The following is a 112728-nucleotide window of genomic DNA, read 5'->3' as shown; positions in this document are numbered from 1 at the left end:
GATGGGCAGTTCACCGTTGACGCGCCCCAGAATGGCGGTGGGAACACTGGCCTGGACTCCAGGATCTTTGGTGACATCGCCCAGCAGGGTCACAATGCGTCCATCCACCTGGGAACCCTGAATCAGTTTGATGTTTCCACCAAGGGCCAGCACATCACCGGTCACATGCCCACGCACCACCACATCGCCGCCCACCCGCACCACATTGGACACCTGTTCTCTGGGTGCAATGGTGGCAGGACCGAAAGCCTGCTGGATGTTCGGATAGACCATCAGCATGGCCACCGCAAAAGCAGCATAGGTGATTTGCGGAGCAAATTTAATGCGGCTGAACAGGGCAAACACGCTGACCAGGGCCAATCCACCCATCACACCCAGGGCCAGGCCAGAAATGTTGCGGGCCAGGTCTGCCAGCACGTTCACTCCCACCTGCATGTTGGGAAACACAAAGCTGAACAGGGCAAAAGCTGCAGCCAGCAAAGCCATGCCCACCAGATACAGCGGTGCAGGATTGTGCGTTTCCTGGGCCTGGGCATCCCGTGCAATCCTGCTGGCCACATGGGCAGCAAAACCTTCAGGAACTTTCAGTGCAGGCAGCCCTTGCAAGGCCGCCTGCACTTCGGTGGTGCTGCGTTCCTGCATGTGCTGCAGAACGCTGTCTGAAAAGCCCTCAGGGGCTTTGACGGTCAAACTTTTCAGCTGATCTCCCAGATGGTCATCCTGAATGCGCTGAACCAGCTGGGCTGTGAAGCCTTCGGGAACTTTCAGTGCAGGAAGGTTTTGCAAGGCACTTTGCATTTCCAGCTCACTGCTGTTCTGCATGTGTTGCAGGATGCGGTCTGCAAAGCCCTCAGGTGCCTTGACTTTCAGCTGTTGCAGCTCCTCACGCAGGTGGTCTTCCTGGATGCATGCTGCAACCTGGGCCGCAAAGCCCTCAGGGGCTTTGACTTTGAGTTGTTGCAGGTCCTGATGCAGCTGGTCCTCTTGAATGCGTTGAACCAGCTGGGCTGTGAAACCCTCTGGAGTTTTGAGTTTGAGGGCTTGCAACTCCTGGCGCAGGTGGTCGTCCTGAATGCGCTGGACCACATGGGATGCAAAACCCTCGGGTGCTTTGACCTTGAGTTGCTGCAGGTTCTGATGCAGCCGGTCATCCTGAATGCGCTGGATCACCTGGGCTGCAAAGCCCTCAGGAGCCTTGACTTTGAGTTGCTGCAGGTCCTGCTGCAGGTGGTCATCCTGGATGCGCTGGATCACCTGGGCTGCAAAACCCGGAGGAGCTTTCAGGGCAGACAGCTGGCTGAGCACTTGTTGTGTTTCGTGGTCTTCCATGATCGGCTCGGGCAGGGCAAAAGTGGGAGGCAGGTACTGCTGGGTGAAACGCTCAATGGAATCCAGCAGGGGATGCAGGTCCAGGGTGTTCCGAAAGATGTGGTCATGGATGTGCTCCTGCATGAATTCAGAAAGCCAATCCGGGATCTGCAGCACAGGAAGATGATCCAGTGCTTCCTCAACCTCGAAGATTTCCTTGAAACGTGCAAAAAAGCCCTCTGGTGGCGGGCGGCCAAAATCCAGAGCGTTCTGCAAGTGCTCTTCATTTGAGTTTAAGGGCTTATCCATAACCAACCTCTATTCCGACGCTGATCAGCATGGGCGATGAAAACCGCTGCCGATCTGTTTGACCGTGTTTGCTTGGACTGAATAAAAGTGAGGGGTTCCCACTTTTACCCAGTCCATCAATCCACCTTTCCTTTGAGGGCCTGGGCCAGCATTTCTTTGGCCCGAAACACCCGACTCTTGGCTGTGCCTACAGCAACGCCCTGAATGGTAGCAATTTCTTCATAACTCATTTCTTCCACAAATCGCAAAACCACAGCTTCCCGGTAGTCTTCTGGCAAGGTCAGCAAAGCCTCCTGCACCCGTTCGGCGTTCTGGGCGTGTTCGGCCTGCACCACCGGGCTCAGCAGGTGGGAGGTGACCTCAAAACCCACTTCCTCGGCGGCTTCTTCCATGGAGAATTGCGGGTGGGCTTTGCGGCGGTGCTTCTCGATCTGGGTGTTGCGGGCAATCTGGTAAAGCCAGGGCAGAAACGGCTCTCCATCTTTGAAGGTGTGAATGCCTTTCCATGCCCGGAAAAACACCTCCTGGGTCAGGTCGAGCGCATCCTCATAGTTGCCTTCCAGCCGAAACAGGTAGGTCAGCATTCGGTCCTGGTACTGCTCAATCAGTTGATGCCAGGCACGCTCATCTCCTTTCTTGAGGAGTTGCAATTCTGCAGGATGGCTCGGGTTGTACTCGGACACTTGCGACACATGATTCATACGCGACCTCTGAAGGAATGGTTCCGCCGATGCGGTCCATGTGCGTGAGCTGCAAAATGGACAGTCTGCTGTAAGTTTTTGCTGCTCTGGAGTGCTCTGGTTTCTGAGCCCAGCAGGGGAGACTTGCTTTGCAAACCCTACGGTCAGACCCTACCGATTGTATTTTACCTTTCCATGACCGCATCTCCCTGAGAAACCCCACAGATGACTGCACAGCTGAACTTTGCCACTGGACTTTCCTGAAATCGCAGCATTTCTGACAGACAGCCGGTGTGCCAGTGCTGTTCTCCTCATCTGGCTGCAAAAAAGCAGAGTAGACTTGGCGTTATGGATCTGGATTTCCTCACGCCTTACATCGGGCAGCTCTCTTTCGGTGGTGTGCTGGGTTTTGCTGCAGGTTATTTTGTCAAAAAAGTCGGGAAAATTGCACTGTTTGTGGTGGGTGGTCTGTTCATTGTGCTGCAGATCCTCGCAGCATATGGTTTCATCCAGATTGACTGGCTGAGCATCCAGCAGAAAGCCGACCCCCTCTTCGACGAGAAAAACGTCAAGACCGCCACCGACAGTTTCATGAAATTGATCACTGCCAATTTGCCTTTCACGGGAGCATTTGTGGCTGGCTTTGCCATTGGGTTCAAAGTGGGCTGAAAAAGCAGAAAAACAAGAAAAAGAGAACTGGTTTAAACCAGTTCTCTTTTTCTTGTTGGGGTTCAGTCTTCGTCGTGAACTTCGGTGCCGTCTGCGCCGTGGGGGTGGCCGTGGTCCAGTTCTTCTTCGGTGGCTTCGCGGATGTTGACCACTTTCACTTCAAAGTGCAGGGTCTGACCGGCCAGGGGGTGGTTGAAGTCTGCAACAATCTGGTCGTCCCGCACTTCCACCACGGTGAAGGGCATCATGGTTCCATCGGGGTTTTCGGCGTAGTAGGTGGCGCCCACTTCCACGCCGCCTTCAAAGTTTTCAGCGCTGAAGACTTCGATGGCCTGCTCGTCCCATTCGCCGTAAGCGTCAGCAGGGTCGATGGTCACGCTGAGGGCATCCCCCACAACTTTGCCTTCGAGTTCTTTTTCCAGACCGGGGATCAGGTTGCCTGCGCCGTGCAGGTAAAGCAGGGGTTCTCCGGGTTCGGTTTTGTCAATCACGTCACCGTCAATGGTCAGAACGTAATCCAGTTCAACAACTTTATTGGCTGCAATGCTGAGGTCTTTGCTCATGGTTTTCTCCTTGGTGCTGAGGATCGGGTGGAGATGAGGTCGGGGGAATTCATGGGTGAAATCTTTCCCGAACAGGTGCTGTTCAAGATACGTTATATAGAATAGCAAGCTTTTTCCGATTCGGTGAGGGATGAAAGTTACCCTTTGGGGCTTGACAGAACCGATGTATCCGATCATGATATATCAATAGATGATATAGGAGGAGCAGATGTTGAGCGCACAGTTTCACATCCTGTTTGCCCTGCTTGATGGGGAAAAACATGGTTATGCCATCATGAAGGCCGTTCAGGACGATACCCGTGGACGTTTGAAATTGGGGCCAGCCACCCTTTACACCAACCTGAAAAAAATGCTTGCTCAGGGCCTGATTGCCGAAACCGAAAAAGAAGAACAGGACGAACGCCGCCGCCATTATCGGCTCAGCGATCAGGGCCGCACCCAGGTGGAAGAACAACTCAAGCAAATGGAAGCCACCCTCCTGCTGGCCCAACAGAAAAGGACCATGAAATCGTGAATGGATTGCGTTTTTTGACTGCTTTGTTCCCCAAAACTTTCCGAGAACACTATGGCGCTGAAATCTGCCGGGACATCCAGGAAATGCACCGTGAGATCCAGAAAGAAGAAGGAAAATGGGCTGCAAACCTGTATCTGATGCGTGCTGGAAGCAATGTGTTGCAGGTGGCCCTCTCTGAACACTGGCAGCAAGACATGCACATGCTGAGAACCCAGCCTGCCACCCTGATCCCTGCCATTCTGCTGGCAGGGTTCACCATCACAGGGGTGCTGGCTTTCGGACAGTCCATGGTCAATTCGGGTGCGGAAAATGTGGGCATGCTCAGATGGATGAACCCTGGCATCACCACCCAGGAGGTGACTTCAGAGGCAAGATACCAGCCCCTGAAACAGGCCATTGAAGAGGTTTACCACCCATCCAGCATCAAGATTCTGGAATTTCAACGCAACCAGGGTGGGCTGAAAGGCGGTTTCTGGGAACACAGTCGGGTGCTGTGGGTGTCGGTGGTTTCCCCGCAAATGGTAAAAGAGGTCAGGACCAGCTGGGTTTTTCCCTCGGTCAAAGAGGAAATCAAAGTGCGTTTTGAGCAGTTCTGGAAACTCAATTCTGCAGAACGGGTGCAATCTTTCAAAGTGCAAATGCAAGGCATTGTGGCTGCCCTGCAGGTCCCAGGATTTGATGCCCAGGTTTTCTGTGCAGCCTCTCCTGCCGTGCCTGCAACCTTCATGTATCAGGACCAGCCTGAGCACATCCGGCAGGTCAAGATGCACAGCATGGCTGGAGTGGACATTTATCCGGCCTATGACGGAGAAATCAATCCAAAAATGCGCCACCTGTACGATGCTGAGGCCAGGGTGTGGTATACGCCACATCAGCAGTCCAGTTATGCCCTGGAAACTGCAGATGAGGAACCCTGTGTTGAGGCCTCACATCAAATCTGGGATGCCTCTGGAAAGCTGATCTGGTGAGTGGTCTGATGGGCCTGCAGCAGGCTGGATAAGCCACCCGTTTGATGTGTTTTTAAGGTTGTTCTTCTAGGCTGGGTTCATGCCCATCGATCAACACGGAGCTTTAGAAGAACAACCCTTCAGCTACAAGGCCCACGCAGACGGCAAACTTTTCGTGTATTACGGGGGCAAGCACGTGCGCACCTACAAAGACAAAGAAGCCGAAAAACTGCTCAAACAACTGGACGCTGCCACCCCGGCGCAGGAGCAGTTGCTGCTGGCCCGGATCACCGGGAATTTCAAACGGGGGAATGAGAAAAAAAGATGATGGACCTCTGAATCCTGTGCTCTGGAACAGCAGAGGATTCTGGCTGTCTGGAAAAAGTCAATTTGACCTTGGTGCATTCTGATTTTCAGGGTTAAACTGGTTAGCGGTGTGTCTTCGCCTGCCTCTGGACAGGCCCAGAACAGCTCCGCTGACATTTTTGGTTTGTGTGCTGCCTTGCAGCCTTTTCAACAGCCCCGGATTCGGGGAAACGAAGGAGAGACCTATGGATTACGATGTATTGGTGATTGGTGCGGGTCCTGGCGGATACCACGCTGCGATTCGTGCTGCACAACTGGGACTCAAGACTGCCGTTGCAGAGATGGGCGCAGTCGGGGGCGTGTGCCTGAACGTGGGATGCATTCCCACCAAGGCCCTCTTGCACGCGGGCGAACAGATGGCCGAGAGCAAGCACGCCAAGGAGTTCGGACTCACCTTCAATGAAACAAAGTTGGACGTTGCCAAACTCAATGGCTGGAAAGAGGGCATCGTCAAACGCCTGACCGGCGGGGTGAGCAGCCTGCTGAAAGGCAACAAGATCACCGTGGTGACCGGAGAGGCCAGATTCCTGGATGCCCACACCGTGCAGGTCGGAGACCAGAAAATCACCGCCCAGAACATCATTGTTGCCACTGGATCTGAGCCTGCAAGCCTGCCCACTTTCCCCATTGACCAGCAGGACATCGTGGATTCCACGGGTGCTCTGGTGGTTCCCGATCCCATTCCTGGCCGGGTGCTTTGCATTGGTGGGGGTGTGATTGGCTTTGAGTTTGCCCACGTGTACAACAACCTGGGTTCCAAAGTCAAAGTCATCGAGTTTGCTCCCCAGGTGATTCCGGGTGCAGATGCAGATGCCGTCAAGGAATTTGTGAAGGCCATCAAGAAGCAGGGCATCGAAATTGAGGTCCGCACCAAGGCCAACAAGTTCGAGAAAAAAGCTGATGGTCTGCATGTGGAAATTGAAAGTGTGGAAACCGGAGCCAAACGCACCGAGGTCTTTGACCGGGTGCTGGTGGCCGTGGGTCGCCGTCCCCGCTCAAAAGGCATGAACCTGGAAGGGGTGGGCGTGAAGATCAGCGACCGGGGTTTCATTGAAATCAACGACAAACTGCAGACCAGTGTGCCTCACATCTACGCCATTGGCGATGTGGCCGGAAACCCCATGCTGGCCCACAAAGCCATGAAAGAAGGTCTGGTGGCTGCAGAGGTCATTGCTGGGAAGAAGAGCGCCATGGATGTGGTGGCCATTCCCGGTGTGGTGTACACCAGCCCAGAATTCGCCTGGGTGGGCCTGACCGAGCAGGAAGCCAAAGACAAAGGCTACAAGGTCAAGACAGGGGTGTTCCCCTTCGCTGCCAGTGGTCGCGCCATGACCCTGCAAAGCACCGATGGTTTTGTGAAGATGGTTTCTGACGCAGACACCGATTTGCTGCTGGGCGTGCACATCGTGGGTCCCCACGCTTCTGACATGCTGGGTGAAGCTTCACTGGGTCTGGAAATGGCGGCCACTGTTTCTGACATTGCCCTCACCATTCACGCCCACCCCACGCTGGGTGAAGCGGTGCTGGAAGCCGCAGAGCACGTGCACCGTCAGGCCATCCACATCTCCAACCGCTGAATTTCAGGTGTTGATGCGACCCTCCGGGACCTCTCGGAGGGTTTTTGCTGGATTGCAGACAGATATGGCTGTAAGAAATGACACTTTGTTTTTGTAAAGTTTGAGCGATCAAAGCATGAAGGATGCAGGGGGAGAATTTGAAACTCCTGCAGGTGCAGCAAAAAACGTTTTACGTATGACCCGAAGTCTGACACGAAGCTGAAGAGGGTCTTTTTTGACACACCTCTGACATGGTACGTTTATAGTCGCGTGTACTGAACCCGGTTAAAAGTGGTCTAGATGCAAAGGCGGGTTGAATTCACCCTCTGGGCAGACAGAACCCTGACACCGCACATTCACAGATCCTCTGGATTTGCACCACTGGATTTGAGCCGTACACCGAAAGGACGACCATGAAACACCTCAAAATGCTCAGCCTGCTGCTGATGACGACCGGCGTTGCCCAGGCCGCCACCGTGGACCTCCGCATCCTGGAGACCACCGACATTCACGTGAATGTCCTGAACTACGACTACTATCAGGACAAGAGCACCGACGAGTATGGTCTTTCCAAAACCGCCACCCTGATCAACCAGGCCAGAGCGGAAGCCCCCAACAGCATGCTGTTTGACAACGGTGACCTGATTCAGGGCAACCCCCTGGGCGACTATGTGGCCCGGGTCAGCCCACTCAAAGAAGGGGACGTTCACCCCGTCTACAAGGCCATGAACCTGCTGGATTACGATGCTGGCAACATCGGCAACCACGAGTTCAACTACGGTCTGGATTTCCTCAAAGTGACCCTGCAGGGGGCCAACTTCCCTTACGTCAGTGCCAACGTGTTTGATGCCAACGGCAACAAAAATTACTTCAAACCCTACCGCATCATCACCAAAGTGGTGAAAGACGAGAACAACAAGCTGCACCTCCTGCGGGTGGGTGTGATTGGTTTTGTGCCCCCACAAATCCTCAACTGGGACAAGGCCAACCTGGAAGGCAAGGTCACCACCCAGGACATCGTGGCAACCGCCAAACGCTTTGTGCCCGAAATGAAAGAAAAAGGCGCAGACATCATCGTGGCCCTGGCCCACTCTGGACTGGGCGACCCCGATCCCAAAGCCCTGGACGAGAATGAAACCGCTGGCCTCTCTAAAGTTCCGGGCATTGATGTGGTGCTGTTCGGGCACTCCCACCTGGAATTCCCCAGTGCCTCTTTTGCCACCTACCCCGGAGCGGATGTCAAAAAAGGCACCCTGAACGGTGTGGCCGCAGTGATGCCCGGATTCTGGGGCAACAACCTGGGTGTGGTGGACCTGAAGCTCGAAGTCAACGACGGAGAATGGAGTGTTGCCGACAAACAGGGCAGCATCCGTCCCATCTTTGACAAGGTGGCCAAGAAAGCCATTGTGGACAACGATCCCGCCATTGTGCAGGCCGTTGCAGACGACCATCAGCACACCCTGGATTACGTGCGCGGCAAGGTGGCAGACCTGGAAGCCCCCATCAACAGCTACTTCGCTGTGGTGCAGGACGATCCCAGCGTGCAACTGGTCTCCCAGGCCCAGATGTGGTACGCCAAACGTGCCCTGCAAGGCACCGAGTACGACAAATACCCTGTGCTGTCTGCTGCTGCACCCTTCAAGGCCGGAGGGCGTTCTGGAGCCAGTTACTACACCGACATTCCTGCTGGCACCCTGGCCATCAAGAACATCTCCGACCTGTACATCTACCCCAACACCATCAAAGGGGTGCTGGTCACCGGGGCACAGGTGCAGGAATGGCTGGAGCGCAGCGCAGGTCAATTCAAGCAGATTGATCCCAAAGGCCCAGCCAACCAGCCTCTGGTGGATGATTCCTTCCCCACCTACAACTTCGATGTGATCGATGGTGTGACCTACGAAATCGATGTCACCCAGCCCAGCCGTTACAACAGCAAGGGCGAAGTGGTGAATGCCGATGCCCACCGCATCAAGAACCTGATGTTCGAAGGCAAACCCATCGATCCTGCCCAGAAGTTTGTGGTGGTGACCAACAACTACCGTGCAGGTGGCGGCGGCAGCTTCCCCGGTCTGGACGGCAAGAACATCGTGCTGGATTCTCCCGATGAGAACCGCGAGGCCATCATCCAATACATGGTGTCTCAGGGCAAGATCAACCCCACTGCAGACAACAACTGGAAACTGGCCCCCATCCCTGGCCAGAGCGTGCTGTTCCTCTCCAGCCCCAACGCTGAGAAATTCCTGCCTGCCAATGCCAAAAAGATTGGCACCAATGCAGACGGTTTTGCCCAGTACCAGCTCAGCTGGTAAAACACCTCACCTTCGCCCAGCCTCCCTTGCGCCGCAGGGGAGGTTCTTTGCTGCATGATCTTCCACACCTGTGCCCGGACCACCTGTGACAGAATGGTTTTCTGTGAAACGCCTTCTCTCCCTGATGCTGCTGTGTCTGGGCAGTGCCACAGCCCAGTTGTTGCTTCCCGAGTCGAACAGCCTGATTCACAGCACGGTGCTGTCTCCTTTCGGGCAGATTCCACTGTCTGAGGGATGCAGATTGGGCTTCAATTTCAGCATTGCCAACGAGCAGTCTTACAGCAGGGGAGACTGGGGAGAGATGGGCATCGATGCCGAAGCGTGGAAACTGGAGCTGACAGCCCGGACTTTCACCCCTGTGGGGGAATTTGGGGTTTCGGTTCCCGTGCAGTATGTGTGGGGAGGGGTGCTGGACGCACCACTGGATGTGTATCACCAGGTCATCCGCATGAACCGCATTGTCAACCCGGAACGCAACCGCAACCTGTCTTTTTACCGCCTGGCCGATGGGGAGCAGCGTTATTACAGTGCGCCTGCTTTTGGTCTGGGAGATGTTTCTCTGCAATGGGCTTACCCCATCGACACCTTCTGGGTGAAGACCACCTTTGGCTTCCCCACAGGCAGACCAGAGCAATTTCTGGGCTCTGGGGCCTGGAAAAGCAGTGTACAACTGGGTTATGGAAATGCAGCAGCAGGCGTGGTGGGTCAGTTGGGCTGGGTGCTCAATCCTGCTGACACACAGGTTGCTCCTCTGGGGTTGCAGTCCCAGTATGGCCTGAAAGCATGGACTGCTTTGCCCTGGAACCTGCCTGTCCGGCTGGAAACCGAGGTGCGCAGCAGTCCTTTTAGAACAGGGGGCACTTTTGCTGATCCCACGGTGTCTTTCCGTCTGGTGGTTGTGGGGATGGGGTTTCAGGAAGACCTGACCCCTGCCCTGCCAGATGTCACCCTCTCAACCGCACAGGAATGGCCGTGTCCCTGAATCTCTGACCCATCCAGCCCCATGCACTCAGGAATCACCCTTACATCTGTGTAAGGGTGATTCCTTTTAGATCTGTACAGGAATCTCCGACCATGAATGAGCAGCAACTGAAGAAAGAGGCCATCTCTCTTCTGCCCCCTCTTCTGCACAGTGCTGACCTCCTCCATCTCACCATTTCCGCCCCCACACTCACATCCCCCTGGGAGGGTCCCATGTTCATTCCTGCAGACCGCCGCCTGATCGAACCCGAAAAAGCCAGCCTTTTCTTCAGCCAGGTGCTCTACCCCATGACCCACACGGGTGTGGGTTTTGTGGTTGTGGGCCATGTGCTGCGCAGCCTTCTGCCTTTTCTGAAAGCCCTGGAGAGGGTGGGAGAAGTCCTGGCTGTGATTCCCAAGCCCCGCAGCATCAGTGACCAGCATTTGCCCGAAATTCAGAAGCGCTATCCAGTGTATTTTCTGGACCGCCTGTTCACCGCCAATGCAGCACAGGTGATTGGCTTTCTGGAGCAATTGAAGCCCTCTGGACGGTTCATGATCATCGACATTGGAGGGTACTTTCATCGGGTGGTGCATGACCTGAAACAACATTTTGGAGATTGTTTCCTGGGGGTGGTGGAAGACACCGAAAACGGCCACCAGAAATACGAATCGGTGGTGCCCCTGCCGGTTCCCTGTCTGTCGGTGGCCCGCAGTCTGGCCAAACGCACCGAGGACTGGAACGTCGGGAAATCCATTGTGTTTTCTGCAGAAGCGCTGCTCAGGCAGGAGGGTTTGCTGTTTGCAGATCAGGTGATCACGGTGTTTGGGTTTGGCAAGATCGGGCAGAGCATCGCCCACAACCTGCGGGCCAGGGGATACGAGGTGTACGTGTGGGACATCGATCCCAGCCAGCGCATTTACGCCCAGTGCATCAACCACCGGGTGAAGCCGCGCCCTGAACTCTTGCAGGCCAGTGACATTTTCTTCTGTGCCACAGGAAATCGGGCACTGACCTTGCAGGACATGCCTCAGCTGAAACCCCATGTGCATGCGTTTTCGGTGACTTCTGCAGACGATGAACTGGACCCCCAGATTTTTGAGCGCTGTGACAGCCTGCACAGGGATGGAGATTTCAGCCGCCTGCGTTTTGCAGACCACACCTTGCACCTGGGAAACCACGGAAATGCAGTGAATTTCATTCATGGGGCAGAGGTGGGACCCTACATTTATCTGGTGCAGGCTGCCATTCTGTCCGGGGTCAAGGCCCTGCTGCAGGGAGCTGGAACCACCGGTTTTGTGGGGCAACTGGACCGGGAAACCGAAATGCACAATGCCGAACTCTTTGAAGGGCATTTTGGCAGCGCCCAGGCTGTGCGTTTCCGGGAGGTCGGCTGATGTCCGGTATACTGCGGGGCATGTCATCCCAGCCCACCTTTTCCCTCTCTGAATGGGAGCACCGCTTTCAGAACCATTTGCAGGAACACGCCAGCTTTGATGCAGGGCATGATCTGGAACACATCCGGCGGGTGGTGCTCAGTGCCCGCCGAATTGCCCTGCAGGAACAGGCTGTGCTCGAGGTGGTGGTCCCTGCAGCCTGGCTTCATGACTGCGTGGTGGTGCCCAAGGATTCCCCCCAGCGCAAGCAGGCTTCAAAACTTGCAGCAGATGCTGCTGTGGCTTACCTGCTTGAGGTGGGTTATCCAGAGCAGCACCTGCAGGCCATCCACCATGCCATTCATGCCCACAGTTTTTCTGCTGGAGTTGTCCCGGAAACCCTGGAAGCCAGAATTGTGCAGGATGCAGACCGCCTGGATGCTGTGGGCTCCATTGGCATTGCCCGTTGCCTGATGCTGGGAGGCAGCATGGGACGTGCCCTTTACCATGCAGAAGACCCTTTTGGAGAAGAACGGGAATTCGATGACCTGACCTACACCATCGACCACTTCTTTGTGAAACTGTTCAAACTTCCCGGGCAGATGCATACAATGTCTGCCCGGGAAGAGGGGGAAAAAAGAATTGGGGTGATGCGTCAATTTCTGGAACAGCTCAGGAGTGAGGTGGAGTGAGCTTCAGGGAAACTGAACATCCTGCATGATTCTGGTGTAAGGCTGGGTGGTGTCGTTCAGGATGCCATTCAATTCCAGAAGCAAGGCAGGGTATCTGCCCTTTCTGGGGTAAGGTGACAATTTTTTGAAATCCTGAACAGCATAGAATTTCTTTGGATGAGGAAAGCTGGTGTTGAAAACAATGCTTCCATCTTTTTGCCCATCGCCAATTTCGATGGTCGGATTTCCAGCCGCATTGCGAAAAATGAGTGCATAGGAGGTTTTTGAATGGGCCTGGGTTCTGACGGTCAGGAGGGGCTGTTCTTGCAGGTTGGAGCCATAGCCAAATTGTTTCCAGCCATGCTGCTCCATGAGGTACATGCCCAGATTGCTGGCAAGCACAAGATGGGCATTGTAATTGGGCAATGGAATCTGGGCGTTTTGCAGGTGCAAGATGGGTTCTTTTGCACCTGTCAGTTTTGCTGCTCCAGGTGCCTTTCTACGAAGTGCATTCAAGAAATCATTCATGCTGATGTAGGTTTTCCCTGCCCGCTGAAAAACAGTCCCTTCCCCCCAATTGGAAATGTGGTTTTTCAGTGAAAAATACAGGGTTTTTTGAGGCATGTTCACCTTGAGTTTCCCATGCAGGATTTCAGTCTTGATGCCCGCTTTTTCAAGCTCTGCCTTTAAACTGGTGACTTCAACCCAGCTGTGATACAGATTGAAATACGCCTGGGTGCATTTTGCTGAAATTTTCTCGGTGGTGCAGTAAGGCAAAGGAGGCTTGGTGGTGATCAAAAGTTCAGCATGAATGCTGGAAGTGGCAGACATCAGCAGCACCCCTGACAGCAATGTGCCTGCCCCAAACCGGGTGATTCTGGGCATCAGGTACACCTGCTGCATGCCTTTTTGAATGGCTGCAGGTTGCCCCATCTGGGCCAGGGTTTTCTGCAGGGCTTCATGTTCGGTCATGCCAAAGGCCCGGTGCTGGTTCGTGCGCTCCAGGATGTCTGCTTCCAGTTCCTGCCAGAGTTCAATTTTTTGCTTTCTGGGAAGCCCGCGGGTGGCCTGTTTCAAATAATGATTCAATGCGTTCATGCAATGCCTCCAAGGGTGTTGACAGCCTGGGAAAAAGTCTTCCACTCTTCCCGTTTTCGGGCAAGTTCTTTTTTGCCTGTCTCGGTGATGCAGTAATACTTGCGGGGTGCCCCTCCAGTGCTGGATGGGCGCATTTCGGTGCTCAGAAACCCCTGTTCCACCAGACGGTGCAGGGCAGGGTAGAGGCTGCCCTCCTTGAAATCAAAATAGCCTGTGGTGCGAATCTGTGCTTCCTGAATGATGCGCAGTCCATAGGTGGGTTCTGGCTCAATGATGGACAGCAGGATCATGTCCAGGTGGCCTTTTAACATCTGTTGACTCATGTCACCTCCTCTGTAGATAGACTATATAGTTTAATTATGTAGTCTGTCAAGGTAGTGATTTTGCGGGGTTATACTGGCCCCATGACTGTAACCTCCATCCATCAGGTGGTTCTGGTGAGTGCCCCAGACCTCGAAACCGCAAAAACCCTGGCCCATACCCTGCTTGAAGAAAAGCTGTGCGCCAGCGTCAACCTGATTCCCCAGGTCCTCAGCCTGTACCACTGGGAAGGAAAAATCCAGCAGGACAGTGAAATCCTGCTCCTGATCAAAACCGAAAAAGCAAAATACGCTGCCTTGCAGCAGCGCATCCTGGACCTTCACCCTTACGGCACACCAGAGGTGATTGCTCTGGACATTGCGCAGGGATCAGAAAAGTACCTGAGCTGGATCTCAGACAGCCTGGAGTGAATCAGTCGGTGAGTTTGTAGAGGGATCCGCTGTAATCGGTGATGTACACCTCGCCAGCTTCATCTTCTCCAAAACTGCTGATCTGCAAACCAGTGTCCAGCAGCAATTTGTTGCTCACCTTGCTGCCACTGAGGGTGATGCCCCAGAGTTTTCCGCTGGCAAAATCGCCATACAGGTAGGTGCCTTTCAGGTCAGCAATGGCTTTGCCCCGGTACACCACACCACCCGTGATGGACTGCCCATCCGAGTGGGAATACTCATGCACGGGTTTTTCCAGGTTGCCTTTGTCGCAATTCTGGCCGGGTTCATAGCAGTGCTTGCCTTCCATCAGCCGCCAGCCGTAATTCTCTCCACCTCTGGAGTTGGCTTTCTGGAAGTCCACCTCTTCGTATTCGCCCTGACCCACATCCCCAATCCACAAATCTCCGGTCTGGCGGTCAAAGCTGTAACGCCAGGGGTTTCTGAGGCCATAAGCCCAGATTTCATCCTTGCCGTCTTTGCCCACAAAAGGGTTGTCTTTTGGAATTTTGTAGGGCAGAGAGCTGACATCCAGCCGCAGCATTTTGCCCAGGAAAGTGTTCAGGTTCTGACCGTTGTTCTGGGGGTCGCCTCCCGATCCACCATCTCCCATGCCAATGTAAAGGTAGCCGTCTTTGCCAAAGGCCAGATGCCCTCCGTTGTGGTTGGCGTAAGGCTGCTGAACGCTCAGCACCTTCTGGGCGCTTCTGGGATCTGCCTGGTCTGCATCTTTGCTGACTTTGTAGCGCACCACCTGGGTGTTGCCACTGCGATCGGTGTAATTCACAAAGAAAAACCCTGACTTTTCATAACTGGGGGCAAAAGCCAGCCCCAGCAGGCCCCGTTCTCCGCCTGCACTGGTGAGGGAACGGATGTCCAGAAAAGGCTCGGACAGCAGCTTGCCATTCTTGACAATGCGAATAAGGCCCCCTTGCTGCACCACAAACAGCCGGTTGCTGCCATCCATGGCACTGGTGACGCCCAGAGGGCTGCTCAGGTTGTCGATGACTTTCTGAAGCTTGAGGTCCGCTGCAAAGCTGCAGGATGCCAGTAAAACCATGCCCAGCACGAGTGAGTTCCTGCCCATCAAAAAACACCTCCGTTTCTCAACTTAAGGGAAACGGAGGTGAGGTTGGTTTGACCCCCACCTTGCTCGCTTCGCCTCGCTTTCCTCCCCTCAGGGGGAGGACCTGTCGCAGACAGCGGAGGGGGCAAACTCAGGGAGAGGAAAGCGAGTGCAACGAGCGAGGAGAGGGTTACTTCACAGCCACTTCACCAGAGGGCAGAGCGCCTTTGGCTTGCAGGTATTCAGCAATCTGCACAGCGTTCAGGGCAGCGCCTTTCAGCAGCTGATCACCAGACACGAACAGCTCCAGACCGCCATCGAAGACCAGGCTGGCCCGGATGCGGCCCACTTCCACGTCGTATTTGCCGCTGGCATTCAGGGGCATGGGGTAGATTTTGTTGGCAGGATCGTCCACCAGTTGCACGCCAGGGGCCTTGCTGAGGATTTCACGGGCCTCTTCGGGGGTGGCGGGTCTTGCCAGTTCCAGGGTGATGGCTTCGCTGTGGGCACGCAGGGTGGGGATGCGCACTGCGGTGCAGGACACCTTGAAGGAGTCGTCGCCAAAGATCTTGTGGGTTTCCCAGACCACTTTCATCTCTTCTTTGGTGTAGCCGTTGTCCTGGAAGGAATCGATGTGCGGGATCAGGTTGAAGGGGATGGGATGAACAAACACCTCGTTGCCCACGGTTTCGCCTTCAAAGTAGTGGCGGGTTTCGTTCAGCAACTCGTCCATGCCCTTGGCCCCGGCACCACTGGTGGCCTGATAGGTGGAGACGATCATGCGTTTGACCCCAAAAGCCTGATGCAGGGGGTACACAGCCACAGCAGCAATGGCGGTGGTGCAGTTGGGGTTGGCAATGATGCCCTTGTGCTGCAGGGCAGCGTCCCCGTTGATTTCAGGGACCACCAGCGGCACGTCCTTGTCGTAACGGAACGCGCTGGAGTTGTCGATCACCACGGCTCCACCCTCCACCCATCTGGGGGCGTAGGTTTTGGAGATGCTGCCGCCTGCAGAGGCCAGCACCACATCGGCGGGGATGGCCCCTTCGGGCATCACTTCCACGGTGATTTCCTGCCCTTTGAAGGTGAGTTTGCTGCCTGCGCTGCGGGGAGAGGAATACAGTTTCAGTTCGCTGAACTGCAGGGGGCTGTTTTCCAGCACCCTGAGAAATTCGTGCCCTACGGCTCCTGTTGCTCCAACAATGGCTAAACGCATGTGACCTCCCTGGCTGCGCTGCTTTTGACCCCCATCCTCCAAATCGAAAACCTGCCGTTTAGGGCAGGTTTCAAGCGGCAACGTTTTGGAACGTTACCGCCTAGAGAATAATGGTGGTGGCGCAAGCCGAATGCATCCATTTCACTCTAGCAACCTTTGACCATTCTCTCAAGGGTCTTGTGTAGAGGGGGTGGGTAAACTTACACTCTTGGGCATGAACCTTCCCCTGAAAGTGTCCAGCAGGTATGCCCTCAAAGAGTGGGATGCCCAGGTGCAAATCCTGCTTGCTGGGCAACATGCTGTGTTGATTCGCAAAGGTGGCATCATCGAGAAGAACCTGGAGTTTGAAATCGAGCACCGGGCATTTTTCCTGTATCCCACCCATCTGCACCAGAACAAACTTGAACTCAAACCTGAGCATCATGCTCTGCTGAAAGAAAACGCTGCTGACAGTGAAGTGGTGTTCTCTGGTTTTGCGGAAGTTCAGGCGGTATGGAAGATTGAAAATCTGGATGTGGCCTTGCAGCTTGAAACATTTCAGGCCCTCAGTCAAAAAGCCATTGAGCGGCGTTTCAATTACCGCAACAAACCTTATTTGCATGTGCTGCTCCTGAAAGTTTCCCGGCTGGAATATGCTTTTCAATTGCATGAAACCCCAGAGATGATGGGCTGTGTCAGCTGGGTTCCACTGGATCAGGTGCACACCAGAGTGGCCTCCCCGGTGCGGTCAGAAGCCCAGTTGCAGCAGGTTTTTCAGCAACTGGTTGAGCTGCTGGGACAGCCCAATGCTTGATGCCTTTGCCACAAAACCTGTGGATCTTTTTTGTTTTTATTGTGCAGATGAAACCCAGTTGAATCCAGGCTGAGTATATGGCGGTTCAAATTGTCAATCAGTGTATACAGGTGAATTTAAGGTGTGAGACTTTCGCAAATTCATAAATCATGCACAATTCCTGTTTATCAATGTAGACTTGCAAAAACAACTGAAATGTGAATAAAATAGCTCGAAGCAAAGGAGTGTGCTTTTATGAATTTACGTAGACTAAGTGAACAGGTGGCCCTGCTCAAAAACCCGCAACGCAGCGACCAGTTCGTGCGCCAGTTCCGCAATGCAGTGAGAGATGGCATTTTTGATGCCACCGAAATCCCTGAGCGTTTTGAACTGCCCAAGCAATACGCCAAACGCGGTCAGGAAGGTGCTTTCAGCAAGAGCGCCAAAGAAATGGTGTTTGAGCTGAACCCTGCTTTTGAAGCATGGTTCAATGATCTGGACGATCAACTCACCCAAAACAAGCGCACCCGCAAAGTCAAACCCAGCCTGGAAGCTTTTTCCAAAGGCGAACTGGACTTCAAAACACTGGCTGCTGCCACCCGTGCCAAAATGAAAGCCAGCGAAGAAAAAGGCAAAAAGCTGGGTGCAACCCGCAAAGGCCGCAAGAAATAATCCAGCAACCAAAAAAAGGAGGGCATTGCCCTCCTTTTTCTTTTGTTTTTTGTTTGCCTGAGGTTTTTTTGATGTTACAGGCTGACCTGCAAAGCACGGGACAGCTGAATGAAAGCCTGGGCCGTCACCCGCACATCGCCCATCGAACGGTGCCTTTCGGTGAAGGTCAGGTTCAATCGGGAGGCCAGCAAATCAAGCTTGTGGCTGCGCTCCTGGGGATAAGCCCGTCTGGACAATTGCAGCGTGCAAATTTGTGCTCTGGGCGGGAAATCCAGTCCCAGTTTCTGTGCATTGGCCTGAATGAAGCCCATGTCAAAGCTGATGTTGTGAGCCACCAGCGGTTTTCTTTTGATGAAGGCCAGAAACTCAGGCAGCACCTGATCAATGGTGGGCGCATGCCGCACATCAAAATCCCGAATGCCATGCACACGGGTGGCAAAGTAAGGGATGGGACGCTGCGGATTCACCAGAGAATGAAAGATTTCATCTTCCAGCACCTGACCATTTCGCACCACGATGGCCCCAATTTCCACGATGGCATCCCGCTCTGGGGAGAGGCCAGTGGTTTCCAGGTCAAAAACAACGTAATCCACGTATTCAGTGTACTCCGTTATGCCCAGAAATTAAGCCTGCCCGCGCTGTTCTTTGACCGCATGGGCAGAATAACCGAATTGTGGGCCGGAACTGCTGCCCTGCTGCAAGATCACACGGGCAAGTTCACCCAGGGTGGAGCCCCCTGCCAGTACAGGCATCCTGAGGTCCTGGGAAAGTTCGGTCAGGCTCATGTTGTCCAGCATCAGTTCGGTGCCATAACGCAGGGTGGTGGGGGGCACGATCAGCAGATCCGCCTCAGAAGGCTGAACAGCATGCCTGAAGCAGCGCCCGGTCAGCAAGCCCGCCACGGTGGTGTTCTCTCCGAACGTGCGGTTGGTGACGCTGCGCACCTCGATGTCCAGCCCTTTGATCTGGCGCAAGGGCTCCACCGCCAGATCCAGCGACTGGGCAAAGAGCTTCCCGGTGCCCAGAATGACCTTCTGGGGCACATCCAGGGCCTCTGGCAACTCGGGGAGGGGTTCATTCAGGAAGTCCCGAACCATGCCCACACCGTTTTCCAGCATGGGGAATCCCTCATAATCCTCCTCTGGAGGGATGGGCAGACCGGCCAGAATGTAAAACTCATCGCTGGGGAAGATGAAACGGGTTCCGCGCTCCTCCAGCATGCGTTTTCTCCACACGTTGGCCCGGCGGATCACGTCTTTTGCCTGCTCTGCAGAGAAAGTGGGCACCTGGGCCAGGTTGGTGCGGTGGTCGGTCAGGCCCACGGGCACACACGCCACCGAAAGCACATTTGGACGGCTGGTCAGGTAGGCCATGGTCTCATCGAAGTAATCCCCATCGTTTCTGCCCGGAAGCATCACAATCTGGGTGTAAAGGTCAATGGACTCCAGACGCTCAATCATGTGCTTGATGTCTGTGGCCTGCTGGTCTTTGACTTTCAGCTTCCACCACTTCATCATGTCCTGGCGCAAATCCTGATTGGTGGTGTGCACCGAGACATAAAGCGGAGAGAGGTTCTCATCCAGAATGCGCTGGATGTCGTATTCCGAGAGGTTGGTCAAGGTCACAAAAGAACCGTACAGAAAGGACAGGCGGTAATCGTCGTCCATGATGTACAGGCTCTTTCTGAAACCCCTGGGCATCTGGTGCACGTAACAGAAGTCGCACTTGTTGGCACACTTCTTGATGCCGTCAAAGAGCACCTCTTCAAATTCCAGACCGGGGTCTTCCCACTCCACATCGAAAGTGAAGGTTTCAGCGGTTTCCACGGGTTTTAAGGTGTGGTGGTCCTGCTGGAATGCAAAAGTCGGCTGAACCAGAGCATGGGTCTTTGCCACCTCCAAAGTGGCCACCCCCTGCTCCAGAAGGTACCTGTACGCCAGGATGTCGGTCACGGACTGACCGTTCACACGCAACAACTGATCCCCAGGCTTCACGCCTGCGCGCTGTGCAGGACTCCCTGGTGCAACTTCTTTGATTCGAGCCGGGTACACTTCCACCTAACGCCCTCCGAATTTACCATCTTAGCATGGTTTGAGAGGGGCATTGTTGAAGGGGTTTCATTCAGGACGAAAATCAGGGCTTCAGAACCTTGAGGGTGACAGAGATTTAAGGGATGTAACCGGGACGGTCTGGGTCCACTTGTACATCTACAATGACATCCTGTTTCACATAAATGGTGACCCAGAAGTCTTTCAAACAACCTGCACATTCTGCATAACCCTCATCTGCATGGTCTTTAAAAAGCCGGAAATGACTTTCCCATTCGAGAATGTCTCCCAGCCTGTAATCAAACATCTGCATGTACCCAAATTTGAATTCAATTTCAGATTCGCCGACATGACCACAGCGAGGACATTGCAATATTGCATAAAGCCGATTAAAAAGTCCCATGGTTTAAAACTCCTCTGGATAACGTTGTTGAATGGCTTCTATGGCTTTACGAGCAACCTCTTTGATGGGTCGTTCCTCGTAATCGCATCCATTGTCATGCTGTGCAGCATGATCAAGAGCAGGCAAAGCTCTGCAATCGCCCCAGACTGTCAGAGCTTCACAGGCAGAGTAACGCGCATCTTCATCCTCCGATTGCTTCAAAACATGGACCAGATGAGGAGTGCTTTCCTGACTGCCTTCCGAGTAGAGCCAAGTACAGACGGTAAAATGGTATTTGGCTTCGTAGATCCACAGATGCAAAAAATCTCGACAGAGTTCTGGATCAATAAGACTGATCAGCTCTATGATATTTCCAGGAAAACAAGGATCTTTTTGATGGATGAATTTTTCAAGGGTGTTTAGAAAAGATTCTCGGGGATAAGTCTTTAAGGTGTTGGCAAGAAAATCAAGACTTTATGGGGATTCTGGGTCTGTTGCCCTGAAAATAAGATCTTCAACTTCATTCACCCCCACATTGTACAACCAACAAAAAACCCGGGGATTTGCACCCCCGGGTCTTTCTGAAGTCTAAAAATTAAACTTCGAGTTCTTTCTTGCTGATGAAGGGCATCATGTTGCGCAGCTTGGCACCCACCACTTCGAGGGGGTGCTCGTTCATGGCTTCGCGCCACTGCTTCATCTTGGGGTAGCCAGCTTCGGTTTCGGCCACGAATTCACGGGCGAACTCGCCGCTCTGGATGCGGGCCAGGGCTTCTTCCATGGCTTTGCGGCTCTCGGCGGCCACCACTTTGGGTCCGGTGACGTAATCGCCGTACTCTGCGGTGTTGGAGATGGAGTAACGCATCCCTTTGAAGCCTTTTTCGTAGATCAGGTCAATGATCAGTTTGCACTCGTGCAGCACTTCAAAGTAAGCGATTTCGGGCTGGTAGCCAGCAGCCACCAGGGTTTCGAAGCCGTTCTGGATCAGGCTGGTCAGGCCACCGCACAGCACGGCCTGCTCGCCGAACAAATCGGTTTCGGTTTCTTCTTTGAAGGTGGTTTCCAGCACGCCTGCACGGGTGCAGCCGATGCCACGGGCGTAAGCCAGGGCCAGTTCACGGGCATTGCCAGTCGCGTCCTGGTACACGGCGAAGATGCCGGGCATGCCTGCGCCTTCCACGTACACGCGGCGCAGCATGTGGCCGGGGCCTTTGGGGGCCACCAGGAAAACGTCCACATCTGCGGGGGGCACAATGCGTCCGAAGTGGATGTTGAAACCGTGACCAAACACCAGTGCTTTGCCAGCGGTCAGGTTGGGGGCGATGCTTTCAGCGTAGGTTTTGGCCTGGTGCTCGTCGGGGATGAGGAGCATGATCACGTCGGCTTCTTGCACGGCCTTCTCGATGGTTTCCACGCGCAGGCCAGCCTTCTGGGCTTTCTCCACGCTGGGGCTGCCTTCACGCAGACCGACCACAACTTTCACGCCAGATTCGTTGAGGTTCTGGGCGTGGGCGTGGGCCTGGGAGCCGTAACCGATGATGGCCACGGTTTTGTTTTCGAGGGGGCTTAAAGAAACGTCCTGATCGTAGTACATTGTCGCCATTGTGTAAGACTCCTTCGGGTGATGCCTGTCTTGGACTACTTTACCTGTATGCAGGCAAAAGGGAAATGATCGCTCTAGGTGTTTTGGGGTTTGCGGAGGTCAGATCTCCACATCTCCCAGCACAGGTTCCAGACTCTTGCTGCCGTTTTCGGTGTAGACCTGGGCAGGGATGTCTGCGTTGGAGCCTCTGGAGAGGGCCACGCGGCCTGTGCGCATGGTTTCGATGATCCCGAAGGGGCGCATCTGCTCGATGAAGGCGGTGATTTTGCCTTCGTCGCCTGTGACTTCAAACATCAGGGCGTAGCGGCCCACGTCCACGATGCGGGCACGGAAGTCTTCGGCAATGTGGCGCACTTCCACGCGGGTTTCGGGGGTGATGCTGACCTTGACCAGCACCAGCTCGCGGTCCACGAATTTCTCTTCGCGGTGGTCCAGCACCTTGATCACGTCAATCAGTTTTTCCAGCTGACGGATGGCCTGCTGCAGGATGTTGTCGTCTCCGCCCACCACAATGGTCATGCGGCTGACGCCAGGATTTTCGGTGGTGCCCACCGAGAGGCTCTTGATGTTGAAGCCACGCCTTGCAAACATGCTGGTGATGCGGGTCAGCACGCGGGGCTCATCGCGCACAATCACGCTGATGATGTGGTCTTTGTTGGGGCTGCTGGTGGTGTCGCCGTACAGATTTGCACTCATGGTTCACCTTTTCATTTCCCCTGCAATAAAGGCTCTGTTCAGGGGGGCACCCAGGCTGGAGGAACCTCATCTCGTTGATGAGGAACCCAGGGGAGTTTGCGGTGGGGTGTTTCCTCCCCTCTTTAGGGGAGGACCGAGCGAAGCTCGCGGTGGGGTTACTGCTTCTGTTTTGCTTCCTCGTGGGTCTCGACCATCTCTTCCAGAGAGGCACCGGCGGGCACCATGGGGAAGACCCCGTGCTCGTTGGGCACCACGGCTTCCAGCAGGCTGGGTCCGTCATGGTTCAGCCAGGCCTCAATGGCGCTGTCCATTTCTTCGCCGTTGGTGGCCCGCACGGCGTGAATGCCGTAGGCGTCTGCCAGTTTGATGAAGTCGGGGTTGCTGTCTCCCAGGTACACTTCGCTGTAACGGTTTTCGTGGAAGAGTTCCTGCCACTGTCTGACCATCCCCAGGAAGCTGTTGTTGATGACAGCGATCTTGACGGGAATGCGGTACTTGATCAGGGTGGAGAGTTCCTGGGCGGTCATCTGGAAGCCACCGTCTCCGGCGATCACCACGCTGCGCACACCAGGATCCGCAAGGGCAGAACCGATGGCAGCAGGGAAGCCGAAGCCCATGGTCCCCAGACCACCGGAGGTCAGCCACCTGCGGGGTTTCTGGAAGCGTGCGAGCTGTGCAGCAAGCATCTGGTGCTGGCCCACGTCGGTGGAAAGGATGTCGTCTTCGGTGAGCTGGTCCACAATCTTCTTGATGGCGTAGCCTGCGCTCCAGACGGGGTGGCGCACGTAGCGCTCTTTCCATTCCTGCAGTTTGTCATGCCACTCTTTGTTTTCCAGGTAAGTGGCATGCTCAGAGAAGTATCGGGCGGCTTTGCCTGCATCGCCCCGCACGGGGATGTGGGCATGCACCAGCTTGGAGATCTCTGCTGCGTCAATGTCCACGTGGATGATGGTGGCGTTCTTGGCGAAACGGGAGACTTTGCCGGTCACGCGGTCATCGAAACGCAAGCCCACCCCGATCAGTACATCGGCGTTGGTGATGGCGCGGTTGGCGGCCACGCTTCCGTGCATGCCTGGCATGCCCAGCCACAGGGGATCGCCTGCGGGGAAGATGCCCAGACCCATCAGGGTGGTGATCACGGGCAGGTTCCAGGCTCTGGCAAATTCGATGATTTCTTTTGAAGCGTCCATGGCTCCGCCGCCGACCATCAGGATGGGGCGCTGGGCTTTTTTCAGGACTTCGATGGCTTTCTGGATGGCAGGTTCAGCAGGGGCAGGAAGTTCAGGTCTGGCGTGGGGGGCGGTGAGTTCTCCGGTGAAGAGTTCCAGTTGCACGTCTTTGGGGACGTCCACCAGCACAGGACCGGGGCGGCCAGAACGGGCCAGTCGGATGGCCTCTGCCAGCACCCTGGGCAGGTCGTTGGCGCTTCTCACCAGGTAGTTGTGTTTGGTGATGGGCATGGTGATGCCGGTGATGTCGGCTTCCTGGAAGGCATCGGTTCCGATCAATGCACGGGGCACGTTGCCGGTGATGGCGACAATGGGCACACTGTCCATCATGGCGTCGGTGAGACCGGTGACCAGGTTGGTGGCTCCAGGGCCGGAGGTGGCGATGCACACCCCCACTTCTCCGGTGGCTTTGGCCCAGCCTTCTGCAGCGTGGGATGCGCCCTGCTCGTGGCGCACCAGGATGTGACGCATTTCGGGAAATCCGGTGAGGGCGTCATAGAGTGGAATCACTGCTCCGCCTGGGTATCCGAAAACGGTGGTGATGTTGTGGTTGATCAAGGTCTGCCAGAGTGCTTGTGCCCCGTTCATGTTTCTCCTCTCAACGTTCATTTCAACGTTAAACCCCCGCGATCTGTGCGACCCGGGGGTTTCTTCTGCGTGTACGTGACTGCCGCTTACGCCTGGGAAACCCCTGTGCGTACTAGTACCACAACCACGATGTTGGTCAGAATGCGGCTCATTGCATTTACCTTAACAGCCTGTCTTTGTCTGTGTCAACCTTTGATCTAGACGAAAAAACATGACAAATTAAACCAGAAGATGGTCTTTCCTGTCATGAATCCTGAGATGTTAAGCCAATCTTGGTATTTTCCTGAGAATATCAGTGCATACTCGCTGAATAGATTCAAAGGTCAATGAAAGCACCCAATCCGGATAGAAATTAAACCCGGTTCAGATCTGTGGGTTTTTCTGTTCTCTGGAGCCAGCTTTTTGCTGAAATGTTCCTGAAGTTCTCTGGTCATGGAAGGGGTTAACGCTCTGTTAACGCAGCTTCAGGTACAACAGGATCAAGCTTGCAAGAGCGAAATCCAGAACCCCAGAAAGGTGCATCTTGGCCCACATCCTCTGCAGCATTCCCCCATGACCCGCTGAGGGAAACACCCCTCCAGACTTTAAACCCTCCTCTAGAAGGCACCAACACTTAAAAACAGACCGCAAGCAACCCAAGACCCTCTCAAAAGTCCTCTCAGACACAACCCCCAGGTTCTGGAGACCGCAAGACACCTCCAGAACCTTGTTTTGGTTTTTCAGGCTTTAGACCAGATGGGAATCAGATTCTGAAGATGCCCTCCATCACCTGCACAGCAGACCCCCCCACCCGGGTTTCGGTGACCTTACCCCCCAGCTTGAGGGCAGTGATGTCCAGACGGCTGGGACGGCCCATCTCGATGCCCTGATGCACCACCCAGCTGGATTCCAGGTCTTCTGTTGTGCGCTTCCCAAGATGTGCAGCCAGGGTGACAGCTGCACTTCCCGTGGCTGAATCTTCCAGCAGGCCAGGTTCGGGAGCGAACATGCGGGCATAAATTTCATCCGGGGCAACAAAAAAGACATAGAGGTTGGCAGCCCACTTGCTTTCCAGATGCTTTTCCCAGGCTGGCAAATTGAACTGGATGTTCTGCAAAGCTGCCCTGGAGTTCACCTCCACCAGCAAGTAAGGCGTGCCACAAGAAACCCCTTCCAGGGTAACGATGTCCTTTTGCTGGAGGCCCAGCACCTGTGCAACCTGCTCAGGGGTGGCTTCTGGTTCCCGGAATTCAGGTGGGTTGGGAGAGGTCAATTCAGCATAAACGGCCTGCCCATTCTCCCAGCGGTATTTGACAGGCACCAGACCTGCAATTTCCTCCAGCAGCACCTGGTCTTTTCCAGCGGTTTCCCCCAGAAAAGCCAGCAACAAAGCCGTCCCGATGGTGGGATGTCCGGCAAAAGTCATTTCCCGTCCGGGTGTGAAAATCCTGGCCCGCCAGTCGCCCTCTTTTTCAGCAGGCACCAGAAACACCGTTTCGGCCAGTTGAAATTCACGGGCGATCTGTTGCAGCTGGGCATCTTTCAGGTCTTCGGCTCCAAACAGCACAGCCAGCTGGTTTCCTCCAAAACGCACGTCCGTGAACACATCCAGGGTGTAAAACTTCAGATCAGGCATGAAAACTCCTTCACAGACCAGTGTGCGGGAATTTGAGGCTGTTTGCCTCGGGACATTGACGTACCGAAAATAACAATTTCGGGTTTTGGAGTCAGGATCAGGGATTGTAACTGAGGGACAGGGCAGATGCAAAACAAACACGCTCCCTTTTGGGAGGCGTGTTCCAGATCAAAGGGTTTAAGGCGCAGTGGTGAAGGTCTGCTCTTTGCTGGCTCCGAAATCAAAATCCAGCATGCTGCCTGCATTCGGATACCCGAAAGGCAGTGCGTCTTCCTGTACGAAGGCATCTGCATTGGCAAAGCCATCCAGTGCAATCAGGTTCCAGGTGTACTGCATGTTTTTTTCCAGCGGGGCAGCGTAACTGGTGCTGGTGGTGTAAACGTAACGGGTGGCTCCCAGGAGGTCCTGATAACGCACCACAAAGAAGGGGCTGGTGAAGGTGCCCTTGTTCCAGCTCAGGACATTGCCTGCATTGGTGGCGGTGTCTGCAGGTGCAGTCAGGAAGGGAGGAGCTTTCAGGGTGAACGGCTGGGTCTGGGCCGCACTGAGGCCAGCTCGATTCAGGATCAGGCCGCTTCCCCTGTCGCTGACGGCCCCCACGGCCAGCACATAGCGGTTTTTCAGGATGTCCGGGGTGGGAATGGCGTAGGTGAAACTGGTGCTGTTGGAGTAATCTGCAGCCAGCACAAAACCACCACGGGGCACCAGTGCAGCGCCCAGGCTTTTCCAGACCAGCGTCAGGCCCGCAGGCAGGGGAAGGTTCACGTTGCCGGAAAGCACCGACTGGCTGACGGGATCCAGGCTGATGTCTTTTCCAGTGGCACTGGCACCACCCGAGATGAATTTGCTGCTGGTTCCAAATCCGGTGTAAGTGACGGGAATGCTGGTGGCCCCACTGAGGTTGGCCTGCCATTGCAAGGCAAACACCTGTCCTTCAGCCACTTTTTCATTGAGCTGGGTCAACTTGATGGTGTAAGGGCCGCCCTGACCCGGCGAAAATCCTTTGATCCCCAGGTTTTCGGTGATGCTGGCATACACCACCTGAGACACGGTGTTGATCGGGTTGGGAACGCCTGCTCCGCCAGAGAGGGTGCCTGCCACTGTCACATCTGTGGCAGAGATGATGCCCTTGCTGCTGAAGAGGTTCAGGGTGGGGTTGGGCAGATTCAGGGTCTGGAAGGTGTGGGTTTCTCCGTCTGACAGTTGCACGGTGGCGGTGTAAGGGGCCAGCACCCCCTTGATCATGAATTTTCCAGAGGCATCGCTGGTGTCTGTGCTTTCCGTGTTGTTGAACCCCCGGATGCGCACCGTTGCACCCTGAATGTTTCCTCCAATCAGGTTTTTGATTTTGCCTCCCACGGTGATCAGGGGAGATTTGGTGACGTTGACCTTCAATTCAAAGGTTTTCTTGAGGCTTCCAGAAGTGCCCTTGATGAACAGGGAATAGGTGTTGACCGGAAGCTCCATGGGGGCTTTGATGGTCAGCTTGGTCTGGGTTTTGCTGCTGCTGGGTGCAAAAGAAGCCGTCAGTTTGTCTGCGCTGGGTTGCACCAGAGTAAAGTTCACATCGGCAGCAAAGCCATTTTCAGGCTGGATGGTGACCAGGATGTCTTTGCTGTCTCCCTGCATCAGGGTGATGACGGAATCCTTGAGCTGCAGGTTGAAACCCGGAGCGGAGGGTAGAGGGGTTCCTTCTCCACCTTTGCAGCCCACCAGCAGGGCCACACAGAGCATGGGGATCGCATTTCGGGTCAGCATCCGGGGCCTCTTTCCAGGGGAACACTGAACACCACATTGCTGTTGATGCCATCGTTGGCCACCAGCATCAGGGTCAGGTTTGAGGGGTCCACCTCGTAGCAGGGGAATTCACCAGTGGTTTTGGCAGGCAGGAAATCCGAGGGTTTGATGGTGAGGGAGAGGTCCAGCTTCTTGCCCACCAGCAGCACGGTTTTCTTCTCGATCACGGCGTATTTGGGTCCCACGCTTTTCTGCAGGTAGCCAAATTGCCAGGTGTATGTGATGTTGCCGCTGTCCTGGTCGGTGATGGTGCCCTTGATGGTCATGGTGCCCCCTGCAAAAGGCAGCTTGGGAATGATGCCGGGTTTCTGTTCGGGTTCGGTGATCACCACATCAGGAGGCAGGTTGGCAGGCTGGGCCACCACATTCACGGCAATGGAGGTGGTGCCCAGGGCATTCTGACTGTCCCGTGCTTCTAAAGTGAGCGTGTGGCTTCCCAGGGTCTTGAAGGTGGCGGTGGGGGTGCCACAGTTGTTGGCAGGCAGCTCATCTGCACCTACATTGCTTTTCCAGGTGAAGCGGGTGCAATCCAGTTCCTCATTGGCATCCAGCAAAGCCCCTTTCAGCAGAACAGGGGTGTCGATGTACACACTGGCTCCACTGGTGGGTTTGGCAATCAACACCGAAGGCGGATTGTTGATGATTTCGATGCTGCGGGTGTCCGTGGCGGTCAGCCCCCCCTTGTCCGTCACGGTGGCGGTGAGGGTGCGGGTGCCAAGCGTGCTGAAACTGCGGGAAGGCAGGCAGTAACTGCTGAAATTGCCCCGCGAAACATCTGCCGAAACCAGCTGTCCATCCAGGTTGCTGCTGAGGGTGAGGTGCAGGTTGCTGGTTTCCAGGTCGTCCATGGTGAAGCAGATGTTGTCAATTTTGACGTTCTGGCTGTAGGTTTGCCCATTGGCTGGACTCTTGAAGTTCACGGTGGGTTTCTGGTTGGCAGAGCGAGCAATTTCAAAATCCTGCTTGAAGATTTCCTTGTCGTAATCCAGCGTTTTGACCAGCAGATCGGCATGGATGCCCACATAACCCCTGAGTCCTGCGTTCAGGGTCCACACCGGGTCTCTGGGCACAGCAGCATCCAGGGCAACGAGGCCCCGCACCCGTGCGTAAGGTCCCACCAGACCATACAACAGGATTTCCCCTTGCAGGTTCAGGCCCACTTCTGCAGTGCCTTTGATGGCAGAGACCTCGGCAAAGGTGCTGAAGTTCTTCTCAAATTTGGTGATGTCGTGGAAGCCATCGTTGTACTCAAAGCCTGCCTGCGCCACCACACTCTCACTGGCCCCGAAGGCCATTTTTGCGGAGATGTTGCCTTTCAGGTCTGATGTGACCCTCACGCTGGGAATCAGCACCACTGGCACCGGACCAATGAAAAAAGTGATGGGTTCAAAGGTGAACTTGGCCAGCTCGATTTCCTTTTCAATGCCTGTGGAAAGTTCTGCTTCCACACGGACATTGGCGCTCTGGTTGAAACCGTAGGCCATCCGCACGTAAATCCCGTTCGGATAAATCGGCACTCCAAGCACTTTTTTCCATTTCAGGCTGTAAGAGAGGCCATCGTCCACGGTCAGGTTGAAGTTCCCCTTCAGGCGCACCTGATCGTTGGTGGTGCTTTCGTTGCCGTCCTGGTCGTACAGCACGGTGTTGATATTCAGGTTGAAAGACTGGGCCTGCGGATCAATGGCATTTTTCTCCAGGCCTCTGGGCACCACCCCGGCCTTCAGAGAAAGCGAAGACAGATCTGCCGCACCCAGGGTGCCTTTCTGATCAAATTCCCCTTCAATCAGGGCTTCATCCAGACTGGCAGCCTGGGTTTCCACAATGACCTGACCGCCAGAAGGGGTGATCTTGGTGATTTTTTGCAGGTAGCCGTAAGGTGCACCCGGTCCGGGCTCACTGACCATCAGTTCCCCCACCTTCAGGTTTGCCAGGTAGGGGGTGCTTTTGGAAAACACCAGTTTGGCGGTGCACTGTGCCGGATCTGCTCCAGGGTTCTTCACCGGATCGGGCTCTGTTTTGCAGGCTGCTGCATTGGTGAACGAAAAAGTGGAAAGGGCTTTGCGGGTTTCCTCGGTGACCACCCGTGTTTTTTCGTTGACTTTGGGGGCCACCACGGGTTCGGTGGGTGGGGGCGTGGGGCTGCCACAGGCGGCCAGCAGCAAGGCAAGACCTGTGGTGAGGGAAATCAAATGTCTCATGGGACCTCCAGATGCAATCGAACCTTTTTGCACCACATCAAATCACCCTGCAGATGCACCAGGAAGGGGTTCACAGGGTTGGGCAGCGTGAGCAAAAAGCGTCAAAAGATGCTTTCTTCAACTTAAAGGACAACATGTTAAAAATCTGTGACTGACAAGGGTAGGCTTTCTGTCCGTGAAACGCTCCCAGAGCTGAAAAACCAGCAAAAAAACGCCTGTGGCAAACATCCACAGGCATTCATTAAAGGTTGATGAAGTGGTTTACAGCTGTACACTCGCCCCGGACATGCATTCTTCGGCCACGGCACGGGCCAGGGGGTCACGGGTGCTGCGGGCATAACTCACGCCCAGGTGCAAAGACTCCAGGGCCACCTCGCGGGTTTTCTCCTCCAGCACCAGGGTCTGGTAGTGGGCCAGATACAGGTGGGAGAGCAGCACATCGCGGGCATGCTCAGGGGGCAGGGTCCTCAGCAGGTTGATGCCCCGCTGGTACTCTTTGACGGCCTCCTCGGTGCGGCCCTGCAAGGCAGATTCACGGGCCTTGCGCAGGATTTTGGCAGCGGTGAAGAACTGGGGTCTCATGAATACCGCCGAGGGCTGAGGGCCGAGGGCTGAGGGCAAGAAGAGACATCCAGAAGGTTCAGCTGGATGGGACAGGCTTCTTTGTTCAGCATTCTTGACCTCTGGATATGCATTTTAGCCTCTGCGGGGGGCGCGGGGTTTGATTTTGCCCTCAAGTTCGGGGCGAATCAGGTCCAGCTTGCCGCGGTCGTCCACACCAGCGATTTTCACGCGGATTTTGTCTCCGACGGCCAGCACGTCTTCCACTTTCTCGATGCGTTGCTCGCTGATCTGGGAGATGTGCAGCATGCCGTCCTGACCGGGGAACAAATTGATGAACGCCCCGAAGGCCGCAATTTTCACCACGGTGCCGTCAAATTCGTCGCCAACTTTGCCCTCATAGGTCTGGGCCTGCACGCGCTTCAGCACAGCTTCTGCTGCTGCAGCGTCTGCGGAGAAGATGCGGATGGTGCCATCTTCCTCGATGGTGACCTGTGCACCCATGGCTTCAAGTTCGCGCACGTTTTTCCCACCGGGGCCAATGATGACACCGATTTTGTCGGGGTTGATCTTGGTGGTGAGGATTCTGGGGGAGTATTTGGAGAGTTCAGGACGGGTGGCAGGCATGGCTTCGGCCATTTTGCCCAGAATGTGCAGGCGGCCTTCTTTGGCCTGGGCCAGTGCTTCACGCATCACGGCAGGGGTGATGCCGCTGATCTTGATGTCCATTTGCAGGGCGGTGACCCCTTCAGCGGTTCCGCAGACCTTGAAGTCCATGTCTCCCAGGGCATCTTCAGAACCCAGAATGTCGGTCAGCACGCGGTACTTCTCGCCTTCCATGACCAGACCCATCGCCACACCGGCCACCGGGGCCTTGATGGGCACGCCTGCGTCCATCAGGCTCAGGCATCCTGCACACACAGTGGCCATGGAGGAGGACCCGTTGCTTTCCAGCACGTCACCGACCACGCGGATCACATAAGGGAAATCATCGAATTCGGGCAGGATGGCGCGGATGGCGCGTTTGGCGAGGTTGCCGTGTCCGATTTCGCGGCGGGACTGGCCCCCCATGCGCTTCACTTCACCGGTGGAGTAAGGGGGGAAGTTGTAGTGCAGCAGGAACTTGTCGCCGGTTTCGGTGCCCAGGTCGTCAATCAGGATTTCATCGCGGCCTGTTCCCAGGGTGGTGGTGCCCAGCACCTGGGTTTCCCCGCGGGTGAAAATGGCGCTGCCGTGGGCACGGGGGAGGGGGGTGGCTTCGATCCAGATGGGGCGCACCTGGCGGCCATTGCGTCCGTCCACGCGCAGGTCATCTTCGATGATCATGCGGCGCAGTTCTTCTTTCTGGGCCTTGCCAAAAGCGGTTTGCAGCAGGGCCACCTGTTCGGCAGCACCTTCAGCGGTCAGGTCAGGCACGCGTGCAGAGATCAACTGGCTCTGCAGTTCATCCAGGGCTTTGCCACGGGCTTTTTTGCCCTCGGTCAGCAGGACATTTTTCAGGCCAGCGGCAATCGCGGCTTCTTTAAATGCGGGGTAGACTTCTGCGAGGGCGTCCACAGGAGGATTCCACTCGAATTTTTCTTTGCCAACTTCGGCTTTCATTTGCTCGATCAGGGCAATCAGGGGCTGCATTTCTTTGTGGGCGAACTCGATGGCCGAAACCAGCAGTTCCTCATCCACACTGTGTGCTCCGGCTTCCACCATCATCACGGCTTCTTTGGTGCCAGCGACCACCAGATCGATGGTGCTGTTCTGAATTTCTGTGGTGGTGGGGTTGATCACGAATTGGCCATCAATCTGACCGACCCGCACACAGGCGGTGGGTCCAGCCCAGGGCACATCGCTGATGGAGAGGGCGGCAGAAGCCCCCACAGCGCCCAGCACGTCGGGCAGGTTCTCCTGATCGGCGCTGATCACGGTGATGATCACCTGGGTTTCCTGACGGAAGCCCTTGGGGAACAGCGGACGGATCTGGCGGTCGGTGATGCGTGCCCCCAGGATGGCTTTCTCACCAGGGCGGCCTTCGCGGCGCTGGAAGGAACCGGGAATGCGCCCCACCGAGTAGTGGCGCTCTTCAAATTCCACGGTCAGGGGCAGAAAGTCCAGGGTGGAGGGTCTGGTGGATCCCTGTGCCGTCACCAGCAGCATGGTGTCACCGTATCGTACGGTGACGGAACCGCTCACGAGCTTCGCCAGTTTACCGGTCTCAATCACCAGTTCGCGAGAGCCCAACATCGTTTTGTATGTGTTTCCTGTCATTGCCCCTTAGTCTACACCAACATGGAAATTTTGCCTGTTGGGGAAGATGCGGCACAAAAAAACCCCTGTTTTTCACAGGGGGCCAGGAACCTGGAAAAGCTCAGTTTCCAGCTTCGTCTTCGTTGAAGTAGAAGATCACGCTGAGCACCACGCGGTCTTCGCTGAGGGAAGCCACCTGGTGTTCCACATTGACGATTTTGCGGGCCTTGCCACTCTGCTGGCCAATCTGGGCGAACTGGTTGATGGTGCCCTGGAAGGCTTTGGAGAGGTCGGCGGCGGGGCAGATCACGGTGAATTGCTGAAAGTTGGAAAATGTGGACATGCGAATAATTTACACGATCCTGGTCAAAAAGGTGAATCAAACATACAAAGCAAAACCCCTGACCTTTCAGTCAGGGGAAATTTTTGGTTGCGGGGACAGGATTTGAACCTGCGACCTCCGGGTTATGAGCCCGACGAGCTACCAGACTGCTCTACCCCGCGTTGCCTCGCTCACTTGGAGCGAAGAGAATAATAGCATGGTCTCTGGACTGCGTCAAGCCCTGGAGGGACGCAGCTTGCTGCGTTGCAACCCAGCATCCATCCGGGCGGCTTTTTGTGCTTCCAGCAAGCCTTTCTGCAGGGCTTCGGGTTTGCGGGACTTGATGCTGTCGATGCGGCTGACTTTCACAGGGGTGAAACCGCAGAATTCCAGGGTGGTCTGTTTCATCAGGCGGATGGCGGGGTCCGCATGGCGGTAGCGCATCCACCAGCCTGGGGAATCCGAGGTCACGATGATGCGGGCGGTGCGGCCTGCGAGCAGTTTGTCCCACAGCACAGAATCCTTGCGGTACTTGAAGGCAAATCCTGGCAGCAGCACCCGGTCCAGAAAGCCTTTCAGCACAGCAGGGGGCGCTCCCCACCAGGTTGGAAAAACCACCACCAGATGGTCACACCACAACAGCAGTTTCTGGGCTTCCTGCAGGTCGGGTTCCAGGGGCTGTTTTCGCTGGTAACCCATTTTCAGGTTGAGGTCAAAGTTCAGGTCTGCCAGTCTGAGCAGACGGGTGGTGTGCCCGGCGGCTTCTGCGCCTTTGACATAGTTTTCAGCGAGGGCAGCACAGTAACTGCTGTTGTTGGGATGTCCGAGAATCACCAGGGTGTTCATGGGGGCCTCCGAGAGACAAAAACGAGGTTTCGCTTTTAAAGAAAAAGCGGGATGGCTGGGTTTTTGGAACGTGGAAGATGGAAAAGACAGCAGAACCTTCTGCTCGAGTCCTGCAATGTTTACATTGTCAAGATAGCGTTAAAACTTTACATTGTCAAGATAAAGGCAAAGGGACATGCAGTTGAAGCACGCTCGTCTGGTTTTACAGCACAGCTGCTTCCAGCATGCGGATGCTCTGTCTGGAAACATCCACCTCAACCTGAATGCCCAGAGGCAAAACCATCTGTGGACTGGTGTGCCCGAAATCCATGTTGGCCACCACAGGCAAGTCTTCCCGCCCGTACTCCCGCAGCACCCGTTTGACCCACTGGTACAGCTCGGGAACCCATTCTGCAGGATAGCGGTGTGGTCGGGCCAGCAGGAGGGCCTTTGCCCCTGAAAGAATGCCCTGTGCTCCAAAATTGCGCAGCCAGTACCCCACCTGTGCCGGAGGAGGGGCATCTTCACTGGTTTCCAGACACAGCACAGACCCCTTCCAGAGTTCAGGGGCAGGCCAGCCTGGAGTGCCATTCAGCATGTCCAGCACCTCAATGCACCCTCCGATGGTGTGCCCGGAAACGCACCCCTCACCCTGCAACCACCCCCAGCCCTCAGAAGGCTCAAATTGCCTTTTCTGTTCCTGCAGAGCAGGATCCATCCATTCCACCCTTTGCCCGGTCCATTCTGGAGCAGCAGAGAAGTGCAACGAATCTGTTTGCATCAGGGTTTCTGCCACAGAAGCCTGCACATAAGGATGCAGGCCGCCATGTTCTGCCAGATCGGTCAGCATGGCAGGACCATGAAAAGCCACCACGCCAGCCCTCAGAAACTGCATCAGGGTGATGGTGCTGTCCGAAAATCCCATGAAGACTTTGGGATGTGCCCGGATCAGGTCCAGATCCAGAAAAGGCAACAGTCGCACCGAATCGTCTCCGCCAATGATGCTGATGATGCCATTGATGTCAGGGTTGCAAAGGGCCCAGTGCAAATCGTCTGCCCGGGCCTGGAGGTTGCGGTACAGGTATTCAGAGCCCCTGAAAGCATTGGGGGTTTCCCGGACCTGCCAGCCAAAAGCCTGCTTGATCTGGCGTTTTGCCGCCTCATATCGGTGCAGAACCTCGGTGACAAATCCTGAAGACAGCGAAACTGTTGCAATGGTGGCATCTGAATCAAGATGTAATGGCTTAATGAACATGTTCTCAGCCTAACAAAAAATGCAAACATCACAGAACAAAAAGCGCATTCAGGTAAAATGGGGGGGCACCAGAAATTGCATTTTAGTTCTGTTTTTGATGCCCTGTATTCTTGATGCGCTGAATCCGGAGGTCAGAAAAATGCTGCAAATGATGTTCAAACCAGGGAAGATCAAACAGGGTTTGTTTCTCGCGCTGCTGTTGACGGCCTGTGCCCAGGTTCCCAGACCGCAAACCATACAGGCCACCCAGCCCCCTGCGACAGATGAACTGGTGATGCCCCAGGCCATTCAGAACAGCAAGGTGTTCATTCAGGTCAGTTCTACAGTGGTGGAACTGGGTTCAACGGTTTCCCTCTACGCCGTGCCGCAGCAATTGGGCCTGATCACCCGTGAAGTCACCTGGAAAGTGGTTTCTGGTCCAGGCACAGTCAGCGGAGGCAAGAATGCCACGTTTACGGCTCCCACCACGGGTTCGGGGCAGACCATCTTGCAGGCCACCTCCACCGAAAATTCAGCCCTGACCGGACAGGTTGCCCTGAACCTCACGCCAAAAACCGCAGGCCAGGATGTCATTCAGCTCACCACCAATGTGGCCTTCTCATATGACATCGTGAGCGTCCATGTGACCTCCACCTATGAAGTGGTGGAAGTCACGGCCAGCGTCCCCAATGGACCCTCCACCACCCTGAGTAAAACAGGCACCAACCTCTACAGTGGCAATTTGCCCCTGAAAGGCCTGCCCAGGGGAGAGCAGCGCATCTGGGTGAAAGTCAAAGATGTGAAAGGCAACCAGCAGATCCGGCTGTACCAGTTCATTGCAGACCGCAACCCAGCCCTCAATGTGGATTACTCCCTGGATGATCCTTACCTGGTGGCTGCTGATTTCTTTCCAGTCAATGCCAGCTGCACCGATGACAGTGGCAGTTGCCGCATCACGGTCAAACGCAACACCGTGCCTGTGCTCAGCGGGGTGGGTTCGGTGAATGGCAGTGTGGACATGCAGGCTTTTGCAGGGCAGGTTTATCCGGTCTCGGTCATTGCAGACGATCCTGGAGGCAACACCCTCAAATACGACTTCCAGGTGTATGTGCCCAATGCCAGCCTGAACACCAAAATGCTGGTGCCGGGCACCATTTATGATGTGGATGCTACACGGGTGCTGTACACCAAAGCTGTGCCCAATGGAACCACCAAACTGAAATACCGCAGTTTTGCAACGGGTGTGGACACTACCCTCACCCTGCCTTTAAACGGCGTGCCCATCGGAGGCAAACTCTTCCCGGATGGCGTGATCTACCGGACCCGCCCTCTGGGAGGAGGCATCAGCTGGCTTTTCGACAGCCGCGATCCCGGCACCAACCTGACCCCTTCAGGCCACAACTGGTATGCGGTGTCGGGATATTACCTTGCCTACCGCACCAATGACAGCCAGACCTTTCTGCGCAACCTGCAGACCAACACCACCACCTTCCTGGGTACAGGCCTCACAGGCGATCTGGCCCCCAATGGACGGCTGGTGTCTGCCCCCAAACTGACCGACGGCACCCATGATGTGTACCCGGTGTCCAACAGCACCGGGGTGGCCATTGCCCTCTTTGATGGCACCCAGCAGATTCTGTTGCGCAATTACCGGCTCAATGGCAAAGCAGAGATCGGGGTGGATTATGCCGTCAACAACGGTTACGCCGCCTACACCGATTACGACAGCAATGGGAACCGTCAGGTGTGGCTGCGCCTGCCCACGGGTGCAAAAGTCCGCAAGACTTTCACCAGTGTTTCCAACGTCATTGCCGCCCTCGGCCCCAACGGAGAATTGATCGTCCGTCGTCTGGGTCCTGGCGACCTGTACACCATCGACACCGCAGGCAACGAGAAACCTCTGGGTCTGATCACCCGGCCCTACTTTGTCAAATTCGTGGATGGCAAATGGAACATTGTCATCTTCAACGGGGTGTTTGAACCCAAACCCTGAAGGCAGTTGAAACAAGAAACCCTCTGGAGATGTTGTTTCCAGAGGGTTTCTTGTTGAAATGGAGATTTGCTGCGTGTGGCAGCAATAAAAAAGTCCCCTCTGGGTTTCAGAAGGGAACTTTGGTGCCGAGGACGGGACTTGAACCCGTACACCCTTGCGGATGGCAGATTTTAAGTCTGCTGCGTCTACCGATTCCGCCACCCCGGCAGGGGTCTGGTCTTGATGCGTTAGTCATTATAGAACAAAACCCGAGGGGGTCAACCCATCAAAGTGCCTACCTGAACTGGCGAATGCGGTCCAGGGTTTCTTGCAGGGCCTGCTGCTTTGGGGTGGGTTTGAAGGAGAAGGCGTCCTGAAATTTGCGCCCATCCACCATGAAGGGGGTGTTGAACTGGTAAGCCAGGTCCAGGGGGCTGGGGTGCTCCGAGGTTTGCTGGCTGTGCAGCCAGAGTTTGAGCTGGGGCACCTGATGGGGCCGGATGGGTTTTTGCAGCAGCCTGGAGAGCAGGTCTGACAGTTCGCTGGCGGTGCAGGTGAGGTCGGTGGGGATGTGCCAGACTTCGCCCATGCCCCGGTTGCCCTGTCCCAGCAAAAGCAGCGCGCGTGCAAAATCCTGCACGTAGGTCAGGCTGTGGGGCTTTTGCAGGTTTCCGGGCCAGCGCAGGGTGCTTTTTTTCAGGACCTCCTGAAAGAAATCCACATTGGTCCAGGAGGAATGCACTTCTGACCCGAACAGGGTGGATGCACGGGCAATCGCGACCTGCACGTGGCCTTCGTGGTGGGCAGTCAATAAGCCCTGGGCCAGCTGGGAACGCAGCCTGCCCCTGGCCTGTTCGGTGCCGTGGGGGTGGGTTTCTTCCAGCGGTGCCCTGGGCACCCCGTACATCAGCAGGTTGTCTGCATAAACCAGGGTGGCTTTAGAGCCTTGCAAGGCAGTCAGAAGCTGGCGCTGCAGCACAGGGTAATCCAGCACCCAGCGCCCATAGCGGGGTGCTGCGCAGTGGTAGACAGTCTGGGCATCCTGCAGGTGTTTTTTCAATTCACCGGGGTTGAACAGCACATACTGCACACCCGGAATCACAGCAGCAGGCATTTTCAGGGTGATGGCTTTTACGCGGGCATTGCGGGCCATCAATTCCCGAATCACGGCCTGACCCACAGCCCCAGAAGCCCCCAGCACCACCTGCATGTTCATCCTCAAAACAGTAGCACCGATTGGATGCAGAATCACCTGCAAAGCCCTTGACAGCGTGGATTTGTTCAGATGAAGAAAAAATAAAGATCCTGTCCCGAACTTCTCTCAGAATGCTCATGGATGATGGAAGCAGGGAGCAACAGAAAATCACCTTTCTGCACAAAAGAGCAAAGACACAGTTCTTGCTCTGAAGGTTTTATGGAGGCACAGATGGATGCACAGACCCTCAGCAAAACCCTCACCGACCTCCTCCCTGGTGTGGAAGTTCTGGAAGCAGACCAGACGCATTTCTTCTGTTACCATCCCGATCCTGCTGTGCCTGCAGATTACAGGATGCCGTTTGCCACCCTGGTGACCACAGATGCCCACGATCAGGCCTCCGACCTGAGCCGCCCTGGCATTTACCGCCTGAACCTCGGGGTCAGGCCGCAGACCTATCAAGCCATGTTCGGACAGCAACCTGCCCTGCCAGAAGGGTCAGGGGTGGTGCAGACCGGGCATGATTTCACAAAACTGGACCAGATCATGCCCCACCCCATTTATGCCGCCATGTCCTGGATCTGCGTGCTGAATCCCGGCCCTGAGACGTTTGAGCACATCAAACCCCTGCTGACAGAAGCCCATGGCATTGCAGTGCGCAGGTACAATCACCAGCACCACAAAGAAAAGTGAGTGTGCAGGTTTAGAATACGGACAATGTCAAGATCCAGGCCCTACCACCACGGACAGCTCAGGAACAGCCTGATTGAAGCCCTGCTGTCCCTGGCCCAGAACACCCCTCTGGCCCAGATCAGCCTGCGGGAAGTGGCCAAAAAAGCCGGGGTCAGCCACGCCGCCCCCTACCACCACTTTGAAAGCAAAGAGGCCATGATCGAGGCCACCACCATCGAATGCCTGCGCAACCTCTCCCAGAGCCTCAGAAACGCAGTGGAGGCCCTGCCAGCAGGCACCCATCCCGTTCAGAAAATCAAAGTGCTGGGACAGGCCTACATCCGTTTTGCTCTGGAACGTCCCACCGAATTCCAGTTCATCAACCGCACCGACGTGTGCAACTTCCAGAACATGAGCAGTGCCATCCGGGAAGTCAGCCAGGACGCCATTGAACTGCTTTCCCAGCTGGTGCTGGAAGCCCAGGCCCTCAAAGCCCTGCGTGCAGACAACCCGGCCATTCAGGTGCTGGCCCTCTGGAGCACCGTGCAGGGCCTCTCCAACCTGATGCTGCTGGGATTCGTGCCCCCAGAGCAGGTAGAGGAGACCGTCGGGGCGGTGATGGATGTGGGACTGGGGCGGTTTGAGGCATGAACAGGATCAGAAATCCTCAGATTTTGCAGGACATCGTAGAGTTCATGCGAGATGGAATTTGCCAGATGCCCCTACAGGAGCTTGAAAATCCTGATGGACGACTCGAATTTGTTTTTCAGGGTCTTCAGATAGAAGTGGAAATTTTAGATGCAGAAGTGGCTTCGGCTATTTGCTTTCTGGACGGTATCGAACCAGAAGAGGACCGTTTTGATGATCTGGATGAAATCTACACTTTGATGGAACAGCAGCATCAGGAAATCCTGCAATTGGCGATCCAGGCATGGGGTGACCCGAAATGGTCAGGAGAAGGCGAACATGCCGCTCTACCAGAGTTGCCTTACATGATGGGTGGTGCAGTGTGGGAAATGGAAAACAGGGATGTGGTGATTCTGGGCTGGGAGCATCAGGATCAGGAACTTCCAGTGCTGCTCTGGATCAGGTGGTTTAAGCATTCAGAAGGAGTTTGATTCGCAGCTTGTTGCAACTGGGGCCAGCGTTTCCCGCTCCAGATCTGCTCTACAGTTTTGATGTGGAGCGGGAATTGCTGGGCGATTTCTCTGGCGGGCTGGGTGCCTTTGAGGGAGAGGATCTCTTTTGCCTGCAATTCGGTCAATCTGTATTTTGGCTTCACAGAAGCGTATTTTTCCAGGATTTCTTCAATCTTTTTTCTGCGCCTTTCACCCATGTGAGGATGCACCAGCTTCATCATTTGCATGGCAGGGGTTCCTGAAAGCTTAACTACATAACAGGTTTTCCAGCGCTCTGGATTTCTGCGGTCATTTTTGATGTAGCGGGTTCCAAAAAGACTTGCAACTTTCTCGATGACATCCAGATCTGTCATGGACACCACCAATCTTGGGCTGTTGGGAGAACTGGGGGGAGCTTCCATGAAACTCCCTTCTCCTTCCAGAAGTCCAGCAAGCCAGGCGATTTCAATTTCGGTCAATGATAAATCTGCTTTCATGTTTTTGTTTTAAAACAATTGAGTGGATAAAAAAATACCTGGAATTCCTTATTGAAATTCCAGGTTTGCTGGTGGAGACGGGGAGAATCGAACTCCCGTCTAAGAGCCCTTCCAGCGAGCATCTACGTGTGTAGCTCAGGTATTTTTATTTCACGCTGGGCCTGCCCCTGAACAGGCCGCCTTTGCGCAATCTTCAACTCATCTTATTCAGGCCGTAGAAGCATGAACCTGAACCAGCTGACTTTTAGTTACAGTTCGTGCAGCGCCATCAGCTGGGCTATGCAGTCACTGTCGCCGTCAATTAAGCAGCGAATTGGAGGGTGCGAGGAGCACCCATGGAAATGTTTTTGCCAGTTAAATGGCTTGCCGCTTTTTAACGAGGCCAACGGCACCTCGACACGCAACTCTACCTTCAGCGACCCCTATCGAAACCAATGACGTCCCCAGAGGCAACATCAATATTACACCACCCCAATGAGTAAGGGATAAGCACCCCGATCTAGGCCTTCTGGTCAGGGTTCTTCTGTATTGTCCCAGAAGGCTTTTTTGGGGATGCTGGAAGGGTGAGTGAAATCCTGGCTTTACTGAACCTCAAGTTCACCTCCCAGATGGGGAACATCCGCATTCGCCGTCTGACAGAGCATTTTGGTTCTGCCACAGAGGCCCTGAAAGCCAAGCTGTCTGATCTGCGGGGTATAGAAGGGCTGGATGCCCGTGTGTTGCAGCATTTCGGGTCCAGTGAGGCTGCAAACCGGGCAGCGCTGGAAATCGAGCGGGCCAGAAAGGTGGGGGTGAGGCTGCTGGGCCTGACCGACCCGGACTACCCCAGAGCACTTCGTGCCCTCTCAGATCCTCCTGCGGTGCTGTGGGTGAAGGGGGAATTGCCTGTGCTGGAAGTTGTGCCCAGAGCGGTGGGTCTGGTGGGCACCCGGAAGTGCAGCGCCTGGGCTTTGCAGTTCACGCGCACCCTGAGCCGGGATTTGACCCAGGCCGGGGTGAGGGTGGTTTCAGGGCTGGCCCGTGGGATTGACACTGCTGCCCATCAGGCCTGCATTGATGCAGGTGGGGTGACTGTGGGGGTGCTCGGGAGCGGGGTGGACAATGTTTACCCCTCAGAGAACCGCAGGCTGGTGCCGCACATGGTGTTGGTGTCGGAACACCCGCTGGGCACCCGCCCAATGTCCCATAATTTCCCTGAACGCAACCGAATCATTGCAGCCCTCAGTGCTGGCAGTGTGGTGATCGAAGGGGAAGTCACCAGCGGTTCCATGATCACTGCCCATGCTGCTCTGGAGTGTGGAAGAACGGTGTTTGCAGTGCCCGGACGGGCCGGGGATCCACTGGCTGCAGGTCCCCACAAGCTCCTTCGTGAAGGGGCTGTCCTGACTGAAAGTGCAGAGGACATCTTGCTGGAACTGGGCTGGAAGTCTGCCCCCAGATTGAATGTGGAGCTTCCAGAGGAGCAGGCCCGAATCTACACGGCCCTGGATGCCCCCAGAACCCTGGACGATGTGGTGGTCCTGACGGGTTTAAACGCAGGCACCGCCCAGGTGAACCTGATGATGCTGGCCCTGTCTGGCATGGTGATGGAGCTTTCAGGGGGAAGGTATGCCAGGGTGTGAGGCAAAGATGCCGAGGGCTGAGCACCGAGAGCCGAGGGCAAAAAGCAAAGGGCAGATGTAGGGTCAAGACGTGCCTCGCCCTCAGGGCAAGAGCCTTCGATTTCCTGCAATTCTCGTTGCTGCGCTTCAGCCAGAGACAGGTTGCTTCTGGTGATCCCCAACCAGCCTGAAAACCTCCTCAAAGGGCAAATGGTCATACACATAATCTGCATAATGGGCCACCACAATCCGCAAATCTGGCCCGATCAGGAAGTCTGCAGGCATGCGGTGAAAGTTGCTGCCTTCTTCGTGTTGCAGGGCAAATCCTGCTGCGCTGGCTTCCTGAATGTGGTCTTGCAGGTCCGGGCGCTGCATGGTGCTCTGGATTTTGCTTTCTGAGCTTTCCAGGCCGTAAAGGTCATACAGTTTTGCCTGGGGGTCGGGCAGGATGGGAAAGGGGGGGTTCTGTTTGCCCACGTGTTCTTCAATGCTCTCAAGGCCAGATTCAAACACTGTGATGGTCTGAATGCCTGCTGCCTGCAACTGGGGTTGCTGCTGGATCAACTGGTGCACCCGCAGGTTGCACATGGCGCAGGCTCCGTTTCTAAAGAAGCTGAGCAGGGTGTATTTGCCTCTGAAATCGCTGGGTTGAATGGGCTGTCCTCTGAAATCCTGGGTCTGAAACAAGGGTGAAAGCTCTCCAGCTTGAAGCATGGCAGGTCTCCTTTCAATGGTTGTATCTAAAAGGTAAGGTAGACTGACTAAATTGTCAAGCAGCCTGACCAAATTGATCAGAAGGATTCATTCCTGAAGTTTTTCCAGAATGCCTTTTAACAGGGTCAGGTCAGACTGGCCCAGCATCTGCTCAAAAGCTTTTTCGGTGTCCTGCACCACCTGAGAGGACAGCTGGCAGAGTTCCCACCCAGAGGCTGTAAACCGCACCAGCACGGCCCTGCGGTCTGTGGGATCGGGAATGCGCTCCAGATAACCCTGGCTTTCCAGTTCTGCCACCAGCTGGCTGATGGATTGCTTGGTCAAACCCATGCGCTCGGTCAGAACGGTCAGGCGGTTGCCCTGCTGGTCCAGATGGGGCAAGAGGGCGGTGTGGGCCAGGTTCAGGTTGCTGTAGCCTTTCTGCTTCAAAAGGGCCAGGGCCTTGCTGGAAAACACCCGATTGGCCTTCAAAAGCAGGCGTCCCAGAGAAGGCTGGCGCAGTTCTTTGAGTTGCTGTTCGGTGGGTTGATCGGTGAGGCCTGACATCAGAAAAATCATACAGCGGGTGAAGGTATCGAGGGCCGAGGGCAGGAGAAACCGTTGAATGTAGACTTGAACGGGCAATATTTCAGATGTGTTTGTTGGCTTACGGTGTGAATTTTCTGCGGGCAGGATACTGAACCATGCCTGTGAGCATGTGGTTTGCAGGGGGGTTTTACGTCATCAATTTTCTGCTCGGGCTGGGCCTGCATTTAAAAGTGTTCAGGCTGCGGTATCGGGTGTGGCATCACGTGCTTTATGCGCTGGTTTTCCTGTCCTGTGTGTGGGCCTGGTGGGAGATCCGGCACGTTTTTTTGTTTGCGGCCTGTGTGCTGTGGGGTTTCATGCCCCGCATGCGTCCCAGAAAGGCAGGTCATCTGGTTCTGCCGCTGGTGGTGGGTGGATTGTATCTGGCTTTCTGGATGTCGCAGAGGGATGTTTACCAATAGGGAGGGTGCATGACACAGGTGATGAGGGAACTGGGTTTGATACAGGGCATTCTGGGCAGAAAGACCACCAACGGACCTTTCAAAACCGATCCAGTGAAAAAGGAACACCAGCACATGCTGATGAAGCTGGCTTCTGCAGCACCCAGCCATTTCAATTCGCAGCCGTGGCGCTTTGTGCTGATCGAAAACCCCCAGACCATCGAGCGCATTGGGGCCATTGCAGGCGAGAGCATGCAGAAATTGATTGAACGGGGCATCTTCTTTGAACGCTACCGGCGCTATTTTCGCTTCTCCCAGAAAGAGATGGACGAGCGCAGGGATGGGATTTACATCGATCACCTGCCTGGTCCCCTCAAGCCCTTCATCAAACAGGTGTTCAGCGACCGGGGCCTGTCTGTCATGCGCAGCCTGGGGGTCCCCAAAAAACTGGGAGAGGACAACCGCAAACTGGTGGCTTCCAGCCCCCTCTTGATGGCTGTCTTGCTGGACAAAACCGAATACATCCCGCAGGCCCTCAGCGGTTTTTACTCGATTTTTGGGATGGGTGCGGCCATGGAGAACATCTGGCTTGGCATTCAGGAATTCAAAATGGGCATCCAGTTCGTGTCCACCCCCATGGAAATCCCCGAAGCCTGGCAGGAAATCCAGCAGATTTTAAAGGTCCCTGAAAACCTGGAACTGATGGCGGTGTACCGTCTGGGTTACCTCCCGGAAGATCCCAGACGCCCCAGCATCGACTGGAACAGCCGGGAACGCAAGCGGCTTTCGCAGTTCGTGTTTCGGGAATCCTGCATCACCCCGGAGGAGGACGCTTGACCGCCTTCCTGCGCAGCATCGCCACAGCCAATCCGCCTCATGTGTTGAACCAGCAGGATGTTGAAGTGTTTGCAGGTCACCTCTTCCCAAAATATGCGGTGTCCCGCAGGCACATGGAGATCTTCCAGAACGCCCAGATTGAAACACGCGCCGTTTCCAAACCGCTGGAATGGTTCGGAGAACACCATGGTTTTCCAGAGAAAAACACAGCAGCATGCGAAATGGCCCTCAGGCTCAGCATCGATGCGGCAAAGCAGGCCATAGAACAGGCAGGACTTGCTCCCCAGGACATCGAAGCCCTGATCTTCGTGAACACCACTGTGGTCAGTGCCCCCAGCCTGGACGCAAAACTCATTCAGGCATTGGGATTGTCCCTGAACACCCACCGCATTCCGGTGTGGGGTCTGGGCTGTGCAGGAGGGGCTGCAGGACTGGCCCGTGCTGCGGATCTGGTCCGAAGTGGCAAAAAACATGTGCTGCTGGTGGCTGTGGAAATCTGCTCCCTGACCTTCATCAAAGAGGACCACTCCAAGAGCAATTTTGTGGGTGCGGCCCTGTTTGCAGATGGTGCTGCAGCACTGGTGGTTTCTTCAGAAGGAAAAGGTCCTGAATTGCTGGGAGGGTACAGCTCCCTGGTCCCCGACAGCGAGGACGTGATGGGGTGGGATGTGCTGGAATCGGGCCTGAAGGTGCGCTTCTCCAGGGACATCCCCACCATCGTGCGGGAAGTGATGCCCCAGAGCCTGCAAAATGCCTGCGAAGCTTATGGCCTGACCAGACAGGACCTTTTACACCATGTGTTGCACCCTGGGGGTGTAAAGGTTATTGAGGCCTATGCAGAGGTGACTGGCCTGTGCCTGAAGAATCTGGAAGCCACCCGCTGGGTGCTCAGGCACCATGGCAACATGAGCAGTCCTTCCGTGCTGTATGTTTTGAAGAAGTACCTGGAAGATTCCAGAACGCCAGGACATGGCATCCTGACCGCCATGGGTCCAGGTTTCTGTGCAGAACACGTGCTTTTTAAAATCCATTGATGCAAGGAGTTTTGACCGGATGCCTTCAATCTTGTTGTTGCTGGTGGTGGCGGTGCAGCGCCTTTTTGAGCTGCGCATCGCCAAACGAAACGAAGCCTGGGCCAGATCCAGAGGCGCACAGGAACACGGCAGAGAACATTACTGGATGTTCTTTGTGTTGCATCCTTTGTGGATGCTCTCATTCACCCTGGAAGGGTATTTCAGAGGTGGTCCGGTGCAGGTGTGGGCCCTTGGGGCTTACCTGATTTTGCAACTCTTAAGGTACTCGGTGATCTCCACCCTGGGGCCTTACTGGAACACCCGCATCCTGATTGTGCCCGGAGGCCAGCAGGTCACAGGTGGCCTCTACCGTTTCATGAAACACCCCAATTATGTGGTGGTGGCCCTGGAACTCCTGATCACTCCACTCATTGTGGGGGCATGGTGGACTGCTGTGGTTTTCACTGTCCTGAACGCCCTGGTGATGTGGGTGAGGATTCCAGCGGAGGAGCGGGCGCTCATGGAGTATGGGAACATGCCGGGGGCCGAGGGCCGAGGGCCGAACGCAAACGGTTAGGCCATTGCTTTGTCTTCAGATCCTTGAGTGGTTTTGGACGTTCCACTGCATTTCCTGAAAGAGTATTTTTTCATGCCAGAGCGAAACCCCAGGTGTTTTTAGCCCTCAGCCCTCGGTCCTCGGCCCTCGGCAACTGTTGCCTCAAACATCACCCCCACTTTGTGCCCAAAAGTGCTAGAGTGAAGCAGATGCTTAGCGGCACATGGAGCCACGCATGATTGCTTACGTGATCAACCCTGGCACGGCCAGTACCAAACTTGCCCTCGCGCACATTCAGCCCAGCGACAACCCGAGTCTCCCTGGCAACATTCGCGTCGAACTTGAGAAACGCGAGGTCGTGCACCCTGACCTTCCCGGTCCATTGATCGAGAAATTGCCCCTGATTCGCCAGGAAATCTGGCAGGGCATCAAGGGCTGGCCCAGACCGGATGCTGTGGTGGGCCGGGGTGGGATTCTGGGACCTCTGCCTGCTGGAACCTACCGGGTGACCCAGGAACTGGCAGATTTTGCCATGCACTCTCCTTACCGGGACCACATCACCAATCTGGGGGCTCCTCTGGCCCTTGAGGTGGCAAAAGCTTACGGCGTGGAAGCTTACGTCGTGGACCCCATGAGCGTGGATGAACTGCTCCCCGAGGCCCGCATCAGTGGTTTCCCTGGAGCAGAGCGCACCAGTGTTTTTCATGCCCTGAATGCCAAGGCCGTGGCGCGTCGCACCGCTTACGAGGTGGGAAAGCGCTTCACCGATTCGGTGATCGTGGTGGCCCACCTGGGCAACAAGAGCAGCATCACCACCTACCGCAAAGGGCGGGCCATCGACACCACTGGAGCGCACCTGGAGGAGGGGCCATTCACCCCAAGTGCCACCGGCATGCTGCCCCTCAGCAAACTGCTGGATCTGGCGTACCAGTATCCCAGAGAGCGCGTGGAGCAGATGCTTCTGTTCTCTGCGGGATTCAAGGGCCTGACCGGCACCGCAGACCTCAAGGAACTGGAACAGCGCCAGGACGACCCCCAGGTCAAACTGGCGGTGAAAGCCTTCGTGTATCAGGTGGCCAAGTACATCGGGGCTTACAGCGTGGTGGCAGGCCGTCCAGATGCCATTGCCATCACGGGAGGCATTGCACGATGGTTCTCTCTGGTGGATTTGATCGAGGAGAAACTCTCCTGGATTGCCCCTGTGGTGGTGATCCCCGGAGAACTGGAACTCGAAGCCCTGGGTGAAGGTGTGGGCCGGGTGCTGGTGGGCCATGAACAGCCCAAAGAGTGGGTCAAACCCTGATCTGGAGCAGCACATCTGCTAAAGTGAACTTCTGAGCGAGGACATCCGCCTCGCTTTTTTTGTGGGTGAGCATGGCAAGAAGAAAACACCAGCAGCACGTCAGACCCATCCGGGCCACCAGCATGTGGAGGGTGGATCAGGTGTTCCTGAACCTGAGAGGGCAACGCATCGAGGTCACCTGCTCTCTGGTCAACGACGATGGGGGTTTGCGCAACGACATGACCATTGCCCCCACCCGCGACCCCAGAGAAGCTGTGGAGTTTGCAGCACGCTACATTGCAGGCAAAGGCAATGTGTACCGGGCTTATGGGGCACGGGTGCGCTGGACCAAATTGCTGGCCACCGATGACATTGATCTGGTGCGAGACCACATGCTGGAAGAGGCTTTTCTGGATGCCTTTGAAGAAACCCTGGCAGAAGTCCGGGACCGCATGCGCTGATGTTCAAACCGGGATGTTTGTGAGCAGCAGTGTTTTGAGCACTGCTGTTTTTGATGCTGTCTCACTTCGCTGAGAACAGAATCTTCAGTGGATGGGTGGTCCATGATCGGACGGGTGTTGTTCCCAGAGGAGTGGCTCCTTTTTTATTTTCTGGAACATCATTTTTCTCATTGGATGATCGGTGAAATTGATGCAGTTTATTACGTTGATAGCAGAAAAAAATTTGCCAAGTTACGGTTTACCTGATATACTGGTAAGGCTAGGGATGAAGTTTTACCCTTCTTCACACCCCACAAAAGGAGCACAATGACCACCGAATACAACGCGTCAAGCATTCGCGTCCTGAAAGGACTGGAAGCCGTTCGTGAGCGTCCCGGAATGTACATTCAGGGCGGTACGGGCATTGATGGGTATCATCAACTGCTGACTGAAATTGTTGACAATGCCATCGATGAGGGTCTGGCAGGTTATGCCGATGAAGTGACCGTGACCCTGTACAAAGACGGTTCTGTGGGTGTCACAGACAACGGGCGCGGTATCCCTGTGGACATCATGCCCGATGAGGGCAAGCCTGCCATCGAAGTGATCTTCACCCAGCTGCATGCCGGGGGAAAATTTGACAGCAATGCCTACAAGGTTTCTGGGGGTCTGCACGGGGTGGGCTCCAGTGTTGTGAACGCCCTGAGTGCTTACTTTGATGTGCACGTCAACAAAGACGGCAAGCTTTACCACATCCGCTTTGAGAACAGCGAACTGGCTGTGCCTCTGGAAGTGGTGGGCAACACCCCCAAAGACGTGACCTACAGCACCGAAGTTCGCTTTCTGGCAGACAACAACTACTTCAAAGGCATTGAAGCCCACTACGACTATGACCGTGTGCGCCGTCGTTTGCGTGAGCTGTCCTTCCTGACCGGCCTGAAAATTGTGCTGACCGATGAGCGCCTGGACACCCCCAAACGGGAAGAATTCCATGAAGCAGGCGGTGTGGCAGCCTATGCCAGAAGCCTGGTGCATGAAGGCAAACTCATTTATGAAACCCCCATCCTGATGAAAGGGGAACTCGAAGGGGTGGAAGTGGAAGTGTCTTTCATTCACTCCACGGCCTACAACAGCACCATCCTCTGTTACGGCAACATGATCACCAACCGGGACGGTGGCACCCACCTGACGGGCTTCAAGACCGCCTACACCCGTGTGCTCAACAACTACGCCAAGAGCAAGGGCCTGATCAAGCAGGGCAACCCCCTGCCCACCGGAGATGACCTTTTAGAAGGCATCAACTGCGTGATCAGCGTCAAACTCTCTGACCCCATGTTCGAGTCCCAGGCCAAGGTGAAATTGCTCAACCAGGAAGCCCAGACTGCCGTGCAGAGCATCGTCTACGAGAAGCTGACCCAGTACCTGGAAGAGAACCCCAAAGTGGGCAAGACCATCGTGGAGAAGGCTGCAGATGCCGCCCGTGCCCGTGAAGCGGCCCGCAAGGCCCGTGATCTGGTGCGCCGCCAGAACCCCCTGGAAAGCGATGACCTCCCAGGCAAGCTGGCAGACTGCTCTTCTTCTGACCCCATCGAGTCTGAACTCTACATTGTGGAAGGGGACTCTGCAGGCGGATCTGCCAAACTGGGCCGTGAACGCCGCTTCCAGGCCATCCTGCCTTTGCGCGGCAAGATCCTTAATGTGGAGAAGGCGCAACTGACCAAGATCCTGAAGAACACCGAAATCCGCAGCATGATCAGTGCCATTGGTGCAGGGGTGGAAGGCACAGGCGACAACGCCCACTTTGACCTCTCCAACCTGCGTTACCACAAGATCATCATCATGACGGACGCCGACAAAGACGGTGGTCACATTGCTGCACTGCTGCTGACTTTCTTCTTCCGTTACATGCGAGCTCTGATTGAGCAGGGACACCTGTACATTGCCCAGCCTCCGCTGTACCGTTTCACCACCGGACGGGGCAAGCACAACGAGACCTACGTTTACAACGAAGAACAACTGCGTGAACTGGTCAATGGTGCCAACGAGGCAGGCAAGAAGTTCGAGATCCAGCGCTTCAAAGGCCTGGGCGAAATGAACCCCGACCAGCTGTGGGAAACCACCATGAACCCCGAAACCCGCATGCTCAAGCAGGTGGCCCTCGAAGACGTGGAATATGCCCATGAGGTCTTTGACATGCTGATGGGCACCGAAGTTCCCCCCAGACGGGAATTCATCGAGCTGAACGCCAAGTACGCCCAGGTGGACATCTAAGCCTGACCCTCACCTCGCTCGTTGCACTCGCTTTCCTCTCCCTGCCAGGGAGAGGATTTTTTTGCGTTAAGCCATCCCCCTTATTTCGTTTTTCACGTGAAACACCTACCCTTATTAAGCACAGAACAAAATCAGGGAGGGCATGGTATGGGTGAACTGACAGGAAAAGTGGCACTGGTGACGGGAGCATCCCGGGGTGTGGGAAAAGGAATTGCGCTGGCCCTGGCCCAGCAGGGGGCAGTGGTGTATTTCACTGGACGCACTGTGAATGAAGGAGAGGCCAGTGTGGACCTTCCAGGCAGTTTGAGCAGCACCCAGCAGGAGATTGAAGCTGATGGAGGAATCGGAATTCCTTTGCAGTGCGACCACACCAGCGACGAGCAGACCCGTGCAGTTCTGCAGCGCATCGAGCAGGAACAGGGGCAACTGGACATCCTGGTCAACAATGCCTGGGGCGGCTATGAACATTACTGGGACGGCACGAAATTCTGGGAAGAGCAGGGATTCTGGACGGCCCCCTTAAACCGCTGGGACAGGATGTTTGATGCTGGAGTGAGGGCACAATATGTCACCAGCAGTTTTGCTGTTCCGCTGCTCTTGAAATCCAGCGGTGGCCTGATCGTGAACATCTCTTTCATTGCTTCCAGAAAAGTGGACATGGGGGTGGCTTACGGAGCAGCCAAAGCCGCCAGTGACCACATGACCGCATGCATGGCGCATGAGCTGTACCCCCAGGGTGTGACGGTGCTTTCCCTGCATCCAGGATTGGTGCGCACTGAATCTGTCTTGAAAGCTGGAGTCTTTGACCTCAGCAACTCCCACAGCCCTGAGTTTGTGGGACTGGCCGTTTCTGCCCTGTACCGGGATGCAGAAAAACTTGCTTTTTCGGGCAAAACGCTCGATGTGCTGCAAGTCGCTCTGGACCTTGGGTACACCGACCTTGATGGGAAGCAACCTGTTCCTGGAATGTGACGTATGTCATACCAGAGCAGTGACTTCTGAGGGTACCTGAATGGATGCCCCAGAAGTATCCTGAAGGAAGAGGTGCAGTCATGGAACAGCAAAAACAAAACGAAGCATGGAAACTGATTGGCATTGGGGTGATTTTCTTCCTGGTGTTCGGACTGGGATTCCGGTTTGACAACTGGTGGGCCCTGTTCATTCTGGCCCCTGGAGCCTACCAGTGGTTCAAAGCCTATGATGAGTACCAGAAGGTGGGCTATACCCCGGGTGTGGGTTCCAAGATTGCCCAGGGTTTGCCCCTGGTGCTGGTGGGAAGCATTTTCCTGTTCGGTCTGGACTGGGGCCGGGTCTGGCCGTTGTTCATCATCATGGCGGGTGCCATTGCCCTCTTGAATCCTTACAAACTCAAGAAAGACCAGGAATTGCAGGACCACAAATACGAACGGGTGGATCAGTAATCCAGACCCTTTGATCAGAATGTTTTGACAATCAATTGAAGTTGAAGCACTGGATTGATCCACAAGAAAAACACCCCGCAAGGGGTGTTTCTGATTTGGTGAAAAGAGGAAGGTGGTTTTACCGGAAAGGATTGGGTCCCCAGGGCTCTCTCTGGTGCACAGCAGGATCCAGTTTCAGGTCCTCCAGCAGGTTTGCAGAAAGTTTCTGTTGCAGGGCACTGGAGGGCAAAATGAATTCCAGGGGGGTTTCCGTGCAGGGGCGGGTGAGGTCCTGCTCTGGGTTCAACAGGAAATCCCGGAACAGGGTGGAGCCGCAGGTGGAATCCAGCATTCCGGTGGTGGTGTTGCGGGTGAAGTTGACGGCCCCATGGCTGTAAGCCCGGAAGTAAATGGTCTGTTTGTGGGTCAGTGCACTGGCCACAGCAATGGCTTCGGCTTCTGGAGTGATGGGATCGTAACGCCCGGACAAAAGCACGGTGGAAAGGTCACTGGGGGTGCGCTGTGCTGCCTGATCGTCTGATTTTTTCACAGGCCACTGGGCACAGATGTCAAAGTAACGCTGATGGAAGCCAGTCATGTAGCTCTTGAATGGTTCTGTCAGTTGGGCTTCGCTGTCCAGGCCGGCCTGCTTGTTGGTAAAGGGCAGGGCATCTGAGCAAATCACCGAGTTGTATACCCCTTCACTGAAATCGTCTTCTTCCTCCAGGACAAAGAAGGTGTACAGCAGGGAGGACAGTTCCTCGTAGTGTTTGTCTCTGGTGCTGTAAAGCAGGGAAGGCACCCGGCGGATCACATTTCTGGAGTAAAAGAACTGGCGCAGGGCATTGAGGTACAGCCCACTGGTCAATTGAAACTGGTAAGGTTTGCCCCGGTCATAGACCGTCTGCATCTTGTCATCCAGCAGGGTCACCATCACTTTTCTGCTGTCCAGATCTTTCAGAACAGCTTTGAGGGTGCCAGCCAGGTCAGGATAGGCCTTGTTGCAGGCAGCATCTTTCTGGCAATCTGCTTGCAGGGTCAGGAACGACTGATTGAACCGTCTGGAGCCATCCATCACAAAAGGAGAAGCTGGGTCCACCACTGCATCAAGGACCACCCCTCTGATTTTGGCTGGGAAGTCCCGCATGAAACGCTGGGCCAGCTGGGTGCCGTAAGAGCTGCCGTACACGTTTAAAGCGCTGTACCCCAGCACACTGGCAATGTCTGCGATGTCTGCTGCGCTGTTTTTGGTGTTGTACTGGTTGAGGTCTGCAATTTTCTGCAGCCTGTTGAAACAGTCACCATCGGTTTCAGGGTAAGGGCAGGACAGTTCAGGTCGGGATTTGCCAATTCCGCGCTGGTCATAGATGACCACATCTCCTGCTGCCAGCCAGTCCTGGGAATAGCCATTGCTTTTGTTCGCAACCACAGGAACCCGCCAGGCGGAGCTGCCGCCAGGTCCGCCTTCCAGGTTGATGGTGGCCACTGCAGAGCGTTTGGAGGCATCCTGATGGATGATGGCCACAGCCAACTTCACATTGCGGGTTTTGTCGGGATCACTCCGGTTTTCCCTGACCACCACATAGCCACATTCCACATGGGCCGGGGCTGTGGTGCCTGGAAAGAACGGGCAGGCATTCTGGGCCAGTTTGTCAAAACGGGGTGCAGGTCCATGGTCTTCCTGGATCTGGGGAACCTGTGGATTGCAGCCTGCCAGCAAAGCAACCAGGGTAAAAAGCGCACCTGTGAACACTGATTTTTGTATCATTTTCCTCCTCAGGCCCTCACAACGTGTACAAGACTTTTCAGTGCATTTTGATTTGAGCCAGGGTGATCCTAACATACCGTTCAGGCCCTCATCATGAAAAGAATTGTCTATGAAATGCGTTGATCGTTGGAGTGAGCACTTCTTGTGAAGCCGATCATTCCAGAAAAGATCAACCCAGGAGAAACCCTCTTGTTTTTCTGTCAAACCAGAACATAAACCGTGAGATCGAAAAGCTCCACGTTTCATGTTCTGCTGGTCATCACATCAACAGGTTTTGCACCCCGGGCTGGATTTGTTCAGGCTGGGTTTGTTCAGGATGATTTTATTTTGCCACAATCCATTTTTCCAGCAGTTTCTGGTATTCACCGTTTTTTCTGAGCCTGTCCAGGGTGGCATTGGCGGCTTTTGCCAGATCGCTGTTTTTGGCAAAAGCAATGCCATAATCTTCAGAGACCAGGTCTTTTCCCACCTGCTGGAATTGGCCAGGCCGGGCTTTTTTCAGGTAATCCACAGTGGGTTTGTCTCCTACCATGGCAGCAATGCGTCCGTTCTGTACGTCGCTGAGGCCCGAAGCAAAGTCATCGTACACCTTGAGGGTGGCCCCCAGTTTTTTCAGTGTGTCGTCTGCGAAATAAAAACCAGTGGTTCCGGCCTGCACCCCGATGGTGGTTCCCTTGAGGGTTTTGAGGGGCCAGTTCAGCTTTTTGGGATTGCCACTTTTGGCAATGAACACCTGGGCGCTGGTGAAATAGGTTTTGCTGAAAGACACCACTTTGGCCCGTTCATCTGTGATGGTGATGCCAGAGATCGCCAGGTCCACCCGTTTGGAGGTGATGCTCCCAGGCATCAGTTGTCCGAAGCCCACGTTTTTGATTTCCAGTTTGACCCCAAGGTCTGCAGCGATGGCCTGTGCAATGTCGATGTCAAAACCGATGATTTCACCCTTGTCGTTGGTGAATTCAAACGGCTGAAATTGTGGGTCGGTGCCCAGCACCAGCACCCCTTTTTTCTTGACCTCTGCCACGGTGGTGGCGAGTGCGTTTCCCAGCAGCAAGAGTCCCAGCAGCAAAATCTTTTTCATGGTTTACCTCTCCTGTCAACAATAACATGGACACCTTCTGACTGGATCATCCTGCAACAGCCCACAACAACCAGCAACAGCAAAAAGCCCTGGATTTTCCAGGGCTCTGATCACGGGTTGAGAAGGCAGGTTTTTTAGTGGGAGACAGGAATCAGGCGGAAACGCTGGGCGTTGCTGGCATTGCAGGTCCACTGCTGGAGTTGCACATCGGCGGTGCTGCCAGAGGGCACATCCAGGCACTTGCCCGAGTGCTTGATGCCAAACTGCCAGACTGCAGTGGCGACCTGGGCAGGTCTGAACAGCTGGTTTCTGAGGGAGGGATCATCAGGGTTGCCCTGGCAATCCCACTGGTTCAGTTTGGCCCCATCGTTTTTGTTGATGCCTGAGATGTCGGCACACTTGCCCGAGTGCACGGCCTGGATCTGGTAGTACACGCCTTCTGGGGTGTTGACCTGCTTGAAGCGGTAATCCTGGTTGTACAGGGTGTTGCGTTCAATGCAGGCATACTGTTTGATGCTGGCTCCGTTGGCGGTGGACACGTTGTCCACATCCAGGCACTTGTTGCTGCCCACATTCTGCACCCGGTACACACCGCCGTTGGTGATGCTGGTGGCAGGTCCAGTGCTTCCGGGGTAGATGCTGTTGATCCCTGCAACGTCGGTTGCAGTGAGGGCGGTGCCTCTGCCCACCCGGTTGTAGTCAATTCCAGCGACTTTGGGGGTCATGGCGAGGTTGTTGCCCCAGTACAGCCCGTAGTGCATGATGCTGTAGAAATCATAGGCACCGTAGGGCTTGGCCTCAGAGATGATCTGGAACTGGCTGTGCCAGTCGGTGGGGATGTTGTTCCAGTTGATGGTGATCCACTGGTCGCGGTCTGTTCTGGATTGTTCGTGGTGGGCACCTGCAGCGTGGGTCATCTCGTGCAGGGCGGTGCCGATGCTGTAACAGCCGTCTCCAAGGGAGAGGTTCTGCTGTCCGCCAATCATGCCCACGTAAGACCAGCAGCCATTCTCTTTGAAGAAGCGCACATAGTTGGCCTGGTTGGTTCTGGGCACCCAGCGCACATTGGTGGTGCTGTTGTACTGGTTCACGGCCTGGTTGATCAGGCTGGTTTGACCGCTGAGGCTGGCATCAATCACGTAGGGAATGGTTTTGTTGCTCCAGGGGCGGGAGGTGACAATGCCTGCCTGCTGGGAGATGCGGTCATGGTCTGTGTCACTGGCAATCATCAGGTCGCCCTGGAACATCAATTTGCCGTTTTTTTCATAAGCCTGAATGGTGCTGGCTTTGTCGCTTCCTGCAAACAGCACATTCATCTGTTTGAATTGGGGGTGACTGGTGAAGTTCATGTAGTGGGGGTCCAGTTGTTGTTCCTGGACTTCCACATTGGGGGTGGAGCAGGCAGCCAGCAGGCTCAGAGAGATCAGTCCAGCAAAAGACAGGTTCCGGTTCATAGGTCTCCTTGGGTGGGCAACATCAGACCAGCGCAGATCACCAGCATGGTGGTTCTGTGGGCTCGTGTTCATTCCTGGAGGAGTGGACCTGGAGCAATGAAAACAGAATGGGTCCAGTGATGGTCTGGGCAATGGGGCCTGGGGCCACAAGCCTCTTGCCATCAACGCTCTGGAGGAACGTCACACAGATGTAAGGGTTATGTACCGGTATAGTAAGGGGGTTATGCACCGTTTTTTCAGAATCATCTAGACAACTTTGGAACATTCCAAATTCAAATTTTGAACTTCAATGGATGTTTGATACCACTTGGGACATTGGTCTGATGGTGTTGGTTTTACGCCAATGTTTGTTGCAGTGACCCGCTGGCAGTGGTTTACTTTGTTCTGGTGTATACCGCAAGCTGGTTTATGCATTTTTGAAAGCGTCCCTACGGATCCCCAACTTAAACCGGGTCTAAACCACCCCTGCCCCCCCTATCCTGAATCACAAGGAGGGCAAGATGACACAGATCCAGTGGCTGCACACCCCGAGACTGACGCCCCAGCAGGCGTCCATCCTCACCCCAGAGGCCCTCGAATTCGTATTTCATCTGCAACGGCAGTTTGGGCCTGCCCGCCAGGAACTTCTGGTGGCAAGAGATGCAAGGCAGCGTGAAATCGAACAGGGAAAACACCCCGATTTTCTCTCGGAGACCCGCTTCATCCGGGAAAAAGAATGGCAGATCTCAGGGTTGCCCCAGGATTTGCAGGACCGCCGGGTGGAAATCACCGGACCCGTGGACCGCAAAATGATCATCAATGCCCTCAACAGCGGTGCGAAAGTCTTCATGGCAGATTTTGAAGATGCCAGCAGCCCCACCTGGGAGAACTGCATTCAGGGCCAGATCAACCTCAGAGATGCCGTTCGCAAAACCATTTCCTTTGAAGGCGCAGGCAAAACCTACATCCTCAAAGACACCACCGCCACCCTCAAAGTGCGCCCCAGAGGCTTGCACCTCGAAGAGAAACACGTGCTGCTGGCCGGACAGCCCATCTCTGGCAGCCTCTTTGATTTTGGAATTTACCTGTTCCACAACGCCAGAGAATTGATCCGTCAGGGATCAGGCCCTTACTTCTACCTGCCCAAACTGGAAAGCCACCTGGAAGCCCGCTGGTGGAACGAAGTGTTCCTGTTTTCCCAGCAACATCTGGGACTTTCCAGAGGCACCATCAAAGCCACTGTGCTGATCGAAACCATCCTGGCCGCCTTCGAGATGGAAGAAATTTTATACGAACTCAGGGAACACGCCGCAGGTTTGAACTGTGGACGCTGGGACTACATTTTCTCCATCATCAAAAAATTCAGGAACGATGCAAAGTTCGTGTTGCCAGACCGCAGCAAAGTCACCATGGGCACAGACATGATGACCGCCTACTCCAGACTGGCCATCCAGACTTGCCACAAAAGGGGAGCCCCTGCCATCGGAGGCATGAGCGCTTTTATTCCGGTCAAAAACGACGGGGAGGCCAACAAAAAAGCCTTCGAGCAGGTGCAACTGGACAAAGAGCGCGAGGCCAGAAACGGCCATGACGGCACCTGGGTGGCCCACCCCGGTCTGGTCCCAGTGGCTCTGGAGGTTTTTGATCGCCTGATGCCCGGCCCCAACCAGATTCACAAACAACTGCCGGACCTGAATGTCACCCCACAAGACCTGCTGACCGTTCCACAAGCCGACATCACCGATGAAGGGGTCAGGGCCAATGTGTCGGTCTGCCTGCAATACCTCTCGGCCTGGCTGCAGGGTGCAGGGGCCGTTCCCATCAACAACCTGATGGAAGACGCCGCCACCGCAGAAATCTCCCGTGCCCAGCTGTGGCAGTGGATCCACCACCACCAGGAAACCCGCACGGGTCGCAAAATCACCCTGCCCAGGGTCCATGCCATCCTGCAAAAAGAACTCGCCCACCTCAGGGTCCTGCACTCCCAGCAGGCAAAAGCGCTGGATCAGGCTGCAAAGTTCTTTCTGCAGCTTCTGGGACAGGAAGGGTTTGAGGAGTTTCTGACGCTCAGGGGATACCAGCTTCTTGCCGAGGGCCGAGAGCCGAGGGCCCAGAGCTGAAAGCGCAGGGCATTTCTGATGATGCCCTACATCACAAAAGTTGTAGAACTTTGGCCCAGGCACCTCATCTGCCCTTGGCCCTGAGCACTCGGCTCTCGGCATCCGACAAAGGAGGACTTTATGACTTACCCCGAAATCATCGAACAGACCTGGAAGACCAGCCCCCGCTGGGAAGGCATCAAGCGCACCTACACGGCGGCAGATGTGGTGAAACTGCGGGGCAGTGTGGCCATCGAGCACACCCTGGCCAGAATCGGAGCAGAGAAGCTGTGGAAGCACCTGAACAGTCCTGGCTACATCAATGCGCTGGGAGCCCTGACAGGAAACCAGGCCATGCAGCAGGTGAAAGCTGGATTGAAAGCCATCTACCTGTCGGGCTGGCAGGTGGCTGCAGATGCCAACAACGCAGGCCAGATGTACCCCGACCAGAGCCTCTATCCGGCCAGCAGTGTGCCAGAAGTGGTCAAGCGCATCAACAACACCCTGCGCCGCGCAGACCAGATCCACCATGCCGAAGGTCAGGACAGCATCGACTGGTTTGTGCCCATTGTGGCAGATGCAGAGGCTGGATTTGGGGGTCCCCTGAACGCTTTTGAACTGATGAAAGCCATGATCGAGGCTGGAGCTGCCGGAGTGCACTTTGAGGACCAGCTGGCCAGCGAGAAGAAGTGCGGTCACCTTGGGGGCAAGGTTTTGATTCCCACCAGCCAGTTCATTCGCACCCTGAATGCAGCCCGTCTGGCCAGCGATGTGATGGGGGTTGCCACCGTGCTGGTGGCCCGCACCGATGCAGATGCCGCCACCCTGATCACCTCGGACATCGATCCTTACGATGCCCCTTTCATTGACCACCAGAAGGGACGCACCCCGGAAGGCTTTTACCATGTGCATTCAGGCATTGATGCAGCCATTCACCGTGCTCTGGCTTACGCCCCTTACGCCGATGTGATCTGGTGTGAAACCAGCCATCCCAGCCTGGAAGAAGCCAGACAATTTGCTGAGGGGGTGCACCGGCACTTTCCCGGAAAAATTCTGGCCTACAACTGCAGCCCCAGTTTCAACTGGCGCAAAAACCTGGATGGGGAGACCATCGCAAAATTCCAGAATGAACTCGGAGAGATGGGGTACAGATTCCAGTTCATCACCCTGGCAGGCTTTCACAGCCTGAACCACAGCATGTTCAAGCTGGCACGGGGTTACCGGGACCGCCAGATGAGTGCTTTTGTGGAACTGCAACAGGCTGAATTTGCTGCAGCCGATCAGGGCTTCACCGCAGTGAAGCACCAGCGTGAGGTGGGCACCGGGTACTTTGATCAGGTGACCCTGGCGGTGTCTGGAGGTCAGTCCAGCACCACAGCTTTGACCGGCAGCACCGAAGCTGCACAGTTTGTGGTTGCCCACGATTGAGCTGAGATCTGACGATGTGTTTGAACCCCCTGATTTGCATCATCAGGGGGATTTTGTTGTTCAGAAATCTGGACGGAAAACATTTGATTGTGGGATTTGATGCAATTACACTGGTGGTCATGGTATCCAATGCGCTTGGTTCCGCACAAAAAAATGGTGGCTTGATTTCAATGGTTTTTCTGGGTTTTCATGCAGTGGGATGTCTGATCATCGCACTGGTCTGTGAAGCGATCTTGCTGTCTCCTGGTGATCTGGAGGACAGCAAAACTATGTTGAATGCCCTGATTGGCCTGGAAATGATGGCCATGTTGCTGACGGCCATTCCTTTCATCATCTGGTTTTATGCTGCAGCAGCAAACCGTCAAAAACAATTGGGCCGTGCTTTGCCTGTTGCCCCCTGGTGGGCCATTGGCGGCTGGTTCATTCCTTTTGCCAATTTCGTGTATCCCTATCATCTGGCTGAAGCCATCAGCAAACCAGAGCCGGGCATCAAAAGCACCACTCCCTTGCTGGGGGCCTGGTGGATCACTTTGCTGGTGCCTTTGCTGATCATGCGGGTGCAATCCAAAGCAGCCCTGCCCACCCTGCAGATTCTGGTTTTTGTGGAACTGGGAATGCTGGCTGCTGCTGCTGTGCTGGCCATTTTCATGATCCGCTACATCAACAACCAGCACCTGAAGTTTGCGGGTGTTTTGCCCGCAACTCCTGTGGATGATTTTGCCCTCTAAACCTGCTGCAGATCACCTTGCGGTTTCTGTGAGGGGGCTTCCGTGCTGCTTCCCATCCAGGCGTTCCTGAATGGCCTGTGCAAAGTTTCTGGCGGCTTCAGGGTGGGTTTTCAGGAACAGGTTGGGTTCGATGAGTTCAATTTCCATCAGCAGCAATTGACCTTCCCCGACCACCCCGTCCACCCGTGCGTACAGGGGCATTTCTGGCAGGGCCTGGATCACGTTCTGTGCCTGTCTGATCAGGTCACTGTCCACTTCAATGCCTCTGGTCTGGCCCCCATGCATGCCCTGCACCCGAAAATCACCTTGCCCTGGGGTTTTCAGAAGGGCATGGCTGAACTGTCCATTGAAGAACACCAGTGAATGCTCTCCGGGGTTTTGAATTTCTCGCATGAAGGGCTGCACCAGCAGAGTGACATCTGCAGGAAGATCAAGCAGCGTCTGATGGATTTCAGGTGGTAAAGCACCCTGAATGCGGTAGGTGTGGTGGGCGGCAGCAGACACGGAAGGCTTGATCACCAGCCCTGACCAGCCTGTCCTGCTCAGGATTTCGGGCAGGTTCTGGCGTTCATGGGGGTCCACAAAATGGGTGGGGATGATGGGGATGCCCCGGTTTTGCAACTCCTGCAGGTAGATCTTGTTGGAATTCCACTGCACCAGACGGGCAGAATTCAGCACTTTCACATTCAGGTTCTGCAGGTGTTTCAGCCATGTCTGAAAATGTGCGTAATGCAGGTGATAATCCCAGGTGCTGCGCAGCACCACAGCATCAAAATCCTGCCAGCGCACTTCAGGATCGTTCCAGACGGCAGCTTCGGGCTGTAGAAATTCCAGGATGGCCTGATCATCGGGGGCCAGACCTTCAAGCTGTTCATGGGTGACAAAGGCAACACGCATGGGGTCAGCCTAAAGAAAAAGTGGCCCTGAAAACAGGACCACTTGCCGGGAAAGTCAGACAACCACTCTGGGGTGCTGCTCCTGCACTTTGTGTTTCACCGCAGGCGGGTGATCTGGCGTCCTTCGGAGAGGTATTCCAGTTTCAGGATCCAGCCTTCCGGGAAATCGGCATACAGCTTCTCGCCCCATTCGATGATGCTGAGCCTGCAGCGCTCTACATAATCGTCCAGCCCCATCTCGTAAAGCTCCTCGGCATGGTGGATGCGGTAAGCATCCACATGCAGCACCAGACCTTCTGGGGCAGGGTACTCGTGCATCAGGGCATAGGTGGGGCTGTTGACCTCGCCCATGAAACCCATCCCGTCCAGAATGCCCTGGGTGAGGGTGGTTTTGCCTGCGCCCATCTCACCCTCCAGAAAAAGCACCCCGCCTGCTGGAAGCTGGAGTGCCAGCATTTGCCCAAAAGCAAACTGCTGTTCAAAAGAAGGCAAAACCACCTGTTCTGAAACCTGCATGTTTTGCAGCAGGGCCTTACTGGCTGCTGGCCTGGATAAAGGGGGCCAGATTGGTGTTGATCTTGTTGAGCTGGCTGTTGTACTCGGAGAGCTGCTTGCCGGCCAGATAACCCAGTGCGCTGACAAAATCGTCAAAGCTCAGGTCGCCTGCACGGGGAGAATCCTGAATCACCGTGAAGTAATTGGTGGCTGCAGCCATGTTCTGATAAGCCACATTGATCTTGGTGCTGGCAGCGGCTTTCAGGGCAGATGTGATTTTCTTCTGGTAGGACCGCTCAATGGTGATCTGAATGACCTTGTTGTTGCCTGCATTGACGGCATCTTCCAGGGTTTTGCGTTCGGTGGGATTGAGTTTCAATTCATCTGCCAGAACCCCGGCATAAACAGGTGCAACCATCATGTTTTTCTGGGCAATCTGGGTGAAGATGCCGTCATAGATGGCTTTTTGCAGCAGTGCCTTGATCTGTCCCACCTGGGCATTCAGATCATCAGGGGTGCGCACAAGGGCCGTCCGGGTGTTCCTCACGGCATTTTCCAGGCCGGTTTTGATCACGTTGGATTCCAGCTGCAGGGCTTTGATCTGTTCTTCTGCTTTGTCCAGCTTGCTGACGCTCAGCCGGGTGCTTTTCATTTGTTGCTTGACGACGTCATTCAGCAGGGTGCTGACAGAGCGGTAGGTTTCTACCAGAGAAGGTGCGTTTTGAGCGCTTGCAGCGCTGGAAAGAATCAGGGCAGCACAGAGAATCCACCTATTCATGTTCTTTCCAGTATAGCGTGTTACTGGATTTTTACACCTGTGCTGTTAAAAAGGCACCTTAAGGGTTGCAAAAATTTCCATGATCAATCTTGCAAAGGTCAGGAAAAGCAGTTCTGTATGGACTTCTTGAGGGGTTTCGCTCAGAGGGTGCTTCCTGGCGCTGTCTTCCCAATCCCAGAGAAACTGACGGTTGCCTGCAAAACATGTTGTTAGAATGCTTACGTGTTGCACCTTCAAGAACCCACCCCCCAGAGCCTGGGGTTTCGCATGCCTGCCGAATGGGCACCCCACGCGGCCACCTGGATCAGCTGGCCCAGCGACAACGAACTCTGGTTTGGTTTTCTAGAGCCCGTGCGCGAAGAATTCAAAACCCTGGTCACCACCATTGCCCGCTTTGAACCGGTGCATGTGCTGGTCCGGGATGAGGAAGCCCACAAAGACGCCACCACCCGTCTGGCCGGGGTGCCTGGCCTGACCTTTCACACCATCCCTCTGGACGACGTGTGGTTCCGGGACAACGGCCCCATCTTCATCAAGAGGGGAGAGGAGCTCAGTTTCGTCAACTGGGTGTTCAACAGCTGGGGTGAAAAATTCAACTGGCACAAAGACAACGCTGCCCCAGAAGCTGTGGCAGAATACCTCGACATGGCCCACTGGGATGTGGATGTGGTGATGGAAGGAGGCTCCCTGGAAGTCAACGGTCTGGGCCTCTGCATGACCACCCGGCAATGCCTGCTGGAAGAAAAACGCAATCCTGGTTTCTCCGAAGCAAAACTGGAAGGATACCTCAGGGATTACCTGGGCATCACCAAAGTGCTGTGGCTGGAAGACGGCCTGGAAAACGACCACACCGATGGTCACATCGACACCATCATCCGCTTCGTCAATGAAAACACCGTGGTGTGCAGTGTGGAACCCAATCTGGAAGACCCCAACCATGCCACCATGCAGCGCAACCTGGATTTGCTGAAAACCTTCACCGATCAGGATGGCAATCCCCTCAAGGTGATTGAACTGCCCCTCCCCCAGAACCGACTGGAACTGGAAGGAGACCGCCTGCCCCCCACCTACGCCAACTTTTACATCGGCAATGGGTTTGTGGCTGTCCCCACTTACGGAGATCCCAACGATGAACGGGCACTGGACGTGCTCAGGGCCGTTTTTCCAGACCGGGAAGTGATCGGGCTGTCCAGCCGGGCCATCATCAACGGAGGCGGGTCTTTTCACTGTGTCACCCAGCAACAACCTGCCGGGGTGATCTGGAAAGGGTAGACCTCCCTTGCTCGTTTCACTTGCTTTCCCTCCTCTTTAGGAGGGACTGTTCCGCACAGAGGCTGAACCCTGACGGGAGGACTGTCCCACACAAAGATTCAACCCCGATGGGGATTGCCTGAAAAGGAGAAATCCATGCCAAAACTTGCTGTCATTCAGATGAGCATGACCCAGGTCTTGCAAGAAAACGTGGACAAAGCGGTCCAGCTGGTCCGTGAAGCTGCGTCCCGTGGCGCACAGATCATTTTGCTGCCAGAGCTCTTCGAAAATTACTATTTCTGTCAGCTGGAACGGGAAGACTATTTCGAGCTGGCCCATCCGGTGGAAAACCATCCCTTTCTGAACACCTTTCAGGAACTGGCCAAAGAACTTGAAGTGGTGCTCCCGGTCAGCTTCTTTGAAAAGGCAGGGCAGGCCCATTACAATTCACTGGCCGTGTTTGATGCCGATGGAACCTTCATGGGTGTGTACCGCAAATCCCACATTCCGGATGGTCCTGGCTACGAGGAGAAATACTACTTCAATCCTGGAGAGACCGGCTTCAAAACCTGGCAGACCCGTTATGGCAATGTCGGGGTGGGGATCTGCTGGGACCAGTGGTACCCCGAGTGTGCCCGCATCATGTCCCTTCTGGGCGCTGACCTGCTGCTTTACCCCACGGCCATTGGCAGTGAGCCTGCAGAGGTGGCGAGCCCCAACAGCCACCACATGTGGCAGCGGGCCATGCTGGGTCATGCTGTCTCCAACAGCACTTATGTGGCTGCAGCCAACCGCATTGGCACCGAGAAAATCGAGCATGCAGAAGCCACCTTCTATGGTCACAGCTTCATCAGCGATTACACCGGAGAAATCCAGCAGGAACTCCCGGAAGGCCAGGAAGGCATCCTGTACCTGGACCTGGATTTCAAAGAGGCCCGCAAATTCCGGGCTGGCATGGGATTTTTCCGGGACCGCAGGCCACAGCTGTATGGGCCACTGCTGACCCTGGATGGGAAAACCAGACAGTAAGAGAAAACAAAAAGAAAAAACAAAAAGAGAGTGGCACGCCACTCTCTTTTTGTTTTGGATTTAAAGCAATTCTTCGCTCTTGAAGAACAGCCCCAGTTCCCGTTCAGCGCTTTCCGTGCTGTCAGAGCCGTGGGTGACGTTTTCGCCCACGAAGGTGGCGTAGTCGCCACGGATGGTGCCGAGGTCGGCGTTGGCGGGGTTGGTGGCGCCCATCATTTTGCGCCAGCCAGCGATGACCCCTTCGCCTTCCAGGGCAATGGCGATCACGGGACCGGAGGTGATGAATTCCACCAGGCCGTCAAAGAAGGGTTTGCCCTGGTGCTCCCCGTAGTGTTGTTCGGCGGTTTCACGGGCAATGACCATCTGTTTGAGACCGACAATGCGGTAGCCTTTTTTGATGATGCGTGCAAGCACTTCGGCGGTGAGGCCACGCTTGACGCCGTCGGGTTTGATCATGGCAAAGGTGCGTTCCATAGCTGTATCAGCCTAACGTATAAAACAGGGCTAATCAAGTTGCTTGTGCTTTTTCAGGGGTGGAATCAATTGCAGCTTTTCTTTTGTTTGCTACATGGGGTTTCACGTGTAGAATACCCCTATGTTGTCAAAGACCAGTAAGCAACCCACCGTGTTTGCTTCCCGTCTGGCAGGAATTCTTGCACTGGTTGCCTTGCTGGGTTTGTTTGTGTTTCCCACAGCCACCATTGCCAGAAATTTTTCCGGAGCGGGAACGTTGTGGCTGTTCCCGAGGGGCATCATGGACCTTTCGGGTTTCCCTCCTGAGAAAATCCCGGATCTGGCCCTGGCTGGAACCCTCAACTGGGTGCTGGCGGTTTCTTTGCTGGTCACAGTGATTGCCGCCTGGCGCAGGCAAAGCTGGCTGTGGATGGCCGGTCTGCTGTCCCTGCTGCTGGGTCTGGTGTGTGCCTGGGCTTTCACGCACAACCTGGGCCTCCTGAGCCAGGAACTGCTGGCCAACAATGTGCCCAAACGGCGCATTCCTTACCTGACCGGGGGCATCAACATGGGCCTGCTTTTTCCGGTGCTGTCTGGTCTGACGGCCCTGGTGTGTGGCCTGACCGCATCACCTGTGTGGATGCAGCGTTTTGAGCGATTCCGGGGCATCCTGATTCCTTTTGTGTCCATCCTGCTCTCCATTGTGGTGGGCAGCATTGTGGTGTTGTTGGTGCAGGCGGTTCCAGCAGATCCCAGCATCAAGCTGGATTTTGCTCACCAGTGGTATGGCAAGCTGGACTTGCTGTGGTTTGTATACACCACCCTCTTTGCGCCCCTCACCAACATCAACGATCTGTTCCAGAGCCTGATGCTGGCCACCCCTCTGATTTTCACGGGTCTGGCAGTGGCCTTTGCGTTCAGAACGGGTCTGTTCAACATCGGTGCGCCTGGACAGCTGACCATGGGAGCCATTTTCGCCATGCTGGTGGGGGTTTATGTGCCTTTGCCTGCCTGGTTGCTGGTGCCTCTGGGTGTGCTGGCTGCTGCACTGGGTGGAGCGTTCTGGGGATTCATTCCTGGGGTCCTCAAAGCCCGCTTCGGGTCCAGCGAGGTGATCAACACCATCATGCTGAACTATGTGGCAGCCGGGATTTTTGTGTTGATGCTGGGCAGTGACAAATTGCCTTTCTTCGGCAAAGAGTATCCACTGCCCTTCAAATCTCCAGGGTTTGAAGCCAAGAGCTACCCGCTGCAGGAAGGGGCCAGATTGCAACCCCTGTCCAGCCTGCTGGGTCTGGACCAGAGTGGAGCGGCCCTGAGCTGGTCGCCCTTGATTGGCATCATTTTGTTCACCCTGCTGTTTTTGCTGGTGCGCCACCGCTACCGTGCCCTGCTGGCTGGAACGGCAGGTGTGGTGGTTTCGGTGCTGCTGTGGAGCACCCTGAAAATTCCGCTGGACAACACTGTGGGCAGCCACCTCAACACCAGTTTCTTCATTGCGCTGGTGTGTGCCTGGCTGTTTGCCATCGTGATGTGGCGCACCACCACCGGATATGAATTGCGGGCTGTGGGTCTGTCTCCAAAAGCTGCAGAATACGGGGGCATCAATGTCTCCCGAAACACCGTGCTGGCCATGACCATTGCTGGCGGGCTGGCGGGCCTGTGCGGCACCCACTATGTGATGGGGGGCGCGCTGGACGAATACGTGCTCAAGCAGTCTCTGCCCACCAACGTGGGTTTTGACGGCATCACCATTGCTTTGCTGGGCCAGAACACCCCCTTGGGTGTGGTGGTGTCCAGCATTCTGTTCGGGGTGCTGGACACGGGCGGCCTGTATGTGGACCAGCGTCTGGATGCCCTCAACCGTGACATCGTGACCCTGCTGAAAGCCCTGATCGTGCTGTTCATTGCAGCGCAGGGCTTCCTGAGCCGGAAAATCACCAGTCCACCTCCAGCCGTGCTGGTCAAAGACCTGGAGAAGAAGGAGGGGCAGGCATGAACTGGGAAACCTTCCTCACTACGGCTTTTCTGGGCTCCATCATCCGTTCGATTGCACCGCTGCTTCTGGCTGCGCTGGGAGGCCTGTTCAGCGAGCGTTCCGGGATTGTCAACATCGCGTTAGAGGGGATCATCATTTTTGGTGCCCTGGCAGGGGCCGTCACCACGCAGCTTTTAGACGCCTCTTTAGGCAGTGCTGCTCCCTGGGTCGGCTGGATCGCTGGTGCACTGGTGGGCGGTCTGGTGGCCTGGATTCACGCCGTGATCTCCATCAAATACAGGGCCGATCAGGTCATCTCTGGCACCGCCATCAATCTGCTGGCGGTGGGGGTCCCTGGCATTGTGCTGGGCTTTTTGTACCAGTCCACCACCGAATCCAAACAGGTGGAGCACGCCCTGCCCCAGTGGGGCCTGACAGAAGAGCTGACCTTCAGTCCGCCCGTGTATTTTGCCTTCCTGATGGTGCTCATCACCTGGTATGTGCTCTACAAAACCCCTTATGGCCTGCGAATCCGGGCCACCGGTGAGCACCCCAAAGCAGCAGCCAGCATGGGTGTGAATGTGTACCGCATCCGCTACACCGCTGTGATCATCTCAGGGATGCTGGCAGGCACCGCAGGGGTGTTCCTTTCCATCGGGAACCTCAACGCCTACACCAAGAACATGTCTGCCGGGATTGGCTTCATTGCCCTGGCCGCCCTGATCTTCGGAAAATGGACACCGGTGGGGGTGCTGCTCAGCACTGTGCTCTTTGGGTTCTTCCGTGCCCTGGCCACCCAGCTGGGGGGATCGAACCTGCTGCCCAGCAGTCTGGTGGACATGATGCCTTATGTGCTGACCATCATTGTGCTCGCTTTCACCGGGAAATCGGTGGGACCCAGGGCCGTGGGCAAACCCTACGAAGGCTGAGCTGGACCCAGCCAACAATGCATCCTTATCAGCCCGCCCTGGCGGGCTTTTTTCTGCTTTGTTTCTTGAGATTTTCAAGGCTTGTCAAAACAAAGTCCAACAGGTTATCACAAAGCTGAAGCAAAACCCCTTAAAATGGAGAGTTGGGATGAACAGTTTAGGCGAACACCTGAGACAGGCCAGACTGAACACCAATTTAGATCTGGTGGACCTTGCGGAAAGAACCAAAATCCGCTCTGAATATTTGCTGGCTTTGGAAGACATGCGCTTTGAAGCCCTGCCCGAAAGACTTTTCACCCGTGCTTACCTGCAGCGGTATGCCACGGAACTGGGACTCGATCCCGAACCTTTGCTGAAACAGTATGATCAGCTCTACCCTCCGGTGGAGATCAAAATTCCCAGTTCCATGTCCGGGGCTTCCCAGAGGATGTTTCCCTGGGGCCTGCTCACCAGTGTGCTCAGTGTTTTTGTGGTGCTGGGTAGCCTGGGATGGTGGCTTTACGCTGCATGGCAGGCTGGACCCAACATGGGTGCACAGGAAGCAGTGCAGGAAGAAACGCCAGTGCAGACTGCCAGAACCGTCAAATTCAGCCTGAGCAGCGCGCCAGCAGGGGCCAAAGTGTACCTGGACAACGGCCTTGTGGGCATCACCCCCATCAAGGGGTTTCCAGTCACCCAGAAACCCGAAGCGGAGTTGCGTGTAGAACTGGACGGCTATCTGGGGCACCATGAAAAACTCACCCTTTCGCAGAACACCAACCTGTCTGTGGCCCTCAGCCCCCGTCCTTTGCCAGATTTGCAAATCCAGGCAGAAGTGATCGAAGATGCCACAGCCCAGCAGGCCCCTGGCACCACGGTTGCCCAGAACAGCAACCAGAAAGCTGTGAAAAACACAGCCAGCAGCAAAACCAGCAGCAAAACCAGCAGCAAAACCAGTACCGAAACCAGCAAGACCAGCACCACCAAGACCAGCACCACCAAGACCAGCAAGACCCCACAGAAAATCAAAGTGGCAGCCACCGAAGAAGGCACCACCGTGGCAGATGTGATTCAGGCCGTGCAACTGCGCTTTGAGGGACGAAGCTGGACCAGGGTTAAAAACAACGAAGGCAAGGTGCTTTACGAGGGCACCCCTTCCCGGGGGGCAAAACTGTCTTTTGAGGCTCCAGTGGTGATTCGCACCGGATCTGCAGGCATGGTCTGGGTGCAACTGGCAGACGGCTCTGAAGAGCGCATGGGCCTGGTGGGGAGGGTGGCTGAACGGGCTTTTCCCTGAAGCGGCAACCCGGAATAGAGAATTCTGGCACAATTCCAGATCCTGGCGGTCTGGAATGTTAAGCTGAAGCATGACCAATGCTTTTCAGGAAGTGTGGCGCAACCCCTGGGTTCGGGTGGGGGCGTTCACGCTGGCCATCTACCTGTCATTTCAATTCTTGCAGAGCATCACCAGTGTGATCCTGGTGTTCCTGTTTGCATACCTGATTGCTTACCTCTTCAACCCCATGCTGGACTGGTTGCAGCGCCGAAGGGTCAGGCGAGGGGTGGGCATTTTGCTGGTGCTGCTTTTGCTGGTGGCTTTTGTGGCCCTGGGCATTCTGATCCTCATTGCGGTGGTGAACCAGCTCAGTTCGTTCATGCAGGAATTGCCGCAATTGATTGATTCGGGAGGGACCTTCTTCAGAGGGCTGCTCAAGCGGTTCAACAACGACATCGAGAAGGTGCCCTGGATCAGCCAGTATTCCCAGCAACTCGGGGAGATCTGGCAGAAGAATGTGGCGTCTTTCTCCCAGAATGCCCTGAATTTCTTCAAGAACCTGCTGCAGCAGTCCGGGACTTTCATTGGCAGTTTTGCCAATTCGGTGCTGCAAGGGGTGTTCATCCTGATCCTCTCGATTTACCTGATGTCGGATTATCACCGCATCAACCAGACCCTCTTGAAGATGTTCCCAGAACGCTGGCAGCCCAAGGTGCTGGAGCTCAGTGCACAGGTCAACACCGCCATTGGCGGATACCTGCGCGGTCAGATCCTCATTGCCACCATTGTGGGCAGCATTGTGGGCATTGGTCTGGCCATTGTGGGGGTGCCATCTGCACTGGCGTTGGGTTTCGTGGCAGGTCTTTTCAACATCATCCCTTACCTGGGGGTGATCATTGCCATCACACCGACCATTTTGCTGGCCCTTTCGGTGGGCTGGGTGAAAGCCCTGCTGGCGGTGGCAGTGTTCATTCTGGCCAACCAGCTGGAAGGACATGTGTTCTCTCCCATGATTCTGGGCCGCACCACCAACCTGCACCCAGCCACCGTGCTGCTTTCCATTCTGGTGGGCGTGACCCTGATGGGCATCTGGGGGGCTTTGCTGGCGGTGCCGCTGGTGGCGCTGGGCAAATTGCTGTTGCAGAACTACTACTACACCAGCCGTTTCTACCGTTCTACAGAAGCCCGCATTTTGCGTCCGGACGATTCCAGTATCTCCAGCTGACGCCCGTCAGGGTCCAGCACAAAAAACATCCGTTTTCCAGAGTGTGAATGCATCAATTCACGGGTGAACCGGACCTCCTGCTGCTGAAAAGCCTGATGCAGGAGGTCAAATTCTTCCACCACGAAAGCCAGATGCTCCATCCAGGAAGTCTGTTTGCTGGATCTTTCAGGTTTCTCGTTGGGTTCAAAGAATTGCAGGGTGCCCCCTTCACATTGCAGCACCACCCGACGCAGGTGTTCTTCAGGGTGGGTTTCGTCTTTGCTGACCTGGGCTCCCAGCAACTGGTAAAAAGCAATCAATGCATCGGCATTGTGGGTGACAAAAGAGACATGTTTGAGCATGGGTCACTTTACCGCAGCCTGACCCTGCATGAACTTTTCTTTCAGGACAACCCAGAAATCCTCGAAAAATTTTGAACCGGGTACTGAAAATTTTTTCTTGAAGGAGCTTCTGTTTTGCTGCCTTCGGGCAATACGGCAAATTCCCTGACCGATTTTTTCATAAGCATTCGGTCAAAGCTGCAAGCTTGACCTGTTTTTCAGCAGGGACAATACTGAAAAAGTCTCACACATCCAGCGGGTCAGGAGTTTCCATGAAAAACAACGTCACCATCAATGCAGTGGCCCGGGAAGCAGGCGTGTCGATCAGCACGGTGTCACGGGTGCTCAATGGCACCGCCAGGGTGGCCCCTGAAAAACAATTCAAAGTGGAAAATGCCATGCTGAAACTGGGCTACCGCACCCAGCTGGTGGCCAGTCACCGCACCAGCAGCAAACTGAAAAGCATCGGAGTGATGCTGCAGGACCTGACCAGCACCTATTACACCCACGCCATTTCGGGCATCGAACAGGCCCTGCAGGACACCGGGCATTATCCGGTCTTCATCAGCGGGCACTGGAACCCTGCCACCGAACAGGAAGCCCTGGAAATTCTGCTGGACCGCCAGGTTGCAGGTCTGATTGTGATCGGAGGTTACCTGTCCGAAGACCACCTGCGCACCCTGACCCGGCAGATTCCCCTGGTGATTCTGGATCGCCTGGTCAAGGGTCTGGAGAAGCACTGCATCCCCATGAACAACACCCTGGGGGCCTACATGGCCACCAAGCATTTGCTGGACCTGGGACACCGCCAGATTGCGCATGTGGCGGGCATGGCAGGCAACCAGGATTCCATTGAACGTCTGGCTGGATACCGTCAGGCCCTGACAGATGCGGGGGTGCCCTACGATGCCCATCTGGTGATTCAGGGGGATTTTCGGGAGCTTTCAGGCATTCTGGCCGTGGAAATTCTGCTGAGCCGCAGTGTGCAATTTTCGGCCATTTTCTGTGCCAACGACCAGATGGCTTACGGGGTGCGTCTGGCTTTGTTTCGCAAAGGCATCCGGGTGCCGCAGGACATCTCTCTGGTGGGCTTTGATGACATCGCTGGCTCGGATTACATCACCCCGCCGCTCACCACCATCAAACATCCCATTTACGAGATGGGTTTTGCAGCAGGCAAAGGCCTGTTGAAAGTGCTCAACCAGCAACCTTTTCCCAGCTTTCCTGATTTTCCCCCTTCCCTGGTGGTGCGGGAATCCACCACCATGCTGTTCAAACCCCGATACCAGCCCCAGAAGCGCTTTGATTTCTGAAACAGCGTGATGTTGAGCAAAGCCTGAATGTCCTGAATCAAAAGTTCTGCCCCTCTGCCGTCTGGCCTGCCAGATGGTGGTGCCCCTGTTGCTGTCTTCAAAGGAGATGCCTGTGAGCCGCATTCCAACCCCTGTTTCAACCCCTCTTTCAACCCCTGTTCAAATTCCTGCCCATCCGCTGCAGGGAAACCACCCGGATCCAGCATCCTGCCAGATGGCCCGCAAGGTGCACTCCTCCTATGCAGAACTCATTGCCCGCATGGAATTCAACCCCAGCAGCCATGAGCAGCGTGCAGGACTGAGCATTTATTACAACAGCAACAACTGGGCTTTCCTGCACATGACCCAGGTGGGTGGGCTGGGCCGTTGCCTGAAATTGTCCTGCTGTGACCATGGACGCATGCTGGACATCCCCACCATGCTGCAAGTTCCGGGCACTGCTGCAGTGCATCTGGGGGTGCGGTTTGCTTATGGTTACCTGCAGTTTTATGTCTCCATGGAAGGCCTGACCTGGCGGCCTTTTGGAGATCCCCTGAAAGACAGTGTGCTCTCTGCAGCCACCGGCACCTTTGTGATGCTGTGTTCCCAGGAGGGCGGCACCGCAACCCCTGCCCGGTTTGTTTTGCGCAGCGATCAGGAATACCGTGCTCCCGAAAACCTGCGGGGAGCCCAGATGTTCATGCTGCAGGCTTTCCCTTTTGTGCGAAGCAAGGCGCACCATGCTGGACAGTGGCTGCCCCGCTGAAATCCGCTTGACCTGCGGGTACATTCGTCCGTGACTTGCCCCAACACTTTGTCCTATCATGTCCCCTGGAACTGTGGTTTCTGGGGGATTTTGGTGTTGATTCGAGAATGGCGTTCTGCACTTTGCAGATCAATCCACCCTTTTCCCCGGGGCAATCCAGTACAACTGTAAATGACCGGGCAAATGCACCCATCTGCCCTGAAAGGAAACCATGTCAGAACACAAACCCCAGGCGGGAGGCCGCCCCAGAATGATGGTGGACCTGGACCCCAGCGGTCAGGTGACCCAGAAAGAGCCGGACCGTCAGAAGCGTCAATTCCTGAATTATGCTTTCTACAAGCTGTCCCCCGAGTTTCGCCGCTTGCATGCTGAACTGCGGGCAGAAATCCGTGCCGAGTTTCAGGAAGCCGTGGAGAAGTGGCTGGAAGCCCCACCCGAAGCAGGCCGCATTCTGCGCACCTACAGCCTGGTGGGCACCCGTTCGGAAGTGGATTTCATGCTGTGGCGCATTGCTTTTGATGTGCGGGATTTCAATGATGCCCAGGCCCTGCTCAACCAGACCCGCCTGATGGGGTACCTGACCCAGCCGTACAACTTCATCTCCATGCAGAAGCGCAGCCAGTACGTGAACCGTGTGGAAGGCAGCGGGCACGGTCTGGAGTTGCTGCCCGGTCAGGGCACCTACCTTTTTGTGTATCCCTTTGTGAAAACCCGTGCCTGGTATGACCTGAGCCCCCATGCACGTCAGGGCATGATGGACGAGCACATCTACGCCTCCAATCCGTTCAAAGGCATCCGCCTGAACACCAGTTACTCTTACGGCATCGACGACCAGGAGTTTGTGGTGGCCTTCGACAGCGATTACCCCCAGGAGTTTGTGGATCTGGTGGCCCGCCTGCGCCACACCGAGGCCAGCATGTTCACCCTGACGGACACCCCCATGTTCACCTGCATCAAGAAAGATGTGGAAGGTTTGCTGCAAGATCTGGGATGACCCTTCAGCAAATCCCGGCACTTTTCAGCCTCTTCCTGGCCTCTGCAACTTGCAGAGGCTCTTTTTGTGGTGTTGTTTGATCTTGCCTTCCGATTCCCAACGGCAGGTTTATTCGCTATGCTGAGAGCACGCAGGAGGAAAAGCCATGAAACTGATTACAGCCGTCATCCGTCCAGACCGTCTCGGAGCGGTGAAAGAAGCCCTGTTTCGGGTGGGTGTGACCGGAATCAGCCTCAGCAAGGTCAGCGGTCACGGGGGAGAGCGGGAAATCATCGAGCACTACCGGGGCACCCAGGTGCGCATGGAATTCCATGAAAAAGTGCACCTGCAAATCGCTGTCAGTGAACCCTTTGTGGATGTGACAGTGAACGCCATCCTGCAGAGTGCCCGCACCGGAGAAGTGGGCGATGGCAAGATTTTTGTGCAACCCCTCGACCGGGTGATCCGCATCCGCACCGGAGAGCAGGATGTGGATGCCCTCACGCCTGTGAATCAACCTGAAACCACTGCCGCTGCCCTTAAGAAAAAATAAACCCTTCTGTCCCTTCAGCAGGGGTTGAAGGTGTTCTGGGATGTCCTATGGGGCATCCTTTTTTGCTGTCCTTGCTGTCCAGAACCCAGAAAGTTACAACTAGGGGTTATCCTGATCTCCTATAAGGGATTTCCCCTAAAAAGAATAAGGCTCATGTCTGACACAGGGTTTTCATCTCTATTTTTGGAAGGGTAAGGGCGAAAAACCCTTTGCGCAAAGGGCAATTCGCCTGAATTTGTGATCTCTTGAGAACATGAAAATCCCCGCTTTGGGTAGAATCTGAGGAAAATGACGGTTTCTTGAATCGGGCCAGACGCAACAAGGCTGGTCTGGGTTCTTCTGACTGTTGTTTCTGCCTTCTAGCAAGCAGATGGAGGTTCTCTGGAACAATTTTGGTTTGTTTTTGAATCCTCAACCCCAGCATCAACTTGGATTTTCAAGCTGATGCGTTTTGAAGTTTGAACCCAATCGCCCAATACGGAGAAGTCAACATGCAGCAACCCAGCACCAAACCCATCTCCCAGCCTCTTCTCAATGAGAAAGCTGTCCAGCACAAGACGCAATACGTGCGTCCTGCCCTTGAACATCAGGGAAAGTGGCAGAACATGACGCTTGCCCTTTCCTTCCCACCCGCCTGAGGTGCACATGAGAAAGAAAAATCTGGGCCTTTCTGTTTTGCTCTCTGTGATGCTGGTGTCCTGCTGGCAACAGAGCCGTGTCCCCCAGCCTCCCATCGAACCCGCCAAAAAAACCAACGTTTACGAGATTCACTTTCAGGAAGTCAGCGACAAAACCCTGAAGTCCTCGGTGACGGGTTTCAAAAAGACCAGCAAAGGCATACAGCCCACCTCCATTGGTGAAATCTCGGACAACCTGTCTTTTCAGCACCTTTCCAGCGAAGTGTTCACCGTGGAAACAGCTGGCGAACGCTACCTGAAAGTCCGGTACAAGATCACCAACAACACCGGTCAGGCCATTGAGAACCTGACCTTCCTGCCTTTTGACACTGACGATGCCGATTCTGATCCTGGCAACAACCCCACCCCTCCCACCATCGGGGATACGGTGTTTGACCGCATCTACCTGTTTGACGGCACCCAGGCCCCCAGCATGGCCCCCCTCATGCAGACCATCCGTGGCCGGGTGTTTGATGTGACCACAGAAAGTGCAATTGTGGACGCCTCATCCACTCCTTACCTGACAGGTCTGGACGTCAGTGGGGTCACCCCTGCTGTTCCCAGTGGTCTGGTCAATGGTGGCGTCATGTCCGAGGGCTGGCAGAAGAGCGGGATCATTCCCATTGGAGGCACAGCGGTGTTCACCTTTGCGGTGAAACACCCCATCCAGACCCCCCGCAAAAACAACCCTTATTCTTTCAGCCTGATGGTGGTTTACGCCGAGGACCCTTCCACGGTGGGCCTCACCAAGATCCATGACATTCAGGGGGCCACGCCTGCTGGAGACGCTGTCAGCCCTGAACTGGGGAACACCGTCACCATCGATGGCATTGTCACCGCTGACCTGCAGCAAACCGAGGAACTGGGCGGATTTTATGTGCAGGAGCAAACCGCCGACCAGGACAGCGACCCCACCACCAGTGAAGGCGTTTTCGTGGCCTGCAGCACCAGTTGTGCCACCGTCAGTGCCGGAGACCGTGTCCGCCTGACCGCAGAGGTTTCAGAGGTGGGCAACGAAACCCGCCTGATCAATGCCACAGACTTGATTGTGATGGCCACCAGCCAGACCCTGCCTGCTGCAACCGCAGTGACCCTGTCTGCCACACCCACCAACTGGGAGCAATACGAAGGCATGCGGGTCAGCACCGTGGGCACCGTCTCTGACAACAGCCTGCTGGGGCGCGGCGGCCTGGTGACCGTCACCGACCTGAACACCCTGCCTGCTTTCACGCAGGAAAACACCCCCAATGCTGCAAGTTTTGCCACCTACGAAACCGAAGCTGCGGCACGGACCATCACCGTTGATGATGGCTCCCTGACCGAGTACCCCAGCAGCATCATCTTTGGTCGGGGCAACAATCCCCTGTCTGCTGGCAACACCCTGCGAAATGGTGATGGGGCCACCATCACCGGGGTGGTGGGGTACAGCACCTCTGGCTGGACCGGAACCGACGCTTACCGCATTCATGCCAGTGCAGCAACTGCCACCTTCACAGGTGGAGGCCGTGGGCCTGCACCCACCGACAGCGATCTGGGGAACCCCCAGCTGAAAGTCGCCACTTTCGATGTGCATGACTTCTTCAATGGGGATGGCGCTGGAAACAGCTTCACCACAGAAGGAGCCAGCAACGCTGCCGAACTCACCCGCCAGCAGGACAAACTCGTTGAGGCCCTGAAGGACCTTGATGCAGACGTGATTGCCCTGCAAGGCGTTGAGAACGACTATGCAGACACCACCCCGGCCATCAAGACCCTCACCAATGCCCTGAACACGGCACTGGGCAGCACCGCCTACGCCTACATCAATCCCGGAAGCAACCTGGGCAGCCAGACTTCAGCTGTGGGGATGTTGTACCGCCCATCAGTCCTGACCCCATATGGCAGTTTCAGCGTGCTGGACAACACTGACAATGCCGCTTACAACGATGTGCGCAACCACCCTGCCCTGGCGCAGACCTTCCGCACCTCTGGTCTGGGAACCTTCACTGCTGTGGCTGTGGATCTGGAAGACCGTCTGACCACCTGTGGCGGTGGTGACGATGACACCACCACCGGACAGGGCAATTGCAATGGCACCCGCAACACCGCTGCAGGCATTCTGATGGACTGGGTTGCTGCGGATCCCACGGCTTCTGGTGACACCGATGTGGTGCTGCTGGGAGACTTCAATGCCTTCATGCAGGAAGATCCCGTCAACGCTGTACTGAACGGTGCAGACGGCACCAACGGCACAGGTGATGATTACATGCAGCTGTTTGATTCCAGCGACTACACCGCCGTGCTGAATGGCCGTCGGGGAACCCTGGATTATGCCTTTGTGAGCGCAAGCCTGCAAGCACAGGTGCAAGGTTCCAGAATCTGGCACATCAATGCAGCAGAACCCAGCGTGCTGGACTACAACACCGAAAACAAAACGGTGGCCCAGCAGAGCGCTCTGTACGACATTGATGTCTACCGTTCCAGCGCCCATGATCCGGTGGTGCTGGGTCTGACCCTGGATGCCACCAACCTGGCCCCCACCGATCTGGACCTCTCGGGCAGCAGCATTGCTGAGAACAGCACTGCAGGCAGCACTGTTGGCTCTTTCACCACCACCGATCCCAACGCTGGAGACACCCACACCTACAGTCTGGTGTCTGGTGCAGGCAGCACCGACAATGCAGCTTTCACCCTCAGTGCTGCGGGTGTGCTGACCATCAATGCTGTTCCCGACTTTGAAACCAAATCCAGCTACAGCATCCGGGTCAGAACCACCGACAACGGCACCCCTGGGCTGACTTACGAAGAGGTCTTCACCCTCACGGTCACCGATGTGAACGAAGCCCCTTCCAATATCGCCCTCTCCAGCAGCACCATTGATGAAAACCTGGCTGCAGGCAGTGCAGTGGGCACCTTCAGCACCACCGATGTGGATGCTGGTGACACCTTCATTTACACCCTGGTGTCTGGCACAGGCAGCACCGACAACAGCAGCTTCACCATCGTGGGCAATGAGCTGCGCAACGCAGCCGCCTTCGATTTTGAAACCAAATCCAGCTACGGCATCCGGGTCAGGGCCACCGACGCCGGCGGCCTGTTCTTCGAAAAACAATTCACCATCACCGTGAACGATCTGGTGGAAAACGGCGCTCCCACGGACATTGGCCTCAGTGCAACCAGCATCAACGAGAATGTGAGCGCAGGCAGCACGGTCGGAACCCTCTCCACCACAGATCCCAACGCAGGGGACACCTTCACTTACACCCTGGTGGGAGGAGCAGGCAGCACCGACAATGCCAGCTTCACCATCACGGGCAACACCCTGACCATCAATGCCTCCCCTGACTTTGAAACCAAATCCAGTTACTCTGTGCGCATTCGCAGTGAGGATCAGGGCGGTCTGGGCTTCGAGAAGGTCTTCACCATCAGCATCAACAACGTGAACGAAACCCCCACGGACATTGGCCTCAGTGCAACCAGCATCAATGAGAATGTGAGTGCAGGCAGCACGGTGGGCACCTTCAGCTCTACCGATGTGGATGCAGGGGACAGCTTCACTTATACCCTGGTGTCTGGCACGGGCAGCACCGACAACACCAGCTTCACCATCACGGGCAACGCCCTGACCATCAACGCTTCTCCTGACTTTGAAGCCAAATCCAGCTACAGCATCCGGGTTCGCAGCACCGACGCAGGTGGCCTGTTCTTTGAAAAACAGTTCACCATCAGCATCAACAATGTGAACGAGACCCCCACGGACATTGGATTGTCTGCCAGCAGCATCAATGAGAATGTGAGTGCAGGCAGCACGGTGGGAACCCTCTCCAGCACCGATGTGGATGCAGGGGACAGCTTCACTTATACCCTGGTGTCTGGCACGGGCAGCACCGACAACACCAGCTTCACCATCACCGGGAACGCCCTGACCATCAATGCTTCTCCTGACTTTGAAGCCAAATCCAGTTACAGCATCCGGGTTCGCAGCACCGACGCAGGTGGCCTGTTCTTTGAAAAACAGTTCACCATCAGCATCAACAATGTGAACGAGACCCCCACGGACATTGGATTGTCTGCCAGCAGCATCAATGAGAATGTGAGTGCAGGCAGCACGGTGGGAACCCTCTCCAGCACCGATGTGGATGCAGGGGACAGTTTCACTTATACCCTGGTGTCTGGTACGGGCAGCACCGACAACACCAGCTTCAACATCCTGGGCAATGCCCTGAGGATCAGCAACTCCCCCAACTTTGAAGCCAAATCCAGCTACAGCATCCGGGTTCGCAGCACCGACGCTGGAGGCCTGTTCTTTGAAAAACAGTTCACCATCACCATTGTGGATGTCAACGAAGGCCCCACTGCCATCGATGACAGTGGCTTCAAGACCGTGGGCAACACGGTGCTGGACGCTGCTGGAACCTTCAGTGGCATTGCCGAAGTGCAAATGACTGGCAACATTGATGCCAACGACACCGACCCTGACACCAATCCTGCCTTCAACACCCTCAGTGTGGTTGCAGGAACTTCCCTGACCACCAACAATGGATCTGTCACCTTGAACAGTGATGGTTCCTTCGTGTACACCCCACCTGCTGGGTTCAACGGAACCGACACCTTCAACTACACCATCACCGACGGCAGCCTCACCGATGTTGGGCAGGTCAGTGTGGCCATCTCCGGCAAAGTCTGGTATGTGCAGAACAATCATCCTGGAGCCAACAAGGGCCTTTCAAGTGCGCCATACACCACCCTGGTTCAGGCCCAGACGGCTTCCGGCACCGGAGACACCATTTACGTGCTGAACGGTGATGGTGGCACCACCGGACAGAATGCAGGCATCACCCTGAAATCCAACCAGCGTCTGATTGGTGAAGGTTCAGGTCTGGTGATCGGAGACATCGCCAGTGTCAGTGGCATCACCTCTGAATTTGTGGGTCACAGTGCAGGCACCAAACCCAGCATCTCCAACACCTCTGGCGACGGCGTGTACGGCCTCAACGTGGGCACCGCCACCATCAAGGGTCTGAATGTGACTGGCGGTGGCGCAGGTGATGCCATCAACATCGACAACACCTCTGGCACCAACAACGTCAGCCTCAACAACCTGACCCTCACCGGGGGCACCGGACATGGCCTCTTCCTGAACAGAACTGCTGGAACCCTCAACGTGACGGCCTTCGATGACATCACCGTCAGTGGCAACACGGGGGGCAGCGGCATCAATGCCAACACCGTGAACTTCAGCAGCATCACGGGTGCAACGGTGGCTGTCGGAGCCAGTGGCAACGGCACCGGAGCCAGCGGAGTTCTGCTGGACGGCAGCACCGGTTCCCTCAGCTTTGACAGCCTGAATGTGTACAACGATGCTGGAACAGGTCTGAAAGCCAACAACTCTGGACTGACCCTGGTGGCCAGCACAGGCAACATTGAGTCCACTGGCGGACCTGCTGTGGACATCAGCAATGCCCCCAGCAGCCTGGCTTTCACCACCGTCAAGAGCACCAACTCCAGCACCACCGGGGTCAGCCTTTCTGGTGCCAGCACCTCCACCAGCATGACCTTCACTGCTGGCAGCGGTTCTGCCATCACGGGTGCAGATGGACATGCCTTCTACGTGAACAGTGGGACGGGCAACATCACCTACAACGGCACCATCAGCAAGAACGATGGCAACTCTGGCACCAACGCAGTGCGCGTCACCAGCCGCAATTCAGGCAGTGCCAGCACCATCAGCTTCACCAACGCCATCACGGACAGCACCACGGACACCGCGGGCGGCATTTACCTGGACGACAACGATGTGGCCACCATCAACTTCTCCGGCCAGATCACGGCCAACACGGCCAGCCAGCCTGCTTTCACCGCCATCAATGGTGGAACGGTGAGTGCCACCGACACCAGCAGCACCCTCACCACCAGCTCTGGAATTGCAGTGAACGTGCAGAACACCAGCATTGGCAGCAGCAACCTGAAATTCAGAAGCGTTTCCAGCAACGGAGCCAGCAACGGAATTGTCCTGAACACCACCGGCAGTTCTGGTGGACTCCAGGTGGTTGGAAACGGCAGCAGCGGAACGGGCGGAACCATCCAGAACTCCACCGCTGCGGGCATCAGCCTGACCAGCACCAGCAAAACGTCCCTGAGCTATCTGAATGTGCAGAGCTCTGCAGACCACGGCATCCTCGGGTCTTCGGTGACGGATTTGACCCTTGCCAGTGACAGCATCACCAGCAACGGCAATGCCAGCGGAGAGCACGGGGTCTACATCACCAACCTCTTTGGCAGCAACAGCATCACCAGCACCTCTGTGACCAACTCTGCGGCCAGCAACGTGTACATCCAGAACAACAGTGGCACCCTCAGTGCCCTGAATGTGACGGGCTCGACCTTCAGCAACACCAGCAGCAACACCAACTCGGACAACAACTTCCTGCTGGATGCCTACAACGCTGCGGTCATCAATGCCAACATCACCGGCAACACCTTCAGCTCCACCAAGAACTCCCACTTCAACCTGACCATCAACAACACAGTCTCTGGCACGGTGTACTTCAAGAACAACACCCTGACTGGCGGCTACACGGGTTCTGTGGGCCAGAACATCAACGTGGGTGCTGCCAGCACTTACACGGGTTCCTTCAACTACGAAATCAGCGGCAACAACCAGACCAATGCAGCAGCAGTGGCCCTGGCTGTGGATGTGGCGGGCGGAACCGTGCAGGGCAAGATCACTGGAAACACCCTGGGAACCGGGGATGCCAACCCCTGTGTGAACATCACCAACCGCGATGGAATCAACGTGCGGATCCAGGAAAATGCCGTTCACACCATCAACATCAGCAACAACATCCTCAACAAGTGCACCAACCGGGGCCTTTATGTCAGTGCACGTGCTTCTGCGGCTGGCCTGAACCCTGTGGCCAATGTGACCATTCAGGGCAACCAGTTCAGCAACTTCACCGACGCCAACTCCTCCGACTCCATCTTCATTGAGTCTGGGACCTCCTCTGGAACCACCCCAACCATCTGCCTGAACCTGGGCGATGCGTCCAACGCTTCCCTCAAAAACACCGTGGTGAGTGGCACCTTCAACGTGACCAACCGGGCAAGCCGTGCAGTGCGACTGGCCAAGGTCACCACCTCCACTTTCAACCTGGCAGGCCTATCTGGTGGCACCGATGCCACCGCTGCCACCAGTTATGTGAACGCCAGAACCATCTTCTCTTCGGGCAATGCCACTGCAGCAAGCGGAACCTACGGCAGCGTTGGGTCCTGCTCGACCCCCTCTTTCTAAAGCACCCTCACCTGTGCCGCACCCCAATTGCGGCACAGGCATCTTTCATGCAGGGAATTCTATTGTTGGGAGGTTGAACTGAACCAGCCAGAGGATTTTTGAATCTGCCAATGCCGACCAAGCCGCCATTGATCACCAGAAGGAGTTGTGCATGTCTGAACCCTTTTTATCCGAGATCCGCATCATGAGTTTCAATTTCGCACCCAAAGGCTGGGCTTTGTGCAACGGGCAATTTTTGCCCATCAACCAGAACCAGGCCCTCTTTTCACTGCTGGGAACGACCTACGGGGGCAACGGACAGACCACATTTGCATTGCCCAACTTCAGAGGGCGCACCCCCATTCACATGGGCAGTGGGTACACCCTGGGCCAGAGTGCAGGCCAGGAAAGCCACACCATCACGATTTCTGAATTGCCCACCCACAACCACCTGGTGGTGGCCACCAAAACCATCGGCAATGACAGTTTCCCCACTGCACACCTGCTGGCAGGTGCGGGCAACGTTTACCGTTCCTATGACAACCTCACCTCACTGGTCCCCAGCACCGTGTCCACTGTGGGTGGAAGTCAGGCCCACCAGAACATGCAACCCTTTCTGGTGCTGAACTTCTGCATTGCCCTCCAGGGCATTTTCCCCAGCCAGAACTGAGCTTCACGCAACCCTTACGGAGGAGATTATGGCACAACCTTATGTGGGCGAAATTCGAATGTTTGCGGGCAACTTTGCCCCAGCGGGCTGGGCGTTCTGCAACGGTGCAACCCTGCCCATCTCAGAAAATGAAACGCTCTTTCAGCTGATTGGCACCACCTACGGTGGCGATGGAGAAGAAACCTTCAACCTGCCAGATTTGCAGGGACGGCTCCCGGTTCACATGGGAACCGGCACCACTGGCACCACCTACACCATTGGTGAAAATGGTGGTGTGGAGAACGTCACCCTGACCACCGGTCAGATTCCCAACCACAACCACGCCTTTCTGGTGTCCACTGGCCCTGGCAACTCTGCAGATCCCACCAACCAGGTGTTCGGGCAGGCAGGTTCTGGCGCAGACATCTACTATGAAGACGCTGCCGTGGCTGCCCTGAGTGGCAACAGCATTCAGCCTGCAGGCGGATCTCAGCCCCACGAGAACATGCAGCCCTTCCTGTGCATCAGCTTCATCATTTCCCTCTACGGCATTTTCCCCAGCCCCACTTAAGGAGTAGACCATGGCAGATCCTTTTGTTGCAGAAATCCGCATGTTTCCTTTCAATTTCGCTCCCACAGGCTGGGCCTTCTGTGATGGGCAGTTGCTGCCGATCAGCCAGAACACCGCACTTTTCAGCCTGCTTGGGACCTATTATGGCGGTGACGGCAAGAGCACTTTTGCCCTTCCTGACATGCAAGGCAACGCACCCGTGGGTCAGGGCGATGGTCCGGGCCTGAGCCAGCGTTTTCTGGGGGAGAGCTCCGGGGTTTCTTCTGTGACCCTGATCAGCTCCGAAATGCCTGTTCACACCCACAGCCTGGAAGGTTCTGTTGAAGATGCCAACATCAACATTCCCACCAACCTGACCGCAATGGCACGCACCCAGAACACCGAGCTGTACCAGGATACCGTCACGCCCAACACCAACCTGAACCCCATGGCGCTGTCTCTGGTGGGAGGAGGCCTTCCCCACAACAACATGCAACCCTACCTGACAGTGAACTTCTGCATTGCCATGCAAGGTGTTTTCCCCCCTAGGGGTTAAGCAGGTGAAAGGATGACCCAGATTCCACTTCCCAGCCTTCCTGAATTGCGACATCAGGGCCAGACTGTGCTTTTTCGGCAGATTGCCCAGGCAGACTTGCCTTTTCTGTTCCAGCTTTATGCCAGCACCAGGGAGGACGTGCTCTCCCAGCCCTGGCCCCTGGAGCAGAAGCAGGCTTTTCTGGTGCAGCAATTCAATGCCCAGCACGACCAGTATCAGCAACACTACATTGGAGCTGAATTCCTGATCCTGCAGGTGGGCGGGGTGGATCTGGGACGCATGTACCTGCACCGGACCCGCAAAGAACACCGCCTGATGGAGGTAACTTTGCTTCCCCAGTACCGCAAGCAAGGACTTGGGACCGCCCTGATGCACGCCCTGATGCAACAGGCAGATGCTGCAGGACTTCCCATCACTTTGCATGTGGAACAGTTCAATCCTGCATACCAGATGTATTTGCGTCTGGGGTTCCAGGATGTGGAACAGCGGGGCATGTACATGTTCATGCAGCGTCCTGTTCCAGAAGGTGCTGTTTCCCAGAGCTGAAATGCAGGCTTGCTGAATTTCAAAAGACTTTTAACAAAACATCCAGCCCGCCGAATGTGCAGGGCTGGATGTTTTTGCATGCCCTTGTGGCCTCAGGTGAAAATCACTTCGAAACGGGTGCCCTGCTGATCTGGTTGCAAAGGCACCATGAAAATGTCCAGGGTGCCCAGTGCGGCATGGCTGATCTGGTAAATGGCCTGGGGCACCAGGCGACGGCTGGCATCCCTGAAAACCAGCGAGAAAGGCTGTCTTCCTGAAGTGGGAAGCACATCCCCACCCAGCAGGCTGGCTTCGGCAAGCACCACTTCAAAAGCTTCCTGAGGGTTCACTTGCACATCAAAAGTTTCCCCGATCAGGGGTCTGAAATGCTCGATGTTGAGGGTCAACAGGGTTTCGGTCATTGTTGTGGCATCCTCCGGGAAATGTTCCTTCCCATCATACTGGAGGTTCAGAAGTCGGGTTTACAGGCTGGCTTACTCTGTGAACACGTTGGCCCTGGCCCCCAGTTGTACCGGCACAATCAGGCGTTTGCCATCCCGATCCACCTGCAGCTTGACCACATCCCCGATTTGCTTGCGGCGCACCACTCCAATCAGCTCATCAAAGCTTCTGACCCGTGTGTTGTCGATGGCGAGGATGAAATCGGCTTTGAGCACCTGTTCGCTGGAACCATCGTCCAGCTTGACGGTGACTTCACGTTCAGAGCGCAATCCTGCCGTATCGGCGGGGCTGCCCCTCTGCACACTGCCCACCCGCACGCCCTGATCAAAATCAGAAGCATTGGCAGAGGAACGCACCCCCAGCACTGGCACATCCCGTTTGGTGCCTGCCAGCAGTTCTTGCAGGATCTTCTGCTCTTTGTTCATGGGAACAGCGTAAGCAGTGCGGGTCTGGTCATCGTAAAGGCGGATGTAACTGATCACGCCCACCACCTGACCTTTGATGTTGGCCACCGCCCCACCAGAGTCTCCCGGAGCAATGGGGGCCTTCATTTCCAGGGTTCCCGGAGGAAAATCTGCCCTGGAGGCTGCCACATCCAGGTCAATGACCTTGCCCACCCTGCGTTTCAAGAAGTCTCCGCCACTGTTGCCCACCGCCAGCACCGAATCGCCCACATTGGGATGGGTGTCTGCCAGGGGCAGAAAAGTGGCCTTGTCGATGCGCACCTTCAAGAGGGCCAGGTCGGTGGTGTTGTCAAAGCCCACCACATCGGCCTGGTAGCGTTTGTGGTTGGGCAAGATCACCGTGACCCGGTTTCTGAATTCCACCACATGGTAAGCGGTGAGGGCATAACCGTTTTCTTTGATGAAAAACCCGGTGCCAATCACCACTCCATCTGAAACATCCCGCTCAATTTTGAAACTGGCGGCCCTGACCTGCTGGTAAAGCTGGTCTTCCTGGCTGGCACTTTTCAGCACCACAGGCTCAGGCGGCTTTGAGAAAACATGCTCAAGCCGCTGGGTTGCCTTTGGAAACAGCAACAACGCAACCCCTACCACCACCACTGCAGTCAGAAAGCCTTTCATTGATTTCAGTATAAAGAGCCTCCATGACAACAACCGTTATCAACATTAAGATTGATTGGGATTTGCTGATGAAGTGAATGTGGTTCGGGAAGGGAAGTCCAACGCCATCCCTTGAGCTGTTGTATTTTGAGCTATGGCATACTGGCTGCTGAAAAGTGAACCCGATGTGTTTGGCTACCCTGACCTCGAACAGCGGGGCCGCGAGCCCTGGAACGGGGTGCGCAACTACCAGGCCCGCAACCACCTGCGCAGCATGCAGGAAGGGGATCTGGCTTTCTTTTACCACTCCAACAGCAACCCCACAGGCATTGCAGGCATCTGCAAAATTGCCCGCAGTGCCTACCCGGACAACCTGCAGTTCGATCCAGACAGCAAATACTTTGATCCCAAAAGCACAGAAGAAAACCCCAGATGGAGCATGGTGGATGTGGTGCCTGTGCGGTCTTTGCCCCTGCTGCCTCTGGACGCTTTGCGCACCCTTCCTGAACTGGAAAACATGATCCTGCTCAGAAAAGGCATGCGGCTTTCGGTGATGCCCGTGACCGAAGCAGAATGGAAGGCCATCCTTGAACACGCAGATTCGCTTCTTGCCCCTGCAAGATGACCACCTGCCGCTCTTGCACCAGTGCAGGCCATGGGATGTTGAAGCAGGATAGATCGTCTCCCATCCAGTGACGGGGACTCGGGGTTACACTGTTGAAGGTATGACACAGACCCTCAATGAACAGGAAGTTCTCTTCCCTTTGAATGACGGCATCGGTTCTGTTGCTCTGGTGCAGCATGTTGGAAATGACAAAAGCATCGTTGCAGCTGCAAGAGTCAGTTTTGGAGCAGACAATGCCCTGCCTTTCGACGAGAAGGATGCCAAACTGATCCGCTACCTGCTCAAACACCAGCACGGCAGCCCCTTTGAGCACAACAGCCTGACCTTCAAGGTGGTGGCTCCAATTTTTGTCATCCGCCAGTGGATGAGGCACAGAATCGCGTCCTACAACGAGATTTCGGGCCGTTATGTGGAGGTCAAGGACCAGTTCTACACCCCCGAGAAATTCCGCCAGCAGGCCAAAAGCAACCGTCAGGCCAGCATTGAAGCCACCGAAAGTTTAGATCAGGGAAAGGCCCATCAGGTGTGGGAAGCGGCCTGGAAGCATGCCTATCAGGCCTACCATGACCTGCTGGAGCTGGGTGTGACCCGTGAGCAGGCCAGAGGCGTTTTGCCCCTGACCATGTACAGCGAGTTTTATTTCACCTGCAATGTCCGTGCCCTGTTTCACTTCCTGGAACTGCGGGACCATCCGGGTGCCCAGTTCGAGATCCAAATGTACGCACGGGCCCTCAAAGAGCTGGCGGCACCCTTATTCCCTTCGGCATTTGAGGCCTGGGATGAATTGCAGGGTCAGCGTAGGCACTGAAATCGATGCTTATTGTGCTGGGCTCTTTGACGGAGAAGGCTGGTTTGAGATCGCCCGACTTAAAGCCAGCAAACCTAAGCACGGACGGTATGAATTTCGTTACCAGCCTCAAGCACGTCTCCAAATCCGGGAGGAAGTAGTTGTTGACTTTCTGGTAAACCACTACGGAGGCTCCAAATCTCTGTGCAAAGCCCGTAAAGAGGGGCACTCGGACACATATCGGTGGGTTATTACTGGTGTGAAACTGAGAGAGTTTGCTTGCCGCATCAATCCCTTTCTGCTTGCCAAGAAAAAACAAGCCCAGCTCATCGTGGAAATGCTGGATTTGAAGCATGAAAGCGGAAACAAACCCATTTCCCCCGAACAGTATGAGGTATACACCCAAATATTTTCTGATCTGCGCGAGTTGAACAGAAAGGGAGTTGGCAAATGATGAGACAGATGTACGCCCGTGCCCTGGCAGAACTGACCGAACCCCTGTTTCCCTCCAGCTTTGAAGCCTGGCGCTCTTTGCACGCCCACGAATAAAAGGTCCAGAAGCCGCCCTGAAACGTCAAGTATGAACCATTACCCCGCAACCCTGCGGGGTTTTTTAGAATGTTCTTATGCTTGAAACGCAGGGGAGTCAGGAAGCCCGTTCACCCAGTGGACTGAAACAGAGTTTTGGTGTGCTCAGGGACGCCGTGCAGGCTTTTTCCGTGGACAATGTACCGCGCATGGGGGCTGCGCTGGCCTACCACACCATCTTCACCATTGGCCCCCTTTTGATCCTTGCTGTGGGCATTGCGGGTCTCTTTCTGGAGGCCGAGAGCATCAAGCAGAATTTCATCAACCAGATCTCTGAGAATTTTGGATCCAATTTTGCAGAGAGTGTGCGCAGCGTGCTGGAGCTCACCAGCAAATCTGGAACCCCGGCCACCATTTCGGGGGTCCTGATTTTGCTCTGGACGGCTTCCAATTTTTTCATGCACCTGCAAGATGCCCTCAACACCATCTGGGACATCAAGCCCAAGCACCTGGACATCCTGCATCTGGTGGTGGGTCGCCTGATGTCGGCCATTCTGGCCATTGTGATGGGACTTCTGATGGTGGCCTTCCTGACAGGTACGGTTTATGTGAATGCTTTTGCAGAACAGCATTTTGGCATGATTCCTTATGCCACGGTGCTGCTGAAACTGGGCAGCACCGTGCTGAGCATCCTGGTTTTTACCCTGCTTTTTGGGGTTCTGTACCGTTTTTTGCCCAACATCCGCCTGTCCTGGCAGGATGTGAGTTTTGGGGCCGGGATCACGGCCATGCTGTTTGTGCTGGGACAGTACGGGATCAGCCTTTACATTGCCCGCTTTTCTCCAGCAGGCACGTTTGGAGCAGCTGGGACACTGGTGGTGTTCATGCTGTGGGTGTATTTCAGTGCCCAGCTGTTCTTTTTTGGGGCAGAGGTGACCTGGGCCTACAGCAACAAATTTGGCACCATTGCGGCCAAAACCGCTGCCCGGCAGGCCCGTGAAAAAGCCCTGGAGATTCTGGAACCTGTCCCTGTCAGCAAGACCCTGCCCCCCATGAGTCGGGCCACGTTCAGTGTTGCAGGTTTTCTGGGTGGGATCATGCTGATGTTGCTGGCCATTCCAGCCGTGCTGGTGTTTGGGGTGAAGCGCATGTTTCAGCGCAGATGACCCATACTGGGAAACATGATGCAGCCTGCTGAACAGGGCACCCACCGCATGGCCGAGGTGATGGCTGTGCTGTCCAGGGCCACCGATCTGGGCATGGGACAGCCTCTGGATTTTGCAATGTGCAGTTGCGTGCTGTCGGTGCGCCTGGGAGAGGCGCTGGGCCTGTCTGCTGCAGATTTGCAGGCGATTTATTATCAGGCCCTGATGCGGTACATCGGCTGCAATGTGGACACCCAGTTGCTGTCCGCCATTGTCGGTGACGAGATGGCCTTCAGAAGTGATTTTGCCCACATCGACACCATCGACACCCTGGCCTTGCTGCAGACCCTCACCCGGGCCGTGGGAAGAACCCACCCAGAGCGCTCAGGGCTGGCCCTGTGGTCCACCGTGGCAAGGGGCATGCTGCATTTGCCTGCGGTGCGGGCCAGTTTTGCCGGGCACTGTGAGGTGGCCCAGCGTCTGGCCACCCGGCTGGGGTTTGCTGCCCCCACCATTGAGGCGCTGGGGCAACTTTATGAGCGCTGGGACGGGCAGGGGGTTCCCAGAGGTCTGAAAGGGGAGGCCATTTCTGTGGCGGTGCAGGTGGTGACAATGGCCCAGGACATGCTGATTTTTCATCGGCTGGACGGGCCAGAAGCTGCTGTGCGGCAGGCAAAAGCCCGTTCTGGCAAAGCCTATGCTCCCAGGGTGGTGGAGGTGTTCTGTGCCCGGGCAGACCGCTTGCTGTCTTCGGTTGGCCCTGATCTGGCCTGGTCTGAAGTGCTGAACCTGGAGCCTGGACCCAGCATCACCCTCACCGAAAAGCAGTTCACAGAGGCCTGCACAGCACTGGCAGACTTCGTGGACATCAAATCCCCTTTCACCCTGGGGCATTCCAGTGGCATTGCTGCACTTGCTGTGAAGGCTGCACAGCACCTGAAATGGCCTGTGCAGGACCAGCACCTGATTCAGCGTGCTGCTCTGGTGCATGACCTGGGTCGCACCGGGGTTTCGGCAGGCATCTGGGACAAACCCGGTTCCCTGAACGAGCAGGAATGGGAACAGGTGAGGTTGCACCCCTACCACACCGAACGCATCCTCAGCCGTTCAGGGCTTTTTGCACCCCTTTCCCGCATTGCTGCGTCCCACCATGAGCGCTGTGATGGCTCTGGATACCACAAAGGGATGGACCTGCAGGACCTGCCTTCCCAGGTGCTTGCTGCTGCAGATGTGTACCACGCCCTCACCGAGAACCGGTCACACCGCAAAGCTTTTGTTGCAGGGCAGGCGGCTGAAATGCTGGAAAAGCTGGCAAAACAAGGGCAGCTGGAAAAAACCAGCGTTGCAGCCATCCTGAAAGCTGCAGGCCACCAGACCGCCCTGCAGGGCCGCACGCCCCTCAGTGACCGTGAGCTGGAAGTGCTGAAACTGCTGGCCCAGGGGCACACCACCAAAAAAGTGGCCCTGGAGCTGGGCATCTCTCCCAAGACTGCAGACCACCACATCCAGCACATCTACACCAAGATTGGGGTGTCCACCCGTGCCGGAGCCACCCTGTACGCCATGGAGCAGCGTTTGCTGTCCTGACCCTGCATGGGGAGAACTCCCGATGTTTGAAAAAGGGCATCCTCCTACACTGAAGGCACAAAATCACCTTCAGGAGGAACACCATGACTGTTGAAACTGTCACGCAGGAAGCCATTGCACACAACACCTCAGCCACCATCCCAGAGCAGAACAAAGTCATGGTGCAGCGCTGGGTGGAAGAGGGCTGGAACCAGGGCAACCTGGCTCTGGTTCAGGAAATGTACGCTTCCGAATATGCCCTGCATGACCCCACCGAACCCAACCTGCAAGGCATCCCTGCGTTTCAGGCTTTTGTGCAGGGTTTACGCAGCGCATTCCCGGATTTTCACATGGTCCTGCAGGACCTCACAGCAGAAGAGGATCGGGTGGTCTGGCGTTTCACGGTGACCGCCACCCACCTGGGCTTTCTGAAACAGGTTCCTCCCACCGGAAAAGCCGTACAAATCACTGGTCTTGTGCAGAGCCGTTTTGAAAATGGCCTCTGGAAAGAAGACCACAGCCAGTGGGATGTGCTGGGCATGCTGCAACAGATCGGGGTGATACCTCTGTTCTGAACTTCTGTCCTGAAGGCCTGCAGTGGAACTTTTTCACCTGCTGCTTCGTACAATGAAGCATGTTCACCCAGTTTCTGGCCAAGGTTGGCATTGGTGCCGCCCAGATTGACACCCAGCTCAGCAAAAACACTTTTTATCCCGGCGAAATTGCAGAAGGACGCATCGTGGTGCGCGGAGGCAGTGCCGCCCAGGAGATTGAATACATCAAACTGCAGGTGTGCAGCCAGTACAAAAGCGACGACAGCACGGTGATTGCCGTGCTGTCAGAAACCGTGGTCTCTGAACGTTTTGTGATTCAGCCTGGAGAGACCCGCACTTTCCCCCTGCAATTGCAAATTCCCTATACGGTGCCCCTGAGTTACTACAACACACCGGTGTGGCTTTACACGGCAGCGGCCATCTCTGCAGCCATTGATCCCAAAGACAATGACCGTCTCAACATTGCCCCCAGTCCTTTGCAGGCCGCCGTTCTGGAAGCCCTCACCACCCTGGGTTTCCACCTGAAAGCTTCCCAGTACGAGTTTGAAGACCACAAGCACCACAGGCCCTTGCAGGAACTGGAGTTCCAGCCTGCGCCCGAATTCAGGGGCAGGATGAAAGAACTGGAAGTGGTGTTTTTGCCTGCTGAACACCACCTGGATGTGCTGCTGGAAGTGGACCGCAAGGCCAGAGGCATCTCCCGACTGTTCACCAGTGAAGTGGAAAGCAAAGGGCTCTGGCGCGTCACCCCTGAGATGAAAGGCAACCTCGGACCGTTGCTGCACCAGAAAATTCAGAATTTGCTCTGATCTTTTCAGGCCTCCTCTTTCTGGAGGAGGTCTGTTTTTTGAGGCCCCAACATGACCCGCAGGGAATCGAGCATCGAATACAGCCACCGTCCAGCCATTGGCAATGAAGCCCTCAACGCCCTGTTTTTTGCAGCCTGGGAGGGACACCAGAAGGTGGATTTTGCGTCCATTTTGCAAAGAAGCCTGACTTATGTGTGCGCCCACAGGGCAGGTCAGCTGGTGGGTTTTGTGAATGTGGCCTGGGATGGGGGGGTGCATGCCTTCTTGCTGGACACCACCGTGCACCCTGAGTTCCAGCGTCAGGGCATCGGGCAGGAACTGGTGAGGCTTGCAGCACAGGTGGCCCGGGAGCAGGGCTGCCACTGGCTGCATGTGGACTTTGAGCCGCATCTGGAAGCGTTTTATCGGGGATGTGGGTTTCAGGACACATGGGCAGGCTTGCTGAACCTGCAGAAACCTGATGGGGGTGTCTAAATCACTTCACCTGCACATCACACAGCTTTGCTACCCTGAGAACACATGCAAGTGACGGCTTCGCTGAACATTATTTTCTAGGGCAACAGGTTGAAACCCTGTTGCCTTCACCTACCTGCAAAGGTAGGTTTCTTTTTGCTCCGGCACGCCCCGAAAGGACGCACCCATGACCGCAATGACCCTTGTTCACCTCAGAACCCTGCAACCCGCCGACCTGCCCGCCTACCACACCCTGATGCGGCATGCCCTGGAGGAACATTCCCGTGCCATTGGGATCAGCCCGGAAGAATGGGATCTGATCACCCTGGAAGCCCTGCAAAAGCATCTGGAAGACCTGTCAGGCACCATTCTGGTTGCAGAGAATGAAGAAGGACTGGTGGCCACTGTGCGCTGTCAGGTGCACCAGCAGGTGTCCAAGAAAGCCCACAAGGGGCATGTTTCCTGGATGTATGTGCTGCCCGAGTACCGCAGGGAAGGCCTGGCCACCCAGTTGCTGGACCACCTGACCGACTGGGCCAGAGCAGAGGGTCTGGAATGGCTGAACATCACCGTCACGGTGGGACAGACCGAAGCCCAGAAATTCTACCGGGCGTTTGGCTTTGAAATCTGGGGCTATGAAACCCATGGCCTCAAACTGGAAACCGAACTGGGCACCGAATATTTTGATCTGGAGCACCTGCAGTACAAACTTTCCAAAAAGCCACTGAAGTAAACCCTATTAAGCCAGATGGGGGAGAGCAGAGGTCTCTTTCCCCCTGCCAGATGAGGCTGTTGTGCGGTCATCACCTCCTTTAAAATGAACAGATGCGTGACCAGAGCTGGATTGACACTTTGTTCCCCAGAAATGCAGAACGGACCCTTCCCTGGCCGGACTTGCCCGATGCCGTGACCCTGTACCGCCCGGTTGGGCTCAGGGAACTGGAGCTCATTCAGGACACGGGATACCAGGCTTACCCGCCCAGGTTGCCCGACCAGCCCATTTTCTATCCGGTGCTCAATTTTGAATATGCAGAAGAAATTGCCCGGGACTGGAACACAAAAATGAACTCCCACTGTGGTTTTGTGACGGCGTTCGAGGTGCCCGGTGCCTTCATCACCCGCTACGAGATCCAGATTGTCGGGGACCGCTACCATCAGGAGCTGTGGATTCCCGCCGAGGAACTTGATGAGGTGAATGGCCAGATTCTGGGCCAGATTCGGGTGCTCAGCGCTTATTACGGCGAGGGGTTTGAGGGGAAGCTTGACCCTCAGACAGGGTATCCGGTGGGAATCACATTCTGAAAACCCCGATTTGAAATAAAGAAAGGCGCACCCAGAGTGCGCCTTTTTGTTTTGAGATGTCTTTAGAGGATGATCTGGTTGCCCAGAATCTTTCCGGTCAGCCAGAAATTCCCCTGCACGATGTTTCCGGGCTGCAAATCGCTGTACAGCAAATCCGGGTGGATGATCACATCGTATTCACCTCCCAGGGTTTTCACCACAGCATGGTGGAAGGTTTCCTGGGTGACTGGATTGGTGATGGTGAAGGCGTACTGTACGGTTCCTGTGAACATCCCATATGGCTGCTCTCTGTCCCCAAACAGACCGGAAGGAATGAAGGACTCGGTGGCAAAGGCAGGTCCTGATTCCCTGGCCTCCTGATAATGTTTCTCGTTGGTGTAGACCTTGAGGTCGTGGGCAAAGGCCGCCACCTGCACCCGGTGGATGCTGGGCAGCATCATGCGGGCATGCACCAGAAAATCCGGACAGTCAAACAGCAGGGGGTATTCTCCATCCTCGGGACCGGTTTGTGCCCCTGCCCAGGCGTAGTAGGCTCCATCCAGGTCCTGCGGATCACTGGTGACCTTGCGGGTCAGGCCCATGCTGAGGCGTGAACGGCCCGAAAAATGCGGGTTGAGCCCGATGAAAACATTGTTCTGATCCAGTTGACCCCAGAGTTCAATGCCGCTCCCCACATTCCAGAAAATGTATTTCCCCTGGGTGGTCTGGATCTGCTGGCCTTTCTGGTGGGTCATCTGGGCCAGTTTGATGAAATCCTCCTGGGAGAAGATGGGAAAACCAATGGCCTGAAAGTGGTTCGTCATATGAATCCAGAATAGGCAAGGAGCATCAAAACTGCGTCTGCCACATGAACGGGCATGAATTACGCTGAAGGGCTTATGTGAGGCCCACTTCAATGTTCAAACGCAGCAACCGTTGAACATTCAGGATTTTTAACATCTTTTACAGAGGGGGCTTCCGGTTCTGGAAGGGTCCTTCAATTGAATCCTGAAAGGTCAAGCCATGCAAAAACCAGGTGCTTTGCTGCTGGGGCTGACGGTGCTGCTCACCGCCTGCTCTCAATCTTTGCCGACCCTGAACGCCCCCCAATCCCAGGCGGTGTTCCAGGAGCAGGTTCCACTGCCCATTGAAACCCGTTCACTGCTTGTTTCTCCTGCAGGGGCCACCCTGCGCCCCATGGACCGTTATGTCACCCTGACCGTGGAGGTCTTTGATTCCAATGTGGAAGGCCGCAAGCAGCCTTTCTCGGAGGAACTGGAATGGATCAGCACCCCAAATCTGCAGGTCATCCCCTCAAAAGGTGGCTTGAGTGCCACCGTCAAAAGCCTGAATGGGAATGGCGGTTTTGTGTATGCGAGGGGAAAAACCTCCAGAAAACTGCTGTCCAATCCTGTGACCATCACGGTGGCGGAACCCACGGCAGGAACCGTGACCCTGAGGGACAGTCAGATTGTCTATCCCCTGCCCATCATTCCTGTGGGGGCCACAGCCCAGACCTATCCGCTCAAGCACCTTGATCCAAAGGCAGGCATGATTGGAACCTTCACACAGCAGGAGGTGGGAGATGCCTACCGGGTGCCCTCTGGCAGCCCCAAACCAGAAGGAGTGCTGGAAATCCCCATTGTGGTGTATGGAACACCACCAAAAGTGGGAGAGCGTGTGCTGGGTCTGGAAGGCAAAGCCGTGATGGGCACGGTGCTCTCGGTGCAAACCCGTGGGGATTACAGCCTGGTGCGCCTCAGGCGCGGCCTGGTCACCGAGTACCTGAAAAGCGTGCGCTTCAGTGTGAAGCCTGAAGACACCCGTGGGGATGAGTGGCAGACCGTGATGTTTGGAAATCAGGCATCTGCGAACCAGAACACCATCCAGAAAACGGGAGCCATGGACAATTGCACGCTCACCGTCAGTCAGGGATCCATTGAACCCACCTTCACTCCGATTTTCAGTTTCTCGCCAGATGTGGACCTGGTGATCGAAGACGACACCATCAAAGCCCTGGGCTTTTTTCTGGACGGCAACATCGGGGTGGATGCCAGCATCCTCGCCAAAGCCAAAGTGACAGCAAAAGTCTCCTGCACCCTGTTCGATGACAAGAAAGTCTTCCCAATTTTCGGACTGGTGTCGGTGTTGCTGGCCCCTGCCGCCAAATATGGGGCCAAAATCGACCTGAGTGTGAATGGAGAAGTGGGCACCCAGATCAAACTCAACCTGCGGGCGGAAGCTCCGTTTCATTTTGGTTCAGGTCTGGGCAGCGATCCCCGCTTCACCAACACCCTGGATCCCAAACTGACCGGCAGCATTGACCTGATGAACAACCCCACCCAGGTGAGTGTGGGCACCGAACTGTACGGTTATGGTTATGCCAGGGGGATCTTGCAGGTGGGCGGGGTGGTGGTGGGGGCCATTGAGAACTTCTTCCCCAGTCTGGCCAAGAAACTGGGCAGCATCACCGAAGTGCTGGAACTGGAAGTGATTGATGCCAAAATCGGTCCGGTGGGCAAACTCAACTGGGCCAACGATGCCTACGTCACCGAGCATGAAATGACCCCTTCGACTGCGGTGATCCAGGGTGAATTGCGGGCCAAAGTCCAGATGGATGAGGAGCTCAACACCTTCCTTTCCAAAATTGGATTGAAAAAAATCGGATCCTATGAATTCACCCCCCTGGTGATCCTGCCCCAGCCGCTTTATGCCGCTCCAGAAAAAGACACCCTGTCTGTTTTGCTCAATGGCAGCCCGGTGAATGCTTCCCCCCTGACGGTGAAGGTGGGAGACACATTGGTGCTGAAAGGCCAGGCCAAAATTCCAAAATTTTCCGATGTGCGCTGGTTCAATGTGTATGCAGGCACGGGCTCAGTCTGGCTCAATCCCAACAGCGTGCTGTACCCCAGCGAGCGCCTGACCGGTGTGACCGCCAGTGCAGGCACCCAGCAGGCAGCGTTCCTGACCTCCCAGACCATTTCCATCACCCAGGAGTTGTGTGACAGGATCAACAGCAACGCCAGAATCACCCTGCTCTCCGAAAACAAAATGTTTGATCAGGTGCCCACCTCGGGTTTTGCAGGCAGCGTTCAGGTGAATTGTGATGGCCAGCCACCTCAACCTCCCACGCCTCCGGCTCCGCCACCACCCGCTGGAACCGGAGGCGACCCTCACCTGAAAACCCAGGACGGGACCCTCTACGACCTGCAAAACGTTGGAGAATTTGTGCTGACCAGAGATCCTCTTGATGCTGCAGGGTTTGAAATTCAGGTGCGCACCCAGGCAGGACAGGCTCCCAGCGTGGTCTCCTACAATCAGGCGTTTGCTTTCCGGGTGAATGGAGACCGGGTGGGCATCTATCCTGACGGCATCAAGGTTAATGGTCTGCCTGTGCCGCAGGGAACAGAAGCCCTGCACCTGCCCCATGGAGGGTACCTCAGCATTGAGCAATTTGCAGGCTTCACCCCCAACCGGCTCAGTGTGCACTGGCCAGATGGGTCTTATGCCAGGCTCATCGGGGATGACTTGCGGGTGGTGCCGTCCGGCAGCCGTGCAGCCCGTCTGGTGGGCTTGCTGGGGAACCGCAACAACGACACTTCAGATGATTTCAAATTGCCCAACGGAACTGTGCTGGGACAGCCCAGTGCACAGGACATCCACCGGGTTTTTGGGCATGCCTGGCGCATTGGTCAGCAGGAATCCCTCTTTGATTACGCTGAGGGTCAGACCACTGCAGATTTCACCGATGTGAATTTTCCCCAGGAAATCGTGACCTTCGAGAACCTGAGTGCAGAACGCAAAGCCTATGCCCGTGGGATCTGTTTGCGTGCACCAGAACCCATTTTACCTGCAGAGGTGCTGAACAGCTGCATTTATGATGTGGCCCTCAATCCAGACAGTGCATCCCAGAGGATTTCTGATCCTTACAGGGAACCTTACCTGCAACAGAACTTCCTGGCCGTCTTTCCCAGAACCCTCGAACTGGAACCGGGACGCACCGTGCAACTGACCGCCCAGGCCCTCAGTGCAACAGGTCTGAGCTGGTCTGCCAGTGCCGGGACCATTGCTGGTACGGGCTTGCAGGTCACCTACACTGCCCCCACCACGCCCGGAACTTACACCCTCACTGCCACCCGCAATGGCTTTGCCGTGAACGTGCCTGTGCAGGTCAAAACCTGTGCCAGTTACTGGTGCTACCTGGGCACAGCTTCAGAAAGCCCCGATGGAAAAATGGTGCTGACCCCGGGAACCAGCAACCAGGAAGTGGGCGCTGTGTACAGCAGTGTGCCTCTGGACCTCTCCCGTCCCTTCACCCAGAAATTCAGGTTTGATGTGGGAGAAGACATGTACGCCTCTTGCGGTCTGGCTTACGCCTGGATGACCCAGCGCCCACAAACCCTGGGCACCACAGGATGCGGTCTGGGTGTGGATGGCCTTCCTGAGGGGGTTATGGCTTTTGAAGTGTTCACAGGTTCAGGTTCTCATGGAGACAGCCTGTACATCAAGGTCCTTGCTGACCCAAACATTTTTGGACCTTCCAGGCTGCTGAACTTCTTCCTGTCTGATGGTCAGGAGCACACCCTGGACATCAGCTGGAATCCCTCCACACGCACCATCAAAGGAATTGTTGATGCAGGCCTGCCCAGGATGCAGACGCTGGAATGGTCCGTGCCGCAGAGCATCAACCTGCCCGGCAAAGTTTATGCAGGGTTTTCCTCGGGCACTTCTCTGTCTGCCACCCGCCATGACGTGATCCCGCTTCCTTAAAGTTTCAAGATCAAAATTGTCCAGTTCCAGAGCGCAGGTGAAAGCCTGCGCTTTCTGGCTTTTTCAGTTCTGGACATTCTCTGACGCTTGTGGGTTAGAATATGGACTTGCTGAAACCCGTGATGCCGGGAAGCTTTTAGGAGGTCTTTTATGGCTAGAGTACTGATGATTGGTGCGGGTGGCGTGGGCACCGTGGTGGCCAAGAAATGCGCCCAGAACGACAGCGTGTTCACCGAGCTGATGATTGCCAGCCGGACAAAAGCGAAGTGCGACAAGATTGCAGATGAAATCAAGCAATACTTCCCTGACTCCAAAACCGTTGTGACCACGGCCAAAGTGGATGCAGACAACGTGCCAGAGCTGGTTGCGCTGATCAATGATTACAAACCCGAACTGGTGATCAACGTGGCTTTGCCCTACCAGGACCTCACCATCATGGATGCCTGCCTGGAAACCGGTGTGCACTACCTGGACACCGCCAACTACGAGCCCCGCGATGTGGCCAAGTTCGAGTACTCCTGGCAGTGGGCTTACCGGGAGCGCTTCGAGCAGGCCGGACTGATGGCCCTGCTGGGTTGTGGCTTTGACCCCGGTGCCACCAACGTTTTCACTGCTTACCATGCCAAGCATTACTTCGATGAAATCCACTACCTGGACATCGTGGACTGCAACAACGGCGACCACGGCAAGGCCTTTGCCACCAACTTCAACCCCGAAATCAACATCCGTGAAATCACCGCCAACGGTCGCTACTACGAAAACGGCCAGTGGGTGGAAACCCAGCCCCTGGAAATTGCCCAGGACATCTACTACCCCAAGGTGACCACCCGCAAATCCTACGTGCTGTACCACGAGGAACTCGAATCCCTGGTCATCAACTTCCCCACCATCAAACGTGCCCGCTTCTGGATGACCTTCGGGGAGCAGTACATCAAGCACCTGACCGTGCTGCAGAACATTGGCATGACCAGCATCGAGCCCATCAACTACCAGGGCATGCAGATTGCTCCCCTGGAGTTCCTGAAGGCTGTGCTGCCTGCCCCTGAGAGCCTCAGTGCCGGGTACACCGGGCAGACCTGTATTGGGGTACAGGCCAGAGGCATCAAAAATGGCAAGGAGGTGGTGCACTTTGTCTACAACGTCAAAGACCACGCCGAATGCCACCGCGAAGTGCAGGCCCAGGGGGTGTCTTACACCACTGGCGTTCCTGCCATGATCGGTGCCATGCTGATGATCAACAAAGTCTGGTTCAAAGCAGGCGTGTACAACGTCGAGGAGTTCGACCCCGATCCCTTCATTGCCGAAATGAACAAATGGGGTCTGCCGGTGGATGAACTTGCAGGCATCGAACTGGTGAAGTAAACCACTTTTGATCGTCTAGTTGAAGGCTGAATGCTTAAAGCATTCAGCCTTTATTCTGATGTCATATGACAGAAGCTCAACCCCAGCTGCAGATCAAAAATCCTGCCGAAATTCTTCGCTTATTGCGTGAAATCAGATGTGAAGAGCTTGATCTGTATTTGAATGGTTTGCAAGCTCAGTTTGAGCAGGGCAATCTTGCAGAAGATGATTTCAATAGTGTCTTTTCTGCATTTGATTCTCAGTTCAAGACGCTGGGACAGATGTTGTCCCGCTGGGTAGAGCGCATGCCTCACTCATACGCTGCACGGTTGGCGCAAGCCAGATGGCTTCTGGGGCAAGCTTGGCTGTATAGGGGTGGAGCAACGTTCAATCATGTTTCAGACCGGGGAAGAAGGGGCTTGCACCATTTCTTGCAGCTTGCCCGTCAGGCTGCAGAAGCCAGCCTTAACCTGACGGCCAGACCGTTGTTGTCTTATGTGCTGTTGGGACATGTGCAACATGTCCATGGAAACAGACTGTCTGTGCAGGACATTCAAAAACAGCAATTTCCTGAGTGGTACCAGCAAGGGATTGAGGTGCATCCTCGGAGCTTGCTGTTGCGTGTTACCTTGTTGAACACCCTGCGGCAGGAATGGGGCGGCTCCAGAGATCACATGTTTCATTTCATTGAAGCCCAGCAGGACAAGCTGCAACGAGAAGACCTCTACTTGTTGTGGGGAGAGTTTCATGCCAATCTTTCCCACCACCTGTTTCATTTCCAGAACAATGTTCCTGAAGCACTGAAGGCCATAGAAGAGGCCATTCCATACCACACAAGGTTTTATTACAGCAAGGTGTATTATTTGCACTTCGTGAATGAACCCCAGGCACTGGCCTTGTTGGAAGAGCGCATGGATCTGGACAGGGACACCATCAGGCGGCAGACCATTGGCAAGGCAGAGTATCTGGCAGATGAGGTGCTGGAAAAGAAAAATTCCCTGTCCAGAAAAATGTTTGAGTACCTGAGCTGGCGAGCAGAAGATGGCGACCTGGAAGCCCTGCCCATGCTGGGGCAGGCCCTAGTGAATGATCAAGCGATGGATCCACAACACCCACCTCACTTCTGGTTGGAATGGGCACTGAATGAGGGAGCTGTACAAGCAGGCAAGGTGTATGCCGAATACTTGCGAGACAAATCGGATGGGCTTAAAGAATCCTTCCAGGTGAGAATGCGCAAAGTGCTGGTCACAGCAGACCAGGGAAGTGATTATTGCGCCCATCTGGTTTATCGGTTTTTTGGATGGTACCGGAAAGTTTTCCAATTGCATCCACATCAGAGGTTTCATTACCTCTATCTGGCTGCAGATGCAGGACATGGAAAGGCCTGTTTGAAACTGGGCAACTTGCTGAAATCGGGTCGTCTGGCTTTTGATGATCAGGGCAGACTGGTGCCTCATCGTGGAAAAGCATCACCAGATGATCTGGAATATGCAGAATACCTGCTGCATCGTCCCAGACTCAACCTGCACCTGCCCTGGTATGGAAAAGCCATGTTGGGTTTTATGGAAAGCGTTTCTTCATTGTCCTGGTGGGGGTTTCATCAAGCAGCTCTGGAAGAAGAACAAGAAGAAAAGGAAAAAATCAAGCCAGCAAAATGGAAAAAGTGGCTTGAATACTGGTGGGTGTTGTTGGTGGCTTCTGTGGTTCTGCGGTTTCTGTCTCATTTTTTCTCTTGAGAAAGCACAAAAGCTGATGGTTCTCAACCCTGGACGGTGTATCCTCTTTAGGATGAGCAGCGAGATTTTCCCCGTCGAAAACATCCCTTTTGACCAGATGCCCAGCCCCTGTTTTGTGCTGGATGAATCCCGTCTGAAACACAACCTGGAAATCCTCAAGCGTGTGCAGGACGAATCTGGTGCCCACATCATCTGTGCTTTAAAAGGCTACAGCATGTGGAGCACTTTCCCGATGGTGCGGCAGTACCTGTATGGAGCCACCGCCAGTTCCCTCAACGAGGCCTTGCTGGCGAAACACGAGATGGGCAAGGAAGTGCACGTGTACGTCCCGGCCTACAGCGACGATGAATTTCCCGAAATTCTGGACCTTGCAGACCACATCACCTTCAACACCTTCACCCAGTGGGAGAGATTTAAAGGTCAGGTGGAGGCGTACAAAGAGCGCACCGGCAAGCACATTGGCTGTGCCATCCGTATCAACCCCGAGTACAGCGAAAACAAGGTGCCCCTTTACGATCCCTGCGTGCCTTTTTCCCGTCTGGGGGTAACCCGCAGCCATTTCCGCGAAGACTTGCTGGAAGGCATTGATGGGCTGCATTTTCACACCCTGAGCGCCAAGAACAGCGACACCCTGGAGCGCACCCTGAAAGCCGTTGAGGAGAAATTTGGGGATTTGTTGCCCAGCATGAAATGGGTGAATTTCGGTGGAGGCCACCACATCACCAACAAGAATTACGATGTGGAACGCCTGATCCGGGTGGTCAAGGCCTTCCGGGAGAAGTGGGATGTGGATGTGATCCTGGAACCCGGTGAAGCGGTGGGCTGGCAAACCGGGTGGCTGGTGTCCAGCGTGCTGGACGCTTTCGACAATGGCATGAACCTGGCCATGCTGGATGTCAGCGTTTCGGCCCACATGCCCGACTGCCTGGAGATGCCTTACCGCCCGGACATCCTGAATGCAGATGAACCTGGCGTCAAAGCCCACACTTACCGTCTGGGTGGGGGCACCTGTCTGGCTGGAGACATCATCGGGGATTATTCTTTTGACCAGCCACTGCAGGTGGGCTCCAGGGTGGTTTTTGAAGACATGATCCATTACACCATGGTGAAAACCACCTTCTTCAATGGGGTCAAGCACCCCAGCATCGGGATCTGGACGCTGGAGGGCGAGTTTAAGCTGGTCAAGCATTTCAGCTACGAGGAATTCAGGGCCAAATTGAGCTGAAGTTGGACGTTTCAAAGACCTTCACCTCAGGGTGGAGGTCTTTTTGTATGCTTGAATCCATGAAAATCCATGTTTTAATTGTTGCTGTATTGGGTGTTGCCACCCTGGCCCAGGCCCAGACCGGGCAAACCTCCCAGCAAACCACAGCCAGCAAAGTTGTTCTCAAGAAAATCAAAACCGAGAAGAGCAGCGCAGGAACCATCACATTTTATGAAGATGCCAGCAACACAGGGGTGATTCACGCCACAGATCCAGTGAATTATCCCTTTTATCCTCCGGTGATGGGATTGCATCATCCAACCTGGGCCAATTGCGGCATTTACCTGAAAACCATTGATGCCCGTATGGCCTTGCACAGCCTGGAGCACGGAGCCCTTTGGGTGACCTTCAAACCCACCACCGAGGCCAGAAAACTGGCTTTCCTGCAAACCCTGGTGAAAGGGAACCCTTACCGCCTGATGTCCCTGGAAGCCAGACAGACTGCCGATGTGGTGCTGACGGTGTGGGGGGTGCAACTGGTGGTCAGCACATGGGATGAGAAGGCCATCAAGGACTTTGCAGACCAATACACCAATGGTCCCACCACCCCTGAACCAGGTGCACCCTGTTCAGGTGGCGTCAAACCTTAAAGCAAAACACCAGACAAGAAACTGGGCTGCTGGCCCAGTTTCTTGTCTGGAAAGTTTCTGGTTTTCAGTACTGGATCTTGTTCTGGCTTTCCTGCCAGGCTTTGAAGGCTTTCAGGCCTTCTTCACGGGCTTCCTGAATCATGGGAAGCCTGCGGTCCTCTATGGGACGTGCGAACTCCTGATAGATGAATTCATCATCGAAGTCAATTTCTGCGGCATCTGCCTGGGTGCAGGCATAATAAATTTTGTCCAGTCTGGCCCAGTAAATCGCCCCCAGGCACATCGGGCAGGGTTCGCAACTGGTGTAGATTTCACATCCAGAGAGGTCAAAGGTGCCCAGGATTTTGGCGGCTTCCCGGATGGCAGTCACTTCAGCATGGGCGGTGGGGTCGGGGGTGGTGGTGACCAGGTTCATCCCACGGGCAATGACTTTTCCCTCCTTGACAATCACAGCCCCAAAGGGCCCACCTCTGCCGCTGCGCACATTGTGCAGTGCGATTTCTCCAGCTTCCTGCATGAATTCACTCATGGTTTCCTCCATGAAACACCCCGGGGCACAGGACCGCGCCCCCTGTTCGGGGTGCGCGTGGTTGGTCCTCTGGGCCCTCTGGTTATCCACGCAGAACAGTGAGCGCCTTTATTTTAACAGAAGGTTTGCTTGCAGAAGGGGCAGCTCAAAAGTCACACACATCATCATCCCATCAAAAACAGCCCATTAGACTGGGCCATGAAGTCAAAAGTGTATTACGGCTGGATTGTGGTGTTGGTGACGGCCCTGGTGGCCCTGTATGCTGCAGGAGCCAGATCTTCTCCCGGCGTGTTCTTGCTGCCCATGCAAGACGATACAGGCTGGAGCAAGGCCACCCTGTCTTTTGCCGTTTCCATCGGTCTGGTGATGCTGGGTCTGGGAGGTCCCATCAGTGGGTTCCTGATTGACCGTCATGGTCCCAGGCGCATCACCCTGATTGGACTCTTGCTGACCTCCCTCAGTTTTGGGGTCAGCAGCCTGACCCACACCGTCTGGCAACTGGATCTGTTCTGGGGGTTCTTCAGTGGTCTGGGCACTGGATTGATTGGCAGTGTGCTGGGGGCCACCGTAGCAGCCCGCTGGTTCGTGGCCAGGAGGGGGCTGGTCACAGGCATTTTTGGGGCCAGCATGAGTGCGGGCCAATTGATATTTGTGCCGCTGCTTTCTGTGCTGGTGGCCCAATTTGGCTGGAGGGAAAGCAGCCTGATCATTGGAGGTCTGGCCCTTTTGCTGTTGCTGCCCACACTGTTTTTCCTGAAAGACGAGCCGCAGGAGGTGGGCCTCCTGCCGTTTGGGGCCACTCCGGGTCAGGAACAGACCAGAAACCGCCCGGATCCCACCGTGATGGGAAAAGCCGTCCGAACGCTGGACTTCTGGCTGCTGTGCGCCACGTTTTGCGTGTGTGGTGCAACTTCAAACGGCATCATCGGCACGCATTTCATTGCCCACCAGCATGACCATGGCATTGCTGCAGGTGTGGCAGCAGGCTACCTGGCCCTGATGGGGGCCTTCAATTTCATCGGGACCATTGCTTCAGGCTGGCTCACAGACCGGTTTGATCCCAGAAAATTGTTGTGCACTTACTACATCTTCCGTGGGGCATCTCTGTTTTTGCTGCCCTATGTGGAATCCAGCTTTGGAATTGGGGTGTTTGCAGTGCTCTTTGGGCTGGATTACATTGCCACAGTCCCTCCCACCACTGCATTGGTGGCAGACCGTTTTGGACGGGCCAACGTGGGCACTGTGTATGGCTGGGTGTTCTGTGCCCACCAGATCGGTGCTGCGGTGGCGGCCTGGGCAGGAGGAAGTGTCAGGGATGCGCTGGGCAGTTATGCTCTGGCTTTCCTGTTTGCCGGAGGGATTGCCTTGCTGGGAGGCCTGCTCTCACTGGGCATCCGCCGGGTTCCACAGCCCCTCAAGGCTTAAACCCATGGCCTGAACGATCACGGAAAAATCGGCTTCGCTGATTTCAAAGTGTCCAAGCCTGAGCTGGAATCCCCAGTTGCCCCGCGTGAACTTTAGCTTTGGTTTGAGTTGTTGAATGGACACTGGAGTGACCTCCAGGTAACGCACATCTTTGCGGTAAGGCTGAAAATCCGGGTTCATTTCCACCTGATAGGCTTGATCTCCCTGAACCTGCCCCAGGGCTGTGAACTGTTGCAAGGTTTCTCCATCCGGGTAAGTGGTTTTTGGAGAGTAGTACACCAGAAAATCCCCTTGCTGCATCTTTTTGAGGGGGGCCTGTTTGCCATGGCACACCTGACAGAAACCGCCCTCCACACCTCTCAAAACATGTTGCTGGGAAACCACACCAATCCAGTATCGGGTCATGGAAATATTATAAGTGTACTTACTATATTAAAAACACAGCCAGATGACTTACCCCATGTGAAGTGGGGTCTGTGGTGCAGATCGAGACCACAAAAAAGCCTCCACAAAGGAGGCTGAAAAGTCACACCCAGATCCTCAAACAGGAACAGGGAAGGGGAGGGTGCCCTCGTAAATCGAGCGTCCCACGATGGCCCCCTCGATGCCCAGTTCTCGCAGCAGGGCCACATCGTGAACGTCACGCACACCGCCACCCACGATCAGTTCTTCCGTCCAGGCCTGACGAACCCGCACCATCAACTCCCGGTCCAGACCTTTCAGGGTGCCGTCTCTGGAAACATCGGTGAAGATCAGGGTTTGCAGTCCCCTCCGGCCCATGTCCTGACAGAGGGTTTCAATGGAAACATCGCTGCTGGTGCCCCATCCGGCCACAGCCACAAAGCCACCTTTGGCATCCAGGCTGACCACCACGCGCTCGGCTCCGAAAGCTGCAATCAACTGGCTGACCAGCTCAGGGTTTTTGATGGCAGCTGTGCCAATCACCACCCTTTTGACGCCACCTTCCAGCAGGGCCTGGGCGGTTTCAAAATTGCGAATGCCGCCCCCCACCTCCACGGGAACCCCGAGGGTGCGGGTGATCTCGAAGATGATGGCTTTGTTTTCGCCACGCCCGGTGGCTGCATCCAGATCCACCAGGTGAACCAGGGGGGCACCCAGTTTGACCCAGTGCTGCGCAGCTTCCAGAGGGCTGTTGAAATAAACCGTTTCCTGATCGGGGTCACCTTCGTAAAGGCGGACCGCCCGACCCGATTGAATGTCCACACAGGGAATAACCAGACTCACGCCATCAGTATAAAACCCCATGCTTTTGCAGGGTGGGTTTGTGTAGAGTACCTGCATGAGGCAAAATAAATAAGAACTTTATGAAACTTTTTGCGGGCCTCAGTCTGGTGCTCAGCACCCTCATCACCTGGGTGTTGATGCTCACCCATCAACCTGCTGCTTCCCTGAGCACCACCCCACTGTTTTCCTTTCGCACCCTGAAAAGCCCACTGTCTCCAGTGCAAATTCAGATGTTGGAGGCTTTGCGTGCAGAGGACATGCAGGTGGAGGCCCTGATGTTTACGGGCACACAGCAACACGTGCTTTTGAATGTTTCCAGCCTGGGGAAATTTTCCTGGCTGCAAGAAGAAACCCCTGCCCAGCGCAATGCACTGGCTGCCCAGCGCATTCGTCCCCTCATGCAACAGGTCTGGCAGGCTGCGCAGTGGCAACTGGCCCAGGACGGCATCAACATCAACCAGATCAAAACCCTGGGTTTGTGGTACGCCAGAGATTCTGGACGTGTGGAAATCAGCAATGCACTGTCTCAGTGGGGGTTGTGAATGAGAAAAAACACCGTGATTGCCCTTTGTGTGGTGATTGTGCTGCTGGCCCTGGGCATGCAACGCATGGGCGCTGACCTCGTTCAGGCAGTCCCAAAGCTCAGTGAACAGACCCTCACCACCACCCTTGCAGACCTGAAAACCCATTTTGCTGCTCGGGATGCCACCATCAGGACTCCAGGCAAGACCGTGGTGGTGATCCTGACCGAGCCAGCCGCTTTGCCTGCTGAGCCAGATCTGGCCTGGCTGAAAGCTTATTTTTTGCAGTGGGCAGATTTCCAGTCTTTTCAGAAGTATGAATTGCGTTATGAGAAAGCTGGAACCAAAGGGCAGTTCCTGGGCGATTTGAGGCCTTAAAGATGGGTGGGCTCTGTGCCTCAAAACTGAATTTAAACTGAAGATTTGCTGAACTATTACTGAATTATGTCTAGAAGAGGTAAGAACAGCAGAAGAGGGATTTCTTACAATTCAATTACCACGTCAGGCTCGGAGAAGTGTTTCATCACGCCGAGAGAAAGGCCAGAGCATGGAGTTTGAACCTTCCCTTAATGCCCTCTCCATGGAGTTGTTTGACCGGGTTGCAGAATCCCTGTGGCAGCTCTTCCTCACCGAACTGCCCACCCTGGACATGGGTGCACAGGACTACAACGAACTGTTGATCCTGAACCCCCATCTGGAAACCAAGATCAACCAGCTGATGGCTGACCTCAACTACACCCCCACTTACTTTCAGGGGTGCTGGGCGTGGGTGATTGCCAAAGGCCCCTGGCCCACCGCCAAAGGCTGGCCTGGTGGCATCGAAACCGCATCACAGGCCTGGGAGTTCTGGCACAGAACCCGTGGCTGGTCTTCAGACATGAACCACCTGGAAGAAGCCCGTGCCCTCAAGGCTGTGCTGGATCGCCGCAACGCCGCTTGAATTTAAACACCACAACAGGCTCTGGACTTTTCCGGAGCCTGTTTTTTTGATTTTCATCCGTGGTGCTGTCAGCAAACAAGGGAAAACCCCTTCTGAAAAGAAGGGGTCTGTGTGGTGCCGAAGAGGGGACTTGAACCCCTACGCCCGTGAAGGCGCTAGTCCCTGAAACTAGTGCGTCTACCAATTCCGCCACCTCGGCTCAGGTGAGAGATAGAATATGCGATTTTTCGCCAATCGTCAAATGCTGGTCTACAAGATGCCGCTGAAGCCTGTGTGACACCTCTGCTGTCAGCAAACAAGGGAAAACCCCTTCTGAAAAGAAGGGGTCTGTGTGGTGCCGAAGAGGGGACTTGAACCCCTACGCCCGTGAAGGCGCTAGTCCCTGAAACTAGTGCGTCTACCAATTCCGCCACCTCGGCTCAGGCGAGAGATAGAATATGCGATTTTTCGCCAATCGTCAAGGGGGCGGGGCCTCTGGCTGGACATGGGTGTTTTTTTGACGTGCAGAAAGTTGAAAAGCCTGCAGTAGAGCATGGTTTCCTGAGGTAGGCCATCTGGCTTATTCGGGCAACAAGAGCAGGTTCTGGAAAAAAAGTTTTGAACATCCTGCCTTCAGGTCCAGATTTCCGGTGCACCAGCGCATGAATCTTGAGCAACACACTGTGAAGTCTAATCCCCAGCCTGTAAACTGTGAATCATGTTTGAGTCGTTAGGGAAGAAACTCCAGGACATTCTGGACAATGTACGTCAGCAGGGCCGCCTGACCGAACCCCAGGTGAAAGCTGCCATGCGCGAAATTCGCATGGCTTTGCTGGAAGCAGATGTCAACTTCAATGTGGCCAAGGACTTTGTGGCCCGTGTCTCCGAAAAAGCAGTGGGTCAGGATGTGCTGACCAGCCTCAACGCTGGCCAGCAGGTGGTCAAGATCGTTCATGATGAACTGATCGAAACCCTTGGGGGCAGTGCCCAGCAACCCCAGTTGAAAACCGACAGCAACGTGTGGTTCATGGTGGGCCTGCAGGGCGCAGGGAAGACCACCTCCACAGGCAAGCTGGCAGCCTACTACAAAGGCAAGGGCCGCCGGGTGCTGCTGGTGGCTGCCGACACCCAGCGTCCTGCTGCCCGTGAACAGCTCAAGGTGCTGGGCAATCAGGTGGGTGTGCCGGTACTGGAAGTGCACGACAATGAATCTCCAGCCGTCACCCAGCAACGCCTGAAAGAGTACCTGCAAAAAGATTTTCGGGATCTGGTCATTGTGGACACCGCAGGCCGCTTGCAGATCGACGAGAACCTGATGGACCAGCTGGCAGACCTCAAAACCGCTCTGAACCCCACGGAGACCCTGCTGGTGGTGGATGCCATGACCGGTCAGGAAGCCCTCAATGTGGCCGAAACCTTCGACAAACGGGTGAGCCTGTCTGGTTTGATCATCACCAAGATGGACGGGGATGCCCGTGGCGGTGCAGCCCTCTCTGCCCGTTCTGTGACTGGAAAACCCATCTACTTTGCCGGGGTCAGTGAAAAAATCACGGGTCTGGAGCCCTTCTATCCGGACCGGGTGGCCAGCCGCATTCTGGGCATGGGGGATGTGCTCACCCTGATTGAGCGTGCCCAGCAGGCCGAACTCTCGGCCATGGACCCCAACAAGAAGCTCACCGAGTTTGACCTGGAAGACCTGCTCATGCAGATGAAAAACCTGCGCAAGATGGGACCGCTGGGAGACATCATGAAGCTGATTCCTGGCATGAGCAAAATGCTGCCAGAAGGTTTCAATGTGGATGAAAAGCAACTCAAGCAGATTGAGGCGATCATCCAGTCCATGACCCTCAGAGAGCGTCGGGATCCCAAAGTCATCAATGGACAGCGGCGCAAACGCATTGCTGCAGGATCCGGGCGCACAGTGCAGGAAGTCAACCGCCTGCTCAAAATGCACGACCAGATGAAGGACATGATGAAGGTCATGCAGCGCATGGGGATGGGCAAGGGCGGCAAAGGCATGAAAGGGATGCCCAAAATGCCTTTCGGCAAATAAGGCTGGCGTTGATGCAGAAGGCGGGGTTGCTCCCGCCTCTTTTTTGTGGATTTTTTTATGGATCGGATCTGGGGTCTGTTAAACTGAGGATGATGTCCAAAACAAAAACCATCATGGAACATCTGTCCCTGGACCCGATTCTGGGAACGGTCATTGAAAAAGTGGGACCCCCACCCGAAGTGCTGAAATCCAGACATGACCGTCCATTTACGGTGCTGGCCAGTTCTGTGATTGGCCAGCAGCTTTCTGGAAAAGCAGCAGATGCCATCGAGAAGCGTGTGGTGGCCCTGACAGGAGGGTTGCTTCCTGAACTGCTGGTTCCCCACACCGTGGAAGCCCTCAGGGCCTGTGGTCTCTCCAATGCCAAAGCCAGAACCCTGCATGCCCTCAGTACGGCTGTTCTGGATGGCCGGGTGAATTTTGATGCGCTGGAACCTCTTTCCAACGAAGAGATCATTGAGCAATTGCTGCCCATCTGGGGCATCGGGCGCTGGACGGTGGAAATGTTCCTGATGTTTGGTCTGGGCAGGGAAGACATTTACTCTCTGGGTGATGGAGCATTGAAACGGGCCTTCTCCAACCTGTATGGTGAATCCAGCCTGGATGAAGTCACTGGTCGCTGGAGCCCATACCGCAGTTATGCCAGCTGGTACCTGTGGAGAACCCTGTAAACCCAACCCACCCACAGGGATTGCAGAGGAGGATGGTATGAAATACGTGCTGTATCAGGAATTCCACAGCCCCTCCAACATTGCCCCTGACCTCAAAGAAATGCGCAGCACTTACATCCAGTACCCCGAGTGTGATTCTGGGTTTGTGCTCAGAAGTGTAGAGGCTCCAGACACCTTCATTCTGGAAACCCACTGGAATGCCCACCCGGTGGAAATCCCACCACATTTTGACTGTGAGAAATACCGTTTCTGGACCTTCGAGGTTTTTTGAGGAACGCACCAATGTGAGCAAGGCGAGCTTCTGGCTCGCCTTTTGTTTTGCAAGGTGTTTTGCCGCAGTCAGTCCAGACGCACGGTTTTGGAGCGGACCAGCACAGGCACATGGGCTTCCTGCTGATTCAACCACTGGCGGACCCTGGAGTCCAGCAGGCTGTAGAGTCCCGTACCTGCCACCAGCAAAGTGACGCCTCCAGCACTCCATCCCAGAGCCATCAGAACCAGCAACAGAAAAGCCAGCATCCATGCCCAGGTCTTCTTGCGTTTCAGGGCCTGTGCCGCGACCTCACACAGCAGGGCACTGGTCAGGAGCATCCCCATGCAGGAAAGTTGAATCGAGTTGTAAGTCAGCAGGCCCAGAACAGGATAAATTGCCACCAGACCCTGAATGATGCCATGACCGGTGACCAGCAGCATGGTTCCAGCAGCCAGATTGGCAATGGCAAAAAAATGAAGTGTCGAAATGGCCCAGCGCAATTTTTGAGGTTCAGCATTCATGAATTCAGCATACTGATTCGAAGCTGAAGATGGTGTGATCGGCACCATCAGGCCATTTTGCTTAAACCTTTTGCTGTGCCTGGATCAAACAGGTCTGGACAATGACAAAACCCGACCCCTGGGTCGGGTTCGAAATCTGATGGCTGACCTGGTCAAAACAGAGCCTGAAAAGGGCCTGACTGCTGAATGCTGAGGGCTTCTTAGAAATCCTCCATCACGTAAGGCCCAAAGAAATGGGTTTCGTAGCCGCCATGTTCCCGCAGGATTTCCCGCACCCTGGCCTTGGTCATGGGGGTGCCAGCGTGAATGTACATCACGTGCTTTCCCTGAACACAGGCCTGCTGGTAGCGTTTGATGATCTGGGTTTCATCGGCAACATAATCCTGAATGTTGCGCAGAAAGCGGGCGATCCAGCCGTGTTTGCGTCCATCCTGGTCGATCTGGCGCATGGCATTCTCGCCGGTGAAGATGGCGATGGCCTGCGGAGTGTATCCAGCCTCTATCAGTTTGCTTTTGACCTGTTCAACCTGTTCCTGGGTGTCCAGGATGGTGGTCATGTGGTAAGCAGGGTAGAGGATGAAAGGGGCACCGGGCTTGTTGAAGGGACTGGGAGTGAGTCTTCTGGGCTGACGCATGTTCCAAACCTCCATCGCGCACACCTCAAACCTGCACCAGCGGAGAAGCATGCTGCACAGGGACAAAGTGTTACACACAGAGTAGCAAGAATGAATCTGAGAAATTGTGTTTCTGCACGGGTCGGGGGTTTTTCTTATCCTGCATGACTTGCATCCCTGAAATTCAAGTGGTACAGTTGAAATTCGGGCGTCTTGACCCGTGCTAAGGTCAGACGTTAATTCTCAAACAGAAGCCAATGTGGGTTAGCACCGCAAAAGCCCACCGCTTGGAGGAATCATGGCTAAAGGTACGTTTGAACGCACCAAGCCCCACGTGAACGTGGGAACCATTGGTCACGTGGACCACGGAAAAACCACCCTCACCGCCGCGA

At 55.3% G+C, this 112728-nt stretch carries 108 protein-coding genes, 4 tRNA genes and 1 other RNA gene (1 of these 113 only partly in view); 68 read left to right on the top strand and 45 right to left on the bottom strand.

Annotated features, from left to right (window positions below; genetic code table 11):
- Both IEY52_RS17445 and IEY52_RS17440 read right to left on the bottom strand, forming a co-directional pair.
- Window positions 1-1617, bottom strand: partial view of a hypothetical protein gene (locus IEY52_RS17445; protein WP_189004751.1) — the 5' portion only. Its footprint begins 525 nt before the window's first position; the window shows 1617 of its 2142 coding nt (coding positions 1-1617); its start codon is at window positions 1615-1617; the stop codon falls past the left edge of the window.
- 116 nt (window positions 1618-1733) lie between these two features.
- Window positions 1734-2318 carry an RNA polymerase sigma factor gene (locus IEY52_RS17440; protein WP_189004748.1) on the bottom strand — a complete coding sequence of 195 codons (585 nt, stop codon included), beginning with the start codon at window positions 2316-2318 and terminating at the stop codon, window positions 1734-1736.
- Window positions 2319-2645: 327 nt separating this feature from the next.
- On the opposite strand from IEY52_RS17440, the gene IEY52_RS17435 reads away from it, so the two are divergent.
- On the top strand, window positions 2646-2966 hold the full coding sequence (locus tag IEY52_RS17435; protein ID WP_189004746.1) for an FUN14 domain-containing protein: 321 nt from the start codon (window positions 2646-2648) through the stop codon (window positions 2964-2966).
- Between the two features lie 62 nt (window positions 2967-3028).
- Here IEY52_RS17435 and IEY52_RS17430 read toward each other — a convergent pair whose 3' ends face one another.
- The gene (locus IEY52_RS17430) at window positions 3029-3529 is read right to left on the bottom strand and encodes an FKBP-type peptidyl-prolyl cis-trans isomerase (RefSeq protein ID WP_189004744.1); all 501 of its coding nucleotides are present in this window, start codon (window positions 3527-3529) and stop codon (window positions 3029-3031) included.
- 208 nt (window positions 3530-3737) lie between these two features.
- Here IEY52_RS17430 and IEY52_RS17425 point away from each other — a divergent pair, with 208 nt between their 5' ends.
- The 8 genes from IEY52_RS17425 to IEY52_RS17390 all read left to right on the top strand — a co-directional run bounded on the left by IEY52_RS17425 (window position 3738) and on the right by IEY52_RS17390 (window position 12250).
- The gene (locus tag IEY52_RS17425; protein ID WP_189004742.1) at window positions 3738-4043 is read left to right on the top strand and encodes a PadR family transcriptional regulator; all 306 of its coding nucleotides are present in this window, start codon (window positions 3738-3740) and stop codon (window positions 4041-4043) included.
- A gap of 14 nt (window positions 4044-4057) precedes the next feature.
- Entirely contained in the window at window positions 4058-5011 is a 954-nt protein-coding gene (locus tag IEY52_RS17420) for a hypothetical protein (protein WP_189004740.1), read from the top strand.
- Window positions 5012-5090: 79 nt separating this feature from the next.
- On the top strand, window positions 5091-5318 hold the full coding sequence (locus IEY52_RS17415; RefSeq protein WP_189004738.1) for a hypothetical protein: 228 nt from the start codon (window positions 5091-5093) through the stop codon (window positions 5316-5318).
- A gap of 223 nt (window positions 5319-5541) precedes the next feature.
- On the top strand, window positions 5542-6933 hold the full coding sequence (gene lpdA / locus IEY52_RS17410; RefSeq protein ID WP_189004736.1) for a dihydrolipoyl dehydrogenase: 1392 nt from the start codon (window positions 5542-5544) through the stop codon (window positions 6931-6933).
- A gap of 392 nt (window positions 6934-7325) precedes the next feature.
- Window positions 7326-9221: a bifunctional 2',3'-cyclic-nucleotide 2'-phosphodiesterase/3'-nucleotidase gene (locus tag IEY52_RS17405; RefSeq protein ID WP_189004734.1), complete on the top strand. Its 1896-nt coding sequence runs from the start codon at window positions 7326-7328 to the stop codon at window positions 9219-9221.
- A gap of 103 nt (window positions 9222-9324) precedes the next feature.
- Window positions 9325-10203 carry a hypothetical protein gene (locus IEY52_RS17400; RefSeq protein WP_189004732.1) on the top strand — a complete coding sequence of 293 codons (879 nt, stop codon included), beginning with the start codon at window positions 9325-9327 and terminating at the stop codon, window positions 10201-10203.
- 212 nt (window positions 10204-10415) lie between these two features.
- Window positions 10416-11579: an NAD(P)-dependent oxidoreductase gene (locus tag IEY52_RS17395; protein WP_189004730.1), complete on the top strand. Its 1164-nt coding sequence runs from the start codon at window positions 10416-10418 to the stop codon at window positions 11577-11579.
- A 20-nt stretch (window positions 11580-11599) separates the two neighbouring features.
- Window positions 11600-12250 (top strand): HD domain-containing protein, encoded by a 651-nt coding sequence (locus IEY52_RS17390; RefSeq protein ID WP_189004728.1) that lies wholly within the window; start codon window positions 11600-11602, stop codon window positions 12248-12250.
- A gap of 3 nt (window positions 12251-12253) precedes the next feature.
- Here the strand turns inward: IEY52_RS17390 and IEY52_RS17385 are convergent, their stop codons facing one another.
- Both IEY52_RS17385 and IEY52_RS17380 read right to left on the bottom strand, forming a co-directional pair.
- Complete coding sequence (locus IEY52_RS17385; RefSeq protein ID WP_189004726.1) at window positions 12254-13327, bottom strand: permease prefix domain 1-containing protein; 1074 nt, start codon at window positions 13325-13327, stop codon at window positions 12254-12256.
- Window positions 13324-13650 (bottom strand): PadR family transcriptional regulator, encoded by a 327-nt coding sequence (locus IEY52_RS17380; protein WP_189004724.1) that lies wholly within the window; start codon window positions 13648-13650, stop codon window positions 13324-13326. The genes IEY52_RS17385 and IEY52_RS17380 overlap by 4 nt, the downstream gene beginning before the upstream one ends.
- An 81-nt stretch (window positions 13651-13731) precedes the next feature.
- Here IEY52_RS17380 and cutA point away from each other — a divergent pair, with 81 nt between their 5' ends.
- On the top strand, window positions 13732-14058 hold the full coding sequence (gene cutA, locus IEY52_RS17375) for a divalent-cation tolerance protein CutA (protein WP_189004722.1): 327 nt from the start codon (window positions 13732-13734) through the stop codon (window positions 14056-14058).
- A gap of 1 nt (window position 14059) precedes the next feature.
- Here the strand turns inward: cutA and IEY52_RS17370 are convergent, their stop codons facing one another.
- Window positions 14060-15163: a PQQ-dependent sugar dehydrogenase gene (locus IEY52_RS17370; protein WP_189004720.1), complete on the bottom strand. Its 1104-nt coding sequence runs from the start codon at window positions 15161-15163 to the stop codon at window positions 14060-14062.
- Window positions 15164-15332: 169 nt separating this feature from the next.
- A complete protein-coding gene (locus IEY52_RS17365) occupies window positions 15333-16358 on the bottom strand; it encodes an aspartate-semialdehyde dehydrogenase (protein ID WP_189004718.1) in 1026 nt (341 codons plus the stop codon).
- A gap of 214 nt (window positions 16359-16572) precedes the next feature.
- On the opposite strand from IEY52_RS17365, the gene IEY52_RS17360 reads away from it, so the two are divergent.
- Window positions 16573-17151, top strand: coding sequence for a DUF1802 family protein (locus IEY52_RS17360; RefSeq protein WP_189004708.1), 579 nt, complete (start codon window positions 16573-16575; stop codon window positions 17149-17151).
- A gap of 234 nt (window positions 17152-17385) precedes the next feature.
- Window positions 17386-17802, top strand: coding sequence for a hypothetical protein (locus IEY52_RS17355; RefSeq protein ID WP_189004706.1), 417 nt, complete (start codon window positions 17386-17388; stop codon window positions 17800-17802).
- A 74-nt stretch (window positions 17803-17876) separates the two neighbouring features.
- On the opposite strand, the gene IEY52_RS17350 is transcribed toward IEY52_RS17355, so the two are convergent.
- Window positions 17877-18395, bottom strand: a complete 519-nt coding sequence (locus IEY52_RS17350; RefSeq protein ID WP_189004704.1) for a 3'-5' exonuclease — start codon at window positions 18393-18395, stop codon at window positions 17877-17879.
- A gap of 30 nt (window positions 18396-18425) precedes the next feature.
- The gene (locus IEY52_RS17345) at window positions 18426-19859 is read right to left on the bottom strand and encodes a DUF512 domain-containing protein (protein WP_189004702.1); all 1434 of its coding nucleotides are present in this window, start codon (window positions 19857-19859) and stop codon (window positions 18426-18428) included.
- A 34-nt stretch (window positions 19860-19893) separates the two neighbouring features.
- Here IEY52_RS17345 and IEY52_RS17340 point away from each other — a divergent pair, with 34 nt between their 5' ends.
- Window positions 19894-20655 (top strand): hypothetical protein, encoded by a 762-nt coding sequence (locus tag IEY52_RS17340; protein WP_189004700.1) that lies wholly within the window; start codon window positions 19894-19896, stop codon window positions 20653-20655.
- Window positions 20656-20827: 172 nt separating this feature from the next.
- Here IEY52_RS17340 and ilvC read toward each other — a convergent pair whose 3' ends face one another.
- The 12 genes from ilvC to IEY52_RS17280 form a co-directional block, all read right to left on the bottom strand.
- Window positions 20828-21835: a ketol-acid reductoisomerase gene (ilvC, locus tag IEY52_RS17335; protein ID WP_189004698.1), complete on the bottom strand. Its 1008-nt coding sequence runs from the start codon at window positions 21833-21835 to the stop codon at window positions 20828-20830.
- A 99-nt stretch (window positions 21836-21934) separates the two neighbouring features.
- On the bottom strand, window positions 21935-22531 hold the full coding sequence (gene ilvN, locus IEY52_RS17330; RefSeq protein ID WP_189004689.1) for an acetolactate synthase small subunit: 597 nt from the start codon (window positions 22529-22531) through the stop codon (window positions 21935-21937).
- Window positions 22532-22686: 155 nt separating this feature from the next.
- Entirely contained in the window at window positions 22687-24348 is a 1662-nt protein-coding gene (ilvB, locus tag IEY52_RS17325; protein WP_189004680.1) for a biosynthetic-type acetolactate synthase large subunit, read from the bottom strand.
- A gap of 742 nt (window positions 24349-25090) precedes the next feature.
- Window positions 25091-25963, bottom strand: coding sequence for a PhzF family phenazine biosynthesis protein (locus IEY52_RS17320; protein WP_189004678.1), 873 nt, complete (start codon window positions 25961-25963; stop codon window positions 25091-25093).
- A 177-nt stretch (window positions 25964-26140) separates the two neighbouring features.
- Entirely contained in the window at window positions 26141-27721 is a 1581-nt protein-coding gene (locus IEY52_RS17315; RefSeq protein ID WP_189004676.1) for a carboxypeptidase regulatory-like domain-containing protein, read from the bottom strand.
- On the bottom strand, window positions 27715-29958 hold the full coding sequence (locus IEY52_RS17310; RefSeq protein ID WP_189004674.1) for a hypothetical protein: 2244 nt from the start codon (window positions 29956-29958) through the stop codon (window positions 27715-27717). The genes IEY52_RS17315 and IEY52_RS17310 overlap by 7 nt, the downstream gene beginning before the upstream one ends.
- A gap of 261 nt (window positions 29959-30219) precedes the next feature.
- A complete protein-coding gene (locus IEY52_RS17305) occupies window positions 30220-30540 on the bottom strand; it encodes a hypothetical protein (protein WP_189004672.1) in 321 nt (106 codons plus the stop codon).
- Between the two features lie 114 nt (window positions 30541-30654).
- Window positions 30655-32778, bottom strand: a complete 2124-nt coding sequence (pnp, locus tag IEY52_RS17300; RefSeq protein ID WP_189004670.1) for a polyribonucleotide nucleotidyltransferase — start codon at window positions 32776-32778, stop codon at window positions 30655-30657.
- Between the two features lie 100 nt (window positions 32779-32878).
- The gene (locus IEY52_RS17295; RefSeq protein WP_189004668.1) at window positions 32879-33100 is read right to left on the bottom strand and encodes a hypothetical protein; all 222 of its coding nucleotides are present in this window, start codon (window positions 33098-33100) and stop codon (window positions 32879-32881) included.
- An 84-nt stretch (window positions 33101-33184) separates the two neighbouring features.
- A tRNA-Met gene (locus tag IEY52_RS17290) sits at window positions 33185-33261 on the bottom strand.
- Window positions 33262-33313: 52 nt separating this feature from the next.
- A complete protein-coding gene (locus IEY52_RS17285; protein ID WP_189004666.1) occupies window positions 33314-33925 on the bottom strand; it encodes an NAD(P)H-dependent oxidoreductase in 612 nt (203 codons plus the stop codon).
- A gap of 202 nt (window positions 33926-34127) precedes the next feature.
- Window positions 34128-35159: a S66 family peptidase gene (locus tag IEY52_RS17280; RefSeq protein WP_189004664.1), complete on the bottom strand. Its 1032-nt coding sequence runs from the start codon at window positions 35157-35159 to the stop codon at window positions 34128-34130.
- Between the two features lie 148 nt (window positions 35160-35307).
- Between IEY52_RS17280 and IEY52_RS17275 the strand changes: the two genes are divergently transcribed.
- Entirely contained in the window at window positions 35308-37131 is a 1824-nt protein-coding gene (locus tag IEY52_RS17275) for a hypothetical protein (protein ID WP_189004662.1), read from the top strand.
- 120 nt (window positions 37132-37251) lie between these two features.
- Here the strand turns inward: IEY52_RS17275 and IEY52_RS17270 are convergent.
- Together IEY52_RS17270 and IEY52_RS17265 are read right to left on the bottom strand one after the other, a co-directional pair.
- A tRNA-Leu gene (locus IEY52_RS17270) sits at window positions 37252-37338 on the bottom strand.
- Window positions 37339-37405: 67 nt separating this feature from the next.
- Window positions 37406-38326, bottom strand: coding sequence for an NAD-dependent epimerase/dehydratase family protein (locus IEY52_RS17265; RefSeq protein WP_194510050.1), 921 nt, complete (start codon window positions 38324-38326; stop codon window positions 37406-37408).
- Between the two features lie 210 nt (window positions 38327-38536).
- Here IEY52_RS17265 and IEY52_RS17260 point away from each other — a divergent pair, with 210 nt between their 5' ends.
- The 3 genes from IEY52_RS17260 to IEY52_RS17250 are packed head-to-tail and all read left to right on the top strand — an operon-like array spanning window position 38537 to window position 40095.
- Window positions 38537-38998, top strand: coding sequence for a DUF6194 family protein (locus IEY52_RS17260; RefSeq protein ID WP_189004658.1), 462 nt, complete (start codon window positions 38537-38539; stop codon window positions 38996-38998).
- A gap of 24 nt (window positions 38999-39022) precedes the next feature.
- Complete coding sequence (locus IEY52_RS17255) at window positions 39023-39628, top strand: TetR/AcrR family transcriptional regulator (protein ID WP_189004656.1); 606 nt, start codon at window positions 39023-39025, stop codon at window positions 39626-39628.
- Entirely contained in the window at window positions 39625-40095 is a 471-nt protein-coding gene (locus IEY52_RS17250; protein ID WP_189004654.1) for a ubiquitin family protein, read from the top strand. The genes IEY52_RS17255 and IEY52_RS17250 overlap by 4 nt, the downstream gene beginning before the upstream one ends.
- On the opposite strand, the gene IEY52_RS17245 is transcribed toward IEY52_RS17250, so the two are convergent.
- Together IEY52_RS17245 and ssrA are read right to left on the bottom strand one after the other, a co-directional pair.
- A complete protein-coding gene (locus IEY52_RS17245) occupies window positions 40038-40592 on the bottom strand; it encodes an LAGLIDADG family homing endonuclease (protein WP_189004652.1) in 555 nt (184 codons plus the stop codon). The two genes, IEY52_RS17250 and IEY52_RS17245, sit on opposite strands and share 58 nt — an antisense overlap.
- Before the next feature lie 69 nt (window positions 40593-40661).
- Window positions 40662-41037, bottom strand: a transfer-messenger RNA (tmRNA) gene (ssrA, locus tag IEY52_RS17240).
- 118 nt (window positions 41038-41155) lie between these two features.
- Between ssrA and dprA the strand changes: the two genes are divergently transcribed.
- Window positions 41156-42214, top strand: coding sequence for a DNA-processing protein DprA (gene dprA / locus IEY52_RS17235; RefSeq protein ID WP_229684855.1), 1059 nt, complete (start codon window positions 41156-41158; stop codon window positions 42212-42214).
- Window positions 42215-42340: 126 nt separating this feature from the next.
- Here dprA and IEY52_RS17230 read toward each other — a convergent pair whose 3' ends face one another.
- Both IEY52_RS17230 and IEY52_RS17225 read right to left on the bottom strand, forming a co-directional pair.
- The gene (locus IEY52_RS17230) at window positions 42341-42907 is read right to left on the bottom strand and encodes a redoxin domain-containing protein (RefSeq protein ID WP_189004650.1); all 567 of its coding nucleotides are present in this window, start codon (window positions 42905-42907) and stop codon (window positions 42341-42343) included.
- An 87-nt stretch (window positions 42908-42994) separates the two neighbouring features.
- A complete protein-coding gene (locus IEY52_RS17225; protein ID WP_189004648.1) occupies window positions 42995-43453 on the bottom strand; it encodes a MarR family winged helix-turn-helix transcriptional regulator in 459 nt (152 codons plus the stop codon).
- 137 nt (window positions 43454-43590) lie between these two features.
- Between IEY52_RS17225 and IEY52_RS17220 the strand changes: the two genes are divergently transcribed.
- The 9 genes from IEY52_RS17220 to IEY52_RS17180 all read left to right on the top strand — a co-directional run bounded on the left by IEY52_RS17220 (window position 43591) and on the right by IEY52_RS17180 (window position 51695).
- Window positions 43591-43896: a hypothetical protein gene (locus tag IEY52_RS17220; RefSeq protein WP_189004646.1), complete on the top strand. Its 306-nt coding sequence runs from the start codon at window positions 43591-43593 to the stop codon at window positions 43894-43896.
- A 9-nt stretch (window positions 43897-43905) separates the two neighbouring features.
- Window positions 43906-44712, top strand: coding sequence for a nitroreductase family protein (locus tag IEY52_RS17215; RefSeq protein WP_229684854.1), 807 nt, complete (start codon window positions 43906-43908; stop codon window positions 44710-44712).
- The gene (locus tag IEY52_RS17210) at window positions 44709-45746 is read left to right on the top strand and encodes a type III polyketide synthase (protein ID WP_189004644.1); all 1038 of its coding nucleotides are present in this window, start codon (window positions 44709-44711) and stop codon (window positions 45744-45746) included. The genes IEY52_RS17215 and IEY52_RS17210 overlap by 4 nt, the downstream gene beginning before the upstream one ends.
- A gap of 19 nt (window positions 45747-45765) precedes the next feature.
- Window positions 45766-46302 carry an isoprenylcysteine carboxyl methyltransferase family protein gene (locus IEY52_RS17205; protein WP_189004642.1) on the top strand — a complete coding sequence of 179 codons (537 nt, stop codon included), beginning with the start codon at window positions 45766-45768 and terminating at the stop codon, window positions 46300-46302.
- A 214-nt stretch (window positions 46303-46516) separates the two neighbouring features.
- The gene (locus IEY52_RS17200) at window positions 46517-47584 is read left to right on the top strand and encodes a butyrate kinase (RefSeq protein WP_189004640.1); all 1068 of its coding nucleotides are present in this window, start codon (window positions 46517-46519) and stop codon (window positions 47582-47584) included.
- A 71-nt stretch (window positions 47585-47655) separates the two neighbouring features.
- Window positions 47656-48024: a hypothetical protein gene (locus IEY52_RS17195; protein WP_189004638.1), complete on the top strand. Its 369-nt coding sequence runs from the start codon at window positions 47656-47658 to the stop codon at window positions 48022-48024.
- Window positions 48025-48330: 306 nt separating this feature from the next.
- Window positions 48331-50274: a DNA topoisomerase subunit B gene (locus tag IEY52_RS17190; protein WP_189004636.1), complete on the top strand. Its 1944-nt coding sequence runs from the start codon at window positions 48331-48333 to the stop codon at window positions 50272-50274.
- A 147-nt stretch (window positions 50275-50421) separates the two neighbouring features.
- Window positions 50422-51246, top strand: a complete 825-nt coding sequence (locus IEY52_RS17185) for an SDR family NAD(P)-dependent oxidoreductase (RefSeq protein ID WP_189004634.1) — start codon at window positions 50422-50424, stop codon at window positions 51244-51246.
- An 80-nt stretch (window positions 51247-51326) separates the two neighbouring features.
- Window positions 51327-51695 (top strand): hypothetical protein, encoded by a 369-nt coding sequence (locus IEY52_RS17180; protein ID WP_189004632.1) that lies wholly within the window; start codon window positions 51327-51329, stop codon window positions 51693-51695.
- A gap of 118 nt (window positions 51696-51813) precedes the next feature.
- Here IEY52_RS17180 and IEY52_RS17175 read toward each other — a convergent pair whose 3' ends face one another.
- The 3 genes from IEY52_RS17175 to IEY52_RS17165 all read right to left on the bottom strand — a co-directional run bounded on the left by IEY52_RS17175 (window position 51814) and on the right by IEY52_RS17165 (window position 55977).
- Window positions 51814-53442, bottom strand: coding sequence for an alpha/beta hydrolase (locus IEY52_RS17175; RefSeq protein ID WP_189004630.1), 1629 nt, complete (start codon window positions 53440-53442; stop codon window positions 51814-51816).
- Between the two features lie 322 nt (window positions 53443-53764).
- Complete coding sequence (locus tag IEY52_RS17170; protein ID WP_189004628.1) at window positions 53765-54523, bottom strand: transporter substrate-binding domain-containing protein; 759 nt, start codon at window positions 54521-54523, stop codon at window positions 53765-53767.
- Between the two features lie 134 nt (window positions 54524-54657).
- Entirely contained in the window at window positions 54658-55977 is a 1320-nt protein-coding gene (locus IEY52_RS17165) for a M12 family metallopeptidase (protein WP_189004626.1), read from the bottom strand.
- Window positions 55978-56477: 500 nt separating this feature from the next.
- On the opposite strand from IEY52_RS17165, the gene aceB reads away from it, so the two are divergent.
- The 3 genes from aceB (at window position 56478) to IEY52_RS17150 (ending at window position 60211) form a co-directional block, all read left to right on the top strand.
- Complete coding sequence (gene aceB, locus IEY52_RS17160; protein WP_189004624.1) at window positions 56478-58076, top strand: malate synthase A; 1599 nt, start codon at window positions 56478-56480, stop codon at window positions 58074-58076.
- Between the two features lie 120 nt (window positions 58077-58196).
- The gene (gene aceA / locus IEY52_RS17155; protein WP_189004621.1) at window positions 58197-59483 is read left to right on the top strand and encodes an isocitrate lyase; all 1287 of its coding nucleotides are present in this window, start codon (window positions 58197-58199) and stop codon (window positions 59481-59483) included.
- Window positions 59484-59653: 170 nt separating this feature from the next.
- On the top strand, window positions 59654-60211 hold the full coding sequence (locus IEY52_RS17150) for a DUF4328 domain-containing protein (RefSeq protein ID WP_229684856.1): 558 nt from the start codon (window positions 59654-59656) through the stop codon (window positions 60209-60211).
- A gap of 12 nt (window positions 60212-60223) precedes the next feature.
- On the opposite strand, the gene IEY52_RS17145 is transcribed toward IEY52_RS17150, so the two are convergent.
- The 3 genes from IEY52_RS17145 to IEY52_RS17135 all read right to left on the bottom strand — a co-directional run bounded on the left by IEY52_RS17145 (window position 60224) and on the right by IEY52_RS17135 (window position 62380).
- Entirely contained in the window at window positions 60224-61108 is an 885-nt protein-coding gene (locus tag IEY52_RS17145) for an ATP-grasp domain-containing protein (RefSeq protein WP_189004617.1), read from the bottom strand.
- A 95-nt stretch (window positions 61109-61203) separates the two neighbouring features.
- Window positions 61204-61623 (bottom strand): tRNA (adenosine(37)-N6)-threonylcarbamoyltransferase complex ATPase subunit type 1 TsaE, encoded by a 420-nt coding sequence (gene tsaE, locus IEY52_RS17140; protein ID WP_189004615.1) that lies wholly within the window; start codon window positions 61621-61623, stop codon window positions 61204-61206.
- 16 nt (window positions 61624-61639) lie between these two features.
- Window positions 61640-62380, bottom strand: coding sequence for a hypothetical protein (locus tag IEY52_RS17135; protein ID WP_189004613.1), 741 nt, complete (start codon window positions 62378-62380; stop codon window positions 61640-61642).
- A gap of 267 nt (window positions 62381-62647) precedes the next feature.
- Between IEY52_RS17135 and IEY52_RS17130 the strand changes: the two genes are divergently transcribed.
- Both IEY52_RS17130 and aguB read left to right on the top strand, forming a co-directional pair.
- Window positions 62648-63652 carry an agmatine deiminase family protein gene (locus IEY52_RS17130; protein WP_189004771.1) on the top strand — a complete coding sequence of 335 codons (1005 nt, stop codon included), beginning with the start codon at window positions 62648-62650 and terminating at the stop codon, window positions 63650-63652.
- A 135-nt stretch (window positions 63653-63787) separates the two neighbouring features.
- The gene (gene aguB / locus IEY52_RS17125) at window positions 63788-64660 is read left to right on the top strand and encodes an N-carbamoylputrescine amidase (RefSeq protein WP_189004612.1); all 873 of its coding nucleotides are present in this window, start codon (window positions 63788-63790) and stop codon (window positions 64658-64660) included.
- A 60-nt stretch (window positions 64661-64720) separates the two neighbouring features.
- Here the strand turns inward: aguB and ndk are convergent, their stop codons facing one another.
- Window positions 64721-65134 (bottom strand): nucleoside-diphosphate kinase, encoded by a 414-nt coding sequence (gene ndk / locus IEY52_RS17120; RefSeq protein ID WP_189004610.1) that lies wholly within the window; start codon window positions 65132-65134, stop codon window positions 64721-64723.
- A gap of 121 nt (window positions 65135-65255) precedes the next feature.
- Between ndk and IEY52_RS17115 the strand changes: the two genes are divergently transcribed.
- The 4 genes from IEY52_RS17115 (at window position 65256) to IEY52_RS17100 (ending at window position 70500) form a co-directional block, all read left to right on the top strand.
- Window positions 65256-67112, top strand: a complete 1857-nt coding sequence (locus tag IEY52_RS17115; RefSeq protein ID WP_189004608.1) for an ABC transporter permease — start codon at window positions 65256-65258, stop codon at window positions 67110-67112.
- Window positions 67109-68020, top strand: coding sequence for an ABC transporter permease (locus IEY52_RS17110; RefSeq protein ID WP_189004605.1), 912 nt, complete (start codon window positions 67109-67111; stop codon window positions 68018-68020). The genes IEY52_RS17115 and IEY52_RS17110 overlap by 4 nt, the downstream gene beginning before the upstream one ends.
- Window positions 68021-68168: 148 nt before the next feature.
- Window positions 68169-69296 carry a helix-turn-helix domain-containing protein gene (locus IEY52_RS17105; protein WP_189004604.1) on the top strand — a complete coding sequence of 376 codons (1128 nt, stop codon included), beginning with the start codon at window positions 68169-68171 and terminating at the stop codon, window positions 69294-69296.
- Between the two features lie 70 nt (window positions 69297-69366).
- Window positions 69367-70500: an AI-2E family transporter gene (locus IEY52_RS17100; protein WP_189004602.1), complete on the top strand. Its 1134-nt coding sequence runs from the start codon at window positions 69367-69369 to the stop codon at window positions 70498-70500.
- On the opposite strand, the gene IEY52_RS17095 is transcribed toward IEY52_RS17100, so the two are convergent.
- Window positions 70443-70841: a VOC family protein gene (locus IEY52_RS17095; RefSeq protein ID WP_189004600.1), complete on the bottom strand. Its 399-nt coding sequence runs from the start codon at window positions 70839-70841 to the stop codon at window positions 70443-70445. The genes IEY52_RS17100 and IEY52_RS17095 overlap by 58 nt on opposite strands.
- Window positions 70842-71092: 251 nt before the next feature.
- On the opposite strand from IEY52_RS17095, the gene IEY52_RS17090 reads away from it, so the two are divergent.
- The 9 genes from IEY52_RS17090 to IEY52_RS17050 all read left to right on the top strand — a co-directional run bounded on the left by IEY52_RS17090 (window position 71093) and on the right by IEY52_RS17050 (window position 84631).
- Window positions 71093-72133, top strand: a complete 1041-nt coding sequence (locus tag IEY52_RS17090) for a LacI family DNA-binding transcriptional regulator (RefSeq protein WP_189004598.1) — start codon at window positions 71093-71095, stop codon at window positions 72131-72133.
- 112 nt (window positions 72134-72245) lie between these two features.
- Window positions 72246-72878, top strand: a complete 633-nt coding sequence (locus tag IEY52_RS17085) for a beta-xylosidase family glycoside hydrolase (protein ID WP_189004596.1) — start codon at window positions 72246-72248, stop codon at window positions 72876-72878.
- Window positions 72879-73128: 250 nt separating this feature from the next.
- Complete coding sequence (locus IEY52_RS17080; RefSeq protein ID WP_189004770.1) at window positions 73129-73872, top strand: chlorite dismutase family protein; 744 nt, start codon at window positions 73129-73131, stop codon at window positions 73870-73872.
- A 145-nt stretch (window positions 73873-74017) separates the two neighbouring features.
- Entirely contained in the window at window positions 74018-74404 is a 387-nt protein-coding gene (locus tag IEY52_RS17075) for a P-II family nitrogen regulator (RefSeq protein ID WP_189004594.1), read from the top strand.
- Window positions 74405-75049: 645 nt separating this feature from the next.
- Window positions 75050-82351 carry an ExeM/NucH family extracellular endonuclease gene (locus IEY52_RS17070; protein WP_189004592.1) on the top strand — a complete coding sequence of 2434 codons (7302 nt, stop codon included), beginning with the start codon at window positions 75050-75052 and terminating at the stop codon, window positions 82349-82351.
- Between the two features lie 151 nt (window positions 82352-82502).
- Window positions 82503-83000, top strand: coding sequence for a phage tail protein (locus tag IEY52_RS17065; RefSeq protein WP_189004590.1), 498 nt, complete (start codon window positions 82503-82505; stop codon window positions 82998-83000).
- 28 nt (window positions 83001-83028) lie between these two features.
- Window positions 83029-83550: a phage tail protein gene (locus IEY52_RS17060; RefSeq protein WP_189004588.1), complete on the top strand. Its 522-nt coding sequence runs from the start codon at window positions 83029-83031 to the stop codon at window positions 83548-83550.
- 10 nt (window positions 83551-83560) lie between these two features.
- Window positions 83561-84085 carry a phage tail protein gene (locus tag IEY52_RS17055; RefSeq protein ID WP_189004585.1) on the top strand — a complete coding sequence of 175 codons (525 nt, stop codon included), beginning with the start codon at window positions 83561-83563 and terminating at the stop codon, window positions 84083-84085.
- A gap of 12 nt (window positions 84086-84097) precedes the next feature.
- Window positions 84098-84631 carry a GNAT family N-acetyltransferase gene (locus tag IEY52_RS17050; protein WP_189004584.1) on the top strand — a complete coding sequence of 178 codons (534 nt, stop codon included), beginning with the start codon at window positions 84098-84100 and terminating at the stop codon, window positions 84629-84631.
- Window positions 84632-84723: 92 nt separating this feature from the next.
- Here the strand turns inward: IEY52_RS17050 and IEY52_RS17045 are convergent, their stop codons facing one another.
- Both IEY52_RS17045 and IEY52_RS17040 read right to left on the bottom strand, forming a co-directional pair.
- The gene (locus IEY52_RS17045) at window positions 84724-85032 is read right to left on the bottom strand and encodes a DUF6916 family protein (RefSeq protein WP_189004582.1); all 309 of its coding nucleotides are present in this window, start codon (window positions 85030-85032) and stop codon (window positions 84724-84726) included.
- 72 nt (window positions 85033-85104) lie between these two features.
- Window positions 85105-86157, bottom strand: a complete 1053-nt coding sequence (locus IEY52_RS17040) for a S1C family serine protease (protein ID WP_189004580.1) — start codon at window positions 86155-86157, stop codon at window positions 85105-85107.
- Window positions 86158-86290: 133 nt separating this feature from the next.
- Here IEY52_RS17040 and IEY52_RS17035 point away from each other — a divergent pair, with 133 nt between their 5' ends.
- The 10 genes from IEY52_RS17035 to IEY52_RS16990 all read left to right on the top strand — a co-directional run bounded on the left by IEY52_RS17035 (window position 86291) and on the right by IEY52_RS16990 (window position 93905).
- On the top strand, window positions 86291-86761 hold the full coding sequence (locus tag IEY52_RS17035; protein ID WP_189004578.1) for an EVE domain-containing protein: 471 nt from the start codon (window positions 86291-86293) through the stop codon (window positions 86759-86761).
- Between the two features lie 100 nt (window positions 86762-86861).
- Window positions 86862-87569 carry an FAD-dependent thymidylate synthase gene (gene thyX, locus IEY52_RS17030; RefSeq protein ID WP_189004569.1) on the top strand — a complete coding sequence of 236 codons (708 nt, stop codon included), beginning with the start codon at window positions 86862-86864 and terminating at the stop codon, window positions 87567-87569.
- Window positions 87541-88002 carry a hypothetical protein gene (locus IEY52_RS17025; protein WP_189004567.1) on the top strand — a complete coding sequence of 154 codons (462 nt, stop codon included), beginning with the start codon at window positions 87541-87543 and terminating at the stop codon, window positions 88000-88002. The genes thyX and IEY52_RS17025 overlap by 29 nt, the downstream gene beginning before the upstream one ends.
- Before the next feature lie 172 nt (window positions 88003-88174).
- Window positions 88175-89242, top strand: coding sequence for a YihY/virulence factor BrkB family protein (locus IEY52_RS17020; RefSeq protein WP_189004565.1), 1068 nt, complete (start codon window positions 88175-88177; stop codon window positions 89240-89242).
- 15 nt (window positions 89243-89257) lie between these two features.
- Entirely contained in the window at window positions 89258-90808 is a 1551-nt protein-coding gene (locus IEY52_RS17015) for an HD domain-containing phosphohydrolase (RefSeq protein WP_189004563.1), read from the top strand.
- A gap of 83 nt (window positions 90809-90891) precedes the next feature.
- Window positions 90892-91362 carry an ester cyclase gene (locus IEY52_RS17010; RefSeq protein WP_189004561.1) on the top strand — a complete coding sequence of 157 codons (471 nt, stop codon included), beginning with the start codon at window positions 90892-90894 and terminating at the stop codon, window positions 91360-91362.
- Between the two features lie 59 nt (window positions 91363-91421).
- The gene (locus IEY52_RS17005; RefSeq protein ID WP_189004559.1) at window positions 91422-92150 is read left to right on the top strand and encodes a sporulation protein; all 729 of its coding nucleotides are present in this window, start codon (window positions 91422-91424) and stop codon (window positions 92148-92150) included.
- A 51-nt stretch (window positions 92151-92201) separates the two neighbouring features.
- Window positions 92202-92624, top strand: coding sequence for a GNAT family N-acetyltransferase (locus IEY52_RS17000; protein ID WP_189004557.1), 423 nt, complete (start codon window positions 92202-92204; stop codon window positions 92622-92624).
- A 166-nt stretch (window positions 92625-92790) separates the two neighbouring features.
- Window positions 92791-93336, top strand: a complete 546-nt coding sequence (locus IEY52_RS16995; RefSeq protein WP_189004555.1) for a GNAT family N-acetyltransferase — start codon at window positions 92791-92793, stop codon at window positions 93334-93336.
- A 92-nt stretch (window positions 93337-93428) separates the two neighbouring features.
- A complete protein-coding gene (locus IEY52_RS16990; RefSeq protein ID WP_189004553.1) occupies window positions 93429-93905 on the top strand; it encodes a hypothetical protein in 477 nt (158 codons plus the stop codon).
- A gap of 62 nt (window positions 93906-93967) precedes the next feature.
- Here IEY52_RS16990 and IEY52_RS16985 read toward each other — a convergent pair whose 3' ends face one another.
- Entirely contained in the window at window positions 93968-94708 is a 741-nt protein-coding gene (locus IEY52_RS16985) for a hypothetical protein (RefSeq protein WP_189004551.1), read from the bottom strand.
- Between the two features lie 199 nt (window positions 94709-94907).
- Between IEY52_RS16985 and IEY52_RS16980 the strand changes: the two genes are divergently transcribed.
- The 5 genes from IEY52_RS16980 (at window position 94908) to IEY52_RS16960 (ending at window position 103585) form a co-directional block, all read left to right on the top strand.
- Window positions 94908-98654 carry a VWD domain-containing protein gene (locus IEY52_RS16980; RefSeq protein ID WP_189004549.1) on the top strand — a complete coding sequence of 1249 codons (3747 nt, stop codon included), beginning with the start codon at window positions 94908-94910 and terminating at the stop codon, window positions 98652-98654.
- Between the two features lie 150 nt (window positions 98655-98804).
- A complete protein-coding gene (locus tag IEY52_RS16975; protein WP_189004547.1) occupies window positions 98805-100016 on the top strand; it encodes a saccharopine dehydrogenase family protein in 1212 nt (403 codons plus the stop codon).
- Between the two features lie 65 nt (window positions 100017-100081).
- Complete coding sequence (locus IEY52_RS16970) at window positions 100082-101731, top strand: DUF4034 domain-containing protein (RefSeq protein ID WP_189004545.1); 1650 nt, start codon at window positions 100082-100084, stop codon at window positions 101729-101731.
- Window positions 101732-101783: 52 nt separating this feature from the next.
- Window positions 101784-102956, top strand: coding sequence for a carboxynorspermidine decarboxylase (gene nspC, locus IEY52_RS16965; RefSeq protein ID WP_189004543.1), 1173 nt, complete (start codon window positions 101784-101786; stop codon window positions 102954-102956).
- 59 nt (window positions 102957-103015) lie between these two features.
- Window positions 103016-103585, top strand: a complete 570-nt coding sequence (locus IEY52_RS16960; RefSeq protein ID WP_189004540.1) for a thioredoxin-like domain-containing protein — start codon at window positions 103016-103018, stop codon at window positions 103583-103585.
- Between the two features lie 64 nt (window positions 103586-103649).
- Here the strand turns inward: IEY52_RS16960 and IEY52_RS16955 are convergent, their stop codons facing one another.
- Entirely contained in the window at window positions 103650-104114 is a 465-nt protein-coding gene (locus IEY52_RS16955; RefSeq protein ID WP_308425020.1) for a nucleoside deaminase, read from the bottom strand.
- 198 nt (window positions 104115-104312) lie between these two features.
- Between IEY52_RS16955 and IEY52_RS16950 the strand changes: the two genes are divergently transcribed.
- On the top strand, window positions 104313-105539 hold the full coding sequence (locus IEY52_RS16950; RefSeq protein WP_189004538.1) for an MFS transporter: 1227 nt from the start codon (window positions 104313-104315) through the stop codon (window positions 105537-105539).
- Here IEY52_RS16950 and IEY52_RS16945 read toward each other — a convergent pair.
- Both IEY52_RS16945 and hisA read right to left on the bottom strand, forming a co-directional pair.
- On the bottom strand, window positions 105498-105944 hold the full coding sequence (locus IEY52_RS16945) for an EVE domain-containing protein (protein ID WP_189004536.1): 447 nt from the start codon (window positions 105942-105944) through the stop codon (window positions 105498-105500). The genes IEY52_RS16950 and IEY52_RS16945 overlap by 42 nt on opposite strands.
- 135 nt (window positions 105945-106079) lie before the next feature.
- Complete coding sequence (hisA, locus tag IEY52_RS16940) at window positions 106080-106805, bottom strand: 1-(5-phosphoribosyl)-5-[(5-phosphoribosylamino)methylideneamino]imidazole-4-carboxamide isomerase (RefSeq protein ID WP_189004534.1); 726 nt, start codon at window positions 106803-106805, stop codon at window positions 106080-106082.
- A gap of 59 nt (window positions 106806-106864) precedes the next feature.
- Between hisA and IEY52_RS16935 the strand changes: the two genes are divergently transcribed.
- The 3 genes from IEY52_RS16935 (at window position 106865) to IEY52_RS16925 (ending at window position 108245) form a co-directional block, all read left to right on the top strand.
- On the top strand, window positions 106865-107326 hold the full coding sequence (locus IEY52_RS16935; protein WP_189004532.1) for a hypothetical protein: 462 nt from the start codon (window positions 106865-106867) through the stop codon (window positions 107324-107326).
- The gene (locus tag IEY52_RS16930) at window positions 107327-107683 is read left to right on the top strand and encodes a hypothetical protein (protein WP_189004530.1); all 357 of its coding nucleotides are present in this window, start codon (window positions 107327-107329) and stop codon (window positions 107681-107683) included.
- Between the two features lie 169 nt (window positions 107684-107852).
- Complete coding sequence (locus IEY52_RS16925; RefSeq protein WP_189004525.1) at window positions 107853-108245, top strand: hypothetical protein; 393 nt, start codon at window positions 107853-107855, stop codon at window positions 108243-108245.
- Between the two features lie 112 nt (window positions 108246-108357).
- On the opposite strand, the gene IEY52_RS16920 is transcribed toward IEY52_RS16925, so the two are convergent.
- Window positions 108358-108444, bottom strand: a tRNA-Leu gene (locus IEY52_RS16920).
- A gap of 133 nt (window positions 108445-108577) precedes the next feature.
- Window positions 108578-108664, bottom strand: a tRNA-Leu gene (locus IEY52_RS16915).
- A 278-nt stretch (window positions 108665-108942) separates the two neighbouring features.
- Between IEY52_RS16915 and ffh the strand changes: the two genes are divergently transcribed.
- From ffh to IEY52_RS16900, 3 genes are all read left to right on the top strand, one after another.
- Window positions 108943-110277 (top strand): signal recognition particle protein, encoded by a 1335-nt coding sequence (ffh, locus tag IEY52_RS16910; protein ID WP_189004523.1) that lies wholly within the window; start codon window positions 108943-108945, stop codon window positions 110275-110277.
- A 92-nt stretch (window positions 110278-110369) separates the two neighbouring features.
- Complete coding sequence (locus IEY52_RS16905; RefSeq protein ID WP_189004521.1) at window positions 110370-110948, top strand: DNA-3-methyladenine glycosylase family protein; 579 nt, start codon at window positions 110370-110372, stop codon at window positions 110946-110948.
- 37 nt (window positions 110949-110985) lie between these two features.
- Window positions 110986-111219 carry a hypothetical protein gene (locus IEY52_RS16900; protein ID WP_189004519.1) on the top strand — a complete coding sequence of 78 codons (234 nt, stop codon included), beginning with the start codon at window positions 110986-110988 and terminating at the stop codon, window positions 111217-111219.
- Between the two features lie 68 nt (window positions 111220-111287).
- Here IEY52_RS16900 and IEY52_RS16895 read toward each other — a convergent pair whose 3' ends face one another.
- Together IEY52_RS16895 and IEY52_RS16890 are read right to left on the bottom strand one after the other, a co-directional pair.
- Complete coding sequence (locus tag IEY52_RS16895; protein ID WP_189004517.1) at window positions 111288-111722, bottom strand: hypothetical protein; 435 nt, start codon at window positions 111720-111722, stop codon at window positions 111288-111290.
- Window positions 111723-111922: 200 nt separating this feature from the next.
- Complete coding sequence (locus IEY52_RS16890; RefSeq protein WP_189004515.1) at window positions 111923-112357, bottom strand: hypothetical protein; 435 nt, start codon at window positions 112355-112357, stop codon at window positions 111923-111925.
- A gap of 277 nt (window positions 112358-112634) precedes the next feature.
- On the opposite strand from IEY52_RS16890, the gene IEY52_RS16885 reads away from it, so the two are divergent.
- A partial coding sequence (locus IEY52_RS16885; protein WP_221274409.1) for a GTP-binding protein occupies window positions 112635-112728 on the top strand: 94 nt, incomplete at its 3' end.

The sequence above is a fragment of the Deinococcus roseus genome (assembly GCF_014646895.1).
Lineage (GTDB): Bacteria > Deinococcota > Deinococci > Deinococcales > Deinococcaceae > Deinococcus_C > Deinococcus_C roseus.
This window is presented reverse-complemented; position numbering and strand designations above follow the sequence as displayed.

Bases quoted from the DNA above. Each gene is read 5' to 3' on its own strand.
- IEY52_RS17415 (WP_189004738.1), top strand. From the start codon at position 5,091: ATGCCCATCGATCAACACGGAGCTTTAGAAGAACAACCCTTCAGCTAC.
- IEY52_RS17395 (WP_189004730.1), top strand. From the start codon at position 10,416: ATGTTCATTCCTGCAGACCGCCGCCTGATCGAACCCGAAAAAGCCAGC.
- IEY52_RS16955 (WP_308425020.1), bottom strand. From the start codon at position 104,114: ATGAGTGAATTCATGCAGGAAGCTGGAGAAATCGCACTGCACAATGTG.
- IEY52_RS17225 (WP_189004648.1), bottom strand. From the start codon at position 43,453: ATGTCAGGCCTCACCGATCAACCCACCGAACAGCAACTCAAAGAACTG.
- IEY52_RS16995 (WP_189004555.1), top strand. From the start codon at position 92,791: ATGACCGCAATGACCCTTGTTCACCTCAGAACCCTGCAACCCGCCGAC.
- IEY52_RS16925 (WP_189004525.1), top strand. From the start codon at position 107,853: ATGGAGTTTGAACCTTCCCTTAATGCCCTCTCCATGGAGTTGTTTGAC.
- IEY52_RS17015 (WP_189004563.1), top strand. From the start codon at position 89,258: ATGATGCAGCCTGCTGAACAGGGCACCCACCGCATGGCCGAGGTGATG.
- ndk (WP_189004610.1), bottom strand. From the start codon at position 65,134: ATGGAACGCACCTTTGCCATGATCAAACCCGACGGCGTCAAGCGTGGC.
- IEY52_RS17435 (WP_189004746.1), top strand. From the start codon at position 2,646: ATGGATCTGGATTTCCTCACGCCTTACATCGGGCAGCTCTCTTTCGGT.
- IEY52_RS17135 (WP_189004613.1), bottom strand. From the start codon at position 62,380: ATGAATAGGTGGATTCTCTGTGCTGCCCTGATTCTTTCCAGCGCTGCA.
- IEY52_RS16975 (WP_189004547.1), top strand. From the start codon at position 98,805: ATGGCTAGAGTACTGATGATTGGTGCGGGTGGCGTGGGCACCGTGGTG.
- IEY52_RS16985 (WP_189004551.1), bottom strand. From the start codon at position 94,708: ATGACGAACCACTTTCAGGCCATTGGTTTTCCCATCTTCTCCCAGGAG.
- IEY52_RS17190 (WP_189004636.1), top strand. From the start codon at position 48,331: ATGACCACCGAATACAACGCGTCAAGCATTCGCGTCCTGAAAGGACTG.
- IEY52_RS17365 (WP_189004718.1), bottom strand. From the start codon at position 16,358: ATGCGTTTAGCCATTGTTGGAGCAACAGGAGCCGTAGGGCACGAATTT.
- IEY52_RS16930 (WP_189004530.1), top strand. From the start codon at position 107,327: ATGAGAAAAAACACCGTGATTGCCCTTTGTGTGGTGATTGTGCTGCTG.
- IEY52_RS17195 (WP_189004638.1), top strand. From the start codon at position 47,656: ATGGCAAGAAGAAAACACCAGCAGCACGTCAGACCCATCCGGGCCACC.
- IEY52_RS16960 (WP_189004540.1), top strand. From the start codon at position 103,016: ATGAAAATCCATGTTTTAATTGTTGCTGTATTGGGTGTTGCCACCCTG.
- IEY52_RS17220 (WP_189004646.1), top strand. From the start codon at position 43,591: ATGCCTGTGAGCATGTGGTTTGCAGGGGGGTTTTACGTCATCAATTTT.
- ffh (WP_189004523.1), top strand. From the start codon at position 108,943: ATGTTTGAGTCGTTAGGGAAGAAACTCCAGGACATTCTGGACAATGTA.
- IEY52_RS17245 (WP_189004652.1), bottom strand. From the start codon at position 40,592: ATGAAAGCAGATTTATCATTGACCGAAATTGAAATCGCCTGGCTTGCT.
- IEY52_RS17040 (WP_189004580.1), bottom strand. From the start codon at position 86,157: ATGAAAGGCTTTCTGACTGCAGTGGTGGTGGTAGGGGTTGCGTTGTTG.
- ilvC (WP_189004698.1), bottom strand. From the start codon at position 21,835: ATGGCGACAATGTACTACGATCAGGACGTTTCTTTAAGCCCCCTCGAA.
- IEY52_RS17050 (WP_189004584.1), top strand. From the start codon at position 84,098: ATGACCCAGATTCCACTTCCCAGCCTTCCTGAATTGCGACATCAGGGC.
- IEY52_RS16900 (WP_189004519.1), top strand. From the start codon at position 110,986: ATGAAATACGTGCTGTATCAGGAATTCCACAGCCCCTCCAACATTGCC.
- IEY52_RS16950 (WP_189004538.1), top strand. From the start codon at position 104,313: ATGAAGTCAAAAGTGTATTACGGCTGGATTGTGGTGTTGGTGACGGCC.
- IEY52_RS17315 (WP_189004676.1), bottom strand. From the start codon at position 27,721: ATGCTGACCCGAAATGCGATCCCCATGCTCTGTGTGGCCCTGCTGGTG.
- IEY52_RS16945 (WP_189004536.1), bottom strand. From the start codon at position 105,944: ATGACCCGATACTGGATTGGTGTGGTTTCCCAGCAACATGTTTTGAGA.
- IEY52_RS17020 (WP_189004565.1), top strand. From the start codon at position 88,175: ATGCTTGAAACGCAGGGGAGTCAGGAAGCCCGTTCACCCAGTGGACTG.
- IEY52_RS17070 (WP_189004592.1), top strand. From the start codon at position 75,050: ATGAGAAAGAAAAATCTGGGCCTTTCTGTTTTGCTCTCTGTGATGCTG.
- thyX (WP_189004569.1), top strand. From the start codon at position 86,862: ATGACACAGACCCTCAATGAACAGGAAGTTCTCTTCCCTTTGAATGAC.
- aceB (WP_189004624.1), top strand. From the start codon at position 56,478: ATGACACAGATCCAGTGGCTGCACACCCCGAGACTGACGCCCCAGCAG.
- IEY52_RS17305 (WP_189004672.1), bottom strand. From the start codon at position 30,540: ATGAGACCCCAGTTCTTCACCGCTGCCAAAATCCTGCGCAAGGCCCGT.
- IEY52_RS17095 (WP_189004600.1), bottom strand. From the start codon at position 70,841: ATGCTCAAACATGTCTCTTTTGTCACCCACAATGCCGATGCATTGATT.
- IEY52_RS17285 (WP_189004666.1), bottom strand. From the start codon at position 33,925: ATGAACACCCTGGTGATTCTCGGACATCCCAACAACAGCAGTTACTGT.
- IEY52_RS17185 (WP_189004634.1), top strand. From the start codon at position 50,422: ATGGGTGAACTGACAGGAAAAGTGGCACTGGTGACGGGAGCATCCCGG.
- IEY52_RS17440 (WP_189004748.1), bottom strand. From the start codon at position 2,318: ATGAATCATGTGTCGCAAGTGTCCGAGTACAACCCGAGCCATCCTGCA.
- IEY52_RS17065 (WP_189004590.1), top strand. From the start codon at position 82,503: ATGTCTGAACCCTTTTTATCCGAGATCCGCATCATGAGTTTCAATTTC.
- ilvN (WP_189004689.1), bottom strand. From the start codon at position 22,531: ATGAGTGCAAATCTGTACGGCGACACCACCAGCAGCCCCAACAAAGAC.
- IEY52_RS17390 (WP_189004728.1), top strand. From the start codon at position 11,600: ATGTCATCCCAGCCCACCTTTTCCCTCTCTGAATGGGAGCACCGCTTT.
- IEY52_RS17425 (WP_189004742.1), top strand. From the start codon at position 3,738: ATGTTGAGCGCACAGTTTCACATCCTGTTTGCCCTGCTTGATGGGGAA.
- ilvB (WP_189004680.1), bottom strand. From the start codon at position 24,348: ATGAACGGGGCACAAGCACTCTGGCAGACCTTGATCAACCACAACATC.
- IEY52_RS17130 (WP_189004771.1), top strand. From the start codon at position 62,648: ATGCCTGCCGAATGGGCACCCCACGCGGCCACCTGGATCAGCTGGCCC.
- hisA (WP_189004534.1), bottom strand. From the start codon at position 106,805: ATGGGGTTTTATACTGATGGCGTGAGTCTGGTTATTCCCTGTGTGGAC.
- IEY52_RS17310 (WP_189004674.1), bottom strand. From the start codon at position 29,958: ATGAGACATTTGATTTCCCTCACCACAGGTCTTGCCTTGCTGCTGGCC.
- IEY52_RS17075 (WP_189004594.1), top strand. From the start codon at position 74,018: ATGAAACTGATTACAGCCGTCATCCGTCCAGACCGTCTCGGAGCGGTG.
- IEY52_RS17175 (WP_189004630.1), bottom strand. From the start codon at position 53,442: ATGATACAAAAATCAGTGTTCACAGGTGCGCTTTTTACCCTGGTTGCT.
- cutA (WP_189004722.1), top strand. From the start codon at position 13,732: ATGACTGTAACCTCCATCCATCAGGTGGTTCTGGTGAGTGCCCCAGAC.
- IEY52_RS16890 (WP_189004515.1), bottom strand. From the start codon at position 112,357: ATGCGTCAGCCCAGAAGACTCACTCCCAGTCCCTTCAACAAGCCCGGT.
- IEY52_RS17025 (WP_189004567.1), top strand. From the start codon at position 87,541: ATGAATTGCAGGGTCAGCGTAGGCACTGAAATCGATGCTTATTGTGCT.
- IEY52_RS17165 (WP_189004626.1), bottom strand. From the start codon at position 55,977: ATGAACCGGAACCTGTCTTTTGCTGGACTGATCTCTCTGAGCCTGCTG.
- IEY52_RS17370 (WP_189004720.1), bottom strand. From the start codon at position 15,163: ATGGGCAGGAACTCACTCGTGCTGGGCATGGTTTTACTGGCATCCTGC.
- IEY52_RS17275 (WP_189004662.1), top strand. From the start codon at position 35,308: ATGATGTTCAAACCAGGGAAGATCAAACAGGGTTTGTTTCTCGCGCTG.
- IEY52_RS17105 (WP_189004604.1), top strand. From the start codon at position 68,169: ATGAACAGTTTAGGCGAACACCTGAGACAGGCCAGACTGAACACCAAT.
- IEY52_RS17035 (WP_189004578.1), top strand. From the start codon at position 86,291: ATGGCATACTGGCTGCTGAAAAGTGAACCCGATGTGTTTGGCTACCCT.
- IEY52_RS17405 (WP_189004734.1), top strand. From the start codon at position 7,326: ATGAAACACCTCAAAATGCTCAGCCTGCTGCTGATGACGACCGGCGTT.
- IEY52_RS17100 (WP_189004602.1), top strand. From the start codon at position 69,367: ATGACCAATGCTTTTCAGGAAGTGTGGCGCAACCCCTGGGTTCGGGTG.
- IEY52_RS17200 (WP_189004640.1), top strand. From the start codon at position 46,517: ATGATTGCTTACGTGATCAACCCTGGCACGGCCAGTACCAAACTTGCC.
- IEY52_RS17045 (WP_189004582.1), bottom strand. From the start codon at position 85,032: ATGACCGAAACCCTGTTGACCCTCAACATCGAGCATTTCAGACCCCTG.
- IEY52_RS17320 (WP_189004678.1), bottom strand. From the start codon at position 25,963: ATGCCTGATCTGAAGTTTTACACCCTGGATGTGTTCACGGACGTGCGT.
- pnp (WP_189004670.1), bottom strand. From the start codon at position 32,778: ATGACAGGAAACACATACAAAACGATGTTGGGCTCTCGCGAACTGGTG.
- IEY52_RS17170 (WP_189004628.1), bottom strand. From the start codon at position 54,523: ATGAAAAAGATTTTGCTGCTGGGACTCTTGCTGCTGGGAAACGCACTC.
- nspC (WP_189004543.1), top strand. From the start codon at position 101,784: ATGAGCAGCGAGATTTTCCCCGTCGAAAACATCCCTTTTGACCAGATG.
- IEY52_RS17180 (WP_189004632.1), top strand. From the start codon at position 51,327: ATGGAACAGCAAAAACAAAACGAAGCATGGAAACTGATTGGCATTGGG.
- tsaE (WP_189004615.1), bottom strand. From the start codon at position 61,623: ATGCAGGTTTCAGAACAGGTGGTTTTGCCTTCTTTTGAACAGCAGTTT.
- IEY52_RS17000 (WP_189004557.1), top strand. From the start codon at position 92,202: ATGACCCGCAGGGAATCGAGCATCGAATACAGCCACCGTCCAGCCATT.
- IEY52_RS17280 (WP_189004664.1), bottom strand. From the start codon at position 35,159: ATGTTCATTAAGCCATTACATCTTGATTCAGATGCCACCATTGCAACA.
- IEY52_RS17360 (WP_189004708.1), top strand. From the start codon at position 16,573: ATGAACCTTCCCCTGAAAGTGTCCAGCAGGTATGCCCTCAAAGAGTGG.
- IEY52_RS16970 (WP_189004545.1), top strand. From the start codon at position 100,082: ATGACAGAAGCTCAACCCCAGCTGCAGATCAAAAATCCTGCCGAAATT.
- aceA (WP_189004621.1), top strand. From the start codon at position 58,197: ATGACTTACCCCGAAATCATCGAACAGACCTGGAAGACCAGCCCCCGC.
- IEY52_RS17430 (WP_189004744.1), bottom strand. From the start codon at position 3,529: ATGAGCAAAGACCTCAGCATTGCAGCCAATAAAGTTGTTGAACTGGAT.
- IEY52_RS17080 (WP_189004770.1), top strand. From the start codon at position 73,129: ATGATGGTGGACCTGGACCCCAGCGGTCAGGTGACCCAGAAAGAGCCG.
- IEY52_RS17385 (WP_189004726.1), bottom strand. From the start codon at position 13,327: ATGAACGCATTGAATCATTATTTGAAACAGGCCACCCGCGGGCTTCCC.
- IEY52_RS17265 (WP_194510050.1), bottom strand. From the start codon at position 38,326: ATGAACATGCAGGTGGTGCTGGGGGCTTCTGGGGCTGTGGGTCAGGCC.
- IEY52_RS17255 (WP_189004656.1), top strand. From the start codon at position 39,023: ATGTCAAGATCCAGGCCCTACCACCACGGACAGCTCAGGAACAGCCTG.
- IEY52_RS16895 (WP_189004517.1), bottom strand. From the start codon at position 111,722: ATGAATGCTGAACCTCAAAAATTGCGCTGGGCCATTTCGACACTTCAT.
- IEY52_RS17150 (WP_229684856.1), top strand. From the start codon at position 59,654: ATGGTTTTTCTGGGTTTTCATGCAGTGGGATGTCTGATCATCGCACTG.
- IEY52_RS17355 (WP_189004706.1), top strand. From the start codon at position 17,386: ATGAATTTACGTAGACTAAGTGAACAGGTGGCCCTGCTCAAAAACCCG.
- IEY52_RS17260 (WP_189004658.1), top strand. From the start codon at position 38,537: ATGGATGCACAGACCCTCAGCAAAACCCTCACCGACCTCCTCCCTGGT.
- IEY52_RS17295 (WP_189004668.1), bottom strand. From the start codon at position 33,100: ATGTCCACATTTTCCAACTTTCAGCAATTCACCGTGATCTGCCCCGCC.
- IEY52_RS17060 (WP_189004588.1), top strand. From the start codon at position 83,029: ATGGCACAACCTTATGTGGGCGAAATTCGAATGTTTGCGGGCAACTTT.
- IEY52_RS17380 (WP_189004724.1), bottom strand. From the start codon at position 13,650: ATGAGTCAACAGATGTTAAAAGGCCACCTGGACATGATCCTGCTGTCC.
- IEY52_RS17205 (WP_189004642.1), top strand. From the start codon at position 45,766: ATGCCTTCAATCTTGTTGTTGCTGGTGGTGGCGGTGCAGCGCCTTTTT.
- IEY52_RS16980 (WP_189004549.1), top strand. From the start codon at position 94,908: ATGCAAAAACCAGGTGCTTTGCTGCTGGGGCTGACGGTGCTGCTCACC.
- IEY52_RS17145 (WP_189004617.1), bottom strand. From the start codon at position 61,108: ATGCGTGTTGCCTTTGTCACCCATGAACAGCTTGAAGGTCTGGCCCCC.
- IEY52_RS17110 (WP_189004605.1), top strand. From the start codon at position 67,109: ATGAACTGGGAAACCTTCCTCACTACGGCTTTTCTGGGCTCCATCATC.
- IEY52_RS17055 (WP_189004585.1), top strand. From the start codon at position 83,561: ATGGCAGATCCTTTTGTTGCAGAAATCCGCATGTTTCCTTTCAATTTC.
- IEY52_RS17250 (WP_189004654.1), top strand. From the start codon at position 39,625: ATGAACAGGATCAGAAATCCTCAGATTTTGCAGGACATCGTAGAGTTC.
- lpdA (WP_189004736.1), top strand. From the start codon at position 5,542: ATGGATTACGATGTATTGGTGATTGGTGCGGGTCCTGGCGGATACCAC.
- IEY52_RS17215 (WP_229684854.1), top strand. From the start codon at position 43,906: ATGACACAGGTGATGAGGGAACTGGGTTTGATACAGGGCATTCTGGGC.
- IEY52_RS16935 (WP_189004532.1), top strand. From the start codon at position 106,865: ATGAAACTTTTTGCGGGCCTCAGTCTGGTGCTCAGCACCCTCATCACC.
- IEY52_RS17010 (WP_189004561.1), top strand. From the start codon at position 90,892: ATGACTGTTGAAACTGTCACGCAGGAAGCCATTGCACACAACACCTCA.
- IEY52_RS17115 (WP_189004608.1), top strand. From the start codon at position 65,256: ATGTTGTCAAAGACCAGTAAGCAACCCACCGTGTTTGCTTCCCGTCTG.
- IEY52_RS16990 (WP_189004553.1), top strand. From the start codon at position 93,429: ATGCGTGACCAGAGCTGGATTGACACTTTGTTCCCCAGAAATGCAGAA.
- IEY52_RS17090 (WP_189004598.1), top strand. From the start codon at position 71,093: ATGAAAAACAACGTCACCATCAATGCAGTGGCCCGGGAAGCAGGCGTG.
- IEY52_RS16905 (WP_189004521.1), top strand. From the start codon at position 110,370: ATGTCCAAAACAAAAACCATCATGGAACATCTGTCCCTGGACCCGATT.
- IEY52_RS17230 (WP_189004650.1), bottom strand. From the start codon at position 42,907: ATGCTTCAAGCTGGAGAGCTTTCACCCTTGTTTCAGACCCAGGATTTC.
- aguB (WP_189004612.1), top strand. From the start codon at position 63,788: ATGCCAAAACTTGCTGTCATTCAGATGAGCATGACCCAGGTCTTGCAA.
- IEY52_RS17005 (WP_189004559.1), top strand. From the start codon at position 91,422: ATGTTCACCCAGTTTCTGGCCAAGGTTGGCATTGGTGCCGCCCAGATT.